Raw genomic sequence first — 115,343 nt, 5'->3', positions numbered from 1 at the left:
CCACAACCGCCACCACCACGTCGGACTGCTTCGCGGCGGCGACCGCTTCATCGATCATCGCCTGTGGCGAACGCGGGTCAACCTTCACCGCTTCTTCATACTGATTCAGGAAGTCGACAATGCCTTTGTCGTTAGTGACGTTCGCGCCTTTGGCATAAACCACTTTTCCGCTATCGCCCAGCGCATTTTTAATGCCGGTCAGTACCGTAACGGATTGACTCGCCACACCCGCTGCAGACCAACTGCCCATCACGTCACGCTTGCTGTCTGCCAGCGGCCCGACGACCGCAACGGTGCCCGATTTTTTCAACGGTAGCGTGTCGAGACGGTTTTTCAACAGCACCAGGCTTTCACGCGCCACTTCACGCGCCTCTTTACGGTGCAGGCGGCTTTCGGCATTGGTATCCTGTGGGTCAGACTCTTTCGGCCCCAGGTGGCTGTAGGGGTCGTTAAACAGCCCCATATCATATTTGACGTTCAGCACATGGCGCGCGGCGTCGTCCAGCTCCGCCATCGTCACCTTGCCAGACTTCAGCAGCCCCGGCAGATATTTACTGTAGTATTCATCGCTCATACTCATGTTGATGCCGGACTTGATCGCCACACGTACTGCATCTTCCGGGTCGGCTGCCGTACCGTGTTTAATCAGTTCCTTAATCGCACCGTGATCGGAAACGGTGATGCCTTTGAAGCCCCATTTATCGCGCAGGATCTCCTTGAGCAACCAGGAATCGGACGTCGCAGGCGTGCCGTTCAGTGAGTTCAGCGCCACCATTACCGCGCCGCTGCCCGCATCCAGCCCTGCTTTGTAAGGCGGCATATAGTCGTTAAACAGACGCTGAGAACTCATATCGACGGTGTTGTACTCTTTCCCGCCTTCTACTGCGCCGTAGGCGGCGAAGTGTTTGACGCTGGTCATAACCGAGTAGCGATCTGCCGGGCTTTTACCCTGCATCGCTTCAACCATGGTTTTGCCCATTACTGAGGTTAAATAAGTATCTTCACCAAAGCCTTCAGAAGCACGGCCCCAGCGCGGATCGCGCGAGACATCGACCATCGGCGCCCAGGTCATGTTCAGGCCGTCATCCGCTGCTTCATAAGCGGAGATGCGCCCCACGGTGCGCACGGCGTCAAGGTTAAAGCTGGACGCCAGGCCCAGGCTTATCGGGAAAACGGTTCGCTGGCCGTGCAGTACATCGTAGGCAAAGAAGAGAGGGATTTTAAGGCGACTGAGTTCCATCACCTGATCCTGCATTTTGCGAATGTCCTGGCGAGTGACGGTGTTAAAGATGGCGCCCACCTGCCCCTCTTTAATCATCTCGCGGATCGCCTCTTTCGGGTTATCCGGCCCGACGCTAATCAAACGAAGCTGGCCGATTTTCTCATCAACCGTCATCTTAGTGAGTAACTGCGTCACAAAGGCATCACGCGCTTCGGGGGTCAGCGGGTGATTGCCGAAAAGATCGTCCGCCAGCGCGGGTTGTAGCGCCAGGCTCACAGCGACGCCTACAGAAAAGAACCATTTCATGTCGTTAGTCTCTTTATTCCATGCCAGTCATCGGCGAAAGTTGATGAAAAACCGCAGTTTGCCATAAGCCTAAACGGCTGGGGAACAGAAAGCGAAGGTTATTCTCTGAATTTTCGAAACATTCGTACTCCCAATAAATCCTCAAAGCGCTATTCTTAGGGACGACAAATTAGTCTCACCACAAGGAGTGGAATGATGTCTTCACAAGCCACCACTGATAATAAAGCGCTAATTAACGAACTTACCCGCCTTGTCGGTCACGCTCACCTGTTGACCGATCCGGCAAAAACCGCCCGCTATCGCAAGGGCTTCCGCTCCGGCCACGGCGACGCGCTGGCCGTTGTCTTCCCGGGCTCGCTGCTCGAGCTGTGGCGCGTTCTCAACGTCTGCGTTAACGCAGATAAAATCATTCTGATGCAGGCGGCGAACACCGGTCTGACCGAAGGTTCCACACCGAGCGGCAATGATTACGATCGCGATATTGTCATCATCAGTACCCTGCGCCTCGATAAGCTGCATCTGCTGGATAAAGGCGAACAGGTGCTGGCCTGGCCGGGTACCACCCTCTATTCGCTGGAAAAAGCGCTTAAACCGCTGGGGCGCGAACCGCATTCGGTTATTGGTTCATCCTGCATTGGCGCATCGGTCATCGGCGGGATCTGCAACAACTCCGGCGGCTCGCTGGTACAGCGCGGCCCGGCGTATACCGAAATGTCACTGTTTGCGCGTATTGACGAGAACGGCAAGCTGACGCTGGTTAACCACCTGGGCATTGATCTGGGTGAAACACCGGAACAGATCCTCAGCAAACTCGATGATGAACGCGTGAAAGAGAGCGACGTTCGCCACGATGGCCGCCACGCGCACGATCATGACTACATCACACGCGTGCGCGATGTTGAAGCGGATACACCGGCACGTTACAACGCTGACCCGGCGCGTCTGTTCGAATCTTCCGGTTGTGCGGGTAAACTGGCCGTTTTCGCGGTACGTCTCGACACCTTCCCGGCCGAGAAACGCCAGCAGGTATTTTACATCGGTACCAATCAGCCGGATGTGCTGACAGAAATTCGTCGTCACATTCTGGCTGAGTTCAAAAATCTGCCGGTGGCGGGTGAGTATATGCACCGCGATATTTACGATATCGCCGAGCAGTACGGCAAAGACACTTTCCTGATGATCGATAAGCTCGGCACCGACAAAATGCCGTTCTTCTTTACGCTGAAAGGACGCACCGACGCGATGCTGGAAAAAGTGTCGCTGTTTAAACCGCACTTTACCGATCGCTTTATGCAGAAAGTTGGCCACGTTTTCCCGGCCCATCTCCCGGCGCGCATGAAACAGTGGCGCGATAAATATGAGCATCACCTGCTGCTGAAAATGTCCGGCGAGGGTATTGAAGAGGCGCAGGCCTGGCTGGCGGATTACTTCAAAAAAGCGGAAGGCGGTTACTTCGTCTGTACCGCTGAAGAGGGCAGCAAAGCCTTCCTGCACCGCTTTGCGGCGGCGGGCGCGGCCATTCGCTATCAGGCGGTTCATGCCGACGAAGTGGAGGATATTTTAGCGCTGGATATCGCCCTGCGCCGTAACGACACCGAATGGTTTGAACATCTACCGCCGGAAATCGACAGCCAACTGGTGCATAAACTCTATTACGGCCACTTTATGTGCCACGTATTCCACCAGGATTACATCGTCAAAAAAGGGGTGGATGCGCATGCGCTGAAAGAGCAAATGCTGGCGCTGCTGCGCGAGCGTGGCGCACAGTATCCGGCCGAGCATAACGTCGGGCATCTGTACGAAGCCGCCGATAGCTTAAAACGTTTTTATCGTGAAAACGATCCGACTAACAGCATGAACCCAGGGATCGGTAAAACCAGTAAGCAAAAATACTGGGGCGAGGAGAAGCCGCACAATAATAACGTTTCTGCCGCAACCGAAGAGCCCTCCCTGAAATAGGGATAGAATGCGCTTACCGGGTCTGGCAATTCATTGATGTTGATGCATATTGTCGGGCGGGTTGACGTAGCGCGACCCACAAAATGTAAACGCTATCCGTCAAGCGGGTGTGTCAGTCATCTGACCGACACACCTCGTTTTTAATCTTCCTGCGTGGTCGCCTGACCGTGGGCAATGTTTCCTGCAATCTGCGACTCTTTCTGCTTTTTATAGCTCAGCGCAGCCGCAGGCACCGGCATCACCTTACCGGTTTCAACCCAGGTGCGCAGACGGCTGGCGTCAGCAAAGTGGGTATATTTGCCGAACGCATCCATCACCACCATCGCCACCGGCCGTTTATTCATTACGGTACGCATCACCAGGCAGTGACCCGCCGCATTGGTAAAACCGGTTTTGGTTAACTGAATATTCCAGTTATCGCGATACACCAGGTGGTTGGTATTACGGAATGGCAAGGTGTAGGCCGGGTTGGCAAAGGTCGCCATATCTTCACGCGTGGTGCTTAACTGGCCAATCAGCGGATACTGTTTGGTGGCAATCAGCATTTTGGTCAGATCGCGCGCCGTTGACACGTTGTGAATCGACAGTCCGGTCGGTTCCACATAGCGGGTATGCGTCATGCCCAGTGATTTAGCTTTAGCATTCATCGCACGAATAAACGCATCGTAGCCGCCCGGATAATGGTGCGCCAGGCTTGCCGCGGCGCGGTTTTCCGACGACATCAGCGCCAGCAGCAGCATATTTTTACGGCTGATTTTACTGTTCAGACGCACGCGGGAGTAAACCCCTTTCATCTCCGGCGTATGGCTGATATCTACACTTAGCATCTCATCAAGTGGCAGATGCGCATCCAGCACAACCATCGCCGTCATCACCTTAGTGATGGACGCAATCGGGCGCACCAGATCCGGCTCGCTGGCATAGATAATTTTATTGGTTTCAAGATCGACAATCATCGCACTGCCGGAAGCGATCTCCGGGTGTGCGGCTGCGGTAGCAGCAGCCGTTTTAGCACTCGCCTGTGGCGCAAAAGGCACAGCCAGCATTAACGCCAGGCTGAGCAGGGAAACGCGAAATTTCTGCATGATGAGTTTTCTGGTGGTTATTTACGCACTGTATGAAATCGAGTCGCGGCGATACACGGGGCAGCGCAGCGAGTCAGCCATCATAGCGCGGAGCATAAGGCGGCGACCAGAAAAGAATAGTGAATAAATGCTGCATTGCTGACGCTCAACAATTCACGCCAGCAATGCAAGAAGGTAGATCAGAACAATCGATAACCATAGCCCCACAGAATGACTGTGATCGCCAGCAGAACCTCCAGCACCAGCACGCCAATGGCCAGGGTTGAACTGGCGAAGCTAAGACCCTCCTCCCGGTCGATGTTGAGGAATGTTGGGATCCCCACATAGAGCAGATAACCGGTGTAAAAGAGCGCAATTGTCCCTACCAGCGCGCAGAGCCAGACCAGCGGATAAAGCGCCACAATTCCGCTCAGGAAAATCGGTGTAGCCACATAACCGGCAAACACCATACAGCGCTTGAGCGACGGACGCTCCGGATAGTTACGCGCCATCCACCAGATGACGCGCCCCATCACCGCAACGCCCCCCAGCATGACCCCATAAAAAAGCACCGCCAGAATTAAGCCCGTCACAGGCGACAGTTTAACGACATTGCCATCACCGAAATTCCAGCCCAGTTGCGTTGTACCTATGAATGCGCAGATAACAGGAATCGCGGCCATCAACAGAACATGGTGCGTGTAGTGGTGTGAAACGGTTTCGTTTTCACTCCGAATAACATGCATTTCTCGATCGGGATGGGATAACAGACCCCAGACATGGTTCATAACGCCTCCTCGACACGGCTTCGTACCACGTAGAGTAAGTATAATTCACACTTATAGATTATTTATTGAGCAGGTGAAAAATAACCCGTTCACCCGGCTTACGTTCAGGGGTGTATGCTTAAAGGAGGCGTTTGAAGGAAACCAATAAAACGATGGATATATCGGCTCTGATTTCACAATATGGTTATGCGGTTCTGGTACTGGGCAGTATGGCGGAAGGCGAAACGGTGACGCTACTTGGAGGCGTTGCCGCCCATCAGGGGTTACTCTCTTTCCCACTGGTGGTGCTGTCCGTCGCGCTCGGCGGGATGATCGGCGACCAGGTGCTTTATTTGCTGGGACGTCATTTTGGCGGGCGTATGCTGCGACGCTATTCACGACAGCATAAGAAAATACGCACAGCGCAAAACCTGATCCAGCGCCACCCCTATCTTTTTGTCATCGGCAGCCGTTTTATGTACGGTTTTCGCATAATCGGCCCGCTGCTGATAGGCGCCAGCCGGGTGCCACCGAAACTTTTTATTCCACTAAATATTCTGGGTGCTATGGTGTGGGCGTTGCTCTTCACCACCCTGGGCTATCTGGGCGGCGAAGTGGTGGCCCCGTGGCTGCATGACCTGGATAGCCACCTCAAACACGGGATCTGGTTGATTCTGGCGGTGGCTATCGCATTGGCGCTACGCTGGTGGTTTAAGCGACGCTCAGACAAATCATGACGCGGGCGCCTGATATCCGCCGCCAAGAGCGGACGTCAACTGGATGGAAGCATCGAGCCACTGCCCCTGCAGCATCAGGCTGTTTATCTGCTCGCGCAACGCCGGAAGCTTCGCATGACTGTACTGCGCATCAGAAATAATCCCCACCTTCAGGCGCGCCTGTGCCAGCGAGGCCACGCGCCCGGCGTCGTGCTGTACTTTCACCTGCTGCTGATTTTTCGCCATCAGCGTTTCCACCTGGCTTGCGCACTTCGCCACCTGATTCACCGCGTCAACCACCGCTTTGTTGTAACGCGCGATGGAGTAGTTATTCTCTGCGCTGGCGATATCCAGATTGGCATTCAGCCTACCGCTGTCGAAAATCGGTAGCGTCAGACCCGCCGTTACGCCCATCTGCTGAGCCGAATGGCGGAACAGGTCGCTGAGGTGCAGTGCATCCTGTTGCAGGAAAGCCATGATATTAATGTCCGGGTAAAACGCGGCTTTTGCGGCATCGACGTCGCTCATTGTGGATCTCACCAGCCATTGCACCTCCTGCAGATCCGGACGACGTGCAAGCAGTTCATACCCCAGTTGAGCCGGAAGCTGCGCCGTGGCGATGGGTAATGTCACCGGATGCAGGTGCAATGGCGTCGATTGCGTATTCGTTAACGCCATCAACCGCGCTTCAATTTCTTTCAGATGACCATCAATATCCGTTATCTGCTGTTGCGTTTTACCCACATTAATATCGTTTTCGACGCCCTCTACCGAGTCAGTGATCCCCGCCTGATAGAGCTTTTTATCCACGGCGACAATTTTTTCCTGTTCGGTCTGGATAGCCACCAGTTGCTGGCGGATCGCGGCTTCCGTTTGCCACTGCCAGTAAAGACGCGCCACGCTGCTTGCCAGCAACTGACGCGTTTGCGCCAGCTCAGCGATATCGGCTTTAACTTTGCCGATGCGCGCCCGTACCTGGGCCTCATCTTTACCCCATAGATCAACATTCCATCCGGCGGTCAGGCCGAATGTGCCGTTGGTGTACCACGGCCCGGTCGTGCCCGCAGCCGGATCGTCAAGGGCAAAAGGCCCCATCACCCCTTCCGCTGACATCTTCTGTCGCTCCAGATCGGCGGAAAAATCGACCTGCGGCCCGGCATTCGCTTCGGCCATTTTAGCCTGCGCTTCAGCAAGCTTAATGCGCTGCTGCGCGACGGTCATATCAGGCGCATCACGCAGTGCGCGCTCAATCAACCCGGTAAGCTGTGGGTCGTGGTAGTCATTCCACCACGCCGACTGGGGCCAGCCATTTTTCAGCGCGACAGGAAGCGACGTATTGATATGCGATGCGGGCAACGTCTGCGCCAGACGCGCATCCGTATCATGGGATGGCGCACAGGCACAAAGTGTAAAAATTAGCGGTAAGCTTAATACCGTGCAGGTTTTAACAGATGATTTCATGGAATAAGTATGCGTCTGAATAGAGGCGAAGATAATAGAGAAAAACGGCGGACTTGCTTTAGTAACGCGTGTGAAAAAATAAAGACGCAGAAATGATTCCTTAGCGAAAATTATTCTTATCGTGAATGAGTTTTCGCTATTATTTAAAAATAACGAGATTATTTTTTGACGCAGATCGCCTTAATTAGTACGGCATAATATTATTCAGCCAATAATTCTGGCGGAATTATTTATGGCATGAATAAATTAGAGGTTGATGATGACGCAAAATATTTATGGCGATCCGCACTTTTTTGCTGGCTATGCAACACTGGATCGCACCGTAAAAGGTTTAGATGGCACGCCGGAGTCGCCGCGTATTGCGCAGAGCAAATCGCCGCCAGCCCGGCGCTGGAAGAAGAGAAAGAGCGCCCAATGATATTCATTCAGAGCGCCCGCAAGGCTTATCGCCAGCGCAGGATTTCGCGCGCCACCGACGCCGAATCCTGCAATGCCCGCACCGCCATAAACAGATCCGTCGCTTCGTCGTACTCTTTACGCAGATAGCCCAGCCACTGCTTAATACGCGCCAGATGATAGAGCCCGGTATCATCCTGTTTCTCCAGCAGGCAATATTTTTGCAGCAGACGCACCACATCCGGCCACGGCATGCGCGGTTCGTTGTACTTCACCACCCGGCTCAGGTTTGGCACGTTCAGCGCCCCGCGGCCTATCATCACGGCGTCACAGCCAGTGGTGGCCATGCACTGCTGTGCGCTTTGCCAGTCCCAAATCTCACCGTTGGCGATCACCGGAATAGTCAGACGCTGACGTATTTCAGCAATGGCCTGCCAGTTGATACGATCGGCTTTGTAGCCATCTTCCTTAGTGCGCCCGTGCACCACCAGTTCGGTTGCGCCCGCCTGTTGTACGGCATCGGCAATTTCAAACTGACGCGCACCGCTGTCCCAGCCCAGACGTACTTTCACCGTGACAGGAAGGCTGGCAGGTACGGCTTCGCGCATCGCTTTCGCGCCACGATAGATAAGTTCGGGATCTTTCAGCAGCGTCGCCCCGCCGCCGCTGCCGTTGACCATTTTCGACGGGCAGCCGCAGTTGAGATCAACCCCCCACGAGCCAAGTTCGACCGCGCGAGCCGCATTTTCGGCGAGCCATTCGGGATACTGACCCAAAAGCTGGATGCGCACCAGCGTGCCACTCGGCGTGCGGCTGTGGTTGTTCAGCTCCGGACAGAGTTTGTGGAACGATTTTACCGGCAGCAGTTTATCCACCACGCGCAGAAATTCGGTGACGCAGAGATCGTAATCATTCACTTCGGTCAGCAGCTCACGCACCAGCGAATCGAGCACGCCTTCCATCGGCGCCAGTAAAACACGCATATTGATACCCGGTAAAAAAAGAGACGCTATGTTAGCGCCTCTTTTCATCGGTTAAAAGCCTGTTAGCGGGGTTGCAGGCAGTTATCTTCCTTCCAGCCGTAGAGCCACTCCATTGCGCGATAAAACTCATCCTGAGTTTTCCCTTTCCACAGCAGGTTACGCACATGGCGCTCAACGCCTGCCGCATGGTAAATCCGCCCCATTTCACGCGTAGACCAGACAATACGCGCAGTACGCGGAATGCGCACCGACTCATACAACGCGAAGGCTTCTGCCGCATCGCCATCACACTGGGCCAGCGCTTTACCGATAGTGACCGCATCCTCCAGCGCCATACAGGCACCCTGTGCCATATACTGCGCCACCGGATGCGCAGCATCGCCCACTAAGGTGATGCGGTCATTGCCCCATTTTTCTACCGGCTCGCGGTCGGCGGTAGACCAGCGACGCCAGGAGGTCGGCTTATCGAGCATCTGGCGCGGGCGTGGGTGAATCCCTTTGAAGTAAGAGAGCACCTCTTCTTTGCTACCGTCTTTCACGCCCCACTCTTCCGTCTCGCGGCTGTGGAACGTCACCACCAGGTTGTACTGCTTACCGCCGCGCAGCGGGTAGTGCACCAGGTGGCAGTGCGGCCCGGCCCACAGCACCGGCGCGTTAATGCGCAGATCGTCAGGCATATCGTCGCAATCGATGACCGCACGATAAACAACATGCCCGGTCACGCGCGGTGTGTCGGCCAGCAGGCTTTGACGCACCACCGATTTCACGCCATCGCAGCCGATGAGAACATCCGCCGTCCAGCTATTACCTTTGTCATCAAACACGGTGACATCATGATCGGTCTGGCGAATATCCACCACATGCGTGGAGGTACGGTACTCGACGCACGGATGCACCATCGCCGCTTCCCAGACCGTCGCATGAATATCGACACGGTGAATCACCGCATAGGGGCCGCCAAAGTGATCGCGGAACGCCTGCCCGGTTTCGATATGCACCACTTCTTCACCGTTCACCGCATCCATCATAGTGATGTGGTCGGTAAACACCGCGCGCTGGCGAGCGACATCGCCCACCCCAAGGCTATCGAGAGCCGAAAACGCGTTCGGCCCAAGCTGAATACCGGCGCCAATTTCACCAATCTCATGCGCCCTCTCCAGCAGCATCACTTTGATGCCCTGACGCGCCAGCGATAATGCGGTTGCAGCACCGCCAATCCCGCCACCGACAATAATTGCACTTGTCACTTTTGCCATGATAACTCTCCTTATTATGCCGGGATTTTGTCCTGTTGGTTCTCAGGTGCGGCAGCGACAAACGCTGGCAGCGCAGAACAGGCCTCATACACGGCTTTACAGCGGGGATACCCGCTAAGACTGCAACCCATACGTAATGCATTCGCCCACTGCGGCACTAAGCAGCAATCGGCAAGCGTGGGGGTATCTCCAACACAGAATTGCCCCGACTGGCTATGACGCAGCAGTTGCTCCACCGCGCCGAGCCCCTGTTGAACCCAGTGCGCGTACCAGCGCTGTTTGTCCTCGTCGCTGACGTTCAGTTCGTCGGTCAGATAGCGCAGGACACGCATATTGTTGATGGGATGAATATCGCAACTGATAGCGTAAACAATCTCCAGAATCCGCATGCGATCGGGATCGTTTTGCGGCAGCAACGGCGTTTGCGGGAAATGCCTGTCCAGCCAGTCAATAATGGCCAGCGACTGTCCCAGCGATTCGCCGTCGTCCGTCACCAGCGCGGGCACCAGCCCAACCGGATTGAGGCGGCGATACTCCAGCGCGTTCTGCTGGCCGATACGAATATTGACGCCGACGGTGTCATAATCGATTCCCTTGAGCGCCATCGCGATGCGCACCCGATAGGAGGCCGAGCTATTGAAAAAACTGTACAGCTTCATCCGTCACCTCAAACAATCTTCACGGCGATAGGCGTTAAGCCGTCTACATTGCCGGTAATGGTGTCGCCCTTCACCACCGCCCCGACGCCTTCCGGCGTGCCGGTGAAAATCAGATCGCCCGGCTGCAGTTCGAAGAAACCAGACAGATAGCTGATGGTTTCATTCACTGACCAGATCAGGTGCTTAATGTCGCTGCGCTGGTGATCTTCACCGTTTACCTTCAGCCAGATAGGCGCATTATCCACACCGCTGACCTCCGCCGCTTTATGCAGTGGCGAAATGGGCGCGGAGTGGTCAAATGCTTTGCCGATTTCCCACGGACGCCCCATCTGACGCATCTCCATCTGGCGGTCGCGACGCGTCATATCCAGCCCGGTGGCATAGCCCCAGACATATTCGTGTGCGTTTTCCAGCGGGATATCGCTGCCTTTTTTACCAATCGCCACCACCAGCTCAATTTCATAGTGATAGTTATCTGTTTGCGCCGGGTAAGCCAGATCCAGGGTTTCACCTGCCGCTACCGGAACAACGGCATCAGCCGGTTTACAGAAGAAGAATGGCGGTTCGCGATCCGGATCAAAGCCCATCTCACGTGCGTGGGCAGCATAGTTGCGGCCTACGCAATAAACGCGGCGCACCGGGAACTGCTCATCGCTGCCGACAACCGGAATGGCAACGGGGGCCTGGGGTTCAAAAACGTATTTGCTCATTGTTCTTCTCCTGATTAATAACGTGCTTCACGGAACAGGCCCAGCGCTTCCTGAACGGGGCGGTCAGAGAAGCTGAATAGTACGGTCTCTTCCTGCGCATCGAACGACACGCTGTGCCAGGTCGGCACGACAAAAATATCTTTCTCTTTAAAGCTAAAGACCTGATCGCCCACCGTGACCTGACCGCTGCCTTCCACCACATGGTAGATAGTGCTGTCAGTGGTTCGCGCCTGACGGGAGCGGAAGCCCTTCGGCAACAGTTGCAGGAAAGCGCCCATGGATGGCATGGGGTAGCCGCCCGTTACCGGGTTGACGTAGCGCATTTTGTAACCATCCCACTCATCGGCATCACCCAGACGAGTCAGGTCGTGCAGCGCTTCGCGACTACGGTCATAGCGATAGTTGAAAATCGGCGATGAGTTACCGGTTTGATGACGCAGCGGCAGCATATTGGCGGCGTAACGCGGCAGATAGTCGCCCTCTTTGCGGGTAACGGGTTGCTGATCTTCCGGGTAATCTTCGGCAAAACCGCAGCCAAGGTAGTTCACCAGCGGTAAGTCCAGGCCATCCAGCCAGATAACTGGCTCGTCACCGGGGTTGCCGTGGTCATGCCAGCGCCACTGCGGGGTAAGGATAAAGTCGCCCGGATGCATTTGGGTACGTTCGCCATCAACCGCCGTAAAGGCACCTTTGCCTTCAACAATAAAGCGCAGCGCCGATTGATTGTGGCGGTGGCTCGGCGCCACTTCGCCTGGCATGATCAACTGCAAACCGGCATACAGAGACGAGGTAATTGAGGACTGCCCGCGCAGCGCCGGGTTTTCCAGTACCAGCACGCGGCGAATCGCCTCTTTTGCCCCAATCAACGAACCACTTTCCAGCAGCAGCGGGCGAATTTCCTGATAGTTCCAGTGCGCAGGCGCGCAGTTCGGATTCGGCGTTTGCGGAACCAGGTGATGCAGGGATTCCCAAAGCGGCGTCAGGTTCTGCCCGGAAATGTGCTGATAATAGTGTTGGCGTTCATTTTTTACGTCCGGATTTAACTGGCTCATTGTTATTCTCCTTATTTATTCGCCACGCCCGCGGCAGGCAGCGTGTTGGGTACAGGTGCCGTCCGACGAACAGCCAGCGTCAGCAACGTCAACATAATGGCGCTGATGGCAGCCGGGACGGCAATCACGTAAAACAGTGTGTCAAATGAGAAGTTCATCGCCATCATCACCCCGCCTGACAGCGAGCCGACAATCGCGCCGCAGCGCCCCACCGCGTTAGACCAGCTCACGCCGGTGGCGCGACTTTGCGTCGGGTAAAGCATGGCGGTTAAGGCATTCAGCCCAACCTGCGAGCCGCTGATGCCGATGCCGGTGCCGAAAATCGCCAGCGCCATCAGCCAGAGGCCGTCTTCGCTCAGGCCTATCATTACGATGCATACCGCCCCCAGCGCATAGCTCACCGCCAGCACCCGGAAGGGGTTGAATTTGTCCATGAGTACGCCGAGCAGAATGGCGCCCATCGTGCCGCCAATCTGGAAGGCAGCCGTGACCCATGACGCATGTTGCAGGTCGATTCCGCGATGGTTAAGCAGTGTCGGCATCCAGCTCGACAGCAGATAGATAATGAGCAGGCTCATAAAGAAGACGACCCAGAGCATCAGCGTGATGGCCAACTGGCGGCCGGCGAAAAGCTGGCTAATGCTGCCTTTGTGCACGGAGGTTGGCTCATCAAGCCAGAAAGTGGTGTCGTCAAAGCGCTCTTTCGTCATCTCACCGACCAGCCGTGCGATGTGCGCCTGAGGACGCTGGCGGCGCACCATCCAGCGTGGAGATTCCGGCAACGCCACCAGCAGATAGAAGAACAGGATCATCGGCAGCACGCCGCCCAGCACCAGAATGCCCGCCCAGCCAATCATGCCCACCAGTTGTGCGCTGACGATCCCGCCTAAAGCAGAGCCCAGCGTGAAGCCGCAGAACATTAATGTCACCAGCGCGCCGCGACGTCGGGACGGCAGGTATTCAGAGGTCATGGTGATGGTATTCGGCATAGCCCCACCGAGCCCCAGCCCGGTTAAGAAGCGCAGAATGACCAGTGTTTCCAGGTTGGGGGAGAAGGCAGAAAGCAGCGTAAAAATACCGAACAGCACGACACACCACTCAATCACCCGCTTGCGGCCAAAGCGATCCGACAGCGGCCCGCACAGCAGCGCCCCGGCGGTAAGACCCAGCAGGCCAGCGCCAAACAGCGGCGCAAGCTCGCCTGCCGTCAGCTGCCAGTGAGTGCGGATATCAGGTGCAATAAACCCAATCGCCGCCGTATCGAACCCATCCATCATTACCACCAGAAAGCAGCAGATAATGACCCGCCACTGGAGTGCGCCGATGGGGGCTGCATCAATTAAAGCCTGTAGTTCACGTCGTTGAGTCATGGTAAATGCCTCAGGTGTGTAGGGTAGATGTTGTATTTGTTGTTTGTATGTAGCAATTTTGTGGTAATTGAAATGAGTTGTACAATGGCTTTCCGTGCAGAGTCATAACCTGGAGGTTATCGCTGATGGCAAACTGGACGCAGAAACTGAAGCTTCACCACCTGCAAATGCTGGTCGCACTAGGCGAACAGTGCAATTTGACGCAAGTAGCGAAGCAGATGCATATCACTCAGCCAGCCCTCTCGAAATGGCTGACACAGTTCGAAGAAGAGGTCGGGATCACACTTTTCGAACGTCACAGCAAGGGATTACGTCCATCGGAAGGAGGAAAATTACTGCTGGCGCATGCTCAACGTTTAATTAATGACCTGGAGCGTTCACAGTTTGAGATGGAGCGTTTTAAACAGGGCGGCCTGGTCGGGAGCCTGAAAATTGGCTGCTCACCGGTGGCGACCGATTGCGTTTCGCAGGCCATCTTTCCCCTGCTGGCAGAGATGCCTTCGCTACACCTGAACATTGAAGAAAAAGTGATGACGCCGCTGCTGCACGATTTACAATCGGGCGTGGTGGATGTGGTAGTCGGGCGTATCGGCGGCCGGGCACTGGAATTGCCGCTCAATTATCAGGTGCTCTACACTGAGCCCGTTTGCTTCGTGGCACGTACCGACCATCCCCTCGCCTGCCACGCGCGTTTAAGCTGGAAAGATCTGGAGCCCTGGCGCTGGATAGTCTGGCCAACCGGTACCCCCATCCGCCAGAGTATTGATAACGCCCTTGTCGATAACGGGGTGATGCTACCGGAAAACACCATTGAATCGGCATCAATGAACGTCAGCGTTAACCTGCTGCAAAGTAGCGATATGATTTCGATTCTTTCTTTACGTCTGGCAGAACGCTACGCCCAACAGGGACAGCTCACCATTCTGGCGCTACCGAAGATCGAGCAAAAGGGCAGCGTCGGTGTATTCTGGCGAAAGAACGATCAGCCCTCGCTGGCGCTGAGCCGTTTCCTTTATTATTTATCGCATCCGCTTCAGTCAGATGCCTGATGTTCCCGTTATCTATGTCAGGTATGCTCACAATTCATGATGTGATCAGTAGCACATTTTTAGCTTTAATTGTATGATGAATGCATTCCATCAAAGGTAACCAAAAATGAGCAAGTCGCTGAATTTAATCTGGCAATACCTGCGAGCTTTCGTTCTGATATATGCCTGTTTATACGCGGGAATTTTTATCGCCTCGCTGCTACCGATCACCATTCCCGGAAGCATTATCGGGATGCTAATCATGTTTGTTTTACTGGCGCTGCAAATCCTGCCATCCAAATGGGTTGTCCCCGGTTGTTACATTCTCATCCGCTATATGGCATTGCTGTTTGTGCCTATCGGCGTTGGCGTGATGCAGTATTACGACCTGTTAAGCGCACAGTTTGGCCCCATCGTCGTCTCCTGTGCTGTCAGTACACTCGTGGTTTTCCTGGTTGTAAGCTGGAGTTCGCACATTATTCATGGCGAACGTAAAGTGGTTGGTCAAAAAGGAACGGACAAATGATGCATTACATCTGGTGGTCGTTGCCGCTGACGCTGGTGGTCTTTTTCGCCGCCCGCCGTCTGGCCGCGCGTTTCAAAATGCCGCTACTGAATCCATTACTGGTGGCGATGGTGGTGATCATTCCGTTCCTGCTGCTGACCGGCATTCCATACGACCACTACTTCCAGGGCAGTAAAGTGCTGAACGACCTGCTGCAACCGGCCGTTGTCGCCCTCGCCTTTCCGCTGTATGAACAGTTACACCAGATCCGCGCGCGCTGGAAATCGATTATTACCATCTGCTTTATCGGCAGCATCGTGGCGATGATCACCGGCACCTCGGTGGCACTGCTAATGGGCGCATCGCCGGAAATCGCCGCCTCTATTTTACCGAAGTCAGTCACCACGCCGATTGCGATGGCGGTTGGCGGCAGCATTGGCGGTATTCCTGCGATCAGCGCCGTGTGCGTGATTTTTGTCGGTATTTTGGGGGCCGTATTTGGTCACACCTTGCTGAACCTGATGCGTATTAATACTAAAGCCGCGCGTGGCCTGGCGATGGGGACGGCTTCACACGCCCTCGGCACCGCTCGCTGCGCCGAAGTGGATTATCAGGAGGGGGCATTCAGTTCGCTGGCGCTGGTGCTTTGCGGGATTATTACGTCACTGGTGGCACCGTTTCTGTTTCCGATTATCTTATCCGTCGTCGGATAAAATGCGATAAGTCACACATTTCTCATGTCACTTGCAATCGTTACATTAACAATGAGATTTAGATCACTCATTTAAGCGCAATCGGCACGTACACTGTTTACCCTTACACTGTTACGAGGCAACGCCATGCACCCACGTTTTCAATCTGCTTTTTCGCAACTGCCCGCGGATCTGCAAACAGCTATCGCCCCCGTGCTGGCTGACGCGCACTTCTCCGCGATGCTGAGCGCCGGGCAGGTCTCATCGCTGCGTAGCGCGACTGGACTGGACGAAGACGCACTGGCCTTCGCGCTTCTGCCGCTGGCAGCCGCCTGCGCGCGCGCCGACCTCTCCCACTTCAACGTTGGCGCGATTGCGCGCGGCGTCAGCGGGAACTGGTATTTCGGCGGCAATATGGAGTTTTTGGGCGCGACCATGCAGCAAACCGTTCACGCCGAACAGAGCGCCATCAGCCATGCCTGGCTGCGCGGCGAAAAAGCGCTTGCAGCGATCACCGTCAACTACACGCCTTGCGGCCACTGCCGTCAGTTTATGAATGAACTGAACAGCGGGCTGGAATTACGCATCAACCTGCCAGGCCGTCATCCCCACACGCTGAAAGATTATCTGCCGGACGCGTTTGGCCCGAAAGATCTGGAAATTAAAACCCTGTTGATGGATGCGCAGGATCACGGCTATCCGCTCGAAGGCGATGCATTAACTCAGGCAGCCATCGAAGCGGCAAATAAGAGTCATACGCCGTACAGTAAATCGCCTTCCGGCGTGGCGCTGGAACTGGCTGACGGCACAATTTTCAGCGGCAGTTACGCAGAAAACGCGGCCTTCAACCCGACATTACCGCCGTTGCAGGGCGCGCTTAATCTGTTGAGCCTGCATGGTTATGATTATCCCGCGATCACGCGCGCGATGCTCGCCGAACGCGCCGATGCGCCGCTCATCCAGTGGGATGCCACCGTCGCGACGCTGAAAGCCTTAGGCTGCCAGAACATCGACCGCGTCCTTCTTGGTTGAACATTCAGTGCGGGCGAAAGCCCGCAACTGGTGAATTTCCCTGCAATTAAATCGCTGTTTCTTGCTCTTCATCGGCGGGTACAGTAGCCTGATGACTCCTTCCACCACCATCGAGCCAGCTTTATGTTTAAGCGCGTGTTTTACAGCCTGTTAGTCCTGCTCGGCCTGCTGCTGTTGACCGTGTTGGGTCTCGATCGTTGGATGAGCTGGAAAACAGCGCCTTATATCTACGACGATTTGCAGGATCTCCCGTATCGCCAGGTCGGGGTGGTGCTTGGTACCGCTAAATATTACCGTAAAGGTGTCATCAATCAGTATTACCGCTACCGCATTCAGGGCGCGCTTAATGCCTATAACAGCGGCAAAATTAACTATCTGCTGCTAAGCGGCGATAATGCGCTGCATAGTTATAATGAGCCGATGACCATGCGCAAAGACTTCATTGCCGCAGGCGTCGACCCCTCCGACATTGTGCTCGACTACGCCGGTTTCCGAACGCTTGATTCAATCGTCCGCACACGCAAGGTCTTCGATACCAACGACTTTATTATTATTACCCAACGTTTCCACTGTGAACGGGCGCTGTTTATTGCCCTGCATATGGGGATTCAGGCTCAGTGTTATGCCGTTCCCTCACCGAAAGATATGTGGAACGTGCGCCTGCGTGAATTTGGCGCGCGGTTTGGCGCGCTGGCTGACCTGTACATATTCAAACGCGAGCCGCGCTTTTTAGGCCCGCTCATTCCGATTCCGGCGCAGCATGAAGTGCCGGAGGATGCGCAAGGGTATCCGGCAGTTACGCCTGAGCAATTGCTGAAATTGCAGAAGCCGTAATGTGTAGAATATTACGCATTACCTACCGTACCGCCCGTTAAAGAGTAAATATTTACTCATTATTTGCGAAACATGGCATTAATGCGTAAAATATCACTCATTATGTCACTCGGGAGGCATCATGGAGAATTTAACGATACAGGCGTTTTTGCAACGCGAGTGGGTCGATATAGCACAGATTGCCCTTCCCCGCAGTGATGAAAACAACTGGCGAATTACCGAGGTAGAAATTACCCCTCATTATGGCTACCAAGATTTGACACGTTCTACACCGAAGAAGGTAATATAGGGCGCTTTGCTATGGAATCAGTCTATTCCATGTTACAAAAAGGCCCTGGCGCTGAGCTGGATCACGAAGAAACGCTGCGCGCGATTATTCAAAAAATTAATCATAGCCATATGGTCAGCGAAGGACATTTTCACTTCAGCGTTTCAGACTTTGTCATTGAATGGGTTCGACGCGATTTATTAAATATCATCTTTGGCAATAGCGATAATCATGGCCGCAACACGGCATTTATGCGCTATCAAGGCGAAATAAAACTCGCCCCGATTTATGATTTTGCCCCAATGAAAGCTGACCCGGAAGGCATTCCACGCAGTACAAAATGGGCTTCCGCGCTGGAAACCGGCGGTGAATACCATTTTCCCGCCATTGCACAAGCGTTGGCCGATCTTGTTGAACCGGACACTTTACTGGCTGCGCTACAACAAACCGCAAGACAACTTTATGGGCTTGAAAATCGACTCAGACAGCGCGGTGTGCCGGAACAAATCATGTCCATGCCATCCATTGGATTCAAATTTATTGCTGATAAATTACATCGCTGGGGGTTGCTATGACGGATAATGACAGAGACGACGATATCAAAAAAACCATTGCCCGATTACGTGAGCAAAACCGACAACCCTATTCAACATCAGGTGTAGCTGCGCCGAACCTACAGGCCCAGGAGGAAAAATTGCTGCGCACTCGCGTAACGGAGAATATTGAAAGAATAGATACCGCAGAGAGAAACGCGCTGATGAATGCAATCAGTTTGCAACTTCTCATGGGGAATATCACTCAGGGAGAAGCCCTGAAGCGCATGCGTATCAACCTGGTGGGGATGAAACAGGATGCTTATGCCCAGCTTGTTGGCGTATCACGTAAAACCATTTCTGATATTGAAAATAATAAAATAAATAATTCGATTGAAACACTCAATAAAGTATTCAAGCCCTTCGGCCTGCAATTAGGATTAATCCCCTCCTCGCCACAACGACTAATAAACTTGTTAAATTCCGCAGAAAAATAAAAGCAAATATATTATTGCAAATAATAATCAGTTATCATTTTGATAATGGTTATTATTTGCAAATTAGTATTAACTGCTATCCTCTGCAAATCATCTCTTTATTTCCCCTATGTGTGAAAAGACTCACAGAATACGCTCATCCCCAGGCATAGCTTTGCTAACAGGTTATTTTCTCTCTTTATTACGTTCTCTACGTTCGCTTTAATTTACCTAATCATTAAGGAAGATTATATGTCGCAACAAGATTATCTGGATGAGTTAATTCCGGCCTTTACGCCATTGCTGGCGATAAAAGAGGCCTCACGTTGTTTACTGTGTCACGATGCGCCTTGTAGTCAGGGCTGCCCCGCCCAAACAGACCCGGGTAAATTTATCCGCTCCATCTATTTTCGCAATTTCAAAGGCGCCGCCGAAACTATTCGCGAAAATAATGCCCTTGGCGCCGTTTGCGCCCGCGTTTGCCCAACGGAAAAATTATGCCAGGCAGAATGTTCGCGCTCGGGTATTGATAAACCGATAGATATCGCCCGTCTGCAACGCTTTGTGACTGACTTTGAGCAGCAGACCGACATGCAGGTGTATCAACCAGGCAGCAAAACGCTTGGCAAAGTGGCGGTCGTCGGGGCGGGCCCGGCGGGATTACAGGCGAGCGTCACGCTCACTAACCTGGGCTACGACGTCACACTTTTTGAAAAAGAGGCGCAGGCCGGTGGCTGGTTGCGTCATGGCATTCCGGAATTTCGTTTACCACAGGCCGTGCTGGATAACGAAATTCAGCGCATCGCGGATATGGGCGTGACCATCAAGTGCCACAGCGAAGTGGGTAAAAACCTGACGCTGGAACAACTGAAAGCCCAGCACCGTGCGGTGCTGCTGACCGTCGGTTTATCGCAGGGCTCCTCCCTGTCACTCTTTGACGATGCTGAATACGTCGAAATCGCCGTCGACTTTTTAAGACGCGCCAGCCAGCAGAATGGCAATATTGCCGTACCGCAAAGCGCCTTGATTATCGGCGGCGGCGACGTAGCAATGGACGTCGCCAGCACCCTGAAAATACTCGGTTGCCCCTCTGTTACCTGCGTCGCGCGTGAAACGCTGGATGAATTTCCGGCCAGCGAGAAAGAGTTTACCAGCGCCCAGGCGTTGGGCGTTTCCATCATTGATGGTTTCACACCGATTGCCGTTGCGGGTCATTCAGTCACCTTCCACCATGTACGCTTACCCGGTGAACTGAAATTGCATGCCGAGAAAATCATTCTCGCCGTCGGCCAATACGCGCAATTTGCCGCCTTTAATCATCTGAAAGTAGAAAGAAATACAGTGGAAACCACGAATTATCAAACATCCGACCCAACGCTGTTTGCTGCGGGCGATATTGTTCAGGGAGATAAAACGGTGGTTTACGCGGTGAAGACCGGGAAGGAAGCCGCTCAATCCATTCACCACTATTTAGAGGAAGCCTGCTCATGTTAACGAAAGATCTTTCTGTTACCTTTTGCGGCGTTAAATTTCCTAACCCGTTCTGCCTCTCCTCATCACCAGTCGGCAACTGCTATGAAATGTGCGCCAAGGCGTATGATACCGGCTGGGGTGGTGTGGTGTTCAAAACCATCGGCTTCTTTATTGCTAACGAAGTCTCCCCCCGTTTCGATCATCTGACCAAAGAAGATACCGGCTTTATCGGCTTCAAAAATATGGAGCAAATTGCCGAACATCCGCTGGCGGAAAACCTCGAAGCAATCCGTCGGTTAAAAGAGGATTATCCGGACAAAGTGCTGATCGCTTCAATCATGGGCGAAAACGAACAGCAGTGGCAGGATCTGGCGCATCTGGTTGAGAAAGCCGGTGCCGATATGATTGAGTGTAATTTCTCCTGCCCGCAGATGACCTCTCATGCCATGGGTAGCGACGTCGGGCAAAGCCCGGAGCTGGTCGAAAAATATTGCCGCGCGGTGAAACGCGGTTCCTCCCTGCCGATGCTGGCGAAAATGACGCCCAACATTGGTGATATGTGCGACGTGGCGCTGGCGGCAAAGCGCGGCGGCGCAGACGGCATCGCGGCAATCAATACCGTGAAATCAATTACTAATATCGACCTGAATCGTAAAATCGGTATGCCGGTAGTCAACGGCAAATCGAGCATTTCCGGCTATTCCGGTAAAGCGGTGAAACCGATCGCCCTGCGCTTTATTCAGCAAATGCGCATGCATCCTGAACTCCGTGACTTCCCGATAAGCGGGATCGGCGGGATCGAAACCTGGGAAGATGCAGCCGAATTTTTACTGCTCGGCGCGGCGACGTTGCAGGTCACAACCGGCATCATGCAGTACGGCTATCGTATCGTCGAAGATATGACCAGCGGCCTTTCTCACTATCTGGCCGATCAGGGCTTTAATTCAATCGATGAGATGTTAGGTCTGGCGAACGCCAACATTGTTCCCGCAGAAGAGCTTGATCGCAGCTATATCGTTTATCCGCACATTGCGGAGGATAAATGTGTCGGCTGCGGGCGCTGCTATATCTCCTGCTACGATGGCGGCCACCAGGCGATGGAATGGAACGAAGAGACCCGCACGCCGCACTGCGACACCGATAAATGCGTTGGCTGCCTGCTCTGCGGGCATGTTTGTCCGGTAGCGTGTATCAGCCTTGGGCACGTGGAGTTCAAACCAGGCGAGAAAGAACACGCCATTTCACTTTAACCTCTACAGATGAGGGCCGGCCCGGTCATGCGGGCCGGAAACAACCATGAGTACACTTGTCGCTATTGCCCTCACTACCGGTATTTTATCGGCAATTTGGGGCTGGGTTGCTGTGACATGGAGCCTGCTCAGTTGGGCAGGGTTTCTGGGTTGTACCGCCTATTTCGCCTGTCCTCAGGGCGGCGTGAAGGGTCTGGGAATATCTCTGTGTACTGTAATGAGTGGGGTGTTTTGGGCAGAAGTGATTATCTACGGCAGCCAGTTAACCCCTGAATGGGCCATGCTGGGATATTTACTCACGGGCGTGGTGGCATTCGTCATGTGCATTCAGGCGAAAAACCCGTGGCTCGCTTTTGTTCCAGGCACGTTTATTGGCGCCTGTTCTACCTTTGCCGCTCAGGGCGACTGGCAGGCGGTAGTACCGTCTCTTTTGGTGGGTCTGCTGTTTGGCTATGCGATGAAAAACAGCGGTTTACTTCTCGCTGAACGCTGGCCACAAGCGAAAAAAACGTAATAAAAAGCCCGAAGTATTTTTGCTTCGGGCTTTTACTTTTATGCGAATTATTTCTTACGCGCGTATTTCAGTGAATCCAGCGCCACGGCGAAGATAATAATCGCCCCTTTAATAATGTACTGCCAGTACGGGTTAACGCCGATATAGGTCAGGCCGTAGTTGATCACCGTGAAGATAATCACGCCGGTCACTACGCCGAGTACGGTACCTACCCCCCCGCTGAAGGAAACGCCGCCCACTACACACGCCGCGATGGCATCGAGTTCGTACATAAAGCCGAGGTTGTTGGTCGCCGACCCAATGCGCCCGGCTTCCAGCAGGCCGCCGAAGGCATAGAACACACCAGACAGCGCATAAATTACCAGCAGGTTTACGGCAACGTTAACGCCGGAGACTTTCGCCGCTTCCGGGTTGCCGCCGATGGCGAAAATGTTCTTACCGAAGCGGGTTTTATTCCACAGCACCCAGACAAAAGCCACGGCGATCAGGGCGTAGAAGGTGATATAGGAGAGGCGGAAACTGCCCAACGCGATAAACCCTTGCGCAAAGGTGGAGAAACCGCTGTCGAAACCAGAAATTGGTGACGCGCCCACAAAGTCGTAATACAGGGAGTTAATCCCGTACACGATAATCATCGTACCGAGCGTGGTGATAAACGGCGTCACGTTCAGGTAAGCAATGATAATGCCGTTAATCAGGCCGATAATCGCGCCGATAGCGCAGACAATCAGAATAACCAGGGCAATAGGCATCGTCGCCATTTCAGGGAACACTTTATTAGCATTCTCTACTGATTGCAGCAGCGTCGCGGCAATGACCGCCGCCAGCCCCACCTGACGACCGGCGGAAAGGTCAGTCCCCTGAGTAACGATCAGCCCCGCAACGCCGAGTGCGATAATAATACGCACAGAAGACTGGGTAAGGATGTTACTTAAGTTAAGCAAACTTAAAAACGTCGGATCCTGGAAAATAATAATCGCCAGCAGAACTAAAAGAACGACGTAAATCCCGCCCTCTTTCAGATAAGTAAGAAAGTTTTTCTTATTTAACGCACTCATGTCGAGCCCCTGATCTTAAAGGTGCAATGACGCAAGACGGAGAATTTCGTTTTGCGTTGTGGTTTTAGTGTCTACAATTCCGGCAACCAGGCCGTTGCTCATTACCAGAATACGATCGGTAATGCCCAGCAGCTCCGGCATCTCGGAGGAGATAATAATGATCCCTTTATCTTTCTTCGCCAGCTCAGCAATAAGCTGATAAATTTCAAACTTCGCTCCGACATCAATCCCACGGGTCGGTTCATCAAGCATCAGTATTTCAGGCTGAGTTAATAGCCAACGGCCGATAATGACCTTTTGCTGATTTCCACCAGACAGAGAACCAATTTGCGTGTAGTGCCCTGGCGTTTTGACTCGCATGGAGTCAATAACCCACTGGGTATCACTCTTCATGCGCGAGTTATCAAGCAGGCCGATTTTATTTTTGTAATTTTTAATATTGGATATCAGTGAGTTGAACCCAATATCCAGATAGGCGTAAATCCCGGTTGAACGGCGTTCTTCCGTCACCAGCGCGAAACCGTTATTAATGGCTTCATTGGCGTTATGGTTATTAATTTTTTTACCGTGGAGCTTAATCGTGCCGGACGATTTTTCACGCACACCAAACAACGTTTCCACAATATCGGTACGCTTTGCCCCCACCAGCCCGGCGATGCCGAGGATTTCACCTTTGCGCAACTGGAACGAGACGTCACGAATCGATGGCTGACGCAGGGAAGTCAGGTTTTGTACTTCAAGGATCACTTCACCAGGGGTATTAGAGCGATCCGGGAAGCGCTGATTCAATGAACGCCCAACCATCATGGCAATGATCTTGTCCATATCCAGCCCTTCCAGCGGCTGGGTGGCAATCCATTGACCATCTCGCAAGACGGTTATCTCATCGCACAACTGGAAGATCTCTTCCATTTTGTGGGAGATATAAACTATGCCGCAACCGCGATCTTTCAGCTTACGGATAATCGTAAACAAGTGATTGACTTCTTTTTCCGTCAGGGAAGACGTCGGCTCGTCCATAATCACAATTTTTGCGTTATAGGAGAAAGCCTTGGCGATTTCAATCATCTGCATTTGTGAAACGGAAAGCGTCCCCACGCGCGCGCGCGGGTCAATATCGATATCCAGTTCATCAAAAATCGCTTTGGTATCGCGATACATTTTCTCCTGATCGACAAACATGCCTTTTGCCGGGTAGCGCCCCAGCCACATGTTATCCATCACGGAACGTTGCAGTACCAGGTTTAATTCCTGGTGAACCATGGAGATACCGTTTTCCAGCGCTTCTTTTGCCGAATGGAAGTCTATCTCTTTACCCTGAAAAATAATGCTACCGGAATCTTTTTGATAGATCCCAAACAGGCATTTTAATAACGTCGATTTACCGGCGCCGTTTTCTCCCATTAGTGCGTGAATAGAATGGGGACGAACCTTTAAATTGACATTATCGAGTGCCTTAACGCCCGGAAACGACTTGTTGATATGACTCATTTCCAACAAGTATTCGCCCGACGACTCTCTATTATCGCTGACCATAGTTTTACCTGGCTGCTGGTTTTTTCTGGATCGGTGCCATGCATAATGGGCGCACCGCAGTGCGCCCAAAGCAGATATCATTATTTGCTGGTAAATTCGCTCAGGTTTTCTTTATCCACGCCAACATACGGAACGCGGACAACTTTATTTTCAATTTTCCAGTTGGTGCCGTCTGCCGCACCTTTACCATCGGCCAGGTTTTTTGCCAGGTCGAAAGTGGCTTTCGCCTGGTTATTCGCATCATTCAGCACGGTACCGGCCATTGCGCCAGATTTCACCAGCGCCAGCGCTTCAGGCAGGGCATCCACACCGAAGACCGGAACGCTGCTCTTATTGTGCGCTTTCAGTGCTTCCACTGCGCCCATCGCCATCGCGTCATTGTTGGCAATAACCACTTCAATTTTATTAGCGTTAGGGCCAGAGAGCCAGGCGTCCATTTTATCTTTCGCCTGAGCGGTGTCCCACATGGCGGTATCAAGCTGTAACTGCTGGGTTTTCAGCCCTTTTTCATTCAGCTCTTTGATAACGTAGGTGGTACGCGCTTCCGCATCCGGGTGGCCTGGTTCGCCTTTCAACAGAACGAACTGTACCTGCCCATCTTTGTTCAGATCCCAGTTCGGGTTAGCGGCCCAGTGCTTGGCAATCAGGTCGCCCTGAATAATGCCGGACTCTTTAGAGTCGGTGCCGACATAAAACGCCTTGTCATAGCTGTCCAGCGCTTTGCGCGAAGGTTCTTTGTTGAAGAAAACGATGGGTACATTCTGACCGCGCGCTTTCTCAATCACCGTGCCTGCCGCTGCCGGGTCAACCAGGTTAATTGCCAGCGCTTTTACGCCTTTCGCCAGCAAGACGTCAATCTGGTCGTTTTGTTTAGACTGGTCATTCTGGGAGTCATTCATCAGCAGTTGCACATCCGGCGCTGCTTTGGCGTCTTTCTCAATAGCCTTACGCACGACGGACATAAAGTTATCGTCATACTTATAAATCGTCACGCCAATGCGGGTATCAGCAGCGTTCGCTGCAGCACCGAATAACATGCTTGCCATAACAGCAGACAGGGTTAACACCTTCTTATTCATGGTATCTCCGGTTTTATTATGCAGGGTAGTTCGTATGGAAACAGTCGGCGGGCAGTGTTAACAACACGTTACTGCACGACGAAATTTATTTTAAGTAAAATTACTCTTCCGTGGTCGGTAACGCTCCTGAGTGCGTTTTATTGCTTGCATTTAGCCTGACTGCTATAGAAAAAGTGATTAATCACCGTGACATAGCATCTTAACTTTACAAACGCTGACATCATAGTTACGACATTGTTAATATACTGTGAATCCAATCACAGATTGAAAACGGTTACATCCCGGGAATGAGTGAGTTAGTGATGGGCTGCACAGATTGACGCTGCGCAACAGAATGACGACGCACCAGCGTTGGCATAAAACAGTGCGTTACAGACGGATCCAGCTTGCCTGCCGCCCCCTGAAGCGCCAGTTCCGTTGCCAGTTTTGCCATCGAAACAATCGGGTAGCGGATGGTGGTCAGTTGCGGATCGGTGTAACGCGCCAGAGGAATATCATCAAAGCCGATGACGGACACCTGCTGTGGCACCGCAATACCGTTATCTTTAAGCGCAGTGAGCGCACCAGCCGCCATATTGTCGTTGTAGGAAAAAACAGCCGTCAGGCCTGGATTGCGCCCCAGCAGTTCTACCATCGCGGCTTCTCCGCCCTGCATATCGGGCGAACCTGTACCTATCCAGCTATCCGGCGCAGTGATGCCCTGCTCGTGCAGTGCGCGTAACCACCCTTCACGACGCAGGTCTTCGTCTTCAATCTGATGGCTGGAAGCGAGATAACCAATGCGCTGATGACCGTGGTTTAACAATGTCCGCGTGGCCATCACTGCCCCACTGACGTTATCCAGCCCCACGCAACGGTGGGCGTATCCCGGCACAATGCGGTTAATCAGCACCATACCTGGAATATGATCCATAAAATCAGCCAGTTCCCGGTCGCTCAGTGCTTTTGAGTGTACGATCAGCGCATTACAGCGCTGACGAATCAGCACTTCAATCGCGTTACGCTCTTTTTCTGCTTCATGGTAGCTGTTGCCAATCAGGACATATTTTTGCTGTAACTGTGCGACAGTATCGACGGCCTTCACCAGTGCGCCAAAGAAAGGGTCAGAGACATCCATGACCACCACACCGATGGTGTCGCTGACCTGCGTTGCCAGCGCCTGGGCATTCGCGTTAGGACGATAACCCAGTGCGGCGACCGCTTTCATTACCACATCGCGCGTCTCCGGGCTGACCAGCGCACTGTTATTCAGGACGCGTGAAACCGTTGCAACAGATACACCCGCCTGACGCGCCACATCACGAATAGTGATCATCGCCACCGCCCTGTTCTGTATTGCTGCCATTCATAGCCACACCCTCTCTTCAGGAAGAGCGCTATTCTGTCAGTGAGCGAAAGGGGACTACGTGAAGGGCGTCACACGGCTGGAAACGGTTACATCCGTTTTGTTAATGATTGTGATCTGGATCGTTATCTGAATGTTTTACGCAGGGAAACGCCGGAGGCTCGTGCGGTAAGCTGACGCCACAGCCATTCCAGGGGGCCCTGGCGAAAATAACGCAGCCATAGCAGCGAGAATAAAATATTGACCAGCCAGATGGGTACAACAAACGCCAGAAGGGTTAAACGGTCAAATTTCATAAAGAGTTCAAAGCGATAGAAGAGCGTCGTACAAATCAGCGTTTGCAGAATATAGTTGGAAAGCGCCATCCGCCCCACACAGGCAACCGCTATCACAAGCTTAGAGCGACAAATTTGCGGCCAGAATCCCCACGCCAGCGCAGCGTAGCCCAGCGTCTGGATAGGCGCGCTGAGTTCCCGTGGCGCCTGTAACAGGAAAGCACACCAGCGGTAATCCCACCCCAGTTGCCACTGGGCGATAATCGCCGGCAGGTTGATCAGCATGCCGATAGCCACCAGCGCCGCCCCGGTACGTCGATAGTGCCGCGGACTAAACTCCCCTTTCAGCCAGCCGCTGCGCATCAGCGCCGCGCCCATTAGCATCATCCCCGCCAGTTGCCAGCCGTATTGCGCACCCAGCGCCAGTAAATTCGCTGACAACAAATCCACCCGATTGCTTACCGCTTCCATGCCACCGTTAATTTTCCAGTAGCGCTCATACAGCAGCGTGGACGCATCCGGCACCCAGGAGTTGCTTTGCCCGGAATCGGCAATCAGCCCCAGCAATACCAGCAGACCGACACCGGCCAGATAGAGCGTCGCTCCGGTCTTAAACAGCGATTTAACGTCGCGGGCGTCGCGCACCAGTCGCCAGCTTATTAAACCGATCAGCGCGTAGGCCAGCAAAATATCGCCATCCCACAACAGTAAGCCGTGAATAAATCCGAGCAGCGCCAGCAGCGTTAAACGTGACTGGATCCAGCGTTTGCCGCGCGGCAGAAGAAGTTGCAGCCCGGCGCCAAACAGCAGCGCGAAGAGTGTAAGGAATTTCACCTGGGCGAAGAGATCGAGCGCCGCCCAGGTCCAGGCATCGCGCGCGGTGATGTCGCCGTACCAGGCGGGGTTGAGATAGGCTGCTTTAGGCAGCCCGAAACCATTAATGTTAAGCAGCAGGATACCGAGTATGGCCACACCCCGTACAAAATCCAGGGTGACGTTGCGTTCCATGTACCCTGCCTCGCTTAGTTGTGGTGGCGTACAGCGCGCAGAAATTCCTGGCGGGTATTCTGGCTCGATTTAAACAGGCCGCCGAGCGATGTGGTGGTGGTGGCGCTGGTCGCATCGCGAATACCACGCGCTTTCACACAGTAATGCACCGCATCAATAGAAACCGCCACGTTATTGGTGCCGAGCAGAGTTTGCAGCGCAGTCAGGATCTGCTGCGTCAATCGTTCCTGCACCTGAGGACGTTGGGCAAAGAACTGCACAATACGGTTAATTTTCGACAGGCCAATCACGGACTCTTTCGGGATATAGGCCACCGTCGCTTTACCATCAATGGTGACAAAGTGGTGTTCGCAGGTGCTGGTCAGGGTGATATCGCGCACGGTGACCATCTCATCAACCTTCATTTTATTTTCAATGACGGTGATTTTCGGGAAGTTCGCGTAATCCAGGCCGGAGAAAATTTCGTCCACATACATTTTCGCAATGCGGTGCGGCGTTTCCATCAGACTGTCATCACTCAGATCGAGATTCAGTAACTGCATAATCTCGGTCATATGCCCGGAAATCAGACGTTTACGGGTTTCATTATCCATTTCGCGCACCGGTGGGCGCAGCGGCGTTTCCAGCCCACGCGCCACGAGGGCCTCATGAACCAGTGCAGCTTCTTTACTCAGTGATGACATCTTTTTTTCTCCAGCAGGTGGGGCGCTCTGCCCTTCATGGGGCAAAGTTTGCACTTATTGTGCGTGAGGCCGCGCACATAATCCAGTATTCGTAACGATAATTATTGCAATTGCTCCTGCCTTGCATGCCCAGGTCGCCATACCAGCATCCCGCCGATAAACAGCGCCAGTGCCGCCACGCCCAGAGCGGGATCAAGACGATGCGTAAGCCAGGTGGAAAGTGCCGAGGTCATCGGCCCCACCAGTTGCCCCACGGCATACCCCGTGGTGAGAAGCCCGGCCATGTAACGGGAATGGCGTGGTGCCAGCTCGCGCCCGTATAAAAGCGAGAGCTGAACGGCACACAGGAAACCACCGCCAACCAGCGCTGCGCCCAGCGATAACCCCATAAGCCCGGGTACCAGCCAGGCAAAGAGCACGCCGATCCCCTGTAGCCAGAGAACGATCGCCAGTCGGTGATAGCTTTGCCCAACGTTGCGCATCGCGATGCTCAACGCGATACCAATTACCGAGGCCAGGCCGAATATCGGCCAGACAAACTGGGCGAACAGGCTGCCGGGAAAGCGTTGTGCCGCCATTTGCGACAGAAAAGTCGCGGGCAGAATATAACCGAACCCTGCCAGCGTGTAGCTCCAGACCAGACGTTTGAGATCGGCGGTCAAATGGAGCGGCTCCGGCTTCGTTCCCGATGGATGCAGCGCGCCAGGACGCGGCAACCAGCGCACCACCAGAATAATCAGCACCAGCGCCAGCAGGCCGTAAAGCAGCCACCCCTCCGCTGCGGCAAGCGTTTGCGAGTGGATCCACACCGCCAGCAGGCCGCTCAGGGCGATCCCCGCGCCGGGCCCGGCGAACACCGCGGCGCTCAGCCCGGCATGGCCCAATTGCCCCAGGCGTTCGTTAGTCCATGCCGCGGTCAGAACCAGCGCCCAACCGCTCATACAGCCGAGGATCAAACGCAGAACGCCATGCAGCCAGGCGTTATCCGCCCACGCCGACAGCAGCGTGAAGATAACCGCCCCCGCGATGCCGAGGTACAGCCGCGTTTCAACATGGCGCTGCGCACGCATGGCGTCCCACGCGCCTATCAGATAGCCAAGATAGTTCATCGCCGCCACCAGCCCGGCGCTGGTGAGCGTGAGCTGGCTATCGGTAATCATCAATGGCACCTGGGGCGTATAGGCAAAGCGCCCTATTCCCATGATCACCACCAGCACGATAAATCCGCTGAATGCGATTCGTAAGGCCATTGCCGCCTCAATTGTTAACAATAAGTTAACCTTATGATGCGACATATCATGCCGTTGCGGAAGTGAAAATTACTCAACGGCGTTGAATTATCTGTATGATGATCCCGGTATTTCTGATCTTAATTAAGGAGCCTTGCATGGAATTGCTTGAAGAACATCGTTGTTTTGAAGGCTGGCAACAACGCTGGCGGCACGACTCCACCGCGCTGAATTGTGCCATGACATTCAGCATCTTTTTACCGCCGACACCCGGAACAACGCCGCCGCCAGTCCTTTACTGGCTCTCCGGCCTGACCTGTACCGACGAAAACTTCACCACTAAAGCCAATGCGCAGCGCGTCGCCTCTGAGCTGGGTATTGTGCTGGTGATGCCGGATACCAGCCCGCGCGGTGCGGATGTCGCCAACGACGACGGTTACGATTTGGGCCAGGGCGCAGGTTTCTATCTTAACGCCACGCAGCAGCCGTGGGCCGCACACTTCCGCATGTACGACTACATTCGCGATGAACTTCCGGCGCTGATTCAGGATAAATTCAACGTTAGCGAGCGCTGCGCAATCAGCGGCCATTCGATGGGCGGGCACGGCGCGCTGATGCTGGCGCTAAAGAACCCCGGGAAATACGTCAGTGCATCGGCCTTTGCGCCGATAGTCAATCCATGCCGTGTGCCATGGGGACAGAAAGCGTTTACCGCCTATCTTGGCGAAGACCAGAGCACCTGGCCGCAGTGGGATAGCTGCGCGTTGCTGCATCATCTTGATACTGAACATGCAACGCCGATGCTTATCGATCAGGGAGATAGCGATCAGTTCCTGGCCGATCAGCTTCAACCCGCAGTGTTTGCAGAGATAGCCCGCCAGAAAGACTGGCCGCTAACCCTGCGTATCCAGCCCGGTTACGATCACAGCTATTTCTTTATCGCTTCGTTTATTGAAGATCATCTGCGCTTCCATGCGCAGCATCTGTTGAAGTAAGCGTGGTGGTCGGATGGCGCTGGCGCCGTCCGACACGACCTCACTATCAGAAGCGGTAATCCACCGCCATAAAGTAGCGACGACCATCTTCGTTGTAGCTGTAATCATCGCGGCTCAGGTCTTTGTCACCCAGGTTCAGCACGCCCGCACGTAGCTTAACGTTTTGCGTCGCCTGCCATGCGCCGCCCAGATCCCAGGTGGTGTAGCCGCCCGGCGTTTTGGAGGTGGCGCTCACGGCACGCTGCTCGCCGTTATATCGCGCCGCCAGATAGAACGACCAGTCCTGCACCGGCGTCCAGTCTACGCGACCATTCGCAGTATGGAACGGCAGCTCCTGCAACGGTTTATTACCGCCATTGCTGAGATCGCGGCCATCGTTATAGGTGTAGTTCAGCGTCACTTTCCACTGCTCGCCAAACGGCACTTTCAGCTCGGTTTCCACGCCCTGAATACGCGCTTTATTCACGTTGTAGTAAGCGAAGATAGGCTTACCGCTGGAATCAAAACCGACAAAGTTGGAGTAACCCGGCGCGGCGTTCACATCCGACGTTCGCGCGATGTTAATCATATCTTCCACATCATTGCGGAAGGTCGTCACGCTGCCCTGTACGCCTTCCAGCCAGCCCTCTTCTCCCTGATAGTAGAGACCAATCTCCCAGCTTTCGCTGGTTTCCGGTTTCAGATCCGGGCTGCCAACAATACGGCAGCCGCCGCGGCAGGAATTGGTCGTCCAGTCCGGGCTTAATTGCAGCAGAGACGGAGCTTTAAAGGCCGTCGCCCAGCCGCCCTTCACCGTTAAGGTGTCGGTCGCGCTGTAGACCAGATACGCACGCGGGCTCCAGTGATCGCCGTAGGTCTGGTGATCGTCCATGCGGATACCGGTCGTCAGCGCCAGCGGTTCGAAGATCCGCCACTCGTCTTCAATAAACAGCGCGTACTGACTGGCTGACGTTTCGCTACTGCTGCCGCCCGTCAGGTTGACCGGATCTTTCAGTTTGTCGTGTCGCCATTCTCCGCCAAAAGTGATCAACTGGTTGATTGCCCCCACCGGCAGGACATATTTGCCATCGATGGTGTTGCTTTCAGAGGTGATTGGGCTGCTGTTGCCAGGGTTTTTGTTGTCGACTTTTTCGCCATAAAATTTCAGTTCGCTGTTGCCGACGTCCCAGCGCCCATTATGGCTCAGGGAGTAGTTTTGACGCTCAAGGCGGTTCTGATCCAGCGAATCGGAGTCCCTGTCCTGACGGTCAAAACCATAACCGGCGGTGATGTCCTGATTCTCCGTTGGCGTCCAGGCAAATTCGACGTTGGCATCACGACTGGTAAAACCTTCGATACGCGGCGTTTCGCCGGTGGCGCTGGTGGTGGACGATTCCTGCTTATCTTTCTCGCGCTTAGAGAGGCTGCCGAAGGCTTTCACCCCCAGTACACCGTCTACCAATGGGCCGCTGGTAAAGAACTGGCCGTTGTAAGTATCGCCGCGGTCGCGGTTTTCCTGAATGGTGGTGTCCGCCGTAATGCTGCCAGTCCATTTCTGGCCGATTTTTTTGGTAATGATATTCACCACGCCGCCCAACGCATCGGAACCGTAGAGCGAAGACATCGGCCCGCGCACCACTTCAATACGCTCGATAGAGTCCGCCGGGATCCAGTTCAGGTCGAAGTCGTTGTGGCGGAAAACGGCATTGCGCGAATTGACGCGTTTACCGTCGATGAGAATAAGGGTGTAGCTACTGTCCAGGCCGCGGATACTCACGCCCTGACGATTATCCCCTTCATTAGTGAGCTGAACGCCCGGCACTTCCTTGAGAATATCCTTCAGGTTTTGCACCGGTTTACGTTGCAGATCTTCTTGCGTGATCACGCTGATACTGGCGGGCGCATCTTTGACGCTCTGCTCAGTGGCAGCGGCGGTAACGACCATCTGTTCGCCTTCAGTGGCGGCGATAACCGGCAGCGCCAGTGACAAAGCGGACACGCAGAGCCCGCCCCGGACGAAGGGGTTTAACCTGAACATTCCAAATCTCCATGAGGTAAATACGTAATTATTTCAAAAAGGTACTGCTCACATTGACTGCTTTACGCTGTTGACCTTCAGCGTATTTTTCTTTTTTTAGAATTTATGCAGATGTGGCTGTCGCCTCTTGTCGGTCACGATTCACCGTAAGAGAGGGAGTGGCTTCATCCTGTAATGACGCCCGTGATGATAAAGAGAATGATAACAATTATCAATTGAGTTATTTAAAGTTATGTCAAGATGTAATCGTTTAATTCTATTGATAAGGGAATTATCTTAGGCGAGATGTAATTCGGGATAAAAAAAGCCCTCTTTGCGTGAAGAGGGCTTTCTGGAAAGAGGCGCTAATTATTTCTTAAAGCGTTCCGGGAAGTGCATTTCGCTGTAGCGAACGAAGCGCGTCCCCCGGCTCAGTTTGTAGCCGAACCAGATAATCAGGAACAGCGGAATACCGATATAGGTTGCCGCCACGCCGCCCCAGTCAATGGTATCAGCCAGGAATGCTTCATAGTTCTGGCCCAGGGTGATAATCAGGCACAGTACGAAGGCAAAGATTGGCCCCAGCGGGAAGAACCCGGAACGGTACGGCAGATCGTTAATATCATTCCCCTGCATCACATAGCCGCGACGGAAGCGGTAGTGACTGATGGCGATCCCAAGCCAGGCGATAAAGCCCGTCATGCCGGAAGTGTTCAGCAGCCACAGGTACACAGTCTGGTTGCCAAACATGGAAGTCAGGAAGCACAGCCCGGCAATTACCGTCGTGGCATACAGCGCATTACGCGGCACACCGCCTTTCGACAGTTTAGAGAAGATGCGCGGTGCCTTACCATCACAGGCCAGGGTGTAAAGCATACGCGTTGATGCGTACATCCCGGAGTTACCCGCAGACAGTACCGCCGTCAGAATAACCGCGTTCATCACCGCCGCCGCCGAAAGCAGGCCCGCATGCTGGAATACCAGGGTGAACGGGCTGACGCTGATATCTTTGACGTCATTACGCAGCAGGCTCGGGTCGGTGTACGGGATAATCAGGCTGATAATCAGGATTGCGAACACATAGAACAGCAGGATACGCCAGAATACCTGACGCACCGCACGCGGAATGTTTTTCTCCGGATCTTCAGACTCACCCGCCGCGATACCAATCAGTTCGGTGCCCTGGAAGGAGAAGCCGACAATCATCGCCACGCCAATCATCGCTGCGAAGCCACCGGCAAACGGCGCATCGCCGGTTGTCCAGTTGCTCCAGCCCACGGGTTGTGCGCCTTTGAAGATACCGACAATCATCATCACGCCGACCACGATAAAGATAATCACGGTCGCCACTTTAATAAGAGAGAACCAGTATTCCGCCTCACCAAACCCTTTCACCGAGATATAGTTGAGCAGGAAAATCACGCACAGGAACAGCGCGCTCCAGATCCAGCCCGGCGTATCCGGGAACCACCAGCTCATTACAAGCTGTGCTGCCACGAGGTCAACGGCGATAGTCACCGCCCAGTTGTACCAGTAGTTCCAGCCCAGCGCGAAGCCAAAGCCCTCTTCCACATAGTTCTGGCCGTAAGTGGCGAATGAACCCGATACCGGCATATAGGCCGCGAGCTCACCGAGACTGGTCATCAGGAAGTACACCATCAGGCCAATCAGAATATAAGAGAATAACGCCCCGCCGGGGCCTGCTGCGGAAATGGTTGCGCCTGATGCGACAAAAAGACCTGTACCGATGGAACCGCCAATAGCGATCATCGTCAGGTGACGCGCCTTGAGTTCGCGACGGAGCGCGGGCGCTTGTGTGGTTTTAGTTTCGGAAACCATTTGAAAATACTGTCCATCCAAAAAATGATGCGCGATTGTAGCAGACGATAGGGGCTGCTTCTGGTAGAAATGCGCAGTTATAAGAGAGCTTCATGATGGGGCGTAAATTATAAGTAAAGCAGTACCTGAGGCGGCTGGCGAATTTCCCGCCAGCCCTGCGTATATTCACGCCGAACAGTAGGAGAGGAATCGCATCAATGCGTTAGAAAGGTGCTTTTGCCGATGATGAATACGCCACAGGGTGCGATTCAACCCCGGCAATGGCACCGGCACTTCAACCAGCTTTCCACTTTCCAGTTGTTCCGCAATCACCCGGCGCGAGAGGCAACTTATTCCTAAACCATGGCGTACCGCATGTTTAATGGCTTCAGAATTGCCAAGCTCCATTCCCAGCCGAAACTGCGGCAAATGAGAGAGCAGCAAATAATCGACGATTTCGCGCGTTCCGGAACCTTTTTCACGCAGGATCCACGGTTCCGCAGCTAGGCGCGCCAGAGTCACCTCCCCTTCCAGCAATGAGGAGTCTGGTGCGGCAAACACCACCAGTTCATCTTCCAGCCAGGGTTCCGCCACAATATCCGCAGAGTGGCATGGCCCTTCGATAAAGCCGATATCGACGCGAAAATCCGCCACTGCGTTAATGGCATCCTGGCTGTTGCCGACGCTGAGCTCTATCGGCAGATCCGGGAAATCGCGGCGATAGCGGCCGATCATCTCCGGCAGAAGATAGTTACCAATAGTACTGCTGGCATAGACCCGAATCGCGCCGTTATCTTCGCGGAAGAGCTGCTCGATTTCCGTCGCCTGCTCCAGCAGCGCCAGCGCACGCGGATAGAGCAAACGCCCGTGCTCGTTTACCACCAGCCGCTTGCCGACCCGGTCAAAAAGCTGAACGCCCAGTTGCCCCTCCAGGTCGGTCAGCGCCGCGCTGACCGCCGACTGAGAAAGTGCCAGCATTTGCGAGGCCTGGGTAGTCGAACCGCTTTTAAGAACTTCCGCGAACACTTCAAGTTGCCGCAGCGTGATATGCATATTTTTCCTGCCCGTACAATCGGCGCTTACCAGTTATTACGATTGATTATAAATATATAATCAATTTTATCTTTAAACCAGCACGGCGTAACCTTTTAGCCAGATAAAGGAGAAGGTTATGGCAGAACTCACATTACGCGAACCTCATCGTTCAGTTAAACATTTCATCCCCGGGCTGGCGCTTAGCGCTGTGATCACCGGGGCAGCACTCTGGGCCGGGAGCATTCCCGCCATTGCAGGCGCCGGTTTTAGCGCCTTAACCCTGGCGATTCTGCTGGGGATGGTTATCGGCAACACCGTTTACCCTAAAATCTGGCAGCCCTGCGACGGCGGCGTGCTGTTCGCCAAACAGCATCTGCTGCGGCTCGGTATCATTCTTTATGGCTTTCGCCTGACGTTTTCGCAAATTGCTGAAGTAGGCGTCAGCGGCATCGCCATTGACGTACTGACCCTAACCAGCACCTTTTTCCTGGCCTGCTGGTTGGGGCAAAAAGTGTTTGGTCTGGATAAACATACCAGTTGGTTGATTGGCGCGGGCAGCAGTATCTGCGGTGCGGCGGCCATTCTGGCAACCGAACCGGTGGTTAAAGCCGAAGCGAGTAAAGTGACCGTGGCGGTCGCGACCGTGGTTATCTTCGGTACACTGGCGATTTTCCTCTACCCGGCGATGTATCCGCTGCTGGCCCACTGGTTCAGCCCGGAAACTTACGGTATCTACATCGGCTCAACGATGCATGAAGTCGCGCAGGTTGTCGCCGCAGGTCATGCCATTAACCCGGATGCAGAAAATGCGGCGGTGATTGCAAAAATGCTGCGCGTGATGATGCTGGCGCCGTTCCTGCTTATCCTTGCGGGACGTGTGAAACAACTGGCTCCGTCTGACAGCGCGCAGAAAAGCAAAATCACCATCCCCTGGTTTGCGGTGCTGTTTATCGTGGTGGCGATTTTCAACTCCTTCCATCTGCTGCCAAAAGCGGTGGTTGATATCCTGGTCACCCTGGATACGGTACTGCTGGCAATGGCGATGGCGGCCCTGGGCTTAACCACCCACGTTAGCGCACTGAAAAAAGCAGGTGCAAAACCGCTGCTGATGGCGCTGGCCCTGTTTGCCTGGCTAATTGTCGGCGGTGCGCTTATTAACATTACTGTCCACGCCCTGATGGCATAATGCATCACGACTTCTGTTAACTAACCCGCTATGATTACGGTTTGCTTTCCCTCCTCTGGCGGGTTTAACAGGAGTCGTTATGAAATACATTGGAGCGCACGTTAGCGCCTCCGGCGGCGTAGCCAACGCCGCCATTCGTGCAGCAGAATTAGAAGCGACCGCTTTCGCCCTGTTCACCAAAAATCAGCGCCAGTGGCGCGCCGCCCCACTCACTTCTGAAGTGATTGATGAGTTCAAAGCGGCCTGCGAAAAATATCACTACACTTCCGCACAAATTCTTCCGCACGACAGCTATCTGATTAACCTCGGCCACCCGGTTGCAGAAGCGCTGGAAAAATCCCGTGAAGCCTTTATCGATGAGCTTAGCCGCTGCCAGCAGCTCGGTCTGTCATTGCTGAACTTCCACCCCGGTAGCCACCTGATGCAAATTGATGAGGATAAGTGCCTGGCGCGCATCGCCGAATCCATCAACATTGCGCTGGCGCAGACCGAAGGCGTAACCGCAGTAATTGAAAACACCGCCGGTCAGGGCAGCAACCTTGGCTTTAAGTTTGAGCACCTGGCGGCAATCATTGACGCCGTGGAAGATAAATCCCGCGTCGGCGTCTGTATTGATACCTGTCACGCCTTCGCCGCTGGCTACGATTTACGCACCACTGAGGAATGCGCAAAAACCTTTGCCGAGTTTGAGCGTATCGTCGGTTTTCACTATTTACGCGGCATGCACCTGAACGACGCCAAAAGCGCTTTCGGCAGCCGGGTCGACCGCCATAACAGTCTCGGCGAAGGCAATATCGGCCACGACGCCTTCCGCTGGATCATGCAGGACGACCGTTTTGACGGCATCCCGCTCATTCTGGAAACCACAAACCCGGATATCTGGGCGGAAGAGATTGCGTGGCTGAAGGCGCAGCAGGTAGAGAAAGAGGTCGCGTGAGCATGAACGACAGGGAGAAACAGATACTCAAAATTCTGCGTCGTAATCCGCTTATTCAGCAACATGAAATTGCCGAAATCCTGCAAATAAGCCGTTCGCGCGTCGCCGCGCATATTATGGATCTGATGCGCAAGGGCTTAATCAAAGGTAAAGGTTACATCCTGACCGAGCAGGATTATTGCGTGGTGCTCGGCGCCATCAATATGGATATCCGGGGTGTCGCCGACATTCACTATCCTCAGGCGGCTTCCCAGCCGGGAAATATCCACTGTTCCGCAGGCGGCGTCGGGCGCAACATCGCCCATAATCTGGCGCTGCTGGGGCGTGATGTTCATCTGATTTCGGCGGTAGGAAGCGATTTTTATGGTGACACGCTGCTGGAACAAACCCGACAGGCAGGCGTAAATACCCAAAGCTGCATTCGCCTGCATGGGCACAACACCTCCACGTACCTGTCGATTGCCAATCCGCAGGATGAAACCGTGCTGGCAATTAACGATACCCACCTGCTTGATGCATTAACTCCCCAGCTTCTGAATGCCTCACGCGACCTTCTCACCCATGCAGGCGCTATTCTGGTTGACTGTAACCTGACGCCGCAGGCGCTCGAATGGGTCTTTACCCTGTCTGGAAACATTCCGGTGTTTGTTGATACGGTTTCGGAATTTAAAGCCGAAAAAGTAAAAAGCTGGCTCGGCCATATCCATACCTTAAAACCTACGCGCCGGGAGCTGGAAATTCTGTGGGGCAGCCCTATTGAAAGCGATACGCAATTGCAGGATGCCGTTAAAGAATTACACCGACAGGGTGTGCAGCGTATCGTCGTTTGCCTGGAAGATGAGTCGGTTTATTGTAGCGAGCATCAGGGCGAAGCCTTTCATTGCACATCGCCGGAACACCCTGTCGTCGACAGCTTCGGGGCAGATGACGCGCTGATGGCAGGCCTTCTTTACAGCTTTCTCGACGGTAGCGAGTTCAGGGATGGCGTGCAGTTTGCCGTAGCCTGCGCTGCGTTGTCGCGCGCCAGTATCAGTATCAACAACCCAACGCTGTCAGTAGCTAACGCCTTGTATCTGCTGAAAAACAGCGCACAGTGATGTGCGCTGCATCCCTGTCTCGTCAGGCCAGGCTGATAAAGAACCCCGCAATAGTCGCACTCATCAGATTTGAGAGCGTTGCGGCGGCGAGAGCACGTAACCCGAGCTGTGCGATTTCCGGTGCACGCTGCGGGGCTACGGCCGAGAATGCGCCGACAACAACGCCGATCGATCCAAAATTCGCGAAACCACACAGCGCGAAGGAAATGATCGCAATGGTCTTCACATCCAGCGTTCCCGCCGTTTGTAAATACGGTGAGAAATTGAGATAAGCGACAAATTCATTAATCGCCAGCTTTTGGCCAATCAAACTTCCTGCAAGCGTTGCATCGCTCCAGTCCACGCCCATCACCCACGCAAGCGGTGCCAGAATGTAGCCAAAGATCCCTTCCAGGGTGACGCCTGAAAAACCGAACCAGCCGCCAACGCCGCCAATAATTCCGTTAATCAGCGCAATAATGGCGACAAAGGCCATGACGACCGTTGCCACGCCCGCTGCAATTTTCAGCCCGGTCATGGCGCCATTCGCGGCTGCTTCAATGAGGCTTTTTGGCGGTACTTCGCTAAATGACAGATTCTCGAAAGTGACCTGCGTCTCTTGCGTTGCGGGACTGAGCAACCGGGCAAACAGTATCCCGCCGGGGATAGCCATTAATGACGCCGCCAGTAAATACTCAACGGGAACCCCTAACGCCGCGTAGCCAATCATCGTCGACCCGGCAATTGACGCCATTCCGCTGCAAATTGCGGTAAAAAGCTCATTACGATTCAGGCGATCAACAAAAGGTTTTACAATCGCCGGGATCTCATTCTGCCCGAGAAAAATCGTCGTCACGGCAACAAAAGATTCGATTTTACTGATGTTTAGCGCTTTCTGAAAAATCCCCCCAAGGATGCGAATCAGTACACCCATGACGCCAATGTAGTACAGCAAACTCACCAGCGCCGTGACAAAAATAATGGCAGGCAGCACCCTGAATCCAAAGATAAAACCCGCGCCATCAAAGAGCGTGTCCATTTTCGGCCCAACCAGCGAACCAAAAATAAATGCACTACCGGCATCACTGTACGACATGACTTTATGCACACCGAAAGCAACCTGCTCTGCAACCCATTTTCCGGGTGGTAAATAGAGCATAATGCCGCCAATAACAATTTGCAGAACCAGCGCCGCACCCACCGTCCGCAAACTGATCCTTTTTTTATTGACTGACAGCAGGAAGGCTATTGCCAGCAGCACCGCCATGCCCACAACACTTCTCAGTATATCCATAATGATTATCTCGCCTTACCAGCTCAGATAACGTTACGGGCGACCGCATCCTGCCCATAAAGCATGTCGGGCATACGTGATGGCATACCCGACGATTGTTTTACCCGTAAGGCTAGTGGTACATGCGTACACACTCCTCCACGAGCCCCCAGAACCAGTCAGTATCAATGGCGGTACCCACTTTGGTGTTGGCGGGTTTACCCAGTACGCCCAATTCATCACAAACGGTGCGCCCGTAACATGGCCCGCTGTTCACGTCGACTTCGACATACATGTCGCGGGTTGTAATACCCTGGGGATTGATGAGATAGCCAATACAGGTCGCATCATGTACCGGGCCCCCTGCCAGACCATAATTTTCGAACTGGGTTTTGAGGGTAAAATTCATGATATCGCTGAATAACTGCCCCGCCTTACCGCCCGCTTTTTCCATTCGGGCAATAACATCTGCGGTACAGACCGTTTGATTAGTGAGATCCAGCCCCATCATGACCAGCGGTACACCAGAGGTAAAAACAACTTTCGCCGCTTCAGGATCGGCGAAAATATTAAACTCCGCGGATGGGGTAAAATTCCCTGTGCCATATGCGCCGCCCATCAGGACAATTTCGCGAATTTTAGGCAGGATAGCAGGCTGCATTCGCATCGCCACTGCGATGTTGCTCAGGGGCCCGACCGGCACCAGCGTGATATCGCCATCGCTAGCCATCAATGTATCGATGAGATAGCTGACCGCGTGGGTGCTCTGCGCTTTGCGGGTCAGCGGCTCAAAAACCGGGCCATCAAGCCCTGTTTCGCCGTGAATATTATCCGCGACGATCTGCTTACGCATGATGGGCTGCGGCATTCCCGCATACACCGGCACCTGAATGTCCAGTTTCTGACAAACGTTGAGCCCATTAACCAGAGTTTTATCCAGCGTTTGATTGCCAGCCACAATCGTTATACCTAATAAATCAATGGCTGGATGTCTTGCCGCCATCATAATTGCAATAGCATCATCATGACCGGGATCACAATCGAGAATAATTTTTCGCTTTTCCATTTATTATTTCCTCTGTTAATCATTACGTTATTTTCGTCGCATGACGGAGCACGCAGCCTGGCCAGGGATTGAATGATAACAACGGAAAACGTATGCTAAACATGAGAAATCTCATATCGGGAAAACATCGTGAAAGAAATTAAAAATGACGTTCTTAAACAGCAACTGATTAATCAATCGGACTATAAAGAACGGTTTTCTGCTGAGGTTCTCGAAGATACGCGTCTTTTTCAGGTCGATGCCGGAGGGTATATTGTCGAAGAAGGGCAATCTCCGGTATGGTTGTTTTATCTCGTCCGTGGGCGCGCCAAACTCTACGCAACCTTACCCAACGGCCGCGTGTCGCTGATTGATTTCTTCAGCGCCCCCTGTTTTATTGGTGAGATTGAGCTTGTCGATAAGCACCATGAAGCCCTGGCCGTACAGGCCATAGAAGCATGCTGGTGTCTGGCGCTTCCGATCAAGCAGTACCGGGCGACACTTTTAAATGATGTGACTTTTCTCCGCCATTTATGTCTGGCGCTCAGTCAGAAAAATTATCGAAACATTGTCTCGCTGACCCGGAATCAATCGTTTCCGTTAAACAACCGACTGGCCGCCTTTATTTTACTGACGCAACATGGTGATGTATATCACGAAAAACACACACAGACGGCAGAATATATGGGCGTTACATATCGTCATTTATTGTACGTCATTGCACAGTTTACCCACGACGGATTATTGCTCAGGCAGAAATCAGGTTACGTTATAAAAAACAAGCAGGCACTCATTTCAATGGCAAAAGAAATGGCCCCGAACCATTCGTTTTCTGATTTATTTAATTGATAAACATGTTTGTGGTTATTTTACGCGTAAATATTTAAGCGCCAGATCGCTCTGGCGCACAGAGACATCAGGCTAATCCAATAAAGAATCCCGCAATCGTTGCGCTCATCAAATTAGAGAGCGTCGCCGCAGCGAGTGCTCTCACGCCTAACTGCGCAATTTCCGGCGCCCGCTGGGGAGCAATCGCTGAAAATGCCCCGACAACGACGCCAATTGAACCGAAATTGGCAAAACCACACAGGGCAAACGAGATGATGGCGATGGTTTTTACGTCCAGTGTTCCTGCGGCTTGCAGGTAGGGTGAAAAACTCAGATAGGCGACAAACTCGTTGATTGCCAGTTTCTGCCCAATCAGGCTACCAGCAAGCGTCGCATCGCTCCAGTCAACGCCCATAATCCACGCCAGCGGCGCCAGCGCATAACCGAAAAGGCCTTCAAGTGACGCATGTTCAAAACCAAACCACCCGCCAACGCCCCCGATAATCCCGTTCAGCAACGCGATGATCGCCACAAATGCCATCACGACTGTCGCCACACCGGCGGCGATCTTCAGCCCGGTCATTGCCCCGCTCGCAGCGGCTTCAATAATGCTTTTTGGCGGCGTTTCAGAGAAGGAAAGATTCTCGAAGGTTATCTGAGACTCCTCCGTCGCCGGGCTCATCAGTCTGGCGAAAAGTATGCCACCGGGGATCGCCATTAAGGACGCAGCCAGAAGATAGTCAATAGGAACCCCCATCCCGGCGTAGCCGATCAACATCGACCCGGCAATCGAAGCCATACCGCTACAAATGGCGGTAAACAGTTCGTTGCGGTTCAGTTTCTCGATAAACGGCTTCACAATCGCCGGGATCTCATTCTGACCGAGGAAAATCGTTGTGACCGCGACAAAAGATTCCACTTTGCTGATATTCAGCGCCTTCTGGAAAATGCCGCCGAGAATACGGATGAGCAATCCCATCACGCCGATGTAGTACAGCAAGCTGATAAGGGCGGTGACGAAAATAATAGCGGGCAACACGCGAAAAGCGAACACGAAGCCTGCGCCATCAAACAATACATCCATCTTTGGCCCCACCAGCGAGCCGAAAATAAAGGCGCTGCCCGCATCGCTGTAGGACATCACCTTATGCACTCCCATTGCCGCCTGCTCTACCAGCCATTTCCCGGGTGGGAAATAGAGCATGATGCCGCCAATAGCGATTTGCAGCGCCAGCGCTGCCCCCACGGTACGAATGCTGATGCCGCGTTTGTTAACTGATAACAGGAAAGCAATTACCAGTAACACCGCCATTCCCAGAATACTTCTCATGATATCCATAATGACTATCCTTATCGGGCGGAAAACCTGGCATATGCCAGATTTTCACGATGACAGAGACACGGGCGACAGCACGCTGCCCGCGCAGGCGTTAGGCCAGGCGTTGATACTCCTTCGCGATTTCGCAGGCCAGAATGGCGTTGTTGAATACCAGTTGAATATTCGACTTCAGGCTATCGCCGCCGGTCAGTTCCGCCACGCGCGCCAGCAGGAACGGGGTACTCTCTTTACCGACAATCCCTTGCTGAACAGCTTCAGCTACCGCGCGATCGATAGCCGAGTTGATCTGTTCTTCCGGCATCGCGAACGCCTGAGGGATCGGATTTGCCACCACCAGGCCGCCGTTAAGCCCGGTCTGCCATTTCACCGCCATGGCGCGCGCGATCTGCTCAGGCGTATCGAGCTGAATACTCACTTCGAATGGGCTGGTACGACAGAAAAAGGCGGGGAGTGATTTCGTTTGATAACCAATTAGCGGCACGCCGAAGGTTTCAAGATATTCCGTCGTTAACCCGAGATCGAGAATGGATTTTGCCCCCGCACAAACGACCGCCACATTGGTATGCGCCAGCTCCTGTAAATCGGCCGAAATATCAAAGGTCTGCTCCGCACCGCGATGGACACCACCAATTCCCCCGGTTGCAAAGACTTTAATTCCGGCAAGTGCCGCAATAATCATGGTGGAAGCGACCGTCGTTGCACCATTTTTTCCGGCGGCAACAACAAAGGGGAGATCGCGACGACTGACTTTCGTGACATTATGTCCTTCACGTCCTAACAATTCTATTTCCTGCGGGCTTAACCCCACTTTCATGACACCACCAATAATGGCTATCGTGGCAGGAATGGCACCATGTTTACGAATCGTCTCTTCTACTTCAATAGCCGTTTGCGCATTTTGTGGAAAAGGCATTCCATGAGAAATAATTGTCGACTCAAGTGCTACAACAGGTTTTTTATCATTAATTGCCTGCTGAACCTCGGGTGAAACCTGTAATAGATGTGCTGCTATTTTTAATTCAGACATTCTGCTTTCTCCACTAAAGTTAATACGTTAGCAAAAGATAATTCGGGGTTATTGGTATATTCTGACGAGAGCGCCATTGAGGCGCATCCCTGAGCAAAACGGACAGATTCCTGCAACGAAAGCGCATCACCCCAACAAACGGCCAGCCCTGCCATCATGGCGTCACCGGCGCCAGTCACATTCATGACCTGAGTTTTTAACGGCGCAGACCAGCCCTGCTCGCCGTTGATATCGCTGAAATAGACGCCATCGCCCCCCATACTCAACACCAGACGTTTAAGCCCTTGCTGATGGAACCAGGCAGCGACCGGAACGACGTCATCACGGGAAACAAGCGCTATGCCACTGAGCGTTTCGGCTTCAATCCTGTTAGGCTTTAAAGTATGAATGCGTCCTAACCAGTCGCGGATCTTGCTGCACTTCCATGCGGAGACCGGGTCAACAAAAACGGGGATATCGCCGCAATTTTCCATGACCCACGCAAGCGCCATGGCACTGAGATTACAGTCAACGACAACAACACTCGCCCGGCGAATAAACTCAGCGTGTTGGGCCAGAAAGCCCGGCGTGATTGACTCAGAAATCGCCATATCGTTAATGGCAACCAGCATTTCCCCGGTATTATCCAGCAGTGAAAGATAGCTGGAGGTACTTCCGTCCGGAACGGTCAAACATTTATCAACCTGCACCCCTGCCGACGCGGTTTGCATCAGCAACGACTGACCATAAAAATCATCGCCCACGGCGGTTAGCAGCCAGGATGATTTACCCAGAAGCGCAATATTATGTGCAATATTTCGGCCTACGCCGCCGGGCGTAAATTTTATTTTACCGGGATTTGAATCAGCGTAATTCAATTGACCATGCGAATAACCAGCGACATCCATGTTCGCAGAGCCAATAGTGACAATATAATTTTCTTCAAGCATAGAACGCCCCCGAACATAATTGTCCTTTGATACAGAGATCGTTATTAACGCCACAAAACACATTCATTAAACACATGTTCACTATCGAACATGTGTTTATCCTGGCCAGGTATGAATGCAAAGTAAAGCTAGCAACAGAAGCGTTATGGAAGAGATATGAAGTGAATCACAAATATATTAGCAATATGCGTTTTGCAGTAGAAAAAATGGGATTAAGGACACAATTATTTGAGGCATGAAAAAGGGCGAAGATAATCTCCGCCCTTTTTAACAAGAAGATAAAACCTTACGCCGCTTTCGCCACCGCTTCCACATCAGCGCGTTTCAGCACCGCGTAGGAGAGCCCGGCCACCAGCGTACCGGCAACAATCGCCAGCAGATAACCCAGTACCGGAGTAATCGCTCCAGGGATCAGCAGGACAAACAGACCACCGTGCGGCGCCATCAGCTTCGCGCCCACCGCCATGGAGATAGCACCGGTGATTGCGCCGCCGACGATACAGCATGGCAGAACGCGCATCGGGTCACGTGCCGCGAAAGGAATCGCCCCTTCAGAGATGAAGCACAACCCCAGAACCAGCGCTGCTTTACCCCCTTCACGTTGACCTTTGTCGAACTTATTACGCGCAACCAGCGTCGCAACGCCCATCGCTAACGGTGGCACCATGCCTGCCGCCATAATGGCCGCCATCGGCGCATAGGTTTGCGTACTGAGCAGACCCACACCGAATGCATAAGCCGCTTTATTCACCGGCCCACCCATGTCGGTACACATCATACCGCCGAGGATTGCGCCCAGCAGAACAGCATTCGCCGTCCCCATGGTTTGCAACCAGTGAGTCAGACCCGCCAGAATACCGGCTACCGGTTTACCAATCAGGTAAATCATCGCCAGGCCAACAATCAGGCTGGAAATCAGAGGAATGATCAGGATAGGTTTCAGCGCTTCCATGCTCGGCGGCAGTTTCAGCTTCGTGCTGATGGCTTTCGCCACATAACCGGCGAGGAAGCCCGCGATAATACCGCCTATGAAGCCGGAGCCGGTGCTCACCGCCAGCATACCGCCAATCAAACCTGGCGTCAGGCCAGGACGGTCAGCAATGGAGAAGGCAATAAAGCCCGCCAGTACCGGCACCATCAGGGCAAAAGCTGACCCCCCACCAATTTGCATCAGCGCGGCTGCCAGCGTGTCTGGCACTTCGAATGCTTTGATACCAAAGGCAAAAGAGAGTGCGATACACAGACCGCCCGCAACCACCATCGGCAGCATATAAGACACGCCGGTCAGCAGGTGACGATATGCACCACCGCCCTCTTTCTTCGCACCGTTCGCAGCCTGAGTCTGCCCCGCGGGTTGATAAGGTTTAGCTTCCGCCTGTGCTTTATCGAACTCCTGCGCCGTTTTTTTCAACGCCAGGCCGGTAGAGGTGCGGTACATCGGTTTACCGGCGAACTTCGCCAGATCCACTTCGATATCTGCCGCCACGATAACCAAATCGGCTTGCTCAACTTCTTCCGGCGTAATGGCATTGCCTGCGCCTACTGAGCCGCGGGTTTCAACCTTCACCCACATACCGCGTTTTTTGGCTTCAGTTTCAATTGCTTCCGCAGCCATAAAGGTGTGTGCGACGCCGGTCGGGCACGCTGTGACCGCCACGATGCGTTTTACCGCGCCAGAGGTCGTCGGTGCCGCAATGGCTGGCGCTTCGTAAGGCACCGCATGGCCTTTCGCTTCACTAAGGAACAGTTCCGGGTGGGATACCGCACGGTTGATATCGCCGAGATAAACCTTTTTCCCTGCCAGCGCGTTATCTGCCGGAAGGGATGAACCCAGCACAATCACCAGTTCCGCATCGTTAGGGTTATCAATCAGTTCAAGCTTTGCTTTTTGCGCTGCCGCGCCCAGCAGGGTTTTCGCCATATAGGCGCGAGCCTGTCCGAGTCCGGCATCAATAATCAGCAACGTTCTCATGATGTCTCTCCTGCTGTTAATTGAAAGGTTGTAAATCGACGCGCGCCATCATGGCCGCCAGTTGGGTGCGGTCGGTGATGCCGACGTTGCTCTGGCTAACTGCCAGTGCCGCCACCGCTGTCGCCAGACGCAGTGTATGTTCGCTGGATTCACGCATCAGCAGGCCGTAAATCAGGCCGCCGACCATAGAATCCCCCGCCCCCACGGTGCTGACCACGTCCACTGACGGCGGTTTCGCAATCCATTCACCAGAAGCATTCACCCACAGCGCGCCTTCCGCGCCGAGCGAGATAACCACATGAGCGATGCCCTGCTCACGCAGTGCGTGGGCGGCCTCAATCACATCTTTCATTTCCGGCAGTTTACGACCAGCCCAGATCTCCAGCTCGCGACGGTTTGGTTTCACCAGCCACGGCGCGGCCTTCAGGCCCGCCACCAGCGCTTCACGGCTACTGTCGAAAATGATGCACGGGCATTGACTGCGCAGGCGCGTCATCCAGTCGGTAAAGGCTTCGGGGCTAACGCCTGCGGGTAAACTGCCGCTGACGCAAACCATGTCAAACTGGCCCAGCCAGCTCAGGGAGTCGTTAACAAAACGTTCCCAGTCGGCGGCTGTGACGTCAAAACCGGAGAAGTTAAAGTCGGTGACTTCCCCGTCTTTTTCAGTCAGCTTAACGTTGATGCGGGTACGCCCCTGCACCACCTGAAAACGGTTAGCAATGCCCAGTTCGCTGAACAGTTGCTGAAAACCATCCTGATTATCTTTGCCGAGGAAACCGCCGACGGTGACGTCAATGCCCAGATCCTTCAGCACTTTCGCGACGTTAATCCCTTTTCCTGCGGCATGCAGGCCGGTAGTGCGAACCAGGTTAACTTCGCCACGTTCGATCTCCGGCGTGAACCCCACCAGATCATAGGCAGGATTCAGTGTGATAGTTGCAACGCGTCTGCTCATTTATGCGCCCTCCCCGAGGCCAGAGGCAATCGCCTCTCCTATTGCGTCCAGTGCCTGACGGGCATCGTCGCCCTGAGCGGTGAAGCGCAGGCGATGGCCTTTCTTCACACCCAGTGCAACCACTTTCATCAGACTGCGACCGTTCGCCGGTTTACCGCTGCCATCAAGGTTGGTGACGGTGATATCACTGCTGAACTGTTTGATTGTATTGACTAACATGGTGCCCGGACGCGCATGCAGCCCATGCTCGTTGCGCACCACAAATTCTTCGCTTAATACGTCTTCCGCTGCGGCATCATCGCTGGTCAGCAGCGCCAGCACGGTGGCGGCATCCGCTTTCAGCAGACGTTCAGCTTTATTTTCCAGCAGCAGGTTGCTCAGTCGACTAAGCACCGCCGTGGGTTGGTCGTCGGCCATGGCGACGGTAATCAGTACCGCTGCCGAGGCTTCGCCAACGGTAAATGGTTTAGTGGCGCGGCTAACAGCCACGGCGCTGCGCAGGTTGCCGTTCACGCCGTCGCTCAGCCAAATGCCCTGGCCCAGATTCAGCGGTTGTTCATTGATGGCATGCGCGACAAACGTTGTATCAACCGCTCCGGCTTCCTTCAGACGCGCAGCGTTTAAAGCCTGCAACGTCACCAGATCGTTAGCCGCAACATCCAGCGATAGCGTGTCGTTATCAAGCTTCAGCGATTCGCTCTGCTTTTCACCCATCAGCAGGGCGCGCAGTTCTTCCGCGCTGGCGGCGCTTTTCAGTTGTTCAGCAACCGAGTCATCGCTCAGCACGTGCGTCAGTTGACGCAGCAGGCCGAGGTGTTCGTCAGAGCTGGCGGCAATGCCGATAGCGACATAAGCCGTCTGCCCTTCTCCCCAGGTGACGCCCTGTGGAAATTGATAGACCTGAACGCCGGTTTTCAGCACCTGGTCACGCGTGTCGGTCGTGCCATGTGGAATGGCGATACCATTGCCTAAAAAGGTGGATGTTTGTTGCTCGCGCGCCAGCATCCCGGCGACGTAACCTTCCGCGACGTTGCCCGCGCTCACCAGCGCTGATGCCACCTGACGAATGGCGTCTTCTTTATCCGCGGCCTGCTGGCCGGGATGGATATCCTGAACAGATAACTGGAACATAGTTCTCCTCTCCTGCTGAATTGAATCGTTTCAGCTAACATGAGAAAAAATGCGCCATCCTGCTCCTGCAAAAATGGTCAGATGACGCTGAAACGTTTCAATGGAGTCTGTCCCTTTCTTAACCAACCTGCAAGGGAAGTTGATTTTCTGATGCGTAAATTTAGATCTACAGCACATTTTATTAGCATTATTACCACAACTGCTGATGCCAAAAACCGAACCATGCCAGTACGTCAGCACACCTTCAGCTTAAGTGAGAATTATTTTGAAAAACCTTTTTAATTTTTCTGTGCGGTATTTGATATAGATGACTGTTCATTTTCTGAGTCACGACGTAAACTCCCGCCTCCTGTCACCCCAGCGATAAAGAGATATGCAAAACAGTTCCGCCGCCGCTCCCCGACGTTCGTTTGATCTCACCTCGTCGTCGTTTTTGATTGTTGCGTTTTTGACCGGCATTGCCGGCGCGCTGCAAACGCCGACCCTGAGTCTGTTTCTGACCAATGAAGTCCACGCCCGCCCGGCGATGGTAGGTTTCTTCTTTACCGGTAGCGCAGTCATCGGCATCCTGGTAAGCCAGTTTCTCGCGGGTCGCTCCGACCGAAAAGGCGATCGTAAAAGCCTGATTGTCGTTTGCTGCCTGCTGGGTGTGCTCGCCTGCGTTCTGTTTGCGTGGAACCGCAACTACTTTATTCTGCTGTTTGTCGGCGTCTTCCTGAGCAGCTTTGGCTCGACCGCTAACCCGCAAATGTTTGCCCTTGCGCGTGAACATGCTGATAAAACGGGTCGCGAAGCGGTGATGTTCAGCTCAATCTTACGTGCCCAGGTCTCTCTGGCCTGGGTTATCGGGCCGCCGCTGGCCTATGCGCTGGCAATGGGCTTTGGCTTTACGGTGATGTATCTCAGCGCAGCGATGGCTTTTATCGTCTGCGGGATCATCGTGTGGTTTTTACTGCCGAGCATGCATAAAGGTAAAGGCGCCACGGGCGGGCATATCGAAGCCCCGAGAACCAACCGTCGCGATGCGCTGTTGTTATTCACCATCTGTACGCTGATGTGGGGCACCAACAGCCTGTATATCATTAATATGCCGCTGTTTATTATTGATGAACTGCATCTGCCGGAAAAACTGGCCGGGGTGATGATGGGCACAGCGGCAGGGCTGGAAATCCCCACCATGCTGATTGCCGGATACTACGCTAAGCGCTTCGGGAAACGCTTCTTAATGCGCATCGCGGCAGTCAGCGGGCTGCTGTTCTACGTGGGTATGCTGACGGTACATACGCCAGCACTGCTACTGGGCTTACAGTTGCTGAATGCCATCTATATCGGCATCCTCGCGGGCATTGGCATGCTCTATTTCCAGGATCTGATGCCAGGCCAGGCGGGTTCTGCGACCACGCTCTATACCAATACCACGCGCGTTGGCTGGATCATCGCAGGCTCGATGGCCGGGGTTGTCGCGGAAATCTGGAACTATCATGCGGTGTTCTGGATTGCGCTGGTGATGTGCGTCATCACCAGCATCTGTCTGATGCGGGTAAAAGACGTTTAATACTCTTTGAACGCCAGTTCGAGTCGCGCCAGCAAGGGCTTAAAGAGATAGCTCAGGAAGGTACGTTCGCCCGTTTTGATAGTAACGCTGGCGGGCATACCGGCCTTGATTTTGTAGTCGCCCAGTAGTTTCACCCCTTCGTGTGATACCTGAACTTCCGCCAGGTAATAAGGCTGCTGGGTCACTTCATCAATTAAGCGGTCAGCCGATACGGTGAGCACCCGCGCCGGCACCGAGGGCAATAACGCATGGTTAAGCGCCGGGAAGAGCACATCCACCATTAATCCGGGCGCCATTTTATCGATAGCATGTACCGGAATGCGGGCGTCAATTTGCAAAGGCTGCCCGGCGGCGACAATATCCATCAGATGTTCCCCTGGCTGAATCACCCCGCCGATGGTATTCACTTTGACATCCAGCACCGTGCCGTTAATCGGCGAGCGAATTTCCGTATTATCCAGTTCATGGCGAGTGGAAACGCGTTCATCTTCCAGCATCGCCAGTTCTTTCTGTTTCGACGTTAATTCAGATTCCACATCCTGCAGGTACTCATGCCTGACCTGATACAGCTTGATTCTGATCTCGTTTTGCTGCGACTTCAGTTTGGCGATATTTAAAATATCCTCAGAAATACTCCCTGAGATCTCCGCGGCCTCTCGTTCCAGTACCAGCATCTGGGCTTTGGGATAATAGTTTTTGTCGCTCAACGAACGGATAGCGCCTAACTCCCGGCTAATCAGACTAAACTGGTGATCGCGAAAGCCTTTTACTTTATTCAGATTGTTCATCTGCCCAACCAGCCCATCGAGATTTTCCTGCAGCATCGCCAGCTCATCCTGCACCGTCTTACGTCGGGTCTCAAATAGTCGCGCCTGAAGTTGCCGGGCCTCAATTAAGCGTTTACTCCCGGCGAACTGCCCGGTCAGCCCCGCATCAGGTACGATGGCCTCCAGCCCTTCCCGTTCCGCCAGCAGGCGCTCTTCAATACTTTTTGCAGACAGATACTGCGCCCCCAGCGCGCTATAGCGCATCTCCAGCGGGGTTTTATCCAGCCGCACCAGTACCTGATCTTTTTTGACAATGTCCCCCTCTTTCACCTCAATCGCCGTCACCCGACCACCGCTTAAGTGTTGAATAGTCTTACGATTGCTGGAGAGCGTCACCGTGCCATCGGCGACAACGCCCGCATCGAGCGGTGCTTTTACCGACCACAATAAAAAGCCGCCAACGCCGAAAAGAATCACCATGATGCCGCGCAGTAACGGCGGCCAGATATTGGTATCGACAATATCGTCATCATTTACCGCATTCTGCTTTTTCATTTTCAGGCCTCGCGTTGTTCGCTATTCGCATCCGCTACGGGTTTTAAAACGTTTGCCTGACGCAGGCTGGCAAATACCTGATCTCTGGGGCCAAACTGCTGCATGGCCCCTTCATGGAGGAGGAGCACTTTATTCACCACACCCAGTAGCGTCGGCCGATGGGAAATAATCACCGTCGTCTGCCCCTGGTTATGTAGCGTATTGATGGCTTTAATCAGCGCAAATTCCCCGGCATCATCCAGATTCGCGTTAGGCTCATCCAGCACGATAAACGCCGGGTTGTTATAGACCGCCCGCGCCAGTCCGATGCGCTGGCGTTGCCCGCCGGACAGTTGATATCCCCCCATCCCGAGCGGAGTATCGTATCCCTGTGGAAAGCGCAGGATCATCTCGTGTACCCCCGCCAGTTGCGCCGCGGCGACAATCTTTTCACTCTCCATCTGGGCAAAGCGGGAGATATTCTGCGCAATCGTGCCGTCAAACAGCTCGACATCCTGCGGCAAATAGCCGATAGCCGGGCCGAGTAACGTTTTATCCCACTGGCAAATATCTGCGCCATCGAGACGGACTTTCCCGGAAAGCGTACTCCACACGCCCACCAGCAGCTTCGCCAGCGACGTTTTTCCCGAGGCGGATGGCCCGATAATCCCCAACACCTCCCCCGCTTCAAGCTGGAAGGTGATATTACGCAGTGTGGGGGTGTTCAATCCAGGAGGTGCGGCAAACACATTTTCAACGCTGATTTTTCCCGTCGGGCGCGGCAGAGTGAGCACCGCTTTCGGCGTGGGGTAGCTCTTCAGTAGCGTCGATAGTTGCTGCCACGCGCCGCGAAACTGGACAAACTGTTTCCAACTCCCGATAACCTGTTCAACCGGGTTCAGCACCCGGCCAAGAATAATGGAGGCGGCAATCATCAGCCCTGGGGTAATTTCACCTTTGATAACCAGCAACGCCCCCGCCCCCAGCGCTACCGATTGCAAAAGAATGCGCACAAAGCGGCTAAGCCCGCTTAGCCGCGCGGTTTTATCCGCCAGCCGCGTTTGCAGTACCAGCACTTTGTTATGTTGCTCCAGCCAGTGATTTTTCAGGGTGGAGAGCATGCCCATTGCCTCAATCGCATCGGCATTCTGCAACTGTTTGTTCAGTTTGCTGGCGTTATTGACCGTTAACGCATGCGACTGCTGAATGACCCGCTTAGTCGAAATTTCAGAGAATAGCGTCAGGGCAAACAGGATAAGGATCCCTCCGGCGGAGAGATATCCCAGCAAAGGGTGCACCAGAAAGGCAATCAATAAATAGAATGGCGTCCAGGGGATATCTAATAGTGCGAAAAGGCTGTTACCCGATAAGAACTGGCGCACCTGATCGAGCTCCGCCAGCGCCTGCGCCGGGTTATTATCCCCCGTGGCGACTTTGCGCTTAAAAGCGGCATGAAAAACCAGATGATTTAATTTCACATCCAGTCGATTGCCAAGACGCACCATTACGCTTGCGCGCGCCGATTCGATGAGGCCAATCACAATATAAAGACCAAATATCAGTAACGTCAGCATTAACAGCGTGGTGGTGTTTTTACTGACCAGCACCCGGTCGTAAACCTGCAACATATAAATTGCCGGAGCCAGCATAAGCATATTGATCACACAACTAAAAAACAGCAGCAAAATAAAGGTTGGCTGCATTCCTTTTAGCACCCTGTTTAGTTCTGTTTGCGTATGCTGGCCCGACATAGTCTGCTCCTTATAAAATCAACAGGATATTGCCGTTACGGTGAAGCATTTCTAGAGAATGAAATCCCCCACCGTCATGGTGTTGGCATTCACACCATCCAGCGTGATGACGTCGTTCCCCACGGTAATAGTCGCATCACCCGCAACGGTGGTAATGCGTACCTGAGCTGCGAAGTTGGCGGTGGTCACGCCCAGCAGCCTCAGATCGATGAAGTCCTGCCCGCCAGCCGCATTGCTGTCGAAGTCGGAGATCACATCGCGTCCGAAACTTGCAGAGAAGGCAAAGGTGTCATTGCCGGCATTCCCGTTGAGGGTGTCGTTCCCGGTGCCGCCGTTGAGAATATCGTTCCCCGCACCGCCCGTGAGAACATCGTTGCCCGCCCCACCAAGCAGCGTGTCGATCCCGCCATCGCCCTGAAGGGTGTCGTTACCATCGCCACCATCAAGGCGATCGTTGCCGTTCCCCCCACGCAGCAGATCGTTTCCGCCCAGGCCTGACAGTGAATCGTTGCCGTTACCGCTGGTGATGGTGTTGGCGAGCGCGTTCCCGGTGCCGGTAAAGTTACCGTTGCCAGTGAAAACCAGCTCCTCGACGTTATCAGCCAGCACATAGCTGGCAAGCGTGGTCTGAACATCGTCGTTGCCCGCGCCATTTCCTTCAGTGACGATATCTCCCGCGTTATCGACAATGTACGTGTCGTCCCCGAGCCCGCCCGCCATCGTATCGGCATCCTGTCCGCCATTCAGAACATCATCCCCCGCATCCCCCTGTAACGTATCCCGGCCAGCACCGCCATCCAGCGTGTCGTTGCCCGTGCCGCCAATCAGGGTGTCATCGCCAGCCAGCCCCTGCAGCAGATCGTTGCCACCTTCCCCACGCAGAAGATCGCTCCCTGCGGTGCCGATCAAAATATTGGCAAGGTTGTTGCCCACGTTGAGATCGCCCACCACCTGCGTCGCCGCTGAAGTCAGTACCACCGGCGGATTACCTTCATCGTCCCGGACGGTGACAACCACCTGTAGCGCCCGACCGACGACCGCCTGAGTCGGGGTATAGGTCGCCGCAGTCGCGCCGTTGATATTCACAAAGCCATTTCCAAGGCTCATCCGCCACTGGTAGCTGAAGTTGCCGCCGCTAAGTCCATCGCCGTCAGCAATCCCGGAGACAATGGCAGTCAACGTCAGGCTTTCCGTTGGCGTCAGATCGTTGATGACAGGAAGCCCTGTCGTCGGCAGATTTCGCGGCGTGACGGCCGACGTTTGCGCGGAGACGAGCCGCTCGCTATCCCCCATTCGGTCGGTAAAACTGGCAACCACGCGCAGCGGCGCGCCCTGCAGCGTTCCCGGCACGCGAAACTGCGGCCCGGTCGCCTGATCTTGCCACTGACTGCCAATCAATGCCTGCCAGGTCATCGTGACAACCGTCGCCGCCGCAATGCCGTTACCATCCTGCAAATTACTCAGACTGGCGATCAGGAGATCGCCCTGAGAAGGTGTGGTATCGCTGATGGTGAGATCACCCGTCGCGTTTTGCGCCGTTACCCACAGTTGCTCGCCATTGCCGAACTCCACTTTTTCGATATTCAGCAGTCGGTCGACCCCATCGTTATTGACCAGCCCGGCAGCAGGCGTGGCATGATCGACCCTCAGGCTACCGTCCGCCATGCGGGTAAAGAGATAATTGCTGCTGATATCGCGGTAGACCGCAACGTCAGTTGCCGTTCCCGCCCCCTCGCGCAATATTTCGCGCACCATCGCAATCTGGTTGGGTTTGAGCGTGCCTGCCATCATGTAAGATTTCAGCTCGTTCATGCTGTCGGCGCTGGTGACGCCCGCCAGACCACTCACCGCCAGACGCACGTTCAGCCAGGCATCGCCGTCAATGATGTCATCTCCGGCCTTACCGGTAATACGGTCGCTGCCACCGCCGCCGAGCAGAATGTCGCCGCCGTTATCCGGGTTAAACACCACCGCGTTAGGGTCAGTAAGCCGCTGCCCGCCGATGATGGATTGCAGGCCGCTAATACGGTCGACCCCTTCCTGCGTCAGGTTGTTAGAGAGCGGTACCCCCTGAACCGGCGCGGTTCCAATAGGACGCTCGGTTCCATCCAGCACATCGTTGAATTTCCAGCCTGAGAGCCCCTCGACCAGGTCAAAACGGTCGCGCAGGATAAACTCCTGTTGGTTAACAAAGATAGGGATACCGAGATCCGAGTTCGCCGCGTTCGGGTCGCCTTTATGGATTGCCCAGTCGAAACCGGCCATTCCGTTGTTGCGCTGAATACCGGCCCCCTGAACCATAATGTCGTCACCGGCTTCGCCGTCGTAATCGGTGTCGTTCCCCTGGCCGTTGAGGATGTCGTGCCCAATGATGGTGCTGTTAAAGAACAACTCAGAGTTATCCCCGGTCAGGCTATCAAAGCCATCTCCGCCCTCCAGCCAGTCACTACCTTCATTGCCAAGCAGCGCATCACCGCCGGAACCACCGAGAACGAAGTCATTGTCGCGCCCGGCAAACACCTCCTGCGCATCTTCGCCCACTGACAGGAAATCGCTGCCGCCGCCGCCAAACACCAGGTCGTTACCGTTCCCCGAGAAGATGACATCATGTCCTTCATCGCCATGGAGGAAGTCGGCCCCGCCGATAGGGGTGTTGGTATCGGTGATAATGTCGTTACCGTCACCGCCATGCACCACATCAGCCTCGTCGCCACCATCCAGACGATCGTCTCCGCCATCGCCCCACAGGCTATCAATCCCCTTCCCGCCGATTAGCGTATCGTTCCCGGCTGAACCGCCGAGCACCACATGTCCGCCGCCGGAGTATTTCAGATAAGCGCCATCGCTCGCGCCGTCACCATCCACATCGCCGGTAGCAGCACGACGCACCAGCAGCGGCGACAGCAAATCTTTCAGCGGATTTCCCCAGGTCGGGTCTGCGTCCGTTTGCAGGGCACGGTTGACCTCGAAAATGTAATCAGGGGTCTGGAACAGGTTTGCAGGCAGGTGCGATGACCCGTTATTGCCGAGGTCGCTGTTGCGCATCACCAGCGCTGAAAACGAGTTTGCTTCCAGCTCATTGAGCATGTTCAGACCCTGCGTCCGGCTCAGGTAATAGAAACGATCGCCGTCCTGCAACATCTCCATTTGGGTCTCAAAGACGAAGTTAAAGGTGGAGCCCAGCATGCCGCCAAACTCATTTTTCTGCTCGGCCAGACCGCCAATCCAGAAATCAACATTATTCAGGCCTGACTCTTTCGTCGCCCAGCTACCGGTACTGTTGAAAAAATCCAGCGCATCGGCGGGCGGTGCCGATGTGCCATCCCCGAACAACAGGAAATTCACCGCCGCGCGTTTCCCGTCAAGGGTCGTCTCGTTGAGGATCAACTCATGCTGACCATACGCCGCCATAAAGTTGATAATGGAGGCCGGGTTTTTCAGGAAAGAGGCGAAATCCGCCCAACTGGTGTAGGGGCGCAACTGGCTATTGCCGCTCAGTTCAAAGAACTGTTCACGCGCCTGATTGAGGGTCGGCATCCCGGTTTCACGACCGCGCGCAATGTTCAGCGCCCCTAAATCCAGCGGCAGGCCAACGAGATTATTACGCAGCGCATCGGTAATAAATTCATCAATTTCATTTCCCACCTGCCGCGTCATCCCACGCACAATGGCGCCAATTGCCTGCGCATCCGAGATGGTCTGTCCGTTAAACTCATTAAACGCGACGGGGTTCAGGAAGGCCGTGATCAGGCCAACATCATCCCCCTGCATGGCAATATTGGTACGATCGACGGTTTCCGTCAGCATCGAGTGGCCGAAGCGGTACACAACATGCGCAAACTCGGCAAAAATAGCCGGGTTAATATCGGCACTGTTCGAGAAAACAAAGGGGTCGACCGCGGGCTGGACAGTACGGGCAAACTCTTCGAATACCAGGTGCTGATACTGCATCTCGGTTGAGAAACGCGCGGCCTGGAACAGATATTCACCGTTCCACTGCAGCGAATTGAGGTTTGCCGGAATCGCGGTTATCTGATGCTCGGGCATCAGCCACTGGTTAATGAGCGCCACATCGTTCGTCGCCAGCAGCGTTTCTTTATACTGCTCCACCAGCCGATTGTGCTCATTGTGGAACACCGAATGCACGGCAGTTAAGCCGATGTTTTCATTACCACGTCCATCACCGGTAATGAAATGGCGGGCAAGCAGTTCATCATCATACGTTCCGGCAACGGGCGTACCGCCAATGGCACTGTCGGCATCAGCCGTCAGCCCGGCAGTGGGCACGGCGGAGTGGGCAATATCGTCGAGGAAAGCATGCCCGGTACGTAGCGTACCTTCGGGAAGCAGCCCGCCATTGGCCTCAACCAGGCCGCTGGTCGTCACAATTTGCACCTTACCATTTTCGCTGAGGATCAAATTCCCGTACCGATCCGTTGCCAGCAGCGGAACATTAAATACGTCCTGATCCGTTAATTTAATACCGAGCAGCATTTCAGCCTGCTGTTTAACATCCGCCCAGGTTGCCAGCCCGCCATCTGCGCCCTCTAATAAATTCCCGGTAGGCACAGGCTTCCCGTCTACCATCACATATTCCCGGATAAATATTTGATGAGAAGGATGGGAGGTATAGGTTTGGTTTTGATCGATAAAAGGCGTTGTGAGATTGATGGTATTATGGTTTTCATCGACTTGCGATCGTGTCAGCACCATAAAGTTTGTTCGCGATCCCTCAACAAATAATGGGTCATCCGGCTGAAGAGGAATAAAAACAATACCATTCCCTGCTTTCGGAATTAAATCTAAGCCGTGATCAAAAAACTGACCGAAAAAAGTCATCCAGCCATTAAATGCCGGAGATAAACCAATATCAGGCGAGAGGTTAGGAATGGAGAGCGAACCATTTTCCGATACCGTACCGCCGCCGGGCGATCCCAACAACCCTTCATGCGCCTCAACCGCAGCGGGGTTTGACGCCGTTTGGTCGGAAATCAGGTTACTGATAATACGCGGGTCAGCATCGATAACCGTCGCACCGTTTAGCTGCGTATAGCTGGTCATCGCATCGGCATCCTGCCAGTTGAGCGCGGTCAGTCTCGGCATGGTTTGATCGGCTGCGCCGTAGAGTTCCTGGCCCGGCAGCAGGTTATTCCAGGATCCATCCACGGTGCGGATCCCATAAGGTAGAAGTGGGCTGGAGACAAGTTCGCGCAGGAGGTCGCCGTTGACACTGCCATCTGCGTTTGTCGCGGCTTCGGAGATCTTGATTTGCTTTAAAATAAACTCAAGATCGTGCAGCGTAACGGTAAAGTCGTATTGTGAGGCCATAACCATTACCTCTTTATTGATATAAAATAGTTGGCGCTTTCCCGGGCGTGTTAAAACACATCTGGAAAAAGTGCGAGCTGGAGTAAGTAAAGTTAATTACTTGATTGCTTTTACCCTTCCCTTTTGTTGTTACTGAGTCTTTGTTCATCCCAGGATAATAGATGAAAGGTGAGTTATCCCTCCAGGAAAAAGGCTTTCGTAAAATAGAGATATATAACCAGCAAAGGTATTAAATATATTAATTATCAAACTAAGATAATTCACTGCCGTTATTATTTTAATAATAAATATGATAGGCCGTTAGGTTCTTAACATCATACTTTTTCATTAAAAAAAAGGAAATTAATAATAACTTTGTCATATATCTTTTGAGGTGTTAATTCAACAGTTCAGTTTATTTTTTCGGACGGGATTATTTATTGGCGGTGTCGAGAAATATTCTCAATACGAGAGGGAAGAAACGGATATTTTCCGTTCCTTTCTATCAGGGCATCGTTTCCTGTTCCAGTTTGAGCAGATAAGTCATCGCTTCATCACGATGGGTTTTACACATCTCCTGCACGGGCTGCAGATGGCCACAAACCGTCGGGCGCTCTGGCAGACCAAAAATTTTGCACAGGTTGTTATCCGCAAGCTGAACGCAACGGGTATTCGCGGGCTTACCGTTTGGCATTCCGGGGATTGGGCTGGAGATAGATGGCGCAATACAACAAGCCCCACAGTCCGGGCGACATTCCATAATGGAGACTCATTTTCAGGGGGCAATACCGCGCACACTAACACCTTTTAGCGGAAGATAGCAAAACCCTTCAATTCCACTTGCCTGAAAGGCCCGGCGCGAGTAATTTTACGCGATATTTTTGACACCCTTGTACACAGGATAATTGCAATGCCAAGAGCGAATGAAATTAAGAAAGGTATGGTGCTGAATTACAACGGCAAACTGCTGATTGTGAAAGATATTGATATTCAGTCACCAAGCGCCCGTGGCGCTGCGACGCTTTATAAAATGCGTTTCTCCGATGTGCGCACCGGCCTGAAGGTTGAAGAGCGTTTTAAAGGCGACGATATCCTTGATACAGTGACGCTGAACCGCCGCTTTGTTGATTTCTCCTACATTGACGGTAACGAATACGTCTTTATGGATAAAGAAGACTACACACCGTACACCTTCACCAAAGATCAGATTGAAGACGAGCTGCAGTTCATTCCAGAAGGCGGAATGCCGGATATGCAGGTACTGCTGTGGGATGGTCAATTGCTGGCGCTGGAACTGCCGCAGACTGTTGATCTCGAAATAGTGGAAACCGCACCGGGCATTAAAGGCGCTTCCGCCAGTGCACGCAACAAACCGGCTACCCTGACCACCGGCCTGGTGATCCAGGTTCCGGAATATCTGAGCGCCGGCGAGAAAATTCGTATTCATATCGAAGAAAAACGCTACATGGGTCGCGCGGACTGATCGTCTGACGATGACCTGGAGTACCAGCAGCAAAAAAGGGCAGCTCACAGAGCTGCCCTTTTTCATTACTCAGTATCTATTACAGCAGATCGCGGAATTTCGTCGCTTTCAGCGCCATTTCAACGCCGCGCACTTCCGCCAGCCCTTTCAGACGACCAATCGCGGAATAACCCGGGTTGGTTTTCTTCTTCAGATCGTCAAGCATCTGATGGCCATGATCCGGACGCATCGGGATCGGACGCAGATCGCCCGCTTTCTTACGGCGCTGTTCTTCGGTGAGAATCGCATCCACAACCGCCACCATATTCACGTCGCCCTGCAAATGCGCGGCTTCATGGAACGTTTTCGGGTTGTCTTCACGGCAGGTAGAACGCAGATGCGTGAAGTGAATACGATCGCCAAAGGTCTCAATCATTTTCACCAGATCGTTATCGGCGCGCACACCGTAAGAACCGGTACACATGGTGAAGCCGTTATTGATGCTGTCGACGGTCTCTTTCAGCCACTGCATATCTTCAATAGTTGAAACGATACGCGGCAGGCCGAGGATTGGGCGCGGCGGATCGTCCGGATGTACCGCCAGGCGAACACCGACTTCTTCCGCAACCGGTACAATCGCCCGCAGGAAGACCGCCATGTTTTCACGTAACTGATCTTTACTGATGTGATCGTATTCAGCCAGGCGCGCACGGAACTGGTCAAGGGTATAGCCCTCTTCCGCGCCCGGCAGGCCAGCGATAATGTTGCGGGTCAGTTTTTCAACGTCCGCTTCGCTCATCGCGTTAAAATAGTCCTGCGCCTGACGTTGTTCCTCTGCGGTGTAATCCGCTTCTGCGCCTGCACGCTTCAGGATATGCAACTCAAAGGCCGCAAAGGCAATCTGGTCAAAACGCAGCGCTTTGGAACCATCTTCCAGCGTGTATTCGAGGTCAGTACGCGTCCAGTCGAGGATCGGCATGAAGTTGTAGCAGACAGTATCAATACCGCAGGCCGCCAGATTGCGGATGCTTTGCTGGTAGTTGGCGATCCAGGTTTTATACTCACCGGAGTGCGTTTTAATATCTTCGTGTACCGGGATGCTCTCGACAACAGACCAGGTCAGCCCTTTTTCCGCCAACAGCGCTTTACGCTTTTGAATCTCCTCAACCGGCCATACCAGACCGTTCGGGATGTGGTGCAGTGCGGTGACGACACCGGTCGCGCCAGCCTGGCGGACATCATCAAGGGAAACCGGATCATTAGGGCCATACCAACGCCATGTTTGTTCCATCGCCTCAACCTCTCAACTTGTTATACCAATAAAATGTTCGTTAATGACGACTACCATACATGTTTATGCGAGGTGGTCAAATACGGCCCCAGCAATGATTGATCTGGCTCACATTACCCGGATAAATTCGGCACACCAATTCAATTTGCTGTCATATAACTTTACACTAGCATTGTTAATTACTGGTTAATCGGACGTGTAAACAATGAAAACAATCGCCAATAGTACGCTCCCGGAAAAGGTTCAACTGCCTCATTATGATAGAAAACAGTTGCGCTCAAGGATCGTGCACTTTGGTTTCGGCGCCTTCCACCGCGCGCATCAGGCGCTGTTAACAGACCGTGTGCTCAATGCCAGCGGCGGCGACTGGGGGATTTGCGAGATAAGCCTTTTCAACGGCGACCAGCTTATGCGCCAGCTCCGGGAGCAGGATCATCTCTTTACCGTGCTGGAAAAAAGCGGCGACGGCAATCAGCCCATTGTGATTGGCGCGGTTAATGAATGTCTTAATGCCAGGCTCGATTCCCTGGCCGCAATTATCGAGAAATTTTGCGAGCCGCAGGTGGCGATTGTTTCCCTGACCATCACTGAAAAAGGGTACTGCATTGACCCGGCGACCGGGCAGCTTGATGTGAGTAATCCACGCATCGCCCACGATCTTGAACATCCGCAGGAACCCCATTCCGCCCCCGGTATTCTGGTTGAAGCGCTCTACCGCCGTCGCGAGCGTGGGCTCCCTGCTTTCTCCGTGCTCTCCTGCGACAACATTCCGGATAACGGCCACGTAGTGAAAAATGCGGTACTGGGGATGGCGAAGCAGCGCGATCCGGCGCTGGCGGAATGGATAGCGCAAAGTGTCACCTTCCCCGCCACCATGGTCGATCGTATCGTTCCGGCGGCGACAGACGCAGCGCTTGCGGAAATCACCGATGAACTTGGCGGCGTGGAAGATCCCTGCGCCATCAGTTGCGAGCCGTTTATTCAGTGGGTCATCGAAGATAACTTCGTCGCAGGTCGTCCGGCGTGGGAAATTGCTGGTGCGCAACTGGTGAAGGATGTTTTGCCATGGGAAGAGATGAAGCTGAGAATGCTTAACGGTAGCCATTCGTTCCTCGCGTATCTTGGCTATCTTGCGGGTTATCAGCATATCAGCGACTGTATGCAGGATGCGGATTTCCGCCTTGCCGCTCATCGCCTGATGATGAGGGAACAAGCGCCTACGCTTAAGATAACCAATGTGGACTTAGGCGCTTATGCCGACAGCCTGATTACCCGATTTAGCAATCCGGCGCTGAAGCATCGTACCTGGCAAATCGCGATGGATGGCAGCCAGAAGCTGCCGCAGCGCCTTCTGGATGGCATTCGCGTACACCTGGCACAGGGCTCCGCGTGGCCGCTGCTGGCATTAGGCGTCGCGGGCTGGATGCGCTATGTCAGCGGTATCGACGATGCGGGTGAAAAAATTGATATTCGCGATCCGTTATCTGAGAAGATCGCCCGGCTCGTTGCCAACAGCCGTGATGAAGAGCGCGTTGTCGCTCTGCTCACGCTCAGTGAAATCTTTGGCACTGACCTGCCGGGCAACGCAACGTTTGTCGAAAACATCCAGCAGGCGTGGCAGCGCCTGGTGCAAAGCGGTGCGCGTCAGGCGGTCATCACTACCCTGAATAGTTAACAATTTCTGCTTTTATGCGAAGAGAAATCATTTCTCTTCGCGAATTACTTCTCTTTTCATCCCCTTTTCGCCAGGATTAACGCAACCCGTAGCAACGTTGCAGATTTTTATTCTGGAGTTTTCGTGACAAAGACCAACCTGATAACCGGTTTTCTCGGTAGCGGTAAAACTACCTCCATCCTCCATCTGCTGGCCAATAAGCCCGCCGATGAGAAGTGGGCGGTGCTGGTAAATGAGTTCGGTGAAGTGGGCATTGATGGTGCGCTGCTGGCCGATAGCGGTGCGCTGCTCAAAGAGATCCCCGGCGGTTGTATGTGTTGTGTGAATGGTTTGCCGATGCAGGTGGGCCTGAATACGCTGCTGCGCCAGGGTAAACCCGATCGCCTGTTAATTGAACCCACCGGGCTGGGCCACCCGAAACAGATCCTCGATATTCTGACCGCCGCGGTTTACGAGCCGTGGATCGACCTGCGCGCCACGCTCTGCGTACTTGACCCGCGCCAGTTGCTGGATGAAAAAGTGGTGCAGAATGAGAACTTCCGCGACCAGCTCGCCGCTGCCGATATTATTGTCACCAATAAGAGCGATCGGGCCACGCCGGAAAGTCTGCATGCGTTTGAGCGCTGGTGGCAACAGTATGGCGGCGCGCGGCAGCATGTTAATGCAACACAAGGCAATATTGCCCCTTCCCTGCTCGAAAAGCCGCGCAGTAATCTTATCGACCTTCCCGCCAGCGCCGCGCATACTCACGCTCACGCCGGGAAAAAAGGGCTGGCAGCACTGAGCTTGCCGGAGCATCAGCGCTGGCGTCGCAGCCTGAACAGCGGCCAGGGTTATCAATCCTGCGGCTGGATTTTTGATGCAGATACCACCTTCGACACCGTAGGTATCCTTGAATGGGCGCGCCTTGCTCCCGTTCAGCGCGTTAAAGCGGTCATGCGCATTGCAGAAGGGCTGGTGAGGATTAACCGCCAGGGCGCAGACCTGCATATTGAGACCCAGAGCGTTGCGCCACCGGATAGCCGGATTGAGCTGATTAATGATGCAGATGTCGACTGGAATGCGTTGCAAACCACTCTGTTGAAGCTCCGTTTAGCGTAGAAGCGCTAAGGTTGCAGTCGTTGTTGATTAGGGTCAAGAAAATGAAGAAAACGCAATATTCGTTAATCCTGCTGCTGAACGCAGCAGGCGCCGCGCTCTTTTTATGCTGGTTCCTGCCGCCAAATCATGGCGTCTGGTTTAATATCGATTCTGCGATTTTCCATTTCTTTAATCACGGCCTGGATGAGAGCCGCGTTTACCAGTGGTTCCTGGCCATCACCAACAACCGCGCCTTTGATGGCTGCTCGCTGCTGGCGATGGGCAGCCTGATGCTCAACTTCTGGCTGAAAGAAGATGCCGCCGGCCGCCGCCGGATCATCATCATCGGCCTGGTGATGCTGCTCGCCGCGGTAATTATTAACCAACTGGCGCAGAATTTAATGCCGGTTAAACGCGCCAGCCCAACGCTATTCTTCCCTGACGTTCACCGGGTTAGCGACTATTTGCAGATCTCCACGAAAGATGCCTCAAGAGACAGTTTTCCGGGCGATCATGGCATGATGCTCCTGATTTTCGCTACGTTCATGTGGCGTTATTTTGGCGGCAAAGCGTTCGCTATCGCGCTGGCTATTTTCGTGATTTTTGCTTTCCCGCGAGTGATGATTGGCGCGCACTGGTTCACCGATATTGCCGTCGGTTCGTTGACCGCCGTATTGATAGGAACCCCATGGGTATTGATGACCCCGCTCAGCGACAAAGCCATATTACTTTTTGAGCGCCATCTTCCCCATTTCAATATGCGGAAATCCACAAACAAGTAACGCATGTTAGGAATTAATCATCAGGGATTGTTTTCAGTCCCTGATTAATTTTTCGCTAATCAATCATCAGAACCACTCCTTCACGACAAGAAGATTATCTTTACGAATGAGTGAATTGCCTGAAATGCAGTCAAAATTGACACTATTTTACGCATTCATAAATTTTAACTTTCTGTATCACTTTTTCTTATAAGAAATCCTGTAAAACCGCTCGCAATGCCCTTGCCAATCGGGTAATCTCATTCGCGTTTGTCAGCAATGAACAATTATTCTCATCATGAATAATTTTGTGCGCTAGTCCACAGAACTGAATTTAAAGAATTGTCTCATTGTTAGCGTGTATTTAGTCTCAGACGCGTTTGGCATTTTTTATAACGACATTGTCGTTAAGGACTTCAAGGGAAAACAAATAAAATGGTCAAATCTCAACCAATTTTGAGATATATCTTGCGAGCGATTCCAGCAGTAGCAGTTGCGGTTCTGCTTTCTGCATGTAGCACAACTAAAGACACCGCCAGAAATATGCATTCTGAGACGCATGCAGTGGGCAACAATGATGCCTCGTCACTGCAAGCCTCTCAGGATGAATTTGAATCAATGGTACGCAACCTCGATGTGAAATCACGTCTGATGGATCAGTACGCAGGCTGGAAAGGCGTTCGTTATCGTTTAGGCGGTGACACCAAGCGCGGCGTTGATTGCTCCAGCTTCGTTCAGCGCACCTTCCGCGAACAGTTTGGCCTTGAGCTTCCGCGTTCTACGTGGGAACAGCAGGAAACCGGTAAATCAGTTTCCCGCAGCCAGCTCCGCACCGGCGATTTAGTCCTGTTCCGTGCAGGCTCTACCGGTCGTCATGTCGGCATCTATATCGGCAATAATCAGTTTGTTCACGCGTCAACCAGCAGTGGTGTAACGATTTCAAGCATGAACGAGCCTTACTGGAAAAAGCGCTATAATGAAGCGCGCCGGGTGTTAAGCCGCTCTTAATTTCACTTGCCGTCAGTTTCCCTTGATTAACTGCAAGTATAAGAAAGCACTGCTCCGGCAGTGCTTTTTTTTGCCACTCATCTGGTAAACCCCATTAAAAATCATCGAGGCCGCAACCTTTATGCTCAGCCGCAGCACCTCCGTTAACCGCCGACTCGCCTTTATCAGTATCCTGGTCGGGCTGTTCATCGCACTGCTGGCGGGGGGAACACAGTATTTAGTTTTTCACCATAAACGGACAGAACAACTCGACAACACCATCAGCGAACTGAAGTTTTATCTCAATGGTTACTTTAGCGATCTGATGGGCACCATCAATACCATTCAGCCACTAACCATGAGCCGTTGCGAAGATGTCGCGTCTGAACTCACCTCTCGCGCCGCTTTTAGCCTCAATATTCGCGCTTTTCTGCTGGTGAAAGAGGGACATGCATTTTGTTCATCAGCAACGGGGGCAATGGATATCGCCATCAGCGATCTCGTCCCCTCGCTCGACCTGTCGCAAAATAAAGCCATGGCGATATTACCCGGCACACCAATGATGCCGCACCGCCCGGCGTTCATCCTCTGGGTGCGCAGCCCTCTGCTGGCCGACCGCGGCGTGTTTACCTCAATCGACGCTAACCTGATGCCCTGGATCCTCACCCCGTCGAAACAGAATCAGTACAACGGCGTCGCGCTGGTTATCAATGGCGCAACGGCGATCTCGACCTTTAATCACCAGCCAGTTCCACTTTCAACCATCGACAGCCACCCAATCCGGCAGGCAAAAATCAAAGGCGTACCGCTGGAGATCTATCTCTATGGTAATGAAGTCGCCACGGACAATATGCTTTATTCCCTGCTGCTGGGGTCAATGTGCGGATTATTAAGCGGCATTCTGTGTTTATATGTGATGGCCACACGGCTTCGTCCTGGCCGGGAAATCCTTTCCGCTATCAAGCGCGATCAGTTTCACATCGTTTACCAGCCGGTCGTTCACGCCAGCGATTTGCACATCGGCGGCGTAGAAGTGCTGATGCGCTGGACGCATCCGGTGGCGGGGAATATCCCACCAGACGCGTTTATCAGTTTCGCTGAGGGGCAAAACCTGATTGTGCCCCTCACCTGTCATCTGTTTGAGCTGATCGCCAAAGAAGCGCCAGCCCTACAAAAAGTGTTGCCGCCAGGCACAAAACTTGGGATCAACATCTCTCCCAGCCACCTACACGCAGAGAGCTTCAGGCAGGACATTCGTAACCTGATCGCCAGCCTTCCGGAAAACTACTTCCAGGTCGTGCTGGAACTGACCGAGCGCGATATGCTTAATGAGAAGCAGGCCGTGAAAGTTTTTGACTGGCTGCATAGTGAAGGCGTGGAGATCGCCATTGACGATTTCGGCACGGGTCATAGCGCATTGATCTACCTGGAGCGCTTCACCCTCGATTATCTGAAAATCGACCGCGGCTTTATCAATGCCATTGGTACGGAAACGGTCACTTCACCGGTACTGGATACGGTACTCACGTTGACCCATCGCCTGAATCTGGTCACTGTCGCCGAAGGCGTTGAGACGCAGGAGCAGGCCACATGGCTACGCGACCACGGCGTTGATTTCCTGCAAGGCTACTGGATAAGCAAGCCGTTGACCCTCGCTCAGCTTATCGACGCGCATAATGAACCAGCGAAATATTTCACAAGCCGCTAAGGGTCAATTATTATTCAAGGACAAGAGGTTAGTTCAGCAGGAACTGACCATAAGGGAAGTCAGCCCAGTGATATTCGTGCGCATGTGTCTTATGCTGTTAGCGCTGAGCAGTTTACCTCTCGGCGCACAGACAATTAAAGAAAGTTACGCGTTTGCGGTCATCGGTGAGCCGAAGTATGCCATTAACTTCACTCAGTTCGACTACGTGAATCTCGCCGCGCCTAAAGGCGGCAAGGTAACGCTCTCCGCTATCGGTACCTTCGATAACTTTAACCGTTACGCCCTGCGCGGAAATCCCGGTGTCCGCACGGAGGCGTTGTATGACGGCCTCTTCACCACTTCGGATGATGAACCGGGTAGCTATTACCCGCTAATTGCCGAAAGCGCGCGCTACGCCGACGATTACTCGTGGGTGGAAGTGAGTATGAATCCGCAGGCCACTTTCCACGATGGCTCTCCCATCACCGCCCGCGATGTCGAGTTTACCTTTCATAAATTTATGACCGAGGGTGTGCCACAGTTCCGTCTGGTCTACAAAGGCACCACCGTAAAGGCTATCGCTCCGTTAACGGTGCGCATCGAGCCTGGCAAACCAGGCAAAGAAGATATGTTGAGCCTGTTTTCACTACCGGTGATGCCGGAGAAATTCTGGCGCAATCATAAACTCAGCGATCCGCTCTCCACTCCACCGCTCGCCAGCGGCCCCTATCGCATTACCGACTGGCGACTGGGGCAGTACATCGTCTATTCGCGCGAAAAAAACTACTGGGGCGCAAATCTGCCGGTCAACCGCGGCCGCTGGAATTTCGATACCATCCGCTATGACTACTACCTTGATGATAACGTCGCCTTTGAAGCCTTTAAGGCGGGCGCATTCGATGTCCGTAATGAAAGCAGCGCCAAAAACTGGGCGACACGCTACATCGGTAAAAATTTCACTGACGGGTACATCGTAAAAGAAGAACAAAAAAACGAGGCGTCTCAGGATACTCGCTGGCTGGCATTCAATATTCAGCGCCCGGTATTTGCCGACCGACAGGTTCGCGAGGCCATTAGCATGGCATTTGACTTTGAATGGATGAATAAGGCGCTGTTTTATAACGCCTACAGCCGGGCAAACAGCTATTTCCAGAATACAGAATATGCCGCCCGACACTATCCGGATGCGGATGAACTCACCCTGCTGGCGCCGATGAAAAAAGACCTGCCGCCGGAAGTCTTCACCACGATTTATCAGCCTCCGACGTCAAACGGTGATGGTGCGAACCGTGAAAATCTGCTTAAAGCGGGTGATTTGTTGACTCAGGCCGGCTGGGTGCTGAAAGGGCAGCAGCGGGTAAACGAGAAAACCGGCCAGCCGCTGCGCTTTGAATTGCTGGTCGCTTCCGGTGGCAACAACCAGTGGGTGATGCCTTTTCAGCGCAACCTGAAGCGTCTGGGTGTAGACATGTCCATTCGCCAGGTCGATAACTCGCAAATGATTAACCGCCTGCGCAATCGCGACTACGACATGATGCCAAGCCTGTGGCGAGCCATGGCATGGCCAAGCTCTGACCTGCAAATCTCCTGGTCGTCTGAATATATCAACTCCACTTATAACGCCCCCGGCGTCGCCAGCCCGGTGATTGACTCGCTTATCGCCGCGATCATTCACGCCAAAGGGGACGAGAAAAAACTGATCCCGCTCGGACGCGCGCTGGATCGGGTTTTAACCTGGAACTTCTATATGTTGCCGATGTGGTATATGGCAGAAGACCATGTGGCTTACTGGGATAAGTTTTCCCATCCGGCGATTCGCCCGCTCTATTCCACCGGTTTCGATACCTGGTGGTACGACGTGAATAAAGCGGCAAAACTGCCCGAAGCCAGACGCTAAGGAGAGAACATGGGCGCCTATTTACTCCGTCGCTTATTGCTGGTGATCCCCACCCTGTGGGCGATTATCACGCTCAACTTTTTTATCGTACAGATAGCGCCCGGCGGCCCGGTCGATCAGGCGATTGCCGCCGTAGAGTTCGGCCAACAGAGCGGCCTGCCCGGCGCGGGTGGCGGCACAGGCGGGCCAGGACATGCACGAGCGGGCGTGGGCAATATCGCTGACAGCCAGTATCGTGGCGGGCGCGGCCTCGACCCGGAAGTGATTGCCGAAATTACCCAACGCTATGGCTTTGATAAACCGCTGCATGAACGCTATTTCAAAATGCTGGGGGATTACCTGCGTTTCGATTTTGGCAATAGTCTGTTTCGCAACGCCTCTGTGTTGCAGCTTATGAAAGACAGTCTGCCTGTCTCCATCACCCTGGGCCTGTGGAGTACGCTGATTATTTACCTGGTGTCGATACCGCTTGGTATTCGCAAAGCCGTGCAAAATGGCAGCCGTTTCGACACCTGGAGTAGCGCATTTATTATCATCGGATACGCCATTCCCGCGTTTTTGTTCGCCATCGTGCTGATTGTGCTATTCGCAGGCGGCAGCTATTACGATCTTTTCCCCCTGCGCGGGCTGGTTTCAGCCAATTTTGATACCCTGCCCTGGTATCAAAAAATCACCGACTATCTCTGGCACATTACACTGCCGGTGCTGGCGACCGTCATTGGCGGTTTTGCTGCGCTCACTATGCTGACAAAAAATGCGTTTCTTGATGAGATCCGCAAGCAGTACGTCGTGACCGCTCGCGCCAAAGGGGTGAGCGAGAAAAACATTCTCTGGAAGCATATCTTTCGTAACGCCATGCTGCTGGTGATTGCCGGTTTCCCGGCAACCTTCATCAGTATGTTCTTTACCGGCTCGTTGCTGATTGAGGTGATGTTCTCGCTGAACGGGCTTGGGCTACTGGGCTATGAAGCCACTGTCTCACGCGACTATCCGGTGATGTTTGGTACGCTCTATATCTTCACGCTGATCGGCCTGTTGCTGAATATTGTCAGCGATATCACTTATACGCTGGTCGATCCGCGTATTGATTTTGAGGGGCGCGGATGATCGCTTTAAATCCCATTAATCAGGCTCGCTGGGCTCGTTTTCGCCATAACCGTCGCGGCTACTGGTCGCTGTGGAGCTTCCTCATCCTTTTTATCTGCAGCATGGGGGCAGAACTGATTGCCAACGATCGTCCGCTGCTGGTGCAGTACAAAGGTAGCCTCTATGTGCCGCTGGTGAAGGATTACAGCGAGCAAACCTTCGGCGGTCAGTTTGCCACCGCGGCTGATTATCAGGATCCGTGGTTACGCAAGCAACTGAGCGAAAATGGCTGGGTCGTGTGGGCGCCGATTCGTTATGGCGCGACATCCATCAACTTCAATACCGATGTCCCCTTCCCTTCGCCTCCCTCTTCGCAAAACTGGCTGGGCACCGACGCCAACGGGGGTGATGTGCTGGCGCGCATTCTCTACGGTACGCGCATCTCGATTCTGTTCGGCCTGATGCTAACGATTTGCTCAAGCGTAATGGGCGTGATGGCAGGCGCCATTCAGGGCTACTACGGTGGCAAAATTGACCTCTGGGGACAGCGCTTTATTGAAGTGTGGTCGGGCATGCCGACACTGTTTTTAATTATCCTGCTGTCGAGTGTGGTACAGCCCGGGTTCTGGTGGCTGCTGGCGATTACCGTACTGTTTGGCTGGATGGCGCTGGTAGGCGTAGTCCGCGCTGAGTTTTTACGCACCCGAAATTACGACTATATTCGCGCCGCCCAGGCGCTGGGGGTCAGCGACCGCAGCATTATCTTCCGTCATATGCTGCCCAACGCCATGGTGGCGACGCTCACCTTCCTGCCCTTTATCCTTTGCAGTTCCATTACCACCCTGACATCGCTGGATTTCCTCGGCTTCGGCCTGCCGCTGGGGTCGCCTTCACTGGGCGAATTGTTACTGCAGGGGAAAAACAACCTTCAGGCGCCGTGGCTGGGCATCACCGCATTTCTGTCCGTTGCCGTACTGCTGTCGCTACTCATTTTTATTGGCGAAGCCGTGCGCGACGCCTTCGATCCGAATAAGGCGGTTTAAGATGACGCATCCACTGCTTGAGATCGACAACCTCTCCATCGCTTTTCGCAACCAGGGTGAAACGCGCACGGTAGTCAACGAACTCTCGTTGCAAATTGATGCCGGTGAAACGCTGGCGCTGGTGGGGGAATCGGGCTCGGGGAAAACAGTCAGCGCGCTCTCCGTTCTGCGTCTGCTCCCGCAACCGCCCGTCAGTTACCCCACCGGCGATATCCGCTTTCAGGGCGAATCATTACTGCATGCCAGCGAGCACACGCTGCGCGGAGTGCGCGGCAACCGTATTGCGATGATTTTTCAGGAGCCGATGGTCTCGCTGAACCCACTCCATACGGTGGAGAAACAGCTTTATGAAGTGCTTTCCCTGCACCGGGGAATGCGAAAAGAGCCTGCGCGGGCGGAGATGTTAGATTGCCTCGACCGGGTAGGCATTCGCAATGCCGCAAGACGGCTGGCGGATTATCCGCACCAGCTCTCCGGCGGCGAACGTCAGCGCGTGATGATCGCCATGGCGCTGCTGACTCGCCCCGATTTGCTGATTGCCGACGAGCCCACAACCGCGCTGGATGTCTCGGTACAGGCGCAAATTCTGGAACTGCTGCGGGAACTGAAGCGCGAGCTGAATATGGGGCTGCTTTTTATCACCCATAACCTCAGCATTGTGCGCAAACTTGCCGACCGCGTGGCAGTGATGCAACAAGGGCGCTGCGTGGAGCAAAACCACGCCCGCGCGCTATTTGCCGCGCCTGCTCACCCCTACACCCGAAAACTGCTCGACAGCGAGCCATCGGGCGACCCGGTTCCTCTGCCGGACGACGCGGCAACGCTACTGGCGGTGAATGATCTCAGCGTCGAATTTCCCATCCGCAAAGGCGTTTTACGGCGGGTCGTCGACCATAACCGCGTGGTGAACAATGTGAGTTTTACCCTGCGCGCCGGGGAAACGCTGGGGCTGGTGGGGGAATCAGGTTCAGGGAAAAGCACCACCGGGCTGGCATTACTGCGCCTTATTACCTCAAAGGGCGAGATTCAGTTTGCTGGCGAGGCGTTGCAGGGCCGTAGCCGCAAGGAGTTGCTACCGTTGCGCCATCGTATTCAGGTGGTCTTTCAGGATCCCAATTCATCCCTCAACCCGCGGCTTAATGCGTTACAAATTATTGAAGAGGGGCTACGGGTGCACCATCCGGCGCTGTCAGCCGCAGAACGCGAACAACGGGTGATACAGGTGATGAAGGAAACAGGTTTAGATCCCGAAACCCGTCATCGCTATCCTGCCGCCTTCTCCGGCGGGCAGCGTCAACGAATCGCCATTGCCAGAGCCCTGATCCTCAAGCCAGAACTGATTATCCTGGATGAACCGACATCATCGCTCGATCGCACCGTTCAGGCTCAGATACTGACGTTATTGAAAGGGTTACAGGAGAAGTATCGGCTGGCTTATATCTTTATCAGCCACGACCTGCATGTGGTGCGCTCGCTGTGTCACCAGGTGATTGTACTGCGGCAGGGAAACGTCGTCGAACAGGGTGAGTGCCAGCGCGTATTCGCGGCGCCAGAACAGGATTACACCCGCCAGCTCATTACGCTGAGCTGACGGTCAGAACGGATTATTGCCGGAAAAGGTTTCGGCAATCGCCACGCCAAAATTCTTCAGTCGGCAGGTTGCGGCACACTCATCCTGTCGTTTCACAAACAGGCATGGCTCCCCTTCACACTCCAGAACGGAGCAATCCAGCGAGATATCAGATAACGCCTGGCTTAAGGTATGCATCACCGGCCAGGCTTTTTCGCCATCCGGGCTCAATAACTTAAGGGCCACCAGCGAGTTTTCACTGGCACTGCCATTTTGCGGAATCGGTTCAACTCTGGAACCTGCAAAACCGGCCGCCCAGCGATAATCCTGCGGCAGCCGATGTACGATTGAAAGCTGTAATGTCGTCACGTTCTTTCCCCGGAAGCAATTTACTTCACAATTATTTTACATCAATATTAACACATTGTTGACAAATCGTCCTACATCCAGAAAAAAACGCCTGCGACTTACGGCTTATTTTATTGACTGAGTGATTATTTTGTCGCGACAAGCGAATCGGGTCATGCTAATCGGCGCTATATGTACCCGTTTCTGTGATCTAACACAACCTTTTTATCTACAACAATGTGACTTTTTACATTATTAGATTTTACATAAAAGAAACATACATTCGTAGCATGAATAATCTATCCGTTGATATGCATCAAAAAAAAGGGGCGAAAATTCGCCCCTTTTTCAAAATGTTTGTACTACGCGCACTTTCGACGTCGGCTGGCGTAGAGCAGGAATAAGAGCGAACAACTGGCGCACAGGGCAATGGAGAGAATCATCGGCCAGGCAGAGTTGAAGGTTGCCAGCGAAAGCAGCGCGCCGATTATCGCGCCAATACCAAAACGGAAGGTTCCGGCAAGCGACGATGCGGTGCCCGCCATATGCGGGAACTCATCGAGGATCACCGCCATCGCGTTCGACGAAACCATCGACACACAACCGACAAATACCGCGATCCCCAGTACCAGCGACCAGAATCCCACATCCAGCAGTGCACAGACAACCATCCATACCGCCATAGCAAACTGCACGAACAACCCGATGCGGAACATATTCAACGCCCCAACCCGGCGCACAATACGGCTGTTAATGGTGGTCATGATGAACAGAAAGACAATGTTTAGCGCAAAGTAGTAGCCGAAGTGCTGTGGCGAGACGTGGTTTAGCTCAATATAGACGAACGGCCCGGCGCTCAGGAACGAGAACATCGCAGCAAAACTGAAGCCGCTCGCCAGCATATATGAGAGCACGCGCTTGTGGCGAAACAGCGACGCGAAGTTGCCCAACACCGTGCGCAGATGAAACTTCTGCCTCTTTTCAACAGGCAGGGTTTCAGCAATAAAGAACCAGATAGCCAGCGAAGCCACAATCGCTGCGGCGGCAAGGATCCAGAATATTGAGCGCCAGCTAAACCAGACCAGCACCGCGCCCCCCACCATTGGCGCGACCAGCGGCGCAATGGTAGTGACCAGCATCACGAACGACATCATCCGCGAGAACTCCTCTTTCGGATAAATGTCGCGCATCAGGGCGTTGATCACCACGCTTGCCGCAGCCGCCGCCAGGCCGTGGAAGAAGCGCATAACAATAAGCTGATCGATGCTTTTTGACAGTGCGCAGGCAATCGCTGCGACGGCAAAAATCAGCGTACCGCCAAGAATAACGGGCTTACGTCCGAGGCTATCCGCCATCGGGCCATACAATAACTGCCCGACGGCGAACCCCAGAATATACGTACTGAGGGTCATTTGCGCGCTACCGGCAGGTACGCCAAACTGTTGTGAAATAACCGGCAGCGCCGGAAGATACATATCAATAGAAAGCGGCATCAGCATGGCCAGCAGGCCAAGGATAAACACAATATTGAACGACGAAGGCTGCCTGGATGTCACAAGATACCTCAATGTTAGCGCGGCGGAAGGCCGACGCTGGCGATTTCTTCTTCGGTTAACGGACGGTACTCGCCCGGCTCAAGGTCATCGTCGAGCGCAATGTCGCCGATGCGTTCACGGTGCAGGCCGACCACGTGATTACCCACGGCGGCGAACATGCGTTTTACCTGGTGATAGCGACCCTCGCTGATAGTCAAACGCACCTGCGTTGGCGTCACAACTTCCAGCACCGCCGGTTTGGTGAGATCTTTCTCGTTGTGCAACTGTACGCCTTTAGCAAACAGCTCAGCCGTATCATCGCTGACCGGGTTTTCCAGGGTAACAAAATAGGTTTTTTCGCAGTGATGACGCGGAGAAGTAATGCGATGCGACCATTGGCCGTCATCGGTCATCAGCACCAGGCCGGTTGTATCTATATCCAGACGCCCGGCAGCATGGAGCTTATGCGCTACGGGTTCATCGAGGAAATAAAGCACGGTAGGGTGATCCGGATCGTCGGTTGAACAGACGTATCCTTCCGGTTTATTGAGCATAAAGTAGCGCGGGCCGTGCTGCTGGGCCAGCGGGTTGCCCTCGTAAGCCACCTCATGTTCAGGAAGCAGTTTAAACGCCGTATCGCGCACAATTTCGCCATCCACGGTGATGTGGTTGCCGCGGATCTGACGCCCGGCAATAGCACGGCTGACGCCGAGTTGCTGAGCGATAAACTTATCAAGTCGCATGAAAATTTTTAGCCTGTATGATGCCGGGTGTCGGGCAACTCGCCCGAAAAATGGAGTAACAACAATGATCAAGTATAACGGGGTTGTTATACCACTCAAGCGAAAAGATTCGTGGCATACTAATCAGGCACAAAACTAATTACCGAGACCAATGACATTTACACTTCGTCCCTATCAGCAGGAAGCCGTCGACGCGACTCTCAACCATTTTCGCCGCCATCAACACCCTGCCGTGATTGTGCTGCCCACCGGCGCGGGCAAAAGCCTGGTGATTGCGGAACTGGCGCGGCTGGCGCGCGGGCGTGTGTTAGTACTTGCACATGTTAAGGAACTGGTGGCTCAGAACCACGCCAAATATTGCGCTCTCGGCCTTGAGGCCGATATCTACGCGGCGGGCCTGAAGAAAAAAGAGAGCCACGGCAAAGTGGTATTTGGTAGTGTGCAGTCCGTCGCGCGCAATCTCGACCATTTCAGGAGTGAATTTTCGCTGTTGATCGTCGATGAGTGCCACCGCATCAGCGACGACGACGACAGCCAGTATCAGCAAATTCTTGCCCACCTGAAGAGCGTAAATCCAGCCGTGCGCTTGCTGGGGCTAACCGCAACGCCGTTCCGCCTGGGAAAAGGTTGGATCTACCAGTTCCATTACCACGGCATGGTGCGCGGCGATGAAAAAGCCCTGTTCCGTGACTGCATCTACGAGCTGCCCCTTCGCTATATGATTAAGCACGGCTATCTGACGCCGCCCGAACAGCTTGATATGCCCGTCGTGCAGTACGATTTCAGCCGTCTTCAGGCCAATAGTCACGGCCTGTTTAGCGAGGCGGATCTTAATCGCGAGCTGAAACAGCAAAAACGCATTACCCCACACATCATCAGCCAGATTGAAGAGTTTGCGCAATCTCGCAAAGGGGTGATGATTTTCGCAGCCACCGTCGAGCACGCGCGGGAAATCACGGGCCTGCTACCTGCCAGTGACGCCGCCCTTATTACCGGTGAAACCCCGGGGCCGCAGCGCGATAAGTTGATTGAGGCGTTTAAAGCACAGAAATTTCGCTATCTGGTAAATGTATCGGTGTTAACCACCGGCTTTGACGCGCCCCATGTCGATTTAATCGCTATCCTGCGCCCTACAGAATCAGTAAGTCTTTACCAACAGATTGTCGGACGCGGCCTGCGCCTGTCGCCGGGTAAAACAGACTGCCTGATTCTGGACTACGCCGGGAATCCTCACGATCTCTTCGCCCCGGAAGTGGGCGCGCCAAAAGGCAAAAGTGACAACGTCCCCGTCCAGGTTTTCTGCCCCGGCTGCGGATTTGCCAATACCTTCTGGGGGAAAACCACCGCCGACGGCACCCTGATTGAGCACTTTGGCCGCCGCTGTCAGGGCTGGCTGGAAGATGACGAGGGTAATCGTGAACAATGCGACTACCGTTTCCGCTTCAAAAACTGCCCGCAGTGTAATGCGGAAAATGACATTGCCGCCCGCCGCTGCCGGGAGTGTGACACGGTGCTGGTCGACCCGGACGATATGCTGAAAGCGGCGCTAAAGCTTAAAGATGCGCTGGTGTTGCGCTGTAGCGGAATGGTGCTGCAGGACGGCGCGGATGAAAAAGGCGCGTGGCTGAAAATCACCTATTACGATGAAGACGGTGCTGATGTCAGTGAGCGCTTCCGCCTGCACACGCCCGCACAACGCACCGCCTTTGAACAACTCTTTATCCGCCCACACACCCGCACGCCCGGCGTACCGCTGCGCTGGATCACCCCTGCCGACATCCTTACCCAGCAAGCACTATTACGTCACCCGGATTTCGTGGTCGCACGTAAAAAGGGACAGTTCTGGCAGGTGCGCGAGAAGGTTTTTGACTATGAAGGCCGTTTCCGTCGCGCCAATGAATTACGCGGATAAGCGCGCTTTTGATTGATGCAACGAACAAATAAGTATAAAATGCCGCCCGCTTTCACATCCGTGAAGCAGATCATTTGCCTGCTGCTGGGTCGCCTGTAGCAGGAATAATTAAGAGAGATTTAAATGTTTACTATCAATGCAGAAGCACGTAAAGAGCAGGGTAAGGGTGCGAGCCGCCGCCTGCGCGCAGCTAACAAGTTCCCGGCTATCATCTATGGTGGCGAAGCTGCTCCGGTTGCAATCGAACTGGATCACGACAAAGTGTGGAACATGCAGGACAAAGCTGAGTTTTACGCAGAAGTTGTAACCATCGTTATCGATGGCAAAGAAGAAAAAGTGAAAGTTCAGGCTGTACAGCGTCACCCGTTCAAGCCAAAACTGTCTCACATCGACTTCGTTCGCGCTTAATCGCTGACAAGTTGTGAAAAACCCCGCAATGCGGGGTTTTTTTATATCGTTACTTTCCGCCAACGCGACGCTGAAGCTGATCGCGCAGGTTTGGCGGCGTGCCTTTAATGGTCAGCGTGTCCGTGGCCGGATCCCAGAAAATACGCTCGCCCAGCAGCATTGAGTCGAAATTAATCGTCAGCCCGCCGCCGCTACCGGCAAACTTCGTCAACTGACGCAGCGTACTGCGATCCGCCGGGAAGCTCTCTTCCAGCTCATAGCCTTTCTCTGCGGTAAACTCGCTAAAGCTCACTTCGCTGACGCCGGAAATCTCTTTGGAGAGCGACTCCAGTTCAATCTCTTCACCCGCCTGTAGCTGTTCGTTGCAGTAGTCGTAAACCTGCTTACGCACGGTCTGGCGCTCGTTTTTGTCGAGCTGCGCTTCGGCCGAGAAGTCATCCAGCGCCTGTAACAGACCACGGTTCTGCACTTTGGCGTTCAACCCTTCGCTGGCGCCGAGGAAATCCATAAAGAAATCCGCCACTTTGCGCCCTACTCGCCCTTTCAGGAACGTCAGATAACGCGTTGACTCCGGGTTGGTTTCCCACTCGGTTAAATCAATACGCGCAACGATATCAGCATGGTTGATATCGAGATAGTGCGTGGAGCTGATGTCCAGTTGCTCATTCACGCGCATGCTGCTGAGATTATTCAGCACCGCCACCAGCAGATACTCCACCGCGAGGTAGCGATAGTGACAAAACAGCACGATGCCGCCGTCCGCAAATGGATATTTTGCCAGCTCATCGCGCAGGCGGCCGGTGGCCGCACGGCTAAAGGCCAGAAAATCTTCTTCGCCCTGACGTTGCAGACGTAACGCCTGCGCCAGCTCGCTTTCTTCATTAAACAGCCCATAGGCCTTATTTTTAGCGCTGTATACCCGATGCAGCTCCGCCATCATCTCTTCAACGGGCGCGGTGGGTTCCAGCAGCGAATCACGCAGCACCAGTTCAAGCGTCTGCTCATCGCGTTTGATAAGCTGGTGCAACGCAATCTGGTCGATATCCAGACTCATGTTAAACTCTCCTTTTAGGAAGCGTGTATTCAACCACCCCTTAGGCTGCAGCGCAACTTGCTCTTTCTTCAGATGCCCATCCTTTCATTCACGAGGAAAGGATGAGGTTTACGGCGAAAAAATGCGGAAAAAATGCTGGTGCTACGGTAATATATTGCCCTTCCATATATAGACAGATTTGATTTATGCCACAACAATCCCGCTACAGTGATGAACACGTTGAACAACTGCTCAGTGAGCTGGCCAACGTACTGGAACAACACAAGACTCCAACAGACCTCTCTTTGATGGTTCTGGGGAACATGGTGACGAACCTGATTAACAGCAGCGTCGCCCCGGCTCAGCGCCAGGCTATCGCCCGCTCATTTGCTCAGGCGTTACAGTCTTCTATTAACGACGACCCGGCGCACTAAGGGATATACACAACAGTTTATGGTGACTCATCGTCAGCCCTACCGAGAAAAAGTCTCCCAGATGGTTAGCTGGGGGCACTGGTTTGCCATGTTCAACATTTTGTTGGCCATGGTGCTTGGTAGCCGCTATCTTTTTGTTGCCGACTGGCCGACAACGCTTACCGGTCGCGTCTATTCGTACCTGAGTCTTGTCGGGCATTTCAGCTTTCTGGTGTTCGCCACCTATCTGCTGATCCTCTTCCCGCTGACGTTTATCGTCGGCTCGCAGCGCTTAATGCGGTTCTTATCCGCCATTCTGGCCACCGCCGGCATGACTTTGCTGCTGATCGATACCGAAGTTTTCACCCGCTTCCACCTGCACCTTAACCCGGTGGTGTGGGAGCTGGTTATCAACCCAGACCAGAACGAGATGGCCCGTGACTGGCAACTGATGTTTATCAGCGTGCCGGTCATTCTGCTTATTGAAATGCTGTTCGCCACCTGGAGCTGGCAGAAGCTGCGCAGCCTGATGCGCCGTCGCCGCTACTTCCGCCCCGTTGCATGGCTCCTGTTCATCGCGTTTATCAGTTCGCACGTCATGTATATTTGGGCTGATGCGAACTTCTATCGTCCGATCACCATGCAGAAAGCGAACCTGCCGCTTTCCTATCCGATGACCGCGCGCCGTTTCCTCGAAAAACACGGCCTGCTGGATGCTGAAGATTATCAACGCCGTCTGGTAGAACAAGGCGATCCGGAAGCCGTCTCCGTGCAGTATCCGCTCAGCGAACTGCGCTATCGTGATATGGGGGCGGGACAAAACGTTCTGTTGATTACCGTTGATGGCCTGAACTATTCACGCTATGAAAAACAGATGCCTGCACTGGCCCAGTTTGCCAGTGAAAACGTCAACTTTACCCAGCATATGAGCTCAGGAAACACGACGGATAACGGCACCTTTGGCCTGTTCTATGGTATCTCTCCTGCTTATATGGATGGCGTGCTCTCGGCACGTATCCCGGCGGCGCTGATCACCGCGTTGAACCAGCAGGGTTATCAACTGGGGCTGTTCTCATCGGATGGTTTCAGTAGCCCGGTCTACCGCCAGGCGCTGCTTTCTGACTTCTCGCTGCCGCCAGGCAAATCGCAAAATGATGAGCAAACGGCAAATCAATGGATTAACTGGCTGGGTCGTTACGCTCAGGAAGAGAACCGTTGGTTCTCCTGGGTCTCCTTCAACGGTACCACCCTGGAAAATAACCAGCAGCAAGGGTTTACCCGTCGTTACAGCGCCGCCGCCGCGGATGTCGATACGCAGATTAACCGCATCCTGAGCGCCCTGCGCGACGCAGGCAAGCTCGACAACACGGTGGTGATTATCACCGCTGGCCATGGCGTTCCACTGGGTGATGAACGTGCGCAATTTGACTGGTCACGCGCGCAGTTACAGGTTCCACTGGTTATTCACTGGCCGGGTACGCCAGCGCAACAGATCGATGCCCTGACCGAGCATAAGGACGTGATGACTACGCTAATGCAGCGCCTGTTGCATGTGAGTACGCCAGCGAATGAGTACTCGCAGGGGCAGGATCTCTTCAGTGCCACACGCCGCCATGCCTGGGTCACTGCTGCCGATAACAACACGTTAGCGATTACCACACCGCGCTTTACCGTGGTTCTCGATCACAACGGCCATTATCAGACCTGGAACCGCGATGGCGAGAAAGAGCGCGAACAAAAACCACAGCTAAGCCTGCTACTGCAAGTGCTGACTGAGGAAAAACGTTTTATCGCTAACTGATTGATTAATTATAAATCAATCAGTCAAAAGCTGGCTTGCAATCAGCACCGAAAAGGGTACTATTGCGCCATGCGTCGGCACGTAGCGCAGCCTGGTAGCGCACCGTCATGGGGTGTCGGGGGTCGGAGGTTCAAATCCTCTCGTGCCGACCAACAATATTCACTGAACGTTTAAACGCTCAGTACCCCTTAAGAACCCGCACTCTCTCTGAGTCTGCGGGTTTTTTTATGCCTGACCCACCGCTTAACCCCAAAATGTGCCCCCGCTCACCAACCCGGACTAATGCATGGTTTGTCCTGTTTTACGTCATTTCTGTCCGTTGACTGAAAATGGCTTCCGGCATTTTATGGAGCCTCGAGTTTCGCACCAGCACGTCAGATGCTGGGATCACCTGCTACCCGAGGATAAGAACAATGAGCCATCAGGTCACTCTACGTTTCGAAGACGGCGCCACGCATTTTATTCAATGTCTTAACGGTGAATCCGTTGCCGATGCCGCGCTACGTGCAAAAATTGCTATCCCTCTCGATTGCCGCGATGGCGTGTGCGGCACCTGCAAAGCTACCTGTGAATCAGGCAACTTTGCACTCGGTGATTACGTTCCGGAAGCCCTGTCCGACGATGAAGCCAACGCCGGGCATGTACTCACCTGCCAGATGCGCCCATCCAGCGACTGCGTGGTGCAAATCGCCGCCACTTCTGATGCCGCAGGCGTTAGCAACGCGACGTTTACCGGAAAAATCACCGCATGCGAACAGCTCTCCGCTACCGCTATCACCTTCACCGCCGAACTGGAAAACCGCAGCGAGCTTACGTTTCTGGCGGGACAATATGTCAATGTACAGGTTCCCGGTAGCAATCAAACGCGCTCCTACTCCTTTAGCTCCGGGCCTTCGGCAAAAGAGGTTTCCTTTCTGATCCGCAATGTTCCACAGGGGTTGATGTCCAGCTATCTTCGCGATCGGGCAAAGCCCGGTGATGCCATCACTTTTCGCGGGCCGATGGGCAGTTTCTATCTACGCCCCATCCAGCGGCCACTTCTTTTTCTGGCTGGCGGCACGGGGCTGGCGCCGTTTTTGTCCATGCTGGATAAGATCGCGGATGATGGCGACGTAAGCCAGCCAATCCATTTGATCTTCGGCGTCACCAACGATGAGGATCGGGTGGAGCTGGCAAAGCTCGAAGAGTATGCCCGTCGCCTGGCGAATTTCACCTGGCGCTGTACCGTCGCCAACCCTGACAGTCCGTATCCGTATAAAGGTTACGTCACACAGCACATCACGGCCTCGCAGCTAAACGATGGCGATGTCGATATCTATCTGTGTGGCCCGCCGCCGATGGTGGAAGCGGTTCGCGGCTGGCTGGCGGATGAAGGCGTCAGGCCACGTAATTTTTACTATGAGAAATTCGCCGGTGCCGGTCAGGTGGTACAGACGGGAGAAGAGCATATTGCGCTGTCGGACGTCGATGATTCGTTCGACCTGCGGCTGGCGCTGGAACTGGGCGCGGTGCAGTTGACAATGGGACGATTATCCGGCGCACAACTGGCCGACTTTCGCCAACTTGCCGACGCTACTGCGGCATTCGTCACCGGGAAGCGTTTTACGGATGTCGCCCGCTACGTGCAGGCCAACCATGCGTTCCACCTCTTCCTGATTGAAGCATCCGGCAACACCCCGCTTATTACGCTCTATAAGCAGCTCGCCGTGCAGGATTATATTGGTCGGGCGCTGCGGGAGGATATTGAAATTGTGGGTGATATCGTCCAGCAGCATCGGGATCTGGTCAGCGCGTTTGAGTATGGCGACATCAATGCCGCACGTGAGGTCATTGCCCGACACGCCATCCACTCGAAAGCCACCATGAGTCGGGCTTTAGGCAACAAATCCGCCTCCTCAGCGCCGGCTCCCGCACCACAGCCGGAACCTGCTCGCTGCCCGTTCAGCGCAATGGCGGAGCTGCCGCCCTACTCTCATGAAATGAACTGGCCGCAGGAACTTCAGCCCTTCAAAGTCGTCGACGACGGCTCACAGGGCGATCCTTACGAACACTACCGCTGGATGCGCGAAAACGCGCCAGTGTTACGCTGCCAGTCGGCAACTTCGGACGTCTGGTTCCTTTCGCGCTACGATGACGTCTGGCAGGCCATTCGCAATCCAAAACTGTTCTCTTCTGAAGTGGTGAGCCCGCCGCCGCTCACCTTTCTGACCCTGTTTGATGCTCCCGGTCACACGCGCCTGCGTAAGGTCGCGCAACCCTCTTTTATGCCGCTGGCCATCGAACCGTTTGCCGCGGAAATTGAGCGTCGCGCAGAAGCGCTGATCGATGCCTTGATTGCTAAAGGTGGAGGCGATGTGGTGGAAGATTTCGCGATCCCACTCAGTATCGCCACCATTTCAGCGATGATCGACGTCCCCGATGAGGACGAAGAGAAAATGAAGTTCTGGTCGGATGAAACATTCAGCTACTTTGGGCGACTGGCGCGAAACGCCCCCGGCACGGGAACCGATGAGCAGAGCGCGATGGCCTTTTTTGCCTATCTGAAAGAGGCTATGGAGCGACTTTATCTCAGCAACAGCCAGTCCATCGGCGGCCATATTGCCCGGATGTGGAAAGAGGGGTTGCTCAGTGAAAAAGAGGCCAAAGAGCTATGCGCCTTTGTCTTTATTGCCGGGCACGACACCACCACCATTCTGGTGGCCAACGCATTTCGGATGTTTGCAGAACAGCCGCATCTGGTAAGCCGGATCCGCCAGAATGAAGCTGATGCAGAGCGATTTGTCGAGGAAGTCGCGCGCTATCGCGGTACTGTACAACGCGTCAGCCGTATGACGACCGAAGAGACGACCGTGGCGGGCGTTACGCTGCCAAAGGGCGCGGTGGTGAGATTACTGCTCTCTTCAGCGAATCGCGATAGCCGCAAATTTGCCGACGGCGATACGTTTAATATCGACCGCGACACCAGCGGCCATCTGGGTTTCGGCAACGGCATCCATAAGTGTCTCGGCCAGCCGCTGGCAAAGCTGGAAACGCTGATTACGACCCGGCTGATAGCGCGTAAAGTCGCTGATATCGCTCTCGACCCCGCGCATCCTGTTGAATATGTTCGTGGTAATAACCTCACCAATTCCGGCCCCGCACATCTGTATGTGCAACTAAGCCGATTCAAAAGCTAGTCCTGCGAACCGGCTTTCGCTACGGAAGCCGGTTTTTTCTGCGCCAGCCTGCCCTGCTCCTGCTGGCGATACTCCCCCGGTCTGAGCCCGGTTTGCTTGCGAAAGAAGCGGCCAAAATAGGCTTCGTCGCGAAAACCCAGTTCTGCTGAGATTTGTTTAACGCTGAAAGAGGAGTAGACCAGCAGACGCCGCGCTTCATGCACCGCCCGGCGATCGATCGCCTCAATGGCTGAAATACCAAAGGCTTCGCGGCAAATCCGCGTCAGTTGTCCGCAGGAGATCCCCATCGCCGCCGCATAACTGGCGACAGGCTGTCGCTGTCGGCAGCGTTCATCCAGTAAGGTACGAAAACGTTCAATCCGCGCCACCAGCGACGCGCGCGCGGGGCTGTCGGCCATTTCCGCCTTTTCGCTCAGGCGTGCAACCTGCACAAACAAAGCGATGGTCAGTGCCAGCCCGGCGGTATATTGCCAGCGTTCACTATTTTCCGCTTCCTGGCCTATCGCCTCGAACAACGTCTCAAACGGTGTCCCCCGGCGACTGACAGGTTCGACCGTGAGCACCGCGGGTGTTCGCACAAACGATAACAAATCTGGCGCTGCCGTCATGGCGACGGATTCAATGGCCGATTGCGCCGCGGTGATCACATGTCCATCCACATTTTCCCGAAAACGAAAACCGTGCACCGAACGCGCGGGCACCACCATCAGGCACGGTGCGACAAACGCCCACACCTTGCCGTCGATGGTCGCCTCACCGCTGCCCTGAGTGACATACAGGGTCTGAATCAGGACATCGTGAAAATGGGGCTCAATATCAAAACCGAATCGGCTGGCGCGTGAAGGAATGCGCTCATAATGCACCATATCCAGCGAAGATTGCCCGGCTTCAGCGCCATAGAGCGCATAGTTAGGAAGCGCCCGACGACGCGGCCAGTCAAGCGGCATGACCCCTCCTTAAAATAGAAAAAGAAGACTCTGTTATAGGCAGGATTTCTCCATCCCGCCTGCCGCATGACAAAAAAAAACGATTCAGCCACCGGTTTCGTTAAATACGCCTTTCAGCGCCAAATGCTGAAGCAACATGATGGTTTTCCCATCAACGATGTCCCCCCGCTCAATAGCCGCCAGCGCCTGCTCAAACGGCCACTCCAGCACTTCAATATCTTCCCCCTCTTCCGCCAGCCCGCCGCCCTCGCTGGTGCGATCGCGTTCGCTGTATTCGGCGATGAAAAAATAGAGTTTCTCCGTCACCGAACCGGGGCTCATATAGGCTTCGAACACCTTTTCCAGGTGCGTCACTTTAAAACCAGTTTCTTCCTCGGCTTCTGCCAGGATCCGCGCTTCAGGAGATGCCTTATCCAGCAAACCCGCAGCAGTCTCGATCAGGAAACCCGAATGGCCGTTTACTGAGACCGGAAAACGGAACTGGCGGGTCAACACCACACTCTTTTTCTGCCGGTTATAGAGCAGAATGGTCGCGCCGTTGCCGCGGTCATAGACTTCGCGGTTCTGGGTCTGCCAGGTGCCATCACGGCGCTGCAAGTCAAAAGTATACTTTTTCAGCACGTACCAGTTGTCAGAGAGAAGTTGTTCCTGAACATTGCGGATGTGTTGCGTGTTATTGTGCATTTTTATTCCTCAGGTGAATGACAAAAATAATAATGTCATGCACAATCGTGCAATATCAAGAAAAAACGTGAAGAGAGATTTTCATGCTCGCCAGCCAGCGTAAACAAATCATCCTTGAGCTACTTGCCAGGGAAAAACAGGTTCTTTCCAGCGAATTGAGTCAAAAATTCGCTATCTCAGAGGACTCTATCCGCCGCGATCTGCGTGAACTGGCGGCGGAAGGGCTGCTCCAGCGCGTGCACGGTGGCGCCCTTCCCGTTTCGGCCGCCATTGCACCAATCGAAACACGCAAGAACGTGCAAAATCGTTCAAAACAAAATGTCGCCGCAAAAGCGGCTAAACTGATCCAGCCTGCGCAAGTGGTAATGATTGACGGCGGGACGACCGCCCACGAGCTGGTGATGAGGCTACCGAAGGATATGGCTTTTACCGTCGTGACTCACAGCCCGGGTATTGCGGTAAGCCTGGTGGATCATCCGCTGGTCGAGGTGATCGTGATAGGTGGGCGATTATTTAAACACTCGGTGGTCACTGTGGGATCAGCCATGATCGATGCCATCAGCCATATAAATGCTGACCTGTTTTTTATGGGTGTAACGGGGATCCACGCCAGTGCCGGGTTTACCACCGGAGACTACGAAGAAGCCTGCGTGAAGCGCGCGCTGTCACAGCGTGCGGCAGAAACAGTCGTCATGGCCTCGGACGAAAAGATGAATGCGGCTTCTGCTTTTGCCATTGGGCCACTGTCTCTTGCCAGCACTCTTGTTGTCGACAGCGAACCGGATATGGCCCTTCGTGCGGCTTTCGCGGAGCAGCAGATTGAAATACTTTAATGTTGCCAGGGATAAACGCTAACTTTATTGAAATACTCAACATTGTTGACTGGTACTAATGCAAAAATCAGTAAATGGTACTTAACATTCACTACAATGATGATAACCTTGCCGGTGAATAACTGATAAAAAGGATCCACAGTGAAAAACTCATTTACGCTCGCGGCTTTACTGCTGACCACCGTTTCCCTCTCTGCAATGGCAGCAGACCAGCCTCTGGAAAAAGTTGCGCCTTATCCGCAGGCGGAAAAAGGCATGAAGCGTCAGGTGATTCAGTTGCCTGAGCAGCAGGATGAATCAGCGCTGAAAGTAGAGCTGATGATTGGTAAAACGCTGGAGGTCGATTGCAACCGTCACCGTCTGGGTGGCAAGCTGGAGAGCAAAACGCTGGAAGGCTGGGGTTACGACTATTATGTCTTTGATAAAGTCGGCGAGCCGGTTTCCACGATGATGGCTTGCCCGGATAAGACGAAAACCAAACAATTTGTAGCCGCATACCTGGGTGAAGATGGCATGCTGCGCTACAACAGCAAACTGCCGATTGTGGTCTACACACCGGATAACGTAGAAGTGAAATACCGCATCTGGAAAGCAGAAGAAGAAGTGCATAACGCAGTAACGCGTTAAGAGACCAGAAGCCCCGGGAAGCGTTCGATGCGTTTTCCGGGGCTTCTTAGTATTAGAAGTTACAGCGCGATATCGGCCATCTCATTAACAACTACCGGCTGCGGTTTTGCCTGCGGCTGCGGCGTCGGGTCGGCATCACGAACCGGAACATAACTCAGTTCCAGCACTTCGCTGGTATGCGCCAGCGTCTCTTCAATCGCCTGCGGATGTTCATTCAGACGCGAACCATAAGTCGGCACCACCGCTTTGATTTTTGCCTGCCACGCAGCCGTCTGCATTTTTTCCTTAAACACTTTCTCCAGCAGTTGCAGCATGATCGGCGCAGCCGTTGAAGCCCCTGGCGACGCGCCAAGCAGCGCCGCAACGGTGCCTTCATCATCGCTCACCACTTCAGTACCCAGACGCAGTACTCCGCCCTTCTCGGCATCACGTTTGATTATCTGTACGCGCTGACCAGCCTGCCACAGACGCCAGTCGCCTTTCTGCGCCATCGGATAATATTCGCGCAGCGCCGCATGGCGATCTTTATCTTTTTGCAGCACCTGGCTGACCAGATATTTCACCAGATCGAAATTATCCATCCCGACGTTGATCATCGGCATGATGTTGGATTTGTTGATCGATGCCAGCAGATCCCACAGGGAGCCATTTTTCAGGAAGCGTGTGGAGAACGTCGCGAATGGCCCAAAGAGGATCACGCGTTTGCCGTCAATCACGCGGGTATCGATATGCGGAACGGACATCGGCGGCGCGCCGACATCGGCCTGGCCGTAAACCTTCGCCAGATGGTGGCCCACCACTTCCGGGTTTTCGCACACCAGGAACTGGCCGCCTACCGGGAAGCCGGCATACTCTTTCGCCTGTGGAATTTTAGTCTGCTGCAGCAGTTTCAGCGCCGCACCACCCGCGCCGATAAAGATAAATTTGGCTTTAATGGTGCGCTTCGCGTGGCTGTTGTTGGCGTCAGAGACAGTAACTGTCCAGCTCTTATCCGCATTCTGACGGAAACGGCGGACAACCGTATTAAGCTGTAGCGCGAAGTTTTTATGCACCTGTAAAGAAGAGATAAGCTGGCGGGTGATTTCGCCATAGTTCACATCAGTGCCCGCTTCGGTACGGGTGGCGGCAATTTTCTGCTGCGGATCGCGCCCTTCCATTACCAGCGGCGCCCAGGCTTTAATTTGCTCGTGGTCTTCAGAATAGCGCATGCCGCGGAACAGGGGGTTTTGCTGCAGGGCGCGATAGCGTGCACGCAGGAAATTGACGTTATCATCGCCCCAGACAAAGCTCATGTGCGGGACTGTGTTAATGAAGGATTTCGGTTGAGTGAGGACGCCACATTTCACCTGATGTGCCCAGAACTGGCGCGAAACCTGGAACGCTTCGTTGATATCTATTGCCTTTTCAATGCTGACGGAGCCGTCCGCTCTTTGCGGCGTATAGTTCAGTTCCATCAACGCAGAGTGACCGGTACCCGCGTTGTTCCAGCCGTTGGAGCTCTCTTCCGCGACGCTCTCCATCTGCTCGACCATGGTTATCGACCAGTTTGGTTCCAGTTCCTGCAGCCAGGTACCCAGCGTAGCGCTCATAATACCACCACCGATCAACAAAACATCCGTCTCGTGTATAACGCGGGAGTTGGTTTTGGCCACCACAGAAGCAGTATCGGAACCCGCTTTCTGTGCATTGGGTACATCTGTCTTTTTCTTCATTGTAGGGAGGCCTTACTTGATATGCGATTTGTTACACGCAGGTAAAAACAATTCGTGGGTATACGGTATCACCAGCAACAAAAAAATTAAATATTGTTTAAATTTTAAGTTGTGTTTTGAGACCTGTTATCAAAATGTTTAATAAATGTATACGTCGATTAAATTTTTGTATTGGCATTCTGTGACATAGAGCGGTAAACTGCTCCGTTTTGTGATAAATAGCACGAAAGTATGGTTTATAGAAAACCGGCTATCGATAACCAATGAAGACCTCATGTCAGATACCCTTTTAGCTCCCCAAAACGGTGACATCCTTACTGTGATGCGCTCGCCAAAACTGCTGCTGCGTGAAACGCTGGCCGGTGTGATCACCGCATTGGCATTAATACCCGAAGTCATCTCCTTTTCCGTTATCGCCGGCGTTGACCCGAAAGTCAGTCTGATTGCCTCCGTGGTGCTGTGCCTGGCGATGTCATTTCTCGGCGGCCGCCCTGCAATGGTGACGGCTGCGGCGGGCTCCGTGGCGCTGGTTATCGGGCCGATGGTGCATCAACATGGCGTGGGCTACATTCTGCCTGCGGTGGTGATGGCCGGCGTAATTCAAATTCTGTTTGGCCTCTGCGGCATGGCGCGACTGATGCGTTTTATCCCTCAGCCAGTGATGAGCGGATTTGTCAACGCGCTGGGTGTCCTGATTTTCTTTGCCCAGGTTCCGCACTTCTGGAGCCGCAACCCGCTGATTCTCGGGCTCTTCGCCGCCACATTGCTGATTGTGTTGTGGGCCCCACGGGTGATTAAAAGCGTACCATCCCCGTTAATTGCCATCGTGCTGTTGACCCTGTTCACCGTTACCAGCGGTCAGTTGCTGCCAACCGTTGGCGATGAAGGTTCAATGAGCGGCGGCCTGCCAGGCCTGACGCAGTTACTGGTGCCGCTGAATCTCGACACGCTGAACATTATCTGGCCCTGCGCGTTGAGCATTGCGTTTGTCGGGTTGATGGAATCGTTGCTGACGGCAAAGCTGGTCGATGATCTGACCGCCACGCCGTCAAACAAAGCGCGCGAAAGCGCCGGGTTAGGCATTGCGAATATTCTGGCGGGTTTTTACGGCGGCATCGCCGGCTGTGCGATGATTGGTCAGACGATTGTTAACGTTGAGATGGGCAAAGGACGCAGCCGCGTGTCGACAATCATGGCCGGGCTGGTGCTGCTACTGCTAGTGACTGCGTTAAGCAACGTGATGGCCGATATTCCGATGTCGGTGCTGGCAGGCATTATGGTGATTGTGGCATTTAAAACCTTTAGCTGGCACAGCATCCAGCCCGCCACGCTAAAACGCGCCCCCTGGACGGAAACGGTGGTGATGGCAGTCACGGTTGGCGCCACCGTCAGCACCGGCAATCTTGCTATTGGCGTGCTGGCGGGCGTGGTTAGCATGGCGCTCATCCCATCCCGCCTGAAGGCAAAACTGGCGCTTAAAGCAGAAAAATCGTCGCCAGCCCAAGAAAAATAAAGAAGCCGCCAGTGTCGGTGATCGCGGTGATCATCACACTGGAGCCTACCGCCGGGTCGCGGCCAAATTTCACCATGATCATCGGGATCAGCACCCCCATCAGCGCGGCAACCAACAGGTTGAGTACCATCGCCAGCGTCATGACTGCGCCAAGATGGAGATCGTCGTACAAAAGCCAGGTCACGCAGCCCATGATCCCGCCCCACACCAGGCCATTGATCAGCGCAACGCCCATTTCACGCAGGATCAGGAACGAAAAGTTCCCCGGCTGGATCTGCTGCAACGCCAGCGCACGCACAATCATAGTGATGGTCTGGTTGCCGGTGTTACCGCCAATTCCCGCCACAATGGGCATCAGCGACGCCAGCGCCACCAGTTGAGAAATGGTGTGCTCGAAACCGTCGATCACTCGCGAGGCGATAAATGCGGTACAGAGATTGATAGCCAGCCACGCCCAGCGGGTTTTGACCGCTTTCGTTACTGGTGCAAACACATCCTCTTCGGCACTCAACCCACCCATACGGCGCAGGTCGCTGTCGGTCTCCTCATAGACGACGTCGACGATCTCATCGATGGTTAAACGCCCCATCAGTTTCCCCTGCTGGTCGATAACCGCGGCGCTGATCAGGTTGTCACGTTCAAAGGTTCGCGCCACCTTTTCTGACTCTTCTTCCGGGTGGAAAGCGACCGGGTCAGACTCCATCACCTCATCAACCAGACGGTGCGCCGGATTGAGCAGAATGGTTTTAAGCTCCAGCTCGCCAATCAGCGTTTTATCGCGGCGGGTAACGAACAGTTTATCGGTGTTCTCAGGCATCTTGCCTAAACGGCGCAGATAACGTTGCACCGAGGCCAGCGTGACATCAGGCCGCACGGTGATGACTTCGAACTCCATGATTGAACCCACCCGGTCATGGGCGTAGTTCATCACCTGACGGACGCGCGCCCGCTCAGAGGCAGGTAGGGTCGCCAGCAGGCGTCCGGTCAGATCGCGCGGGAGGTGCTGTACCAGGTAAATCTGTTCATCAATATCCAGCGTTTGCAGTGCATCGAGCAACGCCCGGTCACTCATATCGTCAATGAGATCATCCCAGACGCTCTCCGATGCTTCGAGCAACACTTTGCCGCGCTTATCATCTTCCACCACGTTCCATAACGCGTGGCGTTCATCGATAGGTAACGCTTCCAGCACATCCGCCAGATCGGGGGCAGGAAGATGCGCCACCAGCGCGCCCACTTCTGCGACGTCATCCAGCAACGAACCGTCATCATACTGTTCAGCAAGGGTGAGCTTCCCCAACAATACGGAAGTGACCGCTTTGTCGGTGGTTAAAAGCCAGATAAGACGCGCGCGCTCTTCGTCACGCAGCCTGGCGCTGTTTTTCATTAATACGGACATTGCCGGTCATCCTTTCGGTCATCAGAGTACCCGGCAGACCCGCCGGGAGAGTTAAGCATAGCGTGGAGTAATGTAAATGATAATAAACAGCGTTTTAATACATACAAAAAAAGCGGCAAATGCCGCTTTTTTCATCTGCTTACGCCGTTCGGGCTACCGCATCACGCGAGGCTGCGTCACGCTCTTCGCCGATAAGCTCACTAAGCTTACCGTTACGCATTTCCAGCAGGCGGTCAGCATGGATAAAGTAGTGGTCGTCATGGCTGATGGCAAAGATGGTTTTGCCCATCTGTTGCATTAACGGTAACAATACCTGATAGAACTCGCGGCGGAAATGCGGATCCTGATCGGCGGCCCACTCATCCAGCATAATGATGTCTCGCTCTTCTGCCAATGCCAGCAGCAGCGCCACGCGCTTCTTCTGCCCTTTGGAGAGTTTAAGGTCGAGAATTTTGCCATTTTCCAGCTTAACCTTGTGGCTCATTTTCAACTGTTCCAGCCACTTATCCACCAGCGCCGGTGAAGGCTGCGTCCCTTCCGGCCCCAGCAACTGGTCAAACAGCCAGACATCAGTAAAGACCGCCGAGAACAGCTTGCGATAATCTTCCGGTTTGTCTGCCGCCAGCGGTTTACCATCCAACAGGATCTGCCCTTTCACCGGCTGGTAAAGCCCGGTCAACAACATCGCAAGCGTCGATTTCCCGCTCCCGTTGCCGCCAATCAGGAACACCAGCTCCCCACGATGCAGGGTCAGATTGATGGGCCCAACGGCAAAGGTGTTATCTTCATAATGAAACTCCACGTCACGCAGCTCGAGGGTCTGCCAGTTCGGGTACGCCTTCGGCACAGGAAATTCGGCCTGGTATGGCGCAAGCGAGAAAGTGTTGAGTTTTTTAAATGCCACCTGTGCGCTGAGCAGCGTTGGCAGCGCGCCAACGGCCGAAAGCAGCGGTGTACGCAGAAACAGCAGCGTCAGGGAGTAAGTTGCAGCCACCGCCGTGTCAGCCCAGCCGAGGCTGTTCGCCATCCAGAACACCAGCCCAATCGCCCCCAGCATCATAATATTTGACCAGTTCACCGCGCTGAGGTGGAAGGTATCGGCACGAACAATATGATGGCGATAAGCTTTAGCATCAGGAATATAGAGCTGATTAAAGACATATTCCGCACGCTCGCGGTTGAGCGTTAGCTCTTTGCGCCCTTCCAGCACCGTCTGGTAATCCTGATAGAGTTTATCTTCCGTCTCGCGCAGCGTGGCCATATGTTTGTAGACCCGCGCCACCAGTACAAAACCGCCCCAGATGGTCAGCGCCATCCATAACACCGTCACCAGCAACATTTTGGTCGACAGAAAGGCCAGGTAAGCGGCGGAACCAAAGGTCAGGATTATCCCCTGAACCAGCTCCGGCAGGCGCACGAAGGCGATGGTGATGTTACGCACATCGCTGGTCAGCCCCGCCAGCAGCGCCGCGCTGCCCAGTTTTTCGATGCGTTCGACCTGGGTGTCCAGAATACGTTTAATAAATTCACTGCGCAGCCGGTAGACAAAGTGGTGGCCGAGGGTGGTCAACGCAAGCTGTGACCCCAGCGTGACCGCCATTAACAGCAGGAGTAACCCGAGGAACTCCGGCAACACCGTCAGCGACATATCCACCGCGGTGATAAGGCGCAGGTTGATAAAGGCAATCAGGCCGATCCCCAATGCCGCGCTTAACAGGCTCAGCGCCATAACAGCAATAAACGGCCAGCGATACTGGCGCCAGACAAGCAGGAGAAGTTCCATAAAGCAGCAACCCGGAAATGAAAAACAGCGAGCAGTTTAAACTGCCCCGCGTGTACATCAAGAATAATTCTTATTTTTATTCTTTATTACCAGCGTGACGGAAAGTGAGGTTGTAACGCATCGGGCCAACCAGGGGATGATGGCCTGGTTTGAGCGGCTGAATGCCATGATAAAAGAGGCGCGATTCGCCGCCCCACACCACCACATCGCCATGTTCCAGCAGCACCCGTTGCAGCGGGTCGTTACGCTTCAGGCCGCCAAACTGGAAGATGGCAGGTAAACCGAGTGAAACAGAAACGATGGGTTCACTTAGCGTTGCCTCGTCTTTATCCTGATGCAGCGAGAGTTTTGCCCCTGGCAGATAACGGTTGATCAGACAGGCATCAGGGGAGAATCCTGCAAAACCAGCCTGCGCGGCGGCCGTTTGCGCGAGCGTGCGGAAAATATCAGGCATCGGCGGCCAGGGCGACCCGGTCAGCGGATCCACCTTACTGTAACAGTAGCCATGTAAATCCGTGCTCCAGCCGAGTGGCCCACAGTTGGTCATCGCCACCGACATGGTGTAGCCGCCTGGCGTCACCATCTGGCGAAACGGAGAAATCATCGCGACCTGATTAATGGCACTCAGCAGTTCATTCGCCTGGGCTACGGCCTGTCGGCGGAGGATTGTGGCCCCGGCTGCCAGCGGCTCCTGCCAGGGCGTTTCATCAGCAAAGAGATCGAGCATTATGACTCCGTGGAATGTTTCTCTTGTAACAACAGCGCCGCTTTTCGCGACACGCCCCAGCGATATCCCGACAGGCTACCATCTTCCCGCACCACGCGGTGACACGGGACGATAACCGCCAGTTTGTTCGCTGCACAGGCTCCCGCTACCGCGCGCACCGCTTTCGGGTTGCCAATCGCGGCGGCAATTTGCTGATAGCTGCGGGTTTCACCGCGAGGGATGTTACGCAGCGCCTGCCATACCTGTTGCTGAAAGGCGGTGCCGCGGATATCGAGCGGCAGAGAGAGCGGCAATGGCCGATTATCCAGATGCATCACCACCTCGCGGATCTGCTGATGAAAATCAGGGCTACCCTGCTGCGACTGCGCGGAGGGGAACAGGTTCCGGAGTTCGGCAATCACCTGCGCATCATTATCGCCTAACAGCACCGCGCAGATCCCGCGCGAACTGAGTGCGACCAGACAACGCCCAAGGCGGCAATCTTCCAGCGCATAATAAATGGCCGTTTCTTCACCGCCGCGTCGAAACTGTTTCGCCGTCATTCCCAGCAATGCGTCCGCATGGCGATAGTAGCTGCTGCTGTCCGGGAAACCGGCGTTCAGCACCGCATCCGTCACCGCCTCGCCTTCCGCCAGCGCATCACGCAACTTTCGCGCACGCCAGGCCTGTTGCCAGGCCTTCGGGGTCACGCCGGTAACGGATTTAAACATACGGTGGAAGTGGTAAGGGCTGACTGCCACCGCCTGCGAAAGGGTTTCAAGCGTAACCGGTACATCCTGCTCCAGCATCCGGCAGGCCTGCGCCACTTTATTCACTTTCTGCTGCTGCGGGTCGAGCGTGTCCGGCTGGCAGCGCTTGCAGGGGCGAAACCCGGCCTGCAACGCCGCATCAGCATCCGGATAAAACAGCACGTTCTGGCGCAGCGCATGGCGCGCCCGACAGGAGGGGCGACAAAAAATGCCGGTGGTGCGCACCGCAAAAACAAAATGCCCATCTGCCTGCGCGTCGCGGTTGAGTACCGCCTGCCAGCGGTTTGCATCGGTATGATAAGTTTGAGATGTCATATCAGGCTCCTCCAGTAAGTGTATCGCCACTCTGCCCTGGAGGAGACAGCAAAAAACCAACAATCTTGCTTTTTAATTTTTGCCGTTGACCAGGAAAGCGCTGAACTGCGGGGACATCCACGTGGTAAAACTATCCCCCTGCTTCATAATCATATACACCGCCAGCCCCTGCTCTCGCACCACTTCTTTGGCTTTTTCCGGCCCGAGTACCATCAGCCCGGTATCCCAGGCATCAGCTTCCAGTGCCGTTGGCGCGATGACCGTGACGGAGACCAGTTTATGGCTAATCGGTCGGCCAGTTTGCGGGTCAATAACGTGCGAGATGCGTTGCCCATCCAGCTCATAATAGTTGCGATAACTGCCCGAGGTGCTAATGCCATGGCCGTTGATATCGACAATCGCCTGCACGGCATTTTCTTTATCAGTCGGCTTCTGGATAGCAACCCGCCACGGACGCCCTTCGGCATTCATACCACGGCTCGCCAGCGCACCGCCAACCGAGACCAGATAACGGGAAATCCCCTCCTGCCCCATCAGACGCGCCAGATGATCGGCCGCGTAGCCCTCGCCCACGGTGGAAAGGTCGACATACAACGCCGGGATATCTTTTTGCAGATACTGCCGGCCCGCATTATTAATGACCGTAAGATGCTGTAGCCCGGTTTTGGCTTTTGCCGCGTCGATCTGTTCCTGAGTCGGCGTACTGACAGGCTGTTTATCCGGGCCAAAACCCCATAAATTCACCAGCGGGCCGACGGTGACATCCATCGCGCCGCGAGTTTTTTGCCCAATACGCAGCGATTCAGTCACGATATCCGCCATCGCTTCGCTCACCGGCCAGGGATCCGTGCTCGACGAATGGTTAAAGCGCATCAACGCGGAGTCGTTTTTCCACGTTGAGAGTAGCTGGTCATCGCCATCAAGCTGTGTCTGGATTTTTTCGCGCAGTTCATCGGCACGTTTTTTATCGATATCCACCACGCTGACCCGCCAGAAGGTGCCCATTGTCTTGCCTTCAAGTACCGTGGCAGTGGATTTTGGCGCGGTAGGAGTACTGGCGTTGTCGCAGCCAGCAAGCAGTAACGCGGCGCTCATCAGGGCCGCACGTAAGATATTCATTTCCATCCGTTATTATTCTCCTGCAATGGCCGCAAGAGTACACCAATTCGACTAAACAAAGCATAAAAAAAAGGAGCCTTTCGGCTCCTTTATGCAGATTCGCAGTCGATTAGAACTGGTAAACCAGACCCAGTGCTACGATGTCATCGGTAGAGATGCCAGCAGCGCGGGTGAAGGTGTTGTCATCCAGCAGGTTGATTTTGTAATCAACATAGGTAGACATGTTTTTGTTGAAGTAGTAAGTCGCGCCAACATCAACATATTTAACCAGATCCTGGTCGCCGAAGTCGCGGCCGCCTACAGTACCCAGGTCTTTGCCTTTGGACTGCAGGTAAGCAACGGACGGACGCAGACCGAAGTCAAACTGGTACTGTGCAACAACTTCGAAGTTCTGCGCTTTGTTAGCGTAGCCGCCGAAGGTAGCATCACCGAAGCGAGTCGCGTTGTAAGTCTGGGTGTACTGCGCAGCCAGGTAGATGTTGTTCGCATCATATTTCAGGCCACCAGTATAAGTGGTTGCTTTGTCGCCTTCGCCGAACGCCAGGTTGTTGTTCTGAGCGTCAGTACGCTTGGAGCTGGCAATCGCACCACCCACGCTGAAGCCTTCGCCGATGTCATAAGACAGGGAGCCGCCGAAACCGTCACCGTTCTGTTTCAGTTCGTTACGACCGTTGTTGGTCGCGCCTTCGCCGCTCACGCTGCCGTTTTTACCCTGATACTGCAGAGCAAAGTTCAGGCCATCAACCAGACCGAAGAAGTCAGAGTTACGGTAGGTTGCAACACCGTTAGCACGAGACTGCAGGAAGTTGTCAGAACCGTAGGTGTCGCCGCCGAACTCCGGCAGAACGTCGGTCCAGGAAGTGATGTCGTAAACAACGCCGTAGTTACGACCGTAGTCGAAGGAACCCGCATCACCGAAACGCAGACCAGCGAATGCCAGACGAGTCCAAGCCTGATCGCTGGAAGATTCAGTGTTGTTTGCCTGTACGTTGTATTCCCACTGGCCATAACCGGTCAGTTGGTCATGGATCTGAGTTTCGCCTTTCACGCCGACACGCATGTAGGTCTGGTCGCCATCTACGCTATCGTCATCGGAGAAGTAGTGCAGGCCAACGATTTTGCCGTACAGATCTAATTTGTTGCCGTCTTTGTTATAAATTTCAGCCGCATTTGCTGCGCCCGCTACCAGCAGTGCTGGTACCAGGAGGGACAGTACTTTAACTTTCATGTTATTAACCCTCTGTTATATGCCTTTTTATATGCCACTGCTTACTGGTCAACCCTCATTAACCAGTCGGCAAACCCATTGTGCTGCAAAATGCAGAAATATCCAACACCAAAATGATACGAAAACCTTAAAGGTGTTTCATTTATCCATATAGATGTTTCAAAATGTAAATTCAACGGAACTTTTTTTGGCACAAATGGGTAAGAAAAATAGCACGGATAAACAAAGAGTTTAAAAATAACCATTAAAATTCAATACGTTATAATAGGTTAAAAGTATAGCACTGAATGGTAAAACAAAAGTTTCGCCCGCAACTAAAATAGATATTGCTATCATCATTAACTTTATTTATTACCGTCATTCAGTTCTGAATGTCTGTTTACCCCTATTTCCACCGGATGCATCGCATCCGGTTTTTTTTACCTTTCTTTACGTAACTTTAATCCTGACGTGTTATATGGCGTAAATCACGACGGCAATTACTCAATCCGAATCCATCGGAAATTTCAGCCAGCAACATAAAAATAATATCTTGTTAATTCGTGCTATTTCTCCTTAACACAAACCTTTTTTGTGCAATCATGCAGCGGTGGTAGAACGCAATCTGTTTCGCTTTTACCTTTTCCTGAGGGGAAAATCGCCGAAGTATGGCATTTGACACAGTTCCCTTTATACTGCCTGCTGTACTCTCTCCTGTTGCATAATAATTTTACGTTGGTTAACAGGTTTAGACGTTCCACGCTCACCTATGTCTGAGCATATTCTCATTCAGATGCTGTTATGATGGGTTACACACGCCAATGAGTCAGTCTGACAAGAACACACCGGGTAAATTCTCTCTGCTGCCTGGCAGTATCACCCGCTTCTTCCTCTTAATGATTATCGTGCTGCTGGTAACGATGGGCGTGATGATCCAGAGCGCTGTCAATGCGTGGCTGAAGGATAAGAGTTATCAGATAGTCGACATGACCCACGCCGTGCATAAGCGCATTGATACCTGGCGTTACGCCACCTGGCAGATTTACGACAATATTGCCGCTGCGCCGACCACCAGTTCCAGCGAAGGGTTACAGGAAACGCGTCTCAAACAGGACGTTTACTATCTTGAAAAACCGCGACGCAAAACCGAAGCGCTGATTTTTGGCTCTCACGACAGTTCGACGCTGGAAATCACCCAGCGCATGTCCACTTATCTGGATACCCTGTGGGGCGCAGAAACCATTCCGTGGTCGATGTACTATCTGAACGGCCAGGACAACAGCCTGATCCTTATCTCCACTCTGCCGTTAAAAGATCTCTCCTCCGGCTTTAAGGAGTCGACGGTCGGCAATATCGTCGATTCACGCCGCGCAGAGATGCTCCAGCAGGCAAACACGTTGGATGAGCGTGAAACCTTCTCTTCACTGCGCCGTCTGGCCTGGCAAAACGGGCACTATTTCACCCTGCGTACCACCTTCAACCAGCCGGGGCATCTTGCTACGGTCGTGGCCTTTGACCTGCCGATTAACGATCTCGTGCCGCCAGCGATGTCGCTCGACAGCTTCCGCATGGAGCAAGACCCATCGCAAAGCGCTCTGCGCACCCAGGATAAAGAGCCCAGCGATAGCGTCGCGATTAACTTCAACAGTTCGCGCATTGAGATCTCGTCATCGCTGAACTCAACCGGCATGCGTCTGGTGTGGCAGGTTCCGTTTGGTACCCTGTTGCTGGATACCTTCCAGAACATCATGCTGCCGCTGCTACTGAATATTGGCCTGCTGGCGTTAGCGCTTTTCGGCTACTCAACTTTCCGCCATCAGACAGGGCGTAAAAATGCCGTCGCAGCTCCAGTCTCCGGAGCCAACAACGAACTGCGTCTGCTGCGCGCTATAAATGAAGAGATTGTATCGCTGCTGCCGCTGGGTCTGCTGGTACACGATCAGGAGTCAAACCGCACGCTTATCAGCAATAAAATCGCCGATCACCTGCTGCCGCACCTCAACCTGCAAAACATCACCAGCATGGCGGATCAGCACCAGGGCGTAATTCAGGCCACCATTAATAATGAGCTGTATGAAATCCGCCAGTTCCGCAGCCAGGTCTCGCCACGGATGCAGATTTTCATCATCCGCGATCAGGATCGTGAAGTACTGGTGAATAAAAAGCTCAAGCAGGCCCAGCGTCTGTATGAGAAAAACCAGCAGGGCCGCGCGGCCTTTATGCAGAATATTAGCGATACCTTAAAGCAGCCGATTAAAACCCTCGCCGCCGAAGCCGCGGCGATAGATACCAGCGAAAGCCAGAAGCTGGCCAATCATGCTGACCTGCTTGTCCGCCTGGTGGATGAAATCCAGCTCGCCAATATGCTGGAAAACGATAGCTGGAAAGGGGCATCCACGCTTTTCTCACTTCAGGATTTAATCGATGAGGTCGTCCCGGAGGTTCTGCCGGCTATCAAGCGTAAAGGGCTGCAACTGCTGATCAATAACAAGCTTCCGGCAAAAGAGCAGCGTCATGGCGACCGCGATGCGCTCCGCCGCATCCTGCTGCTGTTAATTCAGTACGCTGTCACCACAACCAAAATTGGCAAAATCACCCTGGAAGTTAACGCCGATGAGTCAGCGGGTGAGCGCCTCACCTTCCGCATTCTGGATACCGGCAACGGCGTTTCGCACGGAGAGATTGATAATCTGCACTTCCCGTATCTGAATGACACGCAGTCGGATCGCTACGGCAAAGCTAACGCCCTCACCTTCTGGCTGTGCGACCAACTGGCGCGCAAACTGGGCGGACACCTGAATATCAAGGCTCGCGAGTCACTGGGCACCCGCTATTCACTGCATGTTAAAATGGCCCCACGGGAAGAGGACGGCGAGCAGGAAGAGCGCCTGCTGGATGACGTCATCGCGATGATAGACATCACCTCCAATGAGATCCGCAGTATCGTCTCCCGCCAACTGGAAAGCTGGGGGGCGAACTGTATCACCCCGGATGAAAGAGCAACGAGTCAAGAATTTGATATCTTTTTAACAGATAATCCGTCTAATCTTACTGCTTCAGGCTTGCTTTTAAGCGATGATGAGGCTGGGATACGCAAAATTGGCCCAGGCCAACTGCGTGTCAACTTTAATATCAGTAATGCTATGCAGGACGCAGTCCTCCAGCTTATTGAAGAGCAACTGGCACAGGAAGAGGTTACGGAATCACCTCTCGGCGGCGATGAAAACGCCGAACTTCAGGCCAGCGGCTATTATGCGCTGTTTGTTGATACGGTACCGGAAGATGTTAGCAGGCTGTATACTGAATGCGACGCTCGTGATTTTGCAGCGTTGGCACAGACAGCCCACCGCCTTAAGGGGGTGTTTGCTATGCTTAACCTGGTTCCTGGCAAGCAGTTGTGTGAAACGCTTGAGCATCTGATCCGTGAGAAAGATGCCCCGGCCATAGAAAAATATGTCAGCGACATTGACGCCTACGTCAAGAGCTTGCTGTAGCAAGGTAGCCTTTATTATGAACAACATGAACGTAATTATTGCCGATGATCATCCGATAGTCCTGTTTGGTATTCGCAAGTCACTGGAACAGATCGAATGGGTCAACGTTGTCGGCGAATTTGAAGACTCCACCGCGCTGATTAACAATTTACCGAAACTGGATGCACACGTCCTGATAACCGATCTCTCCATGCCTGGCGATAAATATGGCGATGGGATCACGCTTATCAAGTACATCAAGCGTCATTTCCCGGCCATTTCCATTATCGTTCTGACCATGAACAACAACCCGGCGATTCTGAGCGCCGTGCTGGATCTGGATATTGAGGGAATTGTCCTGAAACAGGGCGCACCAACTGACCTGCCGAAAGCGCTGGCTGCGCTGCAGAAGGGTAAGAAATTTACCCCGGAAAGCGTTTCCCGCCTGCTGGAAAAAATCAGCGCTGGCGGTTACGGCGACAAGCGCCTGTCACCGAAAGAGAGTGAAGTACTGCGTCTGTTCGCTGAAGGTTTCCTGGTGACTGAAATCGCCAAGAAACTGAACCGCAGTATCAAAACCATCAGTAGCCAGAAGAAATCAGCAATGATGAAACTGGGTGTGGAAAATGACATCGCTCTGCTGAACTACCTCTCCTCTGTCACCCTCTCCCCGACAGATAAAGAGTAATAAAAAAAATCCCCCGGTCAGTTCACTGGCCGGGGGATTTTTTTATCCTACGATTCTCGCGATTTTCTGACCCGCGCGGCATACACCGCCAGCGTCTGCTTCAGCACGTCCAGCGTCACAGGTTTGGAAAGACAACTATCCATCCCCGACTCCAGGCAACGCTGTTTCTCTTCCGCCAGCGCATTGGCCGTCACACCGACTACCGGCAACGTCAGCCCAAGCTGACGAATACGCTGGGTCAGGCGATAACCATCCATATTCGGCATGTTGACATCGCTGAGTACAATATCAATGTGATTCTTACTCAGTACATTAAGGGCATCAACACCGTCAACAGCGGTCATGCACTGATAGCCAAGGGATCCAAGCTGATCCGCCAGCAGTCTGCGGTTAATCGGATGATCGTCGACGACCAGAATCATCATATCGTCATTGCTATCGACGGCGACATCATGCGCCGACGCCGACTCTACGTGATCCGCATTACCCACTTTAATACGGTAAATTCGGCCTAACAGCGTCATCAGTTCATGTGGCGACACGATACTGTGCACCCACTCACCAGGCGCGCGTTCAACCGGAATACCAATATGGCGGCGGCAGAAAACCACCGTCGCTCTGCCCGCCCACGGCTTCCCGGGATCGTCATCGGTTATCAGCATGTCATCCGAATCGGGCTCTTCGCCTTCATAACGCTGCACGTCCACACCATGCCACATCAGCAACGTTTCAATAAACTGATACAGCGATTCATTACGGATTGCCAGCCAGCAACGTTTTTGCGCCAGCGCGTCAATAATCAACGGTGTGGCAGGCTGCGCGCCATAGAGTGGAATGCGCACCGTAAACTGGCTGCCCATGCCCGGTTCCGTATCGACGGCAATATCGCCATCCATCATGTTGATAAGCTTCTCACAAATCGCCAGCCCCAGCCCGGTGCCCTGGAAGTTGCGCTGTACGCCAGTTCCAACCTGGAAGAACGGGTCAAAAAGCCGGACAACTTCTTTCGCCGGGATCCCCACCCCGGTGTCGCGGATGCTGATACTGAGATAATCGCCTTCCCGCTTAAGGTGGAGAATAATGCAGCCAATATCGGTGAACTTAATGGCATTGCTAAGAATATTGGAGATAACTTGCTGCAAACGCATCGGGTCGCCAAGCATTTGCGGCGGTACGTTCGGCTCAATGAAGCAGTACATTCCAACATGTTTGCGTACCACCAGCGGTAAATAGTTGGCGGTAATATGGTTCATCACCTCTTTCGGCGAGAACTCGCGCGGCTCAATTTTGAGCTGCTCAGATTCAATCTTCGAGAAATCGAGGATGTCGCTGATGATTTTCAGCAACAGACCCGATGAGTTATTCATCGCCGTCACCAGACGACTCACGCCTTTTGGTAACTCTTTGGTTTGTAATAAATCAAGATTGCCAATAATCCCGTACAGCGGCGTTCGCAACTCATGGCTGACGGTGGCGAGGAACATCGATTTCGACTGGCTGGCCTGCTCGGCCGCCTGGGCCATCTCCTGTAATGACTCTTCCATTTTGACACGGGAACTGACGTCGACCAGCACGCAAATCGCGACGTTTTCATTGCGATAGCGCGAATGGACAAAGCTGATTTGCAGGTTGGTATTGTTACTTGTCAGCACGTCGACAAAGTTAACCTGCTGGCCACAAATTATTTGCGTTAAGCGTTGCCTGTCCTCGTGCGTCAACATATTGAGATAGTTATGCGCCAGTTCGTTACTCAGAATATTGGTGCCGTCCTGGGTGCGCAAAATGCAGATCCCAACCGGCGCTGAGGCGACAATTTTACGGTTGAACTGTTCGTGCTCTTCCAGTCGCTGGGCATCAGACTCCGCGGGAAGGAATATCCGCCGCTCATACATTCGCGCCATGGTGAACAGGGCAATCCCGGTCAGGATATTGAGCAGTACCGCATTGAGGATCAGCATACGGATGCGCTCGAGCACCAAATCAACCGGCACGGAATAGACAATACTGAGCGATGACGGCGGCAGATTTTTCTTCAGCACCAGTTCGCGAAAACCACTACTGTAGCCAAACCATGCGCGTTCCTGCATCCAGCGCGGATCGATACGCAGCTTATTGTCCGGGCCCGTCAGGGAGATCAACGAGTCGCCGTTTTCATCAAGGATAGTGACGCCAATAGGCAGACTGCCCGGCGTGAAGAAATTTTCCATGCGAATGGTCTGCTCAACGCCCAATAGCGCCTGCAACCTGTTCGCCAGATAGACCGGGGTTAATGCATAGAAATAGCCAACACCGGGGCGCGGCCCCTGGCTTATCCAGAACAGATTATTGCCGCTCTCGTCCTGCGGCGCACTGCGATATTTCACGATGCGGTCATGCAGAGTTTTCAGCGCCTGGCTACGCTCGATAGGCAGATCCCGCAGGCCAAAATTCGCCATACAGAGATTATCACTGCCGATTAAAAAGACGCGGTTAAGATCGTAAGCGGCAGAGAAATTATCTCGCCAGTAACGCAGGAACCAGGCCAGCGACTCCAGCGAGCCGCGCCAGGCGTCATCCAGTGGAGAACAGTCGGAATCGGCAAATAGCGGTTCGAAGTCGGGCACTTCAGCGCTCTCTTTCAGCGCAGTGGGAGGGAGCACGCCATTAGACGCCGTTAAGCGATTTTCGGCGATATATTTCAGTTCTTTAATCACATCCGACGTGCGCTGGATATAGCGCTGCGCCTGATCGGAACTCAGGTTGAATTCCTGGCGTATCTCTGACTCTTTCTGATGCAACGCATTTACGATGTAGAAAACGGAAGCGAGGGCAATCAGCAACCAGAGTAGCAGCGCCAGCGCCCGAAACAGGTAGCGTGAAACTTTTAGCGTCGTGCGAAAGGAGACAAGATATTTCAAAGGGGCGAAACTCCGCCATCAAAGGCTAACAGGATGTGCTTAAGGTAACGGTAAAAGCCATTTGTCGCAACGCAGAAAAAAGGCCGGTTAATAACCGGCCTTAATATTAGCGTGTCACGATTTACTCGTCTGCGTCGTCCGCAGCATCGTCATCCTCGGTGTCTGCTTCCGGCGCGATTTCATCGTCACCTTCCGCCACACTACCGTCGATAGCATCAAGCTCTTCGTCATCAACCGGCTCAGCAACGCGTTGCAGACCCACCACGTTTTCATCTTCCGCAGTACGGATGAGGATAACGCCCTGGGTGTTACGACCGACAATGCTCACCTCGGAAACGCGAGTACGCACCAGCGTACCGGCATCGGTGATCATCATGATCTGGTCGCAATCATCAACCTGCACCGCGCCGACAACGGAACCGTTGCGCTCGGTGACTTTGATGGAGATAACGCCCTGCGTCGCACGCGACTTGGTCGGATACTCTTCCGCCGCGGTACGTTTACCGTAACCGTTTTGGGTGACGGTCAGGATTGCGCCTTCGCCGCGAGGAATAATCAGAGAAACGACTTTGTCCTCACCCGCCAGTTTAATGCCGCGTACACCGGTCGCTGTACGACCCATGGCGCGGACGGCGTCTTCTTTGAAGCGCACCACTTTACCGGCAGCAGAGAACAGCATGACTTCATCTTTACCCGCAGTCAGGTCAACGCCAATCAGCTCATCGCCTTCGTTCAGATTCACGGCGATGATACCGGCAGAACGCGGACGGCTGAACTCGGTCAGCGCCGTTTTCTTCACCGTACCGCTGGCGGTCGCCATAAAGACGTTCACGCCCTCTTCGTACTCGCGTACCGGCAGAATCGCAGTGATACGTTCGTCGGCTTCCAGCGGCAGCAGGTTGACGATCGGACGACCACGCGCGCCGCGGCTCGCTTCCGGTAACTGATAAACCTTCATCCAGTAGAGACGGCCACGGCTGGAGAAGCAGAGGATCGTATCGTGGGTGTTGGCCACCAGCAGGCGGTCGATAAAGTCTTCTTCTTTAATACGTGCTGCTGATTTACCTTTACCGCCACGACGCTGAGCTTCGTAATCGGTAAGCGGCTGATATTTGACGTAACCCTGGTGAGACAGCGTAACGACAACATCTTCCTGGCTAATCAGATCTTCGATGTTGATGTCTGCGGTGTTAGCGGTGATTTCAGTACGGCGGTTATCACCAAACTGTTCACGCACCAGTTCCAGCTCTTCGCGGATCACTTCCATCAGACGGTCGGCGCTGCCCAGAATGTGCAGCAGTTCGGCGATCTGTTCCAGCAGTTCTTTGTACTCTTCAAGCAGTTTTTCATGCTCAAGACCGGTCAGTTTCTGCAGACGCAGATCCAGAATCGCCTGAGCCTGCTGCTCGGTCAGGTAGTATTTACCATCGCGAACGCCAAATTCCGGCTCCAGCCACTCAGGACGCGCCGCGTCATCGCCTGCACGTTCCAGCATCGCGGCAACGTTGCCCAGATCCCACGGCTGTGCGACCAGGCCCGCTTTCGCTTCCGCAGGCGTCGGCGCACGACGGATCAGTTCAATGATCGGGTCGATATTCGCCAGCGCCACGGCCAGCGCTTCGAGGATGTGCGCACGATCGCGTGCTTTACGCAGTTCGAAAATAGTACGACGCGTGACCACTTCACGGCGGTGACGCACGAACGCGGAAAGAATGTCTTTCAGGTTCATGATCTTCGGCTGACCATGGTGCAGCGCAACCATGTTGATACCGAAGGAAACCTGAAGCTGGGTCTGGGAGTAGAGGTTGTTCAGAACCACTTCACCCACCGCATCACGTTTGACTTCAATCACGATGCGCATCCCGTCTTTATCAGACTCGTCACGCAGCGCGCTGATGCCTTCGACGCGTTTGTCTTTCACCAGTTCGGCGATTTTCTCGATCAGGCGCGCTTTGTTCACCTGATACGGAATTTCGTGCACGATAATGGTTTCGCGGCCTGTTTTCGCGTCGGTTTCTACTTCCGCGCGGGCGCGAATATAGATTTTGCCACGACCGGTGCGATAGGCTTCTTCGATGCCGCGACGACCATTAATAATGGCCGCTGTCGGGAAGTCCGGCCCCGGAATGTGTTCCATCAGGCCTTCAATGGTGATGTCTTCATCATCAATGTAAGCCAGACAGCCGTTGATCACTTCCGTCAGGTTGTGCGGCGGAATATTGGTGGCCATACCTACGGCAATACCGGAAGAACCGTTTACCAGCAGGTTAGGAATTTTGGTTGGCATGACGTCCGGAATTTTTTCCGTGCCGTCATAGTTATCCACGAAATCTACCGTCTCTTTTTCGAGATCGGCCATCAGCTCATGGGCAATTTTCGCCAGACGGATTTCCGTATAACGCATTGCCGCCGCGGAGTCGCCGTCGATAGAACCGAAGTTACCCTGGCCGTCAACCAGCATGTAACGCAGTGAAAACGGCTGCGCCATACGGACGATGGTGTCATACACCGCGGAATCACCATGGGGGTGGTATTTACCGATTACGTCACCAACGACACGGGCAGATTTTTTGTAGGCTTTGTTCCAGTCATTGCCCAATACGTTCATGGCGTAAAGTACGCGACGGTGTACCGGCTTCAGGCCATCTCGGACATCCGGCAGCGCACGGCCAACAATGACCGACATCGCGTAATCCAGATAGGAGCTCTTCAGCTCTTCCTCAATGTTGACCGGTGTAATTTCTCTCGCAAGGTCGCTCATCTAACCGCTATCCCTCTACTGTATCCCGGATTCAAAGGTCGCAAATTATAACACAACCGCGTAAAGACAGGTAAACCTATAGCGTCGAGTCAAAGCTTTATTCGTAGAGTTGTACTGATATACTCGCGGTAATAATGAAATAAGGACCAGGAGTGCCCATGAATGCCGAAAAAAACACGTTAGCGCCCAACGTTGACCACGACGAGATCGCCAAATTTGAAGCCGTAGCGTCACGCTGGTGGGATCTGGAAGGCGAGTTCAAACCGCTGCATCGGATCAACCCGCTGCGTCTGGGCTATATTGCCGAACGCGCTGACGGCCTTTTCGGCAAGAAAGTGCTGGATGTCGGCTGCGGCGGCGGCATTCTGGCGGAAAGCATGGCGCGTGAAGGCGCGGAAGTGACCGGGCTGGATATGGGTTTTGAGCCCTTACAGGTGGCGCGTCTGCATTCGCTGGAGTCTGGCATTCACGTCGATTACGTACAGGAAACCGTGGAAGAGCACGCGGCAAAACATGCGCAGCAGTATGACGTCGTCACCTGCATGGAGATGCTGGAGCACGTACCAGACCCACAGTCGGTGGTGAAAGCCTGTGCGCAACTGGTGAAGCCAGGCGGCCACGTCTTTTTCTCCACGCTGAACCGTAACGGAAAATCCTGGCTGATGGCGGTAGTTGGCGCGGAATATATCCTGAAGATGGTGCCAAAAGGCACACACGACGTGAAGAAATTTATTAAGCCTGCCGAGCTGCTGGGCTGGATTGATCAAACGGTTCTGCAAGAGCGCCACATCACCGGGCTGCACTATAATCCGCTTACCAATCACTTTAAGCTCGCGCCGGGCGTTGATGTTAACTATATGTTGCATACGACAGCAAAAAATCGCTAACGTCAGACTATATTCTTATAACGATTTGCGCTGTATCAATCAGCGCAATCTTCCCCTTCGATGAAGAAATCAGCACTCGATCAAATTTTCATTTTTTTTTGCAAATCGTTGACATCCCTTTCAGCCCTTACCCCATGCGGACTTAGCCTTTTTTAACCTTTCACAACCTCAAATCAACCTCAAAATCAACCCTTGTGCCTGAAAGAATCCGGACTAGAATACTCACCATATAGCGTTTCACTTATCAAAGAACCCCCATATATAGTATTTATCCACAGAGTTAGCCACAAGGGTGGTTTGTGGATAAGTGGGGGGATATTTTCCTTTTCATGGACAGGTAAAAAGCACATGAATCAGAGTCTACTGGTGACTAAGCGTGATGGTGGTACCGAGCGCATTAATCTCGATAAAATCCATCGTGTACTCGATTGGGCAGCGGAAGGGCTGGAAAACGTTTCTATCTCCCAGGTAGAACTGCGTTCCCACATCCAGTTTTATGATGGGATTAAAACCTCCGATATCCATGAGACCATCATCAAAGCCGCAGCCGACCTGATCTCTCGCGATGCGCCGGATTACCAGTACCTGGCCGCGCGCCTGGCCATTTTCCATCTGCGTAAAAAAGCTTACGGTCAGTTCGAACCGCCGAAGCTGTTTGATCATGTGCATAAAATGGTGGAACTGGGGAAATACGATAATCATCTGCTGGAAGACTATACGGAAGAAGAGTTCAAGCAGATGGACTCGTTCATTGTTCATGACCGCGACATGACCTTCTCCTACGCCGCCGTGAAGCAGCTCGAAGGTAAATACCTGGCACAGAACCGCGTAACGGGCGAAATCTACGAGAGCGCGCAGTTCCTCTACATTCTGGTTGCCGCGTGCCTGTTCTCTAACTACCCGCGCGACACCCGCCTGAGCTACGTGAAACGCTTCTATGATGCGGTCTCCACGTTCAAAATCTCGCTGCCGACGCCGATTATGTCCGGCGTGCGTACCCCGACGCGTCAGTTCAGCTCCTGCGTACTGATCGAGTGCGGCGACAGCCTGGACTCCATCAACGCCACCTCCAGCGCGATTGTGAAATACGTTTCCCAGCGCGCCGGTATCGGCATCAACGCCGGTCGCATCCGTGCGCTGGGTAGCCCGATTCGCGGCGGCGAGGCGTTCCACACCGGTTGTATCCCGTTCTATAAACACTTCCAGACGGCGGTGAAATCCTGCTCTCAGGGCGGAGTGCGCGGCGGTGCGGCGACGCTGTTCTACCCGATGTGGCACCTGGAAGTCGAAAGCCTGCTGGTGCTGAAAAACAACCGTGGCGTCGAAGGTAACCGCGTTCGTCATATGGACTACGGTGTTCAAATCAACAAACTGATGTACACCCGTCTGCTGAAGGGCGGCGACATCACGCTGTTCAGCCCGTCCGACGTCCCGGGGCTGTATGACGCGTTCTTCGCAGACCAGGATGAGTTCGAGCGTCTGTATGTGAAATACGAAAACGACGACAGCATCCGTAAGCAGCGCGTGAAAGCGGTTGAACTGTTCTCGCTGATGATGCAGGAACGCGCCTCTACCGGCCGTATCTACATCCAGAACGTCGACCACTGCAACACCCACAGCCCGTTTGACCCGGCCATTGCGCCAGTGCGCCAGTCTAACCTGTGCCTGGAAATCGCGCTGCCGACCAAACCGCTGAACGACGTGAACGACGAAAACGGCGAAATCGCGCTGTGCACCCTCTCCGCTTTCAACCTGGGCGCAATTAAAGACCTCAGCGAACTGGAAGAGCTGGCTGTGCTGGCGGTACGTGCGCTGGATGCCCTGCTCGATTATCAGGATTACCCGATTCTGGCGGCCAAGCGCGGCGCAATGGGTCGTCGTACTCTGGGTATTGGCGTGATCAACTTCGCCTACTGGCTGGCGAAAAACGGTAAACGTTACTCCGATGGCAGCGCCAACAACCTGACGCACGAAACCTTCGAAGCGATTCAGTACTACCTGTTGAAAGCCTCTAACGAGCTGGCTATCGAACAGGGCGCATGCCCGTGGTTCAACGAAACCACCTACGCCAAAGGTATTCTGCCGATCGATACCTATAAGAAAGACCTGGATGCGATCGCCAACGAGCCGCTGCATCTGGACTGGGAAGCGCTTCGTGAGTCTATCAAGGCACACGGCCTGCGTAACTCTACGCTCTCTGCCCTGATGCCGTCCGAGACCTCTTCGCAGATCTCCAACGCCACCAACGGTATCGAGCCACCGCGCGGCTACGTCAGCATTAAAGCATCGAAAGACGGTATTCTGCGCCAGGTTGTGCCGGACTACGAACACCTGCACGACGCGTATGAACTGCTGTGGGATATGCCGAACAACGACGGCTACCTGCAACTGGTGGGCATCATGCAGAAATTTATCGACCAGTCTATCTCTGCTAACACCAACTACGACCCGTCACGTTTCCCGTCAGGGAAAGTGCCGATGCAGCAGTTGCTGAAAGACTTGCTCACCGCCTATAAATTTGGCGTGAAAACCCTGTACTATCAGAACACCCGCGACGGGGCTGAAGATGCACAGGATGACCTGGTGCCGTCTATTCAGGACGATGGCTGCGAAAGCGGTGCATGTAAGATCTGATAATAATATCCCCCTCACCCCAACCCTCTCCCCATAGGGGAGAGGGTGTTCAGATTCCCTCTCCCCTATGGGGAGAGGGTTAGGGTAAGGGGTAATTCTCATCACAGGACACATTCATGGCATATACCACATTTTCACAGACGAAAAATGACCAACTCAAAGAGCCGATGTTCTTCGGCCAGCCGGTCAACGTGGCCCGCTACGATCAGCAAAAATACGACATCTTCGAAAAGCTGATTGAAAAGCAGCTCTCCTTTTTCTGGCGTCCGGAAGAAGTTGACGTCTCCCGCGACCGTATCGATTACCAGGCGCTGCCGGAGCACGAAAAACACATTTTCATCAGCAATCTGAAGTATCAGACGCTGCTGGATTCCATTCAGGGACGCAGCCCGAACGTGGCGCTGCTGCCGCTGATCTCCATCCCGGAACTGGAAACCTGGGTCGAAACCTGGGCGTTTTCTGAAACCATCCACTCCCGCTCTTACACCCATATCATCCGTAATATCGTCAACGACCCGGCGATTGTATTTGATGATATCGTCACCAATGAACAGATCCAGAAACGTGCTGGTGGCATCGCTGGCTATTACGATGAGTTGATCGAGATGACCAGCTACTGGCATCTGCTCGGTGAAGGCACGCACACTGTGAACGGTAAAACCGTAACCGTGAATCTGCGTGAACTGAAGAAAAAACTCTATCTCTGCCTGATGAGCGTTAACGCGCTGGAGGCGATTCGCTTCTACGTCAGCTTTGCCTGCTCCTTCGCCTTCGCAGAACGTGAACTGATGGAAGGCAACGCCAAAATTATCCGCCTGATTGCCCGCGATGAAGCGCTGCACCTGACCGGTACTCAGCATATGCTGAACCTTCTGCGCAGCGGCGTCGATGATCCGGAAATGGCTGAAATCGCCGAAGAGTGTAAACAGGAGTGTTACGACCTGTTTGTGCAGGCGGCATTGCAGGAGAAAGAGTGGGCAGAATACCTGTTCCGCGACGGCTCAATGATTGGCCTGAACAAAGATATCCTCTGCCAGTATGTGGAATATATTACGAATATCCGCATGCAGGCGGTTGGCCTCGATTTGCCGTTCCAGACGCGCTCGAACCCAATCCCGTGGATCAACACCTGGCTGGTGTCCGATAACGTCCAGGTTGCACCGCAGGAAGTCGAAGTCAGCTCTTACCTGGTCGGCCAGATCGACTCCGAAGTCAACACCGACGACCTGAGTGATTTCCAGCTCTGATGACGCGCGTGATCCTCCGCATCTCTGGCACACAGTTGCTGTGCCAGGATGAACACCCTTCCCTGCTGGCCGCGCTGGAGTCACACAACGTTGAAGTTGAGTATCAGTGCCGCGAAGGCTACTGCGGCTCGTGCCGCACGAGACTGGTCGCAGGACAGGTCGACTGGCTGACTGAACCCCTGGCGTTCATCCAGCCCGGCGAAATTTTGCCCTGCTGCTGTCGGGCAAAAGGGGATATTGAGATAGAAATGTAAAAACCGCCGATGGCGGTTTTTTCTTTACAGCGCGTAGTAATACGCTTTGACTTGCTCCCAGTCCGCTTTCGGAATCGGATCAAGATATTTTTCCAGTTGTGAGAAATCATGCTTGATCGCTTTTTCGCGGCTCAGGCGACGGCGGCTCTTTTCCAGATCGAGGAAGCCTGCTTCCACCGTTCCTTCGGTTTTCACATAGATATGACGCACGTAACAACAACCGTGCTGACGATTCACGCTGTGCATCTTTTTGAAGGCCACGGCAACCGCTTTCAGCATCGCTTCACGAACATCATCCGGGAAGGGTGTAACCGCATGCTGGTGATACCAGTCAGCGATACTGATAAAGCCTTTCATATCTTCCGTTACCAGCAGTGCGCGCCATTCACCGTCAATTTTCATCGCTTTGCCGTAAACGATCTTCGGCACGATAACGCCCGCTTTTTCCAGATCTTTAATCACCGCAATTTCACGAACAACCGTCGGGCGACCAAAAGGATAGCGGACGGAGCGAAACAGGTGCTGCGTCATGCGTTTGACGTACAGTTTTTTACCATCACGCTCTACGCACTGGACGCCGCTCATTCCGTTACGACGGTAGTTTGGCTCCTCAACCCAGTCGCCCTCTGTCGCCCACCATTGGTTAAATTCATCCAGTCCATTTGATACAGACATTACTTGCCTCGCCAGCTAGCGCTTAAGAAAAAACTAAAGAACCATAATATACAACACTGGGTAAAATTCTTTGCATTTAGCGGCGAATTTTACCTGCATTAAAATGCGC

General features: G+C 53.7%; 92 protein-coding genes, 1 tRNA gene and 2 pseudogenes (1 of these 95 cut by a window edge). 46 read left to right on the top strand and 49 right to left on the bottom strand.

Annotated elements, in window-relative coordinates:
• Nucleotides 1-1,528: the 5' portion of a beta-glucosidase BglX gene (bglX, locus tag VSR74_RS14930; RefSeq protein ID WP_347795440.1), read on the bottom strand. 770 nt of this gene lie to the left of the window's left edge; 1,528 of the gene's 2,298 nt are visible here — the first part of the coding sequence; the start codon lies at nt 1,526-1,528; its stop codon lies beyond the left edge, outside the window.
• Nucleotides 1,529-1,723: 195 nt separating this feature from the next.
• Here bglX and dld point away from each other — a divergent pair, with 195 nt between their 5' ends.
• Nucleotides 1,724-3,487 carry a D-lactate dehydrogenase gene (gene dld / locus VSR74_RS14925; RefSeq protein WP_347795615.1) on the top strand — a complete coding sequence of 588 codons (1,764 nt, stop codon included), beginning with the start codon at nt 1,724-1,726 and terminating at the stop codon, nt 3,485-3,487.
• 140 nt (nt 3,488-3,627) lie between these two features.
• Here the strand turns inward: dld and pbpG are convergent, their stop codons facing one another.
• Both pbpG and VSR74_RS14915 read right to left on the bottom strand, forming a co-directional pair.
• Nucleotides 3,628-4,572 (bottom strand): D-alanyl-D-alanine endopeptidase, encoded by a 945-nt coding sequence (gene pbpG, locus VSR74_RS14920; RefSeq protein ID WP_347795439.1) that lies wholly within the window; start codon nt 4,570-4,572, stop codon nt 3,628-3,630.
• 179 nt (nt 4,573-4,751) lie between these two features.
• Nucleotides 4,752-5,339: a Yip1 family protein gene (locus VSR74_RS14915; protein WP_347795438.1), complete on the bottom strand. Its 588-nt coding sequence runs from the start codon at nt 5,337-5,339 to the stop codon at nt 4,752-4,754.
• A 152-nt stretch (nt 5,340-5,491) separates the two neighbouring features.
• On the opposite strand from VSR74_RS14915, the gene VSR74_RS14910 reads away from it, so the two are divergent.
• On the top strand, nt 5,492-6,055 hold the full coding sequence (locus VSR74_RS14910) for a DedA family protein (RefSeq protein ID WP_347795437.1): 564 nt from the start codon (nt 5,492-5,494) through the stop codon (nt 6,053-6,055).
• Here VSR74_RS14910 and mdtQ read toward each other — a convergent pair.
• Nucleotides 6,050-7,495: a multidrug resistance outer membrane protein MdtQ gene (gene mdtQ / locus VSR74_RS14905; RefSeq protein ID WP_347795436.1), complete on the bottom strand. Its 1,446-nt coding sequence runs from the start codon at nt 7,493-7,495 to the stop codon at nt 6,050-6,052. The genes VSR74_RS14910 and mdtQ overlap by 6 nt on opposite strands.
• Before the next feature lie 259 nt (nt 7,496-7,754).
• Between mdtQ and VSR74_RS14900 the strand changes: the two are divergent.
• Nucleotides 7,755-7,856: pseudogene (locus VSR74_RS14900) on the top strand (SAM-dependent methyltransferase); the annotation flags it as partial.
• Nucleotides 7,857-7,938: 82 nt separating this feature from the next.
• Here VSR74_RS14900 and dusC read toward each other — a convergent pair.
• From dusC to mhbT, 6 genes are all read right to left on the bottom strand, one after another.
• Entirely contained in the window at nt 7,939-8,874 is a 936-nt protein-coding gene (gene dusC, locus VSR74_RS14895; protein WP_347795435.1) for a tRNA dihydrouridine(16) synthase DusC, read from the bottom strand.
• A 62-nt stretch (nt 8,875-8,936) separates the two neighbouring features.
• Nucleotides 8,937-10,130, bottom strand: a complete 1,194-nt coding sequence (locus VSR74_RS14890) for a 3-hydroxybenzoate 6-monooxygenase (protein WP_347795434.1) — start codon at nt 10,128-10,130, stop codon at nt 8,937-8,939.
• A 14-nt stretch (nt 10,131-10,144) separates the two neighbouring features.
• Nucleotides 10,145-10,789: a maleylacetoacetate isomerase gene (gene maiA, locus VSR74_RS14885; protein WP_347795433.1), complete on the bottom strand. Its 645-nt coding sequence runs from the start codon at nt 10,787-10,789 to the stop codon at nt 10,145-10,147.
• A gap of 8 nt (nt 10,790-10,797) precedes the next feature.
• On the bottom strand, nt 10,798-11,499 hold the full coding sequence (locus tag VSR74_RS14880) for a fumarylacetoacetate hydrolase family protein (RefSeq protein ID WP_347795432.1): 702 nt from the start codon (nt 11,497-11,499) through the stop codon (nt 10,798-10,800).
• A gap of 14 nt (nt 11,500-11,513) precedes the next feature.
• Entirely contained in the window at nt 11,514-12,551 is a 1,038-nt protein-coding gene (gtdA, locus tag VSR74_RS14875) for a gentisate 1,2-dioxygenase (protein WP_347795431.1), read from the bottom strand.
• 11 nt (nt 12,552-12,562) lie between these two features.
• A complete protein-coding gene (gene mhbT / locus VSR74_RS14870) occupies nt 12,563-13,921 on the bottom strand; it encodes a 3-hydroxybenzoate transporter MhbT (protein WP_347795430.1) in 1,359 nt (452 codons plus the stop codon).
• A gap of 125 nt (nt 13,922-14,046) precedes the next feature.
• Between mhbT and VSR74_RS14865 the strand changes: the two genes are divergently transcribed.
• The 11 genes from VSR74_RS14865 (at nt 14,047) to VSR74_RS14815 (ending at nt 22,526) form a co-directional block, all read left to right on the top strand.
• Nucleotides 14,047-14,970, top strand: coding sequence for a LysR substrate-binding domain-containing protein (locus VSR74_RS14865; RefSeq protein WP_347795429.1), 924 nt, complete (start codon nt 14,047-14,049; stop codon nt 14,968-14,970).
• A 106-nt stretch (nt 14,971-15,076) separates the two neighbouring features.
• Entirely contained in the window at nt 15,077-15,475 is a 399-nt protein-coding gene (locus VSR74_RS14860) for a CidA/LrgA family protein (RefSeq protein WP_347795428.1), read from the top strand.
• Nucleotides 15,472-16,167, top strand: coding sequence for a CidB/LrgB family autolysis modulator (locus tag VSR74_RS14855; RefSeq protein WP_347795427.1), 696 nt, complete (start codon nt 15,472-15,474; stop codon nt 16,165-16,167). Before VSR74_RS14860 ends, VSR74_RS14855 begins: the two co-directional genes overlap by 4 nt.
• Nucleotides 16,168-16,293: 126 nt before the next feature.
• On the top strand, nt 16,294-17,178 hold the full coding sequence (cdd, locus tag VSR74_RS14850) for a cytidine deaminase (protein ID WP_347795426.1): 885 nt from the start codon (nt 16,294-16,296) through the stop codon (nt 17,176-17,178).
• A gap of 123 nt (nt 17,179-17,301) precedes the next feature.
• Nucleotides 17,302-18,012, top strand: a complete 711-nt coding sequence (sanA, locus tag VSR74_RS14845; RefSeq protein WP_347795425.1) for an outer membrane permeability protein SanA — start codon at nt 17,302-17,304, stop codon at nt 18,010-18,012.
• Nucleotides 18,013-18,133: 121 nt separating this feature from the next.
• A complete protein-coding gene (locus tag VSR74_RS14840) occupies nt 18,134-18,301 on the top strand; it encodes a hypothetical protein (RefSeq protein WP_347795424.1) in 168 nt (55 codons plus the stop codon).
• Entirely contained in the window at nt 18,298-18,855 is a 558-nt protein-coding gene (locus VSR74_RS14835; RefSeq protein WP_347795614.1) for a HipA domain-containing protein, read from the top strand. Before VSR74_RS14840 ends, VSR74_RS14835 begins: the two co-directional genes overlap by 4 nt.
• On the top strand, nt 18,852-19,310 hold the full coding sequence (locus VSR74_RS14830) for a helix-turn-helix transcriptional regulator (protein ID WP_347795423.1): 459 nt from the start codon (nt 18,852-18,854) through the stop codon (nt 19,308-19,310). Before VSR74_RS14835 ends, VSR74_RS14830 begins: the two co-directional genes overlap by 4 nt.
• Before the next feature lie 231 nt (nt 19,311-19,541).
• The gene (locus VSR74_RS14825) at nt 19,542-20,783 is read left to right on the top strand and encodes an NAD(P)-dependent oxidoreductase (RefSeq protein WP_347795422.1); all 1,242 of its coding nucleotides are present in this window, start codon (nt 19,542-19,544) and stop codon (nt 20,781-20,783) included.
• Nucleotides 20,777-22,012, top strand: coding sequence for an NAD-dependent dihydropyrimidine dehydrogenase subunit PreA (gene preA, locus VSR74_RS14820; RefSeq protein WP_347795421.1), 1,236 nt, complete (start codon nt 20,777-20,779; stop codon nt 22,010-22,012). Before VSR74_RS14825 ends, preA begins: the two co-directional genes overlap by 7 nt.
• 46 nt (nt 22,013-22,058) lie before the next feature.
• Nucleotides 22,059-22,526: a DUF1097 domain-containing protein gene (locus tag VSR74_RS14815; RefSeq protein ID WP_347795420.1), complete on the top strand. Its 468-nt coding sequence runs from the start codon at nt 22,059-22,061 to the stop codon at nt 22,524-22,526.
• Between the two features lie 47 nt (nt 22,527-22,573).
• On the opposite strand, the gene mglC is transcribed toward VSR74_RS14815, so the two are convergent.
• From mglC to VSR74_RS14780, 7 genes are all read right to left on the bottom strand, one after another.
• Complete coding sequence (gene mglC / locus VSR74_RS14810; RefSeq protein ID WP_347795419.1) at nt 22,574-23,584, bottom strand: galactose/methyl galactoside ABC transporter permease MglC; 1,011 nt, start codon at nt 23,582-23,584, stop codon at nt 22,574-22,576.
• 15 nt (nt 23,585-23,599) lie between these two features.
• Nucleotides 23,600-25,120 carry a galactose/methyl galactoside ABC transporter ATP-binding protein MglA gene (gene mglA, locus VSR74_RS14805; RefSeq protein ID WP_347795418.1) on the bottom strand — a complete coding sequence of 507 codons (1,521 nt, stop codon included), beginning with the start codon at nt 25,118-25,120 and terminating at the stop codon, nt 23,600-23,602.
• Between the two features lie 80 nt (nt 25,121-25,200).
• Nucleotides 25,201-26,199 carry a galactose/glucose ABC transporter substrate-binding protein MglB gene (gene mglB / locus VSR74_RS14800; RefSeq protein ID WP_347795417.1) on the bottom strand — a complete coding sequence of 333 codons (999 nt, stop codon included), beginning with the start codon at nt 26,197-26,199 and terminating at the stop codon, nt 25,201-25,203.
• Between the two features lie 274 nt (nt 26,200-26,473).
• Nucleotides 26,474-27,514 carry an HTH-type transcriptional regulator GalS gene (gene galS, locus VSR74_RS14795; protein ID WP_347795613.1) on the bottom strand — a complete coding sequence of 347 codons (1,041 nt, stop codon included), beginning with the start codon at nt 27,512-27,514 and terminating at the stop codon, nt 26,474-26,476.
• A gap of 155 nt (nt 27,515-27,669) precedes the next feature.
• On the bottom strand, nt 27,670-28,827 hold the full coding sequence (gene yeiB, locus VSR74_RS14790; RefSeq protein WP_347795416.1) for a DUF418 domain-containing protein YeiB: 1,158 nt from the start codon (nt 28,825-28,827) through the stop codon (nt 27,670-27,672).
• 14 nt (nt 28,828-28,841) lie between these two features.
• The gene (gene folE / locus VSR74_RS14785) at nt 28,842-29,510 is read right to left on the bottom strand and encodes a GTP cyclohydrolase I FolE (protein WP_041686408.1); all 669 of its coding nucleotides are present in this window, start codon (nt 29,508-29,510) and stop codon (nt 28,842-28,844) included.
• Nucleotides 29,511-29,611: 101 nt separating this feature from the next.
• The gene (locus VSR74_RS14780; RefSeq protein WP_347795415.1) at nt 29,612-30,760 is read right to left on the bottom strand and encodes a YbfB/YjiJ family MFS transporter; all 1,149 of its coding nucleotides are present in this window, start codon (nt 30,758-30,760) and stop codon (nt 29,612-29,614) included.
• A gap of 137 nt (nt 30,761-30,897) precedes the next feature.
• Here VSR74_RS14780 and fghA point away from each other — a divergent pair, with 137 nt between their 5' ends.
• A complete protein-coding gene (fghA, locus tag VSR74_RS14775) occupies nt 30,898-31,734 on the top strand; it encodes an S-formylglutathione hydrolase (protein WP_347795414.1) in 837 nt (278 codons plus the stop codon).
• 46 nt (nt 31,735-31,780) lie between these two features.
• Here fghA and cirA read toward each other — a convergent pair whose 3' ends face one another.
• The 3 genes from cirA to yieE form a co-directional block, all read right to left on the bottom strand.
• Nucleotides 31,781-33,751 carry a catecholate siderophore receptor CirA gene (cirA, locus tag VSR74_RS14770; RefSeq protein ID WP_347795413.1) on the bottom strand — a complete coding sequence of 657 codons (1,971 nt, stop codon included), beginning with the start codon at nt 33,749-33,751 and terminating at the stop codon, nt 31,781-31,783.
• Nucleotides 33,752-34,099: 348 nt separating this feature from the next.
• The gene (gene lysP, locus VSR74_RS14765; RefSeq protein ID WP_347795412.1) at nt 34,100-35,569 is read right to left on the bottom strand and encodes a lysine-specific permease; all 1,470 of its coding nucleotides are present in this window, start codon (nt 35,567-35,569) and stop codon (nt 34,100-34,102) included.
• A 165-nt stretch (nt 35,570-35,734) separates the two neighbouring features.
• Nucleotides 35,735-36,601, bottom strand: coding sequence for a DNA-binding transcriptional regulator YeiE (yieE, locus tag VSR74_RS14760; protein ID WP_347795411.1), 867 nt, complete (start codon nt 36,599-36,601; stop codon nt 35,735-35,737).
• Between the two features lie 118 nt (nt 36,602-36,719).
• Between yieE and VSR74_RS14755 the strand changes: the two genes are divergently transcribed.
• The 3 genes from VSR74_RS14755 to VSR74_RS14745 all read left to right on the top strand — a co-directional run bounded on the left by VSR74_RS14755 (nt 36,720) and on the right by VSR74_RS14745 (nt 39,803).
• Nucleotides 36,720-37,769 carry a YeiH family protein gene (locus VSR74_RS14755; RefSeq protein ID WP_347795410.1) on the top strand — a complete coding sequence of 350 codons (1,050 nt, stop codon included), beginning with the start codon at nt 36,720-36,722 and terminating at the stop codon, nt 37,767-37,769.
• Between the two features lie 79 nt (nt 37,770-37,848).
• Complete coding sequence (nfo, locus tag VSR74_RS14750; RefSeq protein WP_347795409.1) at nt 37,849-38,706, top strand: deoxyribonuclease IV; 858 nt, start codon at nt 37,849-37,851, stop codon at nt 38,704-38,706.
• Nucleotides 38,707-38,708: 2 nt separating this feature from the next.
• Entirely contained in the window at nt 38,709-39,803 is a 1,095-nt protein-coding gene (locus VSR74_RS14745; RefSeq protein ID WP_347795408.1) for a sugar kinase, read from the top strand.
• 22 nt (nt 39,804-39,825) lie between these two features.
• Here VSR74_RS14745 and VSR74_RS14740 read toward each other — a convergent pair whose 3' ends face one another.
• Together VSR74_RS14740 and rihB are read right to left on the bottom strand one after the other, a co-directional pair.
• On the bottom strand, nt 39,826-41,076 hold the full coding sequence (locus VSR74_RS14740) for a NupC/NupG family nucleoside CNT transporter (RefSeq protein WP_347795407.1): 1,251 nt from the start codon (nt 41,074-41,076) through the stop codon (nt 39,826-39,828).
• 112 nt (nt 41,077-41,188) lie between these two features.
• Entirely contained in the window at nt 41,189-42,121 is a 933-nt protein-coding gene (rihB, locus tag VSR74_RS14735) for a ribosylpyrimidine nucleosidase (RefSeq protein WP_347795406.1), read from the bottom strand.
• 129 nt (nt 42,122-42,250) lie between these two features.
• On the opposite strand from rihB, the gene VSR74_RS14730 reads away from it, so the two are divergent.
• On the top strand, nt 42,251-42,949 hold the full coding sequence (locus VSR74_RS14730; RefSeq protein ID WP_347795405.1) for a transcriptional regulator YeiL: 699 nt from the start codon (nt 42,251-42,253) through the stop codon (nt 42,947-42,949).
• A gap of 67 nt (nt 42,950-43,016) precedes the next feature.
• Here the strand turns inward: VSR74_RS14730 and VSR74_RS14725 are convergent, their stop codons facing one another.
• The 6 genes from VSR74_RS14725 to fruB all read right to left on the bottom strand — a co-directional run bounded on the left by VSR74_RS14725 (nt 43,017) and on the right by fruB (nt 50,281).
• Entirely contained in the window at nt 43,017-44,267 is a 1,251-nt protein-coding gene (locus tag VSR74_RS14725) for a NupC/NupG family nucleoside CNT transporter (protein WP_347795404.1), read from the bottom strand.
• 91 nt (nt 44,268-44,358) lie between these two features.
• Entirely contained in the window at nt 44,359-45,294 is a 936-nt protein-coding gene (locus VSR74_RS14720; protein ID WP_347795403.1) for a pseudouridine-5'-phosphate glycosidase, read from the bottom strand.
• A complete protein-coding gene (locus tag VSR74_RS14715) occupies nt 45,282-46,223 on the bottom strand; it encodes a pseudouridine kinase (RefSeq protein ID WP_347795402.1) in 942 nt (313 codons plus the stop codon). The genes VSR74_RS14720 and VSR74_RS14715 overlap by 13 nt, the downstream gene beginning before the upstream one ends.
• A gap of 286 nt (nt 46,224-46,509) precedes the next feature.
• A complete protein-coding gene (fruA, locus tag VSR74_RS14710; RefSeq protein WP_347795401.1) occupies nt 46,510-48,195 on the bottom strand; it encodes a PTS fructose transporter subunit IIBC in 1,686 nt (561 codons plus the stop codon).
• Nucleotides 48,196-48,211: 16 nt separating this feature from the next.
• Nucleotides 48,212-49,150 (bottom strand): 1-phosphofructokinase, encoded by a 939-nt coding sequence (gene fruK / locus VSR74_RS14705; RefSeq protein WP_347795400.1) that lies wholly within the window; start codon nt 49,148-49,150, stop codon nt 48,212-48,214.
• Entirely contained in the window at nt 49,151-50,281 is a 1,131-nt protein-coding gene (fruB, locus tag VSR74_RS14700) for a fused PTS fructose transporter subunit IIA/HPr protein (RefSeq protein WP_347795399.1), read from the bottom strand.
• Between the two features lie 373 nt (nt 50,282-50,654).
• On the opposite strand from fruB, the gene setB reads away from it, so the two are divergent.
• A complete protein-coding gene (setB, locus tag VSR74_RS14695) occupies nt 50,655-51,836 on the top strand; it encodes a sugar efflux transporter SetB (RefSeq protein WP_347795398.1) in 1,182 nt (393 codons plus the stop codon).
• Here setB and VSR74_RS14690 read toward each other — a convergent pair.
• From VSR74_RS14690 to VSR74_RS14675, 4 genes are all read right to left on the bottom strand, one after another.
• A complete protein-coding gene (locus VSR74_RS14690; protein ID WP_347795397.1) occupies nt 51,833-53,158 on the bottom strand; it encodes an HlyD family type I secretion periplasmic adaptor subunit in 1,326 nt (441 codons plus the stop codon). The genes setB and VSR74_RS14690 overlap by 4 nt on opposite strands.
• Nucleotides 53,159-53,160: 2 nt before the next feature.
• The gene (locus VSR74_RS14685; RefSeq protein ID WP_347795396.1) at nt 53,161-54,888 is read right to left on the bottom strand and encodes a type I secretion system permease/ATPase; all 1,728 of its coding nucleotides are present in this window, start codon (nt 54,886-54,888) and stop codon (nt 53,161-53,163) included.
• A gap of 51 nt (nt 54,889-54,939) precedes the next feature.
• Nucleotides 54,940-60,216 carry a peroxidase family protein gene (locus VSR74_RS14680; protein WP_347795395.1) on the bottom strand — a complete coding sequence of 1,759 codons (5,277 nt, stop codon included), beginning with the start codon at nt 60,214-60,216 and terminating at the stop codon, nt 54,940-54,942.
• 484 nt (nt 60,217-60,700) lie between these two features.
• Nucleotides 60,701-60,955: a YkgJ family cysteine cluster protein gene (locus VSR74_RS14675; RefSeq protein ID WP_347795394.1), complete on the bottom strand. Its 255-nt coding sequence runs from the start codon at nt 60,953-60,955 to the stop codon at nt 60,701-60,703.
• Between the two features lie 150 nt (nt 60,956-61,105).
• Between VSR74_RS14675 and yeiP the strand changes: the two genes are divergently transcribed.
• On the top strand, nt 61,106-61,678 hold the full coding sequence (yeiP, locus tag VSR74_RS14670; protein ID WP_347795393.1) for an elongation factor P-like protein YeiP: 573 nt from the start codon (nt 61,106-61,108) through the stop codon (nt 61,676-61,678).
• Nucleotides 61,679-61,757: 79 nt separating this feature from the next.
• Here yeiP and uxuA read toward each other — a convergent pair whose 3' ends face one another.
• Entirely contained in the window at nt 61,758-62,948 is a 1,191-nt protein-coding gene (uxuA, locus tag VSR74_RS14665) for a mannonate dehydratase (protein ID WP_347795392.1), read from the bottom strand.
• Nucleotides 62,949-63,153: 205 nt separating this feature from the next.
• On the opposite strand from uxuA, the gene VSR74_RS14660 reads away from it, so the two are divergent.
• The 9 genes from VSR74_RS14660 (at nt 63,154) to yejF (ending at nt 74,755) form a co-directional block, all read left to right on the top strand.
• Entirely contained in the window at nt 63,154-64,623 is a 1,470-nt protein-coding gene (locus tag VSR74_RS14660) for a mannitol dehydrogenase family protein (protein ID WP_347795391.1), read from the top strand.
• Between the two features lie 123 nt (nt 64,624-64,746).
• On the top strand, nt 64,747-65,724 hold the full coding sequence (locus tag VSR74_RS14655) for a CobW family GTP-binding protein (RefSeq protein ID WP_347795390.1): 978 nt from the start codon (nt 64,747-64,749) through the stop codon (nt 65,722-65,724).
• Between the two features lie 41 nt (nt 65,725-65,765).
• Nucleotides 65,766-66,485, top strand: coding sequence for a phosphatase PAP2 family protein (locus tag VSR74_RS14650; protein WP_347795389.1), 720 nt, complete (start codon nt 65,766-65,768; stop codon nt 66,483-66,485).
• A gap of 414 nt (nt 66,486-66,899) precedes the next feature.
• Nucleotides 66,900-67,472: a bifunctional murein DD-endopeptidase/murein LD-carboxypeptidase gene (gene mepS, locus VSR74_RS14645; protein WP_347795388.1), complete on the top strand. Its 573-nt coding sequence runs from the start codon at nt 66,900-66,902 to the stop codon at nt 67,470-67,472.
• Between the two features lie 121 nt (nt 67,473-67,593).
• Entirely contained in the window at nt 67,594-69,159 is a 1,566-nt protein-coding gene (locus VSR74_RS14640) for a cyclic di-GMP phosphodiesterase (protein ID WP_347795387.1), read from the top strand.
• 82 nt (nt 69,160-69,241) lie between these two features.
• Nucleotides 69,242-71,035 (top strand): extracellular solute-binding protein, encoded by a 1,794-nt coding sequence (locus VSR74_RS14635; RefSeq protein WP_411914261.1) that lies wholly within the window; start codon nt 69,242-69,244, stop codon nt 71,033-71,035.
• A 9-nt stretch (nt 71,036-71,044) separates the two neighbouring features.
• A complete protein-coding gene (locus VSR74_RS14630) occupies nt 71,045-72,142 on the top strand; it encodes a microcin C ABC transporter permease YejB (RefSeq protein ID WP_347795386.1) in 1,098 nt (365 codons plus the stop codon).
• Nucleotides 72,139-73,164, top strand: coding sequence for a microcin C ABC transporter permease (locus VSR74_RS14625; RefSeq protein ID WP_347795385.1), 1,026 nt, complete (start codon nt 72,139-72,141; stop codon nt 73,162-73,164). Before VSR74_RS14630 ends, VSR74_RS14625 begins: the two co-directional genes overlap by 4 nt.
• 1 nt (nt 73,165) lies before the next feature.
• The gene (gene yejF, locus VSR74_RS14620) at nt 73,166-74,755 is read left to right on the top strand and encodes a microcin C ABC transporter ATP-binding protein YejF (protein ID WP_347795384.1); all 1,590 of its coding nucleotides are present in this window, start codon (nt 73,166-73,168) and stop codon (nt 74,753-74,755) included.
• Nucleotides 74,756-74,758: 3 nt separating this feature from the next.
• On the opposite strand, the gene VSR74_RS14615 is transcribed toward yejF, so the two are convergent.
• From VSR74_RS14615 to rsuA, 3 genes are all read right to left on the bottom strand, one after another.
• Nucleotides 74,759-75,103 (bottom strand): YejG family protein, encoded by a 345-nt coding sequence (locus tag VSR74_RS14615; protein ID WP_347795383.1) that lies wholly within the window; start codon nt 75,101-75,103, stop codon nt 74,759-74,761.
• Between the two features lie 341 nt (nt 75,104-75,444).
• Nucleotides 75,445-76,638 carry a Bcr/CflA family multidrug efflux MFS transporter gene (locus VSR74_RS14610; protein WP_347795382.1) on the bottom strand — a complete coding sequence of 398 codons (1,194 nt, stop codon included), beginning with the start codon at nt 76,636-76,638 and terminating at the stop codon, nt 75,445-75,447.
• Between the two features lie 14 nt (nt 76,639-76,652).
• Complete coding sequence (gene rsuA / locus VSR74_RS14605; RefSeq protein WP_347795381.1) at nt 76,653-77,360, bottom strand: 16S rRNA pseudouridine(516) synthase RsuA; 708 nt, start codon at nt 77,358-77,360, stop codon at nt 76,653-76,655.
• 151 nt (nt 77,361-77,511) lie between these two features.
• Here rsuA and VSR74_RS14600 point away from each other — a divergent pair, with 151 nt between their 5' ends.
• Nucleotides 77,512-79,272, top strand: coding sequence for a DEAD/DEAH box helicase (locus VSR74_RS14600; protein ID WP_347795380.1), 1,761 nt, complete (start codon nt 77,512-77,514; stop codon nt 79,270-79,272).
• Nucleotides 79,273-79,395: 123 nt separating this feature from the next.
• Nucleotides 79,396-79,680 (top strand): 50S ribosomal protein L25, encoded by a 285-nt coding sequence (gene rplY, locus VSR74_RS14595; RefSeq protein ID WP_347795379.1) that lies wholly within the window; start codon nt 79,396-79,398, stop codon nt 79,678-79,680.
• A 49-nt stretch (nt 79,681-79,729) separates the two neighbouring features.
• Here the strand turns inward: rplY and yejK are convergent, their stop codons facing one another.
• Nucleotides 79,730-80,734: a nucleoid-associated protein YejK gene (gene yejK / locus VSR74_RS14590; RefSeq protein WP_347795378.1), complete on the bottom strand. Its 1,005-nt coding sequence runs from the start codon at nt 80,732-80,734 to the stop codon at nt 79,730-79,732.
• A 185-nt stretch (nt 80,735-80,919) separates the two neighbouring features.
• Here yejK and VSR74_RS14585 point away from each other — a divergent pair, with 185 nt between their 5' ends.
• The 5 genes and pseudogenes from VSR74_RS14585 (at nt 80,920) to VSR74_RS23325 (ending at nt 86,103) form a co-directional block, all read left to right on the top strand.
• Nucleotides 80,920-81,147 carry a YejL family protein gene (locus VSR74_RS14585; protein WP_347795377.1) on the top strand — a complete coding sequence of 76 codons (228 nt, stop codon included), beginning with the start codon at nt 80,920-80,922 and terminating at the stop codon, nt 81,145-81,147.
• Nucleotides 81,148-81,166: 19 nt separating this feature from the next.
• The gene (gene yejM, locus VSR74_RS14580) at nt 81,167-82,927 is read left to right on the top strand and encodes an LPS biosynthesis-modulating metalloenzyme YejM (RefSeq protein ID WP_347795376.1); all 1,761 of its coding nucleotides are present in this window, start codon (nt 81,167-81,169) and stop codon (nt 82,925-82,927) included.
• A 75-nt stretch (nt 82,928-83,002) separates the two neighbouring features.
• Nucleotides 83,003-83,079: transfer RNA gene (locus tag VSR74_RS14575), tRNA-Pro, on the top strand.
• A 261-nt stretch (nt 83,080-83,340) separates the two neighbouring features.
• Nucleotides 83,341-84,336 (top strand): annotated as a pseudogene (benC, locus tag VSR74_RS23330) (benzoate 1,2-dioxygenase electron transfer component BenC); the annotation flags it as partial.
• A 15-nt stretch (nt 84,337-84,351) separates the two neighbouring features.
• Nucleotides 84,352-86,103, top strand: coding sequence for a cytochrome P450 (locus VSR74_RS23325; RefSeq protein WP_459349925.1), 1,752 nt, complete (start codon nt 84,352-84,354; stop codon nt 86,101-86,103).
• On the opposite strand, the gene VSR74_RS14565 is transcribed toward VSR74_RS23325, so the two are convergent.
• On the bottom strand, nt 86,100-87,050 hold the full coding sequence (locus VSR74_RS14565) for a helix-turn-helix domain-containing protein (RefSeq protein WP_347795374.1): 951 nt from the start codon (nt 87,048-87,050) through the stop codon (nt 86,100-86,102). The genes VSR74_RS23325 and VSR74_RS14565 overlap by 4 nt on opposite strands.
• Before the next feature lie 84 nt (nt 87,051-87,134).
• Complete coding sequence (locus VSR74_RS14560; RefSeq protein ID WP_347795373.1) at nt 87,135-87,734, bottom strand: NUDIX domain-containing protein; 600 nt, start codon at nt 87,732-87,734, stop codon at nt 87,135-87,137.
• An 83-nt stretch (nt 87,735-87,817) separates the two neighbouring features.
• On the opposite strand from VSR74_RS14560, the gene VSR74_RS14555 reads away from it, so the two are divergent.
• Together VSR74_RS14555 and eco are read left to right on the top strand one after the other, a co-directional pair.
• The gene (locus tag VSR74_RS14555) at nt 87,818-88,567 is read left to right on the top strand and encodes a DeoR/GlpR family DNA-binding transcription regulator (protein WP_347795372.1); all 750 of its coding nucleotides are present in this window, start codon (nt 87,818-87,820) and stop codon (nt 88,565-88,567) included.
• Nucleotides 88,568-88,708: 141 nt separating this feature from the next.
• Complete coding sequence (eco, locus tag VSR74_RS14550) at nt 88,709-89,194, top strand: serine protease inhibitor ecotin (RefSeq protein ID WP_347795371.1); 486 nt, start codon at nt 88,709-88,711, stop codon at nt 89,192-89,194.
• A 59-nt stretch (nt 89,195-89,253) separates the two neighbouring features.
• Here eco and mqo read toward each other — a convergent pair whose 3' ends face one another.
• Nucleotides 89,254-90,906 carry a malate dehydrogenase (quinone) gene (gene mqo, locus VSR74_RS14545; protein WP_347795370.1) on the bottom strand — a complete coding sequence of 551 codons (1,653 nt, stop codon included), beginning with the start codon at nt 90,904-90,906 and terminating at the stop codon, nt 89,254-89,256.
• 274 nt (nt 90,907-91,180) lie between these two features.
• Between mqo and VSR74_RS14540 the strand changes: the two genes are divergently transcribed.
• The gene (locus VSR74_RS14540) at nt 91,181-92,419 is read left to right on the top strand and encodes a SulP family inorganic anion transporter (RefSeq protein ID WP_347795369.1); all 1,239 of its coding nucleotides are present in this window, start codon (nt 91,181-91,183) and stop codon (nt 92,417-92,419) included.
• Here VSR74_RS14540 and mgtE read toward each other — a convergent pair.
• From mgtE to VSR74_RS14510, 6 genes are all read right to left on the bottom strand, one after another.
• Nucleotides 92,382-93,818, bottom strand: coding sequence for a magnesium transporter (gene mgtE / locus VSR74_RS14535; RefSeq protein ID WP_347795368.1), 1,437 nt, complete (start codon nt 93,816-93,818; stop codon nt 92,382-92,384). The genes VSR74_RS14540 and mgtE overlap by 38 nt on opposite strands.
• A gap of 139 nt (nt 93,819-93,957) precedes the next feature.
• Nucleotides 93,958-95,601: a multidrug ABC transporter permease/ATP-binding protein gene (locus tag VSR74_RS14530; protein ID WP_347795367.1), complete on the bottom strand. Its 1,644-nt coding sequence runs from the start codon at nt 95,599-95,601 to the stop codon at nt 93,958-93,960.
• Nucleotides 95,602-95,677: 76 nt separating this feature from the next.
• Nucleotides 95,678-96,328, bottom strand: coding sequence for a DNA oxidative demethylase AlkB (alkB, locus tag VSR74_RS14525; protein ID WP_347795366.1), 651 nt, complete (start codon nt 96,326-96,328; stop codon nt 95,678-95,680).
• Nucleotides 96,328-97,392 carry a bifunctional DNA-binding transcriptional regulator/O6-methylguanine-DNA methyltransferase Ada gene (ada, locus tag VSR74_RS14520; protein ID WP_347795365.1) on the bottom strand — a complete coding sequence of 355 codons (1,065 nt, stop codon included), beginning with the start codon at nt 97,390-97,392 and terminating at the stop codon, nt 96,328-96,330. Before ada ends, alkB begins: the two co-directional genes overlap by 1 nt.
• Nucleotides 97,393-97,464: 72 nt before the next feature.
• A complete protein-coding gene (apbE, locus tag VSR74_RS14515; RefSeq protein ID WP_347795364.1) occupies nt 97,465-98,517 on the bottom strand; it encodes an FAD:protein FMN transferase ApbE in 1,053 nt (350 codons plus the stop codon).
• A 103-nt stretch (nt 98,518-98,620) separates the two neighbouring features.
• Nucleotides 98,621-99,739, bottom strand: a complete 1,119-nt coding sequence (locus tag VSR74_RS14510) for a porin OmpC (RefSeq protein ID WP_347795363.1) — start codon at nt 99,737-99,739, stop codon at nt 98,621-98,623.
• 800 nt (nt 99,740-100,539) lie between these two features.
• Between VSR74_RS14510 and rcsD the strand changes: the two genes are divergently transcribed.
• Both rcsD and rcsB read left to right on the top strand, forming a co-directional pair.
• On the top strand, nt 100,540-103,212 hold the full coding sequence (gene rcsD, locus VSR74_RS14505; RefSeq protein ID WP_347795362.1) for a phosphotransferase RcsD: 2,673 nt from the start codon (nt 100,540-100,542) through the stop codon (nt 103,210-103,212).
• Nucleotides 103,213-103,228: 16 nt separating this feature from the next.
• Nucleotides 103,229-103,879, top strand: coding sequence for a response regulator transcription factor RcsB (gene rcsB, locus VSR74_RS14500; protein WP_347795361.1), 651 nt, complete (start codon nt 103,229-103,231; stop codon nt 103,877-103,879).
• A 47-nt stretch (nt 103,880-103,926) separates the two neighbouring features.
• Here the strand turns inward: rcsB and rcsC are convergent, their stop codons facing one another.
• Nucleotides 103,927-106,776, bottom strand: a complete 2,850-nt coding sequence (rcsC, locus tag VSR74_RS14495) for a two-component system sensor histidine kinase RcsC (RefSeq protein WP_347795360.1) — start codon at nt 106,774-106,776, stop codon at nt 103,927-103,929.
• A gap of 121 nt (nt 106,777-106,897) precedes the next feature.
• A complete protein-coding gene (gyrA, locus tag VSR74_RS14490; RefSeq protein WP_347795359.1) occupies nt 106,898-109,537 on the bottom strand; it encodes a DNA topoisomerase (ATP-hydrolyzing) subunit A in 2,640 nt (879 codons plus the stop codon).
• A gap of 158 nt (nt 109,538-109,695) precedes the next feature.
• Here gyrA and ubiG point away from each other — a divergent pair, with 158 nt between their 5' ends.
• The 4 genes from ubiG (at nt 109,696) to yfaE (ending at nt 114,559) form a co-directional block, all read left to right on the top strand.
• Nucleotides 109,696-110,424, top strand: coding sequence for a bifunctional 2-polyprenyl-6-hydroxyphenol methylase/3-demethylubiquinol 3-O-methyltransferase UbiG (ubiG, locus tag VSR74_RS14485; protein WP_347795358.1), 729 nt, complete (start codon nt 109,696-109,698; stop codon nt 110,422-110,424).
• 348 nt (nt 110,425-110,772) lie between these two features.
• Complete coding sequence (nrdA, locus tag VSR74_RS14480; protein ID WP_347795357.1) at nt 110,773-113,058, top strand: class 1a ribonucleoside-diphosphate reductase subunit alpha; 2,286 nt, start codon at nt 110,773-110,775, stop codon at nt 113,056-113,058.
• Between the two features lie 116 nt (nt 113,059-113,174).
• The gene (nrdB, locus tag VSR74_RS14475; protein WP_347795356.1) at nt 113,175-114,305 is read left to right on the top strand and encodes a class Ia ribonucleoside-diphosphate reductase subunit beta; all 1,131 of its coding nucleotides are present in this window, start codon (nt 113,175-113,177) and stop codon (nt 114,303-114,305) included.
• A complete protein-coding gene (gene yfaE, locus VSR74_RS14470) occupies nt 114,305-114,559 on the top strand; it encodes a class I ribonucleotide reductase maintenance protein YfaE (RefSeq protein ID WP_347795355.1) in 255 nt (84 codons plus the stop codon). Before nrdB ends, yfaE begins: the two co-directional genes overlap by 1 nt.
• A gap of 24 nt (nt 114,560-114,583) precedes the next feature.
• Here yfaE and inaA read toward each other — a convergent pair whose 3' ends face one another.
• A complete protein-coding gene (gene inaA / locus VSR74_RS14465; RefSeq protein ID WP_347795354.1) occupies nt 114,584-115,234 on the bottom strand; it encodes a lipopolysaccharide kinase InaA in 651 nt (216 codons plus the stop codon).
• Between the last annotated feature and the right edge of the window lie 109 nt (nt 115,235-115,343).

It is taken from the genome of Pseudocitrobacter cyperus, assembly GCF_039889165.1.
Classification (GTDB): domain Bacteria; phylum Pseudomonadota; class Gammaproteobacteria; order Enterobacterales; family Enterobacteriaceae; genus Pseudocitrobacter; species Pseudocitrobacter cyperus.
Note: the sequence above shows the minus strand (reverse complement) of the source record. Positions and strands in the feature narration are given on the sequence as shown.

Bases quoted from the DNA above. Each gene is read 5' to 3' on its own strand.
- dld (WP_347795615.1), top strand. From the start codon at position 1,724: ATGTCTTCACAAGCCACCACTGATAATAAAGCGCTAATTAACGAACTT.
- pbpG (WP_347795439.1), bottom strand. From the start codon at position 4,572: ATGCAGAAATTTCGCGTTTCCCTGCTCAGCCTGGCGTTAATGCTGGCT.
- VSR74_RS14915 (WP_347795438.1), bottom strand. From the start codon at position 5,339: ATGAACCATGTCTGGGGTCTGTTATCCCATCCCGATCGAGAAATGCAT.
- VSR74_RS14910 (WP_347795437.1), top strand. From the start codon at position 5,492: ATGGATATATCGGCTCTGATTTCACAATATGGTTATGCGGTTCTGGTA.
- mdtQ (WP_347795436.1), bottom strand. From the start codon at position 7,495: ATGAAATCATCTGTTAAAACCTGCACGGTATTAAGCTTACCGCTAATT.
- dusC (WP_347795435.1), bottom strand. From the start codon at position 8,874: ATGCGTGTTTTACTGGCGCCGATGGAAGGCGTGCTCGATTCGCTGGTG.
- VSR74_RS14890 (WP_347795434.1), bottom strand. From the start codon at position 10,130: ATGGCAAAAGTGACAAGTGCAATTATTGTCGGTGGCGGGATTGGCGGT.
- maiA (WP_347795433.1), bottom strand. From the start codon at position 10,789: ATGAAGCTGTACAGTTTTTTCAATAGCTCGGCCTCCTATCGGGTGCGC.
- VSR74_RS14880 (WP_347795432.1), bottom strand. From the start codon at position 11,499: ATGAGCAAATACGTTTTTGAACCCCAGGCCCCCGTTGCCATTCCGGTT.
- gtdA (WP_347795431.1), bottom strand. From the start codon at position 12,551: ATGAGCCAGTTAAATCCGGACGTAAAAAATGAACGCCAACACTATTAT.
- mhbT (WP_347795430.1), bottom strand. From the start codon at position 13,921: ATGACTCAACGACGTGAACTACAGGCTTTAATTGATGCAGCCCCCATC.
- VSR74_RS14865 (WP_347795429.1), top strand. From the start codon at position 14,047: ATGGCAAACTGGACGCAGAAACTGAAGCTTCACCACCTGCAAATGCTG.
- VSR74_RS14860 (WP_347795428.1), top strand. From the start codon at position 15,077: ATGAGCAAGTCGCTGAATTTAATCTGGCAATACCTGCGAGCTTTCGTT.
- VSR74_RS14855 (WP_347795427.1), top strand. From the start codon at position 15,472: ATGATGCATTACATCTGGTGGTCGTTGCCGCTGACGCTGGTGGTCTTT.
- cdd (WP_347795426.1), top strand. From the start codon at position 16,294: ATGCACCCACGTTTTCAATCTGCTTTTTCGCAACTGCCCGCGGATCTG.
- sanA (WP_347795425.1), top strand. From the start codon at position 17,302: ATGTTTAAGCGCGTGTTTTACAGCCTGTTAGTCCTGCTCGGCCTGCTG.
- VSR74_RS14840 (WP_347795424.1), top strand. From the start codon at position 18,134: ATGGAGAATTTAACGATACAGGCGTTTTTGCAACGCGAGTGGGTCGAT.
- VSR74_RS14830 (WP_347795423.1), top strand. From the start codon at position 18,852: ATGACGGATAATGACAGAGACGACGATATCAAAAAAACCATTGCCCGA.
- VSR74_RS14825 (WP_347795422.1), top strand. From the start codon at position 19,542: ATGTCGCAACAAGATTATCTGGATGAGTTAATTCCGGCCTTTACGCCA.
- preA (WP_347795421.1), top strand. From the start codon at position 20,777: ATGTTAACGAAAGATCTTTCTGTTACCTTTTGCGGCGTTAAATTTCCT.
- VSR74_RS14815 (WP_347795420.1), top strand. From the start codon at position 22,059: ATGAGTACACTTGTCGCTATTGCCCTCACTACCGGTATTTTATCGGCA.
- mglC (WP_347795419.1), bottom strand. From the start codon at position 23,584: ATGAGTGCGTTAAATAAGAAAAACTTTCTTACTTATCTGAAAGAGGGC.
- mglA (WP_347795418.1), bottom strand. From the start codon at position 25,120: ATGGTCAGCGATAATAGAGAGTCGTCGGGCGAATACTTGTTGGAAATG.
- mglB (WP_347795417.1), bottom strand. From the start codon at position 26,199: ATGAATAAGAAGGTGTTAACCCTGTCTGCTGTTATGGCAAGCATGTTA.
- galS (WP_347795613.1), bottom strand. From the start codon at position 27,514: ATGATCACTATTCGTGATGTGGCGCGTCAGGCGGGTGTATCTGTTGCA.
- yeiB (WP_347795416.1), bottom strand. From the start codon at position 28,827: ATGGAACGCAACGTCACCCTGGATTTTGTACGGGGTGTGGCCATACTC.
- folE (WP_041686408.1), bottom strand. From the start codon at position 29,510: ATGTCATCACTGAGTAAAGAAGCTGCACTGGTTCATGAGGCCCTCGTG.
- VSR74_RS14780 (WP_347795415.1), bottom strand. From the start codon at position 30,760: ATGGCCTTACGAATCGCATTCAGCGGATTTATCGTGCTGGTGGTGATC.
- fghA (WP_347795414.1), top strand. From the start codon at position 30,898: ATGGAATTGCTTGAAGAACATCGTTGTTTTGAAGGCTGGCAACAACGC.
- cirA (WP_347795413.1), bottom strand. From the start codon at position 33,751: ATGTTCAGGTTAAACCCCTTCGTCCGGGGCGGGCTCTGCGTGTCCGCT.
- lysP (WP_347795412.1), bottom strand. From the start codon at position 35,569: ATGGTTTCCGAAACTAAAACCACACAAGCGCCCGCGCTCCGTCGCGAA.
- yieE (WP_347795411.1), bottom strand. From the start codon at position 36,601: ATGCATATCACGCTGCGGCAACTTGAAGTGTTCGCGGAAGTTCTTAAA.
- VSR74_RS14755 (WP_347795410.1), top strand. From the start codon at position 36,720: ATGGCAGAACTCACATTACGCGAACCTCATCGTTCAGTTAAACATTTC.
- nfo (WP_347795409.1), top strand. From the start codon at position 37,849: ATGAAATACATTGGAGCGCACGTTAGCGCCTCCGGCGGCGTAGCCAAC.
- VSR74_RS14745 (WP_347795408.1), top strand. From the start codon at position 38,709: ATGAACGACAGGGAGAAACAGATACTCAAAATTCTGCGTCGTAATCCG.
- VSR74_RS14740 (WP_347795407.1), bottom strand. From the start codon at position 41,076: ATGGATATACTGAGAAGTGTTGTGGGCATGGCGGTGCTGCTGGCAATA.
- rihB (WP_347795406.1), bottom strand. From the start codon at position 42,121: ATGGAAAAGCGAAAAATTATTCTCGATTGTGATCCCGGTCATGATGAT.
- VSR74_RS14725 (WP_347795404.1), bottom strand. From the start codon at position 44,267: ATGGATATCATGAGAAGTATTCTGGGAATGGCGGTGTTACTGGTAATT.
- VSR74_RS14720 (WP_347795403.1), bottom strand. From the start codon at position 45,294: ATGTCTGAATTAAAAATAGCAGCACATCTATTACAGGTTTCACCCGAG.
- VSR74_RS14715 (WP_347795402.1), bottom strand. From the start codon at position 46,223: ATGCTTGAAGAAAATTATATTGTCACTATTGGCTCTGCGAACATGGAT.
- fruA (WP_347795401.1), bottom strand. From the start codon at position 48,195: ATGAGAACGTTGCTGATTATTGATGCCGGACTCGGACAGGCTCGCGCC.
- fruK (WP_347795400.1), bottom strand. From the start codon at position 49,150: ATGAGCAGACGCGTTGCAACTATCACACTGAATCCTGCCTATGATCTG.
- fruB (WP_347795399.1), bottom strand. From the start codon at position 50,281: ATGTTCCAGTTATCTGTTCAGGATATCCATCCCGGCCAGCAGGCCGCG.
- setB (WP_347795398.1), top strand. From the start codon at position 50,655: ATGCAAAACAGTTCCGCCGCCGCTCCCCGACGTTCGTTTGATCTCACC.
- VSR74_RS14690 (WP_347795397.1), bottom strand. From the start codon at position 53,158: ATGAAAAAGCAGAATGCGGTAAATGATGACGATATTGTCGATACCAAT.
- VSR74_RS14685 (WP_347795396.1), bottom strand. From the start codon at position 54,888: ATGTCGGGCCAGCATACGCAAACAGAACTAAACAGGGTGCTAAAAGGA.
- VSR74_RS14680 (WP_347795395.1), bottom strand. From the start codon at position 60,216: ATGGCCTCACAATACGACTTTACCGTTACGCTGCACGATCTTGAGTTT.
- VSR74_RS14675 (WP_347795394.1), bottom strand. From the start codon at position 60,955: ATGGAATGTCGCCCGGACTGTGGGGCTTGTTGTATTGCGCCATCTATC.
- yeiP (WP_347795393.1), top strand. From the start codon at position 61,106: ATGCCAAGAGCGAATGAAATTAAGAAAGGTATGGTGCTGAATTACAAC.
- uxuA (WP_347795392.1), bottom strand. From the start codon at position 62,948: ATGGAACAAACATGGCGTTGGTATGGCCCTAATGATCCGGTTTCCCTT.
- VSR74_RS14660 (WP_347795391.1), top strand. From the start codon at position 63,154: ATGAAAACAATCGCCAATAGTACGCTCCCGGAAAAGGTTCAACTGCCT.
- VSR74_RS14650 (WP_347795389.1), top strand. From the start codon at position 65,766: ATGAAGAAAACGCAATATTCGTTAATCCTGCTGCTGAACGCAGCAGGC.
- mepS (WP_347795388.1), top strand. From the start codon at position 66,900: ATGGTCAAATCTCAACCAATTTTGAGATATATCTTGCGAGCGATTCCA.
- VSR74_RS14640 (WP_347795387.1), top strand. From the start codon at position 67,594: ATGCTCAGCCGCAGCACCTCCGTTAACCGCCGACTCGCCTTTATCAGT.
- VSR74_RS14635 (WP_411914261.1), top strand. From the start codon at position 69,242: ATGTGTCTTATGCTGTTAGCGCTGAGCAGTTTACCTCTCGGCGCACAG.
- VSR74_RS14630 (WP_347795386.1), top strand. From the start codon at position 71,045: ATGGGCGCCTATTTACTCCGTCGCTTATTGCTGGTGATCCCCACCCTG.
- VSR74_RS14625 (WP_347795385.1), top strand. From the start codon at position 72,139: ATGATCGCTTTAAATCCCATTAATCAGGCTCGCTGGGCTCGTTTTCGC.
- yejF (WP_347795384.1), top strand. From the start codon at position 73,166: ATGACGCATCCACTGCTTGAGATCGACAACCTCTCCATCGCTTTTCGC.
- rsuA (WP_347795381.1), bottom strand. From the start codon at position 77,360: ATGCGACTTGATAAGTTTATCGCTCAGCAACTCGGCGTCAGCCGTGCT.
- VSR74_RS14600 (WP_347795380.1), top strand. From the start codon at position 77,512: ATGACATTTACACTTCGTCCCTATCAGCAGGAAGCCGTCGACGCGACT.
- rplY (WP_347795379.1), top strand. From the start codon at position 79,396: ATGTTTACTATCAATGCAGAAGCACGTAAAGAGCAGGGTAAGGGTGCG.
- yejK (WP_347795378.1), bottom strand. From the start codon at position 80,734: ATGAGTCTGGATATCGACCAGATTGCGTTGCACCAGCTTATCAAACGC.
- VSR74_RS14585 (WP_347795377.1), top strand. From the start codon at position 80,920: ATGCCACAACAATCCCGCTACAGTGATGAACACGTTGAACAACTGCTC.
- yejM (WP_347795376.1), top strand. From the start codon at position 81,167: ATGGTGACTCATCGTCAGCCCTACCGAGAAAAAGTCTCCCAGATGGTT.
- VSR74_RS14565 (WP_347795374.1), bottom strand. From the start codon at position 87,050: ATGCCGCTTGACTGGCCGCGTCGTCGGGCGCTTCCTAACTATGCGCTC.
- VSR74_RS14560 (WP_347795373.1), bottom strand. From the start codon at position 87,734: ATGCACAATAACACGCAACACATCCGCAATGTTCAGGAACAACTTCTC.
- VSR74_RS14555 (WP_347795372.1), top strand. From the start codon at position 87,818: ATGCTCGCCAGCCAGCGTAAACAAATCATCCTTGAGCTACTTGCCAGG.
- mqo (WP_347795370.1), bottom strand. From the start codon at position 90,906: ATGAAGAAAAAGACAGATGTACCCAATGCACAGAAAGCGGGTTCCGAT.
- VSR74_RS14540 (WP_347795369.1), top strand. From the start codon at position 91,181: ATGTCAGATACCCTTTTAGCTCCCCAAAACGGTGACATCCTTACTGTG.
- mgtE (WP_347795368.1), bottom strand. From the start codon at position 93,818: ATGTCCGTATTAATGAAAAACAGCGCCAGGCTGCGTGACGAAGAGCGC.
- VSR74_RS14530 (WP_347795367.1), bottom strand. From the start codon at position 95,601: ATGGAACTTCTCCTGCTTGTCTGGCGCCAGTATCGCTGGCCGTTTATT.
- alkB (WP_347795366.1), bottom strand. From the start codon at position 96,328: ATGCTCGATCTCTTTGCTGATGAAACGCCCTGGCAGGAGCCGCTGGCA.
- ada (WP_347795365.1), bottom strand. From the start codon at position 97,392: ATGACATCTCAAACTTATCATACCGATGCAAACCGCTGGCAGGCGGTA.
- apbE (WP_347795364.1), bottom strand. From the start codon at position 98,517: ATGGAAATGAATATCTTACGTGCGGCCCTGATGAGCGCCGCGTTACTG.
- VSR74_RS14510 (WP_347795363.1), bottom strand. From the start codon at position 99,739: ATGAAAGTTAAAGTACTGTCCCTCCTGGTACCAGCACTGCTGGTAGCG.
- rcsD (WP_347795362.1), top strand. From the start codon at position 100,540: ATGAGTCAGTCTGACAAGAACACACCGGGTAAATTCTCTCTGCTGCCT.
- rcsB (WP_347795361.1), top strand. From the start codon at position 103,229: ATGAACAACATGAACGTAATTATTGCCGATGATCATCCGATAGTCCTG.
- gyrA (WP_347795359.1), bottom strand. From the start codon at position 109,537: ATGAGCGACCTTGCGAGAGAAATTACACCGGTCAACATTGAGGAAGAG.
- ubiG (WP_347795358.1), top strand. From the start codon at position 109,696: ATGAATGCCGAAAAAAACACGTTAGCGCCCAACGTTGACCACGACGAG.
- nrdA (WP_347795357.1), top strand. From the start codon at position 110,773: ATGAATCAGAGTCTACTGGTGACTAAGCGTGATGGTGGTACCGAGCGC.
- nrdB (WP_347795356.1), top strand. From the start codon at position 113,175: ATGGCATATACCACATTTTCACAGACGAAAAATGACCAACTCAAAGAG.
- yfaE (WP_347795355.1), top strand. From the start codon at position 114,305: ATGACGCGCGTGATCCTCCGCATCTCTGGCACACAGTTGCTGTGCCAG.
- inaA (WP_347795354.1), bottom strand. From the start codon at position 115,234: ATGTCTGTATCAAATGGACTGGATGAATTTAACCAATGGTGGGCGACA.